Annotated in this window: 103 protein-coding genes and 1 pseudogene (2 of these 104 only partly in view); 69 read left to right on the top strand and 35 right to left on the bottom strand. The window is 71.6% G+C overall.

Features of this window, described 5'->3' with window-relative positions; all coding sequences use genetic code 11:
• The 7 genes from QIY60_RS04070 to QIY60_RS04040 form a co-directional block, all read left to right on the top strand.
• Positions 1–123, top strand: partial view of a helix-turn-helix domain-containing protein gene (locus tag QIY60_RS04070; protein WP_283141179.1) — the end only. The gene continues 741 nt to the left of window position 1, outside the view; 123 of the gene's 864 nt are visible here — the last part of the coding sequence; its start codon lies beyond the left edge, outside the window; it ends in the stop codon at positions 121–123.
• Between the two features lie 94 nt (positions 124–217).
• Entirely contained in the window at positions 218–1,693 is a 1,476-nt protein-coding gene (rimO, locus tag QIY60_RS04065; RefSeq protein ID WP_283141178.1) for a 30S ribosomal protein S12 methylthiotransferase RimO, read from the top strand.
• Positions 1,690–2,379, top strand: coding sequence for a CDP-diacylglycerol--glycerol-3-phosphate 3-phosphatidyltransferase (gene pgsA / locus QIY60_RS04060; RefSeq protein WP_190091664.1), 690 nt, complete (start codon positions 1,690–1,692; stop codon positions 2,377–2,379). The genes rimO and pgsA overlap by 4 nt, the downstream gene beginning before the upstream one ends.
• Positions 2,376–2,885 carry a CinA family protein gene (locus QIY60_RS04055; RefSeq protein ID WP_283141177.1) on the top strand — a complete coding sequence of 170 codons (510 nt, stop codon included), beginning with the start codon at positions 2,376–2,378 and terminating at the stop codon, positions 2,883–2,885. The genes pgsA and QIY60_RS04055 overlap by 4 nt, the downstream gene beginning before the upstream one ends.
• Positions 2,886–2,994: 109 nt before the next feature.
• Entirely contained in the window at positions 2,995–3,378 is a 384-nt protein-coding gene (locus QIY60_RS04050) for a helix-turn-helix transcriptional regulator (RefSeq protein ID WP_067165033.1), read from the top strand.
• Between the two features lie 151 nt (positions 3,379–3,529).
• Positions 3,530–4,000, top strand: a complete 471-nt coding sequence (locus QIY60_RS04045; RefSeq protein WP_101390488.1) for a DNA starvation/stationary phase protection protein — start codon at positions 3,530–3,532, stop codon at positions 3,998–4,000.
• 146 nt (positions 4,001–4,146) lie between these two features.
• A complete protein-coding gene (locus QIY60_RS04040; RefSeq protein WP_283145811.1) occupies positions 4,147–4,362 on the top strand; it encodes a hypothetical protein in 216 nt (71 codons plus the stop codon).
• Here QIY60_RS04040 and QIY60_RS04035 read toward each other — a convergent pair.
• The 3 genes from QIY60_RS04035 to QIY60_RS04025 form a co-directional block, all read right to left on the bottom strand.
• The gene (locus QIY60_RS04035) at positions 4,310–5,074 is read right to left on the bottom strand and encodes an SDR family NAD(P)-dependent oxidoreductase (protein ID WP_283141176.1); all 765 of its coding nucleotides are present in this window, start codon (positions 5,072–5,074) and stop codon (positions 4,310–4,312) included. The genes QIY60_RS04040 and QIY60_RS04035 overlap by 53 nt on opposite strands.
• Before the next feature lie 32 nt (positions 5,075–5,106).
• On the bottom strand, positions 5,107–5,901 hold the full coding sequence (locus QIY60_RS04030; RefSeq protein WP_283141175.1) for a DNA-formamidopyrimidine glycosylase family protein: 795 nt from the start codon (positions 5,899–5,901) through the stop codon (positions 5,107–5,109).
• Between the two features lie 285 nt (positions 5,902–6,186).
• Positions 6,187–10,848 (bottom strand): ATP-dependent helicase, encoded by a 4,662-nt coding sequence (locus QIY60_RS04025; protein ID WP_283141174.1) that lies wholly within the window; start codon positions 10,846–10,848, stop codon positions 6,187–6,189.
• A 56-nt stretch (positions 10,849–10,904) separates the two neighbouring features.
• On the opposite strand from QIY60_RS04025, the gene QIY60_RS04020 reads away from it, so the two are divergent.
• From QIY60_RS04020 to QIY60_RS04010, 3 genes are all read left to right on the top strand, one after another.
• Entirely contained in the window at positions 10,905–11,759 is an 855-nt protein-coding gene (locus tag QIY60_RS04020) for an AraC family transcriptional regulator (protein WP_283141173.1), read from the top strand.
• Positions 11,760–11,865: 106 nt separating this feature from the next.
• Positions 11,866–12,624, top strand: a complete 759-nt coding sequence (locus QIY60_RS04015) for an AzlC family ABC transporter permease (RefSeq protein ID WP_283145810.1) — start codon at positions 11,866–11,868, stop codon at positions 12,622–12,624.
• The gene (locus QIY60_RS04010; RefSeq protein ID WP_283141172.1) at positions 12,621–12,929 is read left to right on the top strand and encodes an AzlD domain-containing protein; all 309 of its coding nucleotides are present in this window, start codon (positions 12,621–12,623) and stop codon (positions 12,927–12,929) included. The genes QIY60_RS04015 and QIY60_RS04010 overlap by 4 nt, the downstream gene beginning before the upstream one ends.
• 160 nt (positions 12,930–13,089) lie before the next feature.
• Here QIY60_RS04010 and QIY60_RS04005 read toward each other — a convergent pair whose 3' ends face one another.
• Complete coding sequence (locus QIY60_RS04005; RefSeq protein WP_283141171.1) at positions 13,090–14,031, bottom strand: hypothetical protein; 942 nt, start codon at positions 14,029–14,031, stop codon at positions 13,090–13,092.
• 79 nt (positions 14,032–14,110) lie between these two features.
• Between QIY60_RS04005 and QIY60_RS04000 the strand changes: the two genes are divergently transcribed.
• The 6 genes from QIY60_RS04000 (at position 14,111) to QIY60_RS03975 (ending at position 21,308) form a co-directional block, all read left to right on the top strand.
• Positions 14,111–14,305, top strand: coding sequence for a DUF3046 domain-containing protein (locus QIY60_RS04000; RefSeq protein WP_283141170.1), 195 nt, complete (start codon positions 14,111–14,113; stop codon positions 14,303–14,305).
• A gap of 304 nt (positions 14,306–14,609) precedes the next feature.
• A complete protein-coding gene (locus tag QIY60_RS03995; RefSeq protein ID WP_283145809.1) occupies positions 14,610–15,788 on the top strand; it encodes an AI-2E family transporter in 1,179 nt (392 codons plus the stop codon).
• Between the two features lie 229 nt (positions 15,789–16,017).
• Complete coding sequence (gene recA, locus QIY60_RS03990; protein WP_283141169.1) at positions 16,018–17,139, top strand: recombinase RecA; 1,122 nt, start codon at positions 16,018–16,020, stop codon at positions 17,137–17,139.
• 3 nt (positions 17,140–17,142) lie between these two features.
• Positions 17,143–17,799, top strand: coding sequence for a recombination regulator RecX (recX, locus tag QIY60_RS03985; RefSeq protein WP_283141168.1), 657 nt, complete (start codon positions 17,143–17,145; stop codon positions 17,797–17,799).
• 309 nt (positions 17,800–18,108) lie between these two features.
• The gene (locus QIY60_RS03980; RefSeq protein WP_283141167.1) at positions 18,109–18,720 is read left to right on the top strand and encodes a helix-turn-helix domain-containing protein; all 612 of its coding nucleotides are present in this window, start codon (positions 18,109–18,111) and stop codon (positions 18,718–18,720) included.
• The gene (locus QIY60_RS03975; RefSeq protein ID WP_283141166.1) at positions 18,717–21,308 is read left to right on the top strand and encodes an FtsX-like permease family protein; all 2,592 of its coding nucleotides are present in this window, start codon (positions 18,717–18,719) and stop codon (positions 21,306–21,308) included. Before QIY60_RS03980 ends, QIY60_RS03975 begins: the two co-directional genes overlap by 4 nt.
• A 176-nt stretch (positions 21,309–21,484) precedes the next feature.
• On the opposite strand, the gene QIY60_RS03970 is transcribed toward QIY60_RS03975, so the two are convergent.
• The 8 genes from QIY60_RS03970 to QIY60_RS03940 all read right to left on the bottom strand — a co-directional run bounded on the left by QIY60_RS03970 (position 21,485) and on the right by QIY60_RS03940 (position 27,856).
• Positions 21,485–21,892 carry a rhodanese-like domain-containing protein gene (locus tag QIY60_RS03970; protein WP_283145808.1) on the bottom strand — a complete coding sequence of 136 codons (408 nt, stop codon included), beginning with the start codon at positions 21,890–21,892 and terminating at the stop codon, positions 21,485–21,487.
• The gene (locus tag QIY60_RS03965) at positions 21,883–22,434 is read right to left on the bottom strand and encodes a cysteine dioxygenase (protein WP_283145807.1); all 552 of its coding nucleotides are present in this window, start codon (positions 22,432–22,434) and stop codon (positions 21,883–21,885) included. The genes QIY60_RS03970 and QIY60_RS03965 overlap by 10 nt, the downstream gene beginning before the upstream one ends.
• 91 nt (positions 22,435–22,525) lie before the next feature.
• On the bottom strand, positions 22,526–22,597 hold the full coding sequence (locus QIY60_RS32725) for a putative leader peptide (protein WP_309544753.1): 72 nt from the start codon (positions 22,595–22,597) through the stop codon (positions 22,526–22,528).
• 47 nt (positions 22,598–22,644) lie between these two features.
• Complete coding sequence (locus QIY60_RS03960) at positions 22,645–24,249, bottom strand: FAD-dependent monooxygenase (protein ID WP_283141165.1); 1,605 nt, start codon at positions 24,247–24,249, stop codon at positions 22,645–22,647.
• 143 nt (positions 24,250–24,392) lie between these two features.
• A complete protein-coding gene (locus tag QIY60_RS03955) occupies positions 24,393–25,307 on the bottom strand; it encodes an amino acid ABC transporter permease (protein ID WP_283141164.1) in 915 nt (304 codons plus the stop codon).
• Positions 25,304–25,951: an amino acid ABC transporter permease gene (locus QIY60_RS03950; RefSeq protein ID WP_101390499.1), complete on the bottom strand. Its 648-nt coding sequence runs from the start codon at positions 25,949–25,951 to the stop codon at positions 25,304–25,306. The genes QIY60_RS03955 and QIY60_RS03950 overlap by 4 nt, the downstream gene beginning before the upstream one ends.
• A gap of 88 nt (positions 25,952–26,039) precedes the next feature.
• On the bottom strand, positions 26,040–26,960 hold the full coding sequence (locus QIY60_RS03945) for a glutamate ABC transporter substrate-binding protein (protein ID WP_283141163.1): 921 nt from the start codon (positions 26,958–26,960) through the stop codon (positions 26,040–26,042).
• A 110-nt stretch (positions 26,961–27,070) separates the two neighbouring features.
• A complete protein-coding gene (locus tag QIY60_RS03940) occupies positions 27,071–27,856 on the bottom strand; it encodes an amino acid ABC transporter ATP-binding protein (RefSeq protein ID WP_283141162.1) in 786 nt (261 codons plus the stop codon).
• Between the two features lie 253 nt (positions 27,857–28,109).
• On the opposite strand from QIY60_RS03940, the gene QIY60_RS03935 reads away from it, so the two are divergent.
• Entirely contained in the window at positions 28,110–28,814 is a 705-nt protein-coding gene (locus tag QIY60_RS03935) for a response regulator transcription factor (protein ID WP_266984475.1), read from the top strand.
• Positions 28,815–28,829: 15 nt separating this feature from the next.
• Positions 28,830–30,230, top strand: coding sequence for a HAMP domain-containing sensor histidine kinase (locus tag QIY60_RS03930; protein ID WP_283141161.1), 1,401 nt, complete (start codon positions 28,830–28,832; stop codon positions 30,228–30,230).
• A gap of 25 nt (positions 30,231–30,255) precedes the next feature.
• Here QIY60_RS03930 and QIY60_RS03925 read toward each other — a convergent pair whose 3' ends face one another.
• Positions 30,256–31,251, bottom strand: a complete 996-nt coding sequence (locus QIY60_RS03925) for a TAXI family TRAP transporter solute-binding subunit (RefSeq protein ID WP_283141160.1) — start codon at positions 31,249–31,251, stop codon at positions 30,256–30,258.
• Positions 31,252–31,349: 98 nt separating this feature from the next.
• Here QIY60_RS03925 and miaB point away from each other — a divergent pair, with 98 nt between their 5' ends.
• Positions 31,350–32,846, top strand: coding sequence for a tRNA (N6-isopentenyl adenosine(37)-C2)-methylthiotransferase MiaB (gene miaB, locus QIY60_RS03920; protein ID WP_283141159.1), 1,497 nt, complete (start codon positions 31,350–31,352; stop codon positions 32,844–32,846).
• A 122-nt stretch (positions 32,847–32,968) separates the two neighbouring features.
• On the opposite strand, the gene QIY60_RS03915 is transcribed toward miaB, so the two are convergent.
• Complete coding sequence (locus QIY60_RS03915) at positions 32,969–33,094, bottom strand: hypothetical protein (protein WP_283141158.1); 126 nt, start codon at positions 33,092–33,094, stop codon at positions 32,969–32,971.
• A 67-nt stretch (positions 33,095–33,161) separates the two neighbouring features.
• Here QIY60_RS03915 and QIY60_RS03910 point away from each other — a divergent pair, with 67 nt between their 5' ends.
• The gene (locus QIY60_RS03910; RefSeq protein ID WP_283141157.1) at positions 33,162–33,884 is read left to right on the top strand and encodes a class III extradiol dioxygenase subunit B-like domain-containing protein; all 723 of its coding nucleotides are present in this window, start codon (positions 33,162–33,164) and stop codon (positions 33,882–33,884) included.
• 83 nt (positions 33,885–33,967) lie between these two features.
• On the opposite strand, the gene QIY60_RS03905 is transcribed toward QIY60_RS03910, so the two are convergent.
• Together QIY60_RS03905 and QIY60_RS03900 are read right to left on the bottom strand one after the other, a co-directional pair.
• Positions 33,968–34,207, bottom strand: a complete 240-nt coding sequence (locus QIY60_RS03905; RefSeq protein ID WP_283141156.1) for an antitoxin — start codon at positions 34,205–34,207, stop codon at positions 33,968–33,970.
• A gap of 82 nt (positions 34,208–34,289) precedes the next feature.
• On the bottom strand, positions 34,290–34,490 hold the full coding sequence (locus QIY60_RS03900) for a gliding motility protein (protein ID WP_349253896.1): 201 nt from the start codon (positions 34,488–34,490) through the stop codon (positions 34,290–34,292).
• Positions 34,491–34,736: 246 nt separating this feature from the next.
• On the opposite strand from QIY60_RS03900, the gene miaA reads away from it, so the two are divergent.
• The 6 genes from miaA (at position 34,737) to hflX (ending at position 42,818) form a co-directional block, all read left to right on the top strand.
• On the top strand, positions 34,737–35,675 hold the full coding sequence (gene miaA, locus QIY60_RS03895) for a tRNA (adenosine(37)-N6)-dimethylallyltransferase MiaA (protein ID WP_283141154.1): 939 nt from the start codon (positions 34,737–34,739) through the stop codon (positions 35,673–35,675).
• 100 nt (positions 35,676–35,775) lie between these two features.
• Entirely contained in the window at positions 35,776–36,366 is a 591-nt protein-coding gene (locus QIY60_RS03890) for a hypothetical protein (protein ID WP_283141153.1), read from the top strand.
• A gap of 119 nt (positions 36,367–36,485) precedes the next feature.
• Positions 36,486–37,379, top strand: a complete 894-nt coding sequence (gene dapF / locus QIY60_RS03885; protein ID WP_283145806.1) for a diaminopimelate epimerase — start codon at positions 36,486–36,488, stop codon at positions 37,377–37,379.
• 139 nt (positions 37,380–37,518) lie between these two features.
• On the top strand, positions 37,519–39,606 hold the full coding sequence (locus tag QIY60_RS03880; RefSeq protein ID WP_283141152.1) for an HD domain-containing protein: 2,088 nt from the start codon (positions 37,519–37,521) through the stop codon (positions 39,604–39,606).
• A gap of 80 nt (positions 39,607–39,686) precedes the next feature.
• Positions 39,687–41,132 (top strand): M1 family metallopeptidase, encoded by a 1,446-nt coding sequence (locus QIY60_RS03875; RefSeq protein ID WP_283141151.1) that lies wholly within the window; start codon positions 39,687–39,689, stop codon positions 41,130–41,132.
• Between the two features lie 180 nt (positions 41,133–41,312).
• Positions 41,313–42,818, top strand: coding sequence for a GTPase HflX (gene hflX / locus QIY60_RS03870; RefSeq protein WP_283141150.1), 1,506 nt, complete (start codon positions 41,313–41,315; stop codon positions 42,816–42,818).
• Positions 42,819–42,920: 102 nt separating this feature from the next.
• Here hflX and QIY60_RS03865 read toward each other — a convergent pair whose 3' ends face one another.
• On the bottom strand, positions 42,921–44,090 hold the full coding sequence (locus tag QIY60_RS03865) for a hypothetical protein (RefSeq protein WP_283141149.1): 1,170 nt from the start codon (positions 44,088–44,090) through the stop codon (positions 42,921–42,923).
• Positions 44,091–44,305: 215 nt separating this feature from the next.
• Positions 44,306–45,529 carry a hypothetical protein gene (locus QIY60_RS03860; protein WP_283141148.1) on the bottom strand — a complete coding sequence of 408 codons (1,224 nt, stop codon included), beginning with the start codon at positions 45,527–45,529 and terminating at the stop codon, positions 44,306–44,308.
• A gap of 485 nt (positions 45,530–46,014) precedes the next feature.
• Between QIY60_RS03860 and QIY60_RS03855 the strand changes: the two genes are divergently transcribed.
• From QIY60_RS03855 to QIY60_RS03835, 5 genes and pseudogenes are all read left to right on the top strand, one after another.
• On the top strand, positions 46,015–47,340 hold the full coding sequence (locus QIY60_RS03855; RefSeq protein ID WP_283145805.1) for a diaminobutyrate--2-oxoglutarate transaminase family protein: 1,326 nt from the start codon (positions 46,015–46,017) through the stop codon (positions 47,338–47,340).
• 28 nt (positions 47,341–47,368) lie between these two features.
• Positions 47,369–49,327 carry an IucA/IucC family protein gene (locus QIY60_RS03850; protein WP_283141147.1) on the top strand — a complete coding sequence of 653 codons (1,959 nt, stop codon included), beginning with the start codon at positions 47,369–47,371 and terminating at the stop codon, positions 49,325–49,327.
• Between the two features lie 600 nt (positions 49,328–49,927).
• Positions 49,928–50,497: pseudogene (locus QIY60_RS32720) on the top strand (GNAT family N-acetyltransferase); the annotation flags it as partial.
• 132 nt (positions 50,498–50,629) lie between these two features.
• Positions 50,630–52,540, top strand: a complete 1,911-nt coding sequence (locus QIY60_RS03840) for an IucA/IucC family siderophore biosynthesis protein (protein ID WP_283145804.1) — start codon at positions 50,630–50,632, stop codon at positions 52,538–52,540.
• A 37-nt stretch (positions 52,541–52,577) separates the two neighbouring features.
• Positions 52,578–54,548: an ATP-dependent DNA helicase gene (locus QIY60_RS03835; RefSeq protein WP_283141145.1), complete on the top strand. Its 1,971-nt coding sequence runs from the start codon at positions 52,578–52,580 to the stop codon at positions 54,546–54,548.
• Positions 54,549–54,765: 217 nt separating this feature from the next.
• Here the strand turns inward: QIY60_RS03835 and lexA are convergent, their stop codons facing one another.
• Positions 54,766–55,560, bottom strand: a complete 795-nt coding sequence (lexA, locus tag QIY60_RS03830; RefSeq protein WP_283141144.1) for a transcriptional repressor LexA — start codon at positions 55,558–55,560, stop codon at positions 54,766–54,768.
• A 646-nt stretch (positions 55,561–56,206) separates the two neighbouring features.
• Between lexA and nrdR the strand changes: the two genes are divergently transcribed.
• Positions 56,207–56,728, top strand: coding sequence for a transcriptional regulator NrdR (nrdR, locus tag QIY60_RS03825; protein ID WP_283141143.1), 522 nt, complete (start codon positions 56,207–56,209; stop codon positions 56,726–56,728).
• A gap of 141 nt (positions 56,729–56,869) precedes the next feature.
• Positions 56,870–59,764 carry a vitamin B12-dependent ribonucleotide reductase gene (locus tag QIY60_RS03820; RefSeq protein ID WP_283141142.1) on the top strand — a complete coding sequence of 965 codons (2,895 nt, stop codon included), beginning with the start codon at positions 56,870–56,872 and terminating at the stop codon, positions 59,762–59,764.
• Between the two features lie 136 nt (positions 59,765–59,900).
• Here the strand turns inward: QIY60_RS03820 and QIY60_RS03815 are convergent, their stop codons facing one another.
• Entirely contained in the window at positions 59,901–60,431 is a 531-nt protein-coding gene (locus QIY60_RS03815) for a TerD family protein (RefSeq protein ID WP_283141141.1), read from the bottom strand.
• Between the two features lie 124 nt (positions 60,432–60,555).
• Here QIY60_RS03815 and QIY60_RS03810 point away from each other — a divergent pair, with 124 nt between their 5' ends.
• From QIY60_RS03810 to QIY60_RS03800, 3 genes are all read left to right on the top strand, one after another.
• On the top strand, positions 60,556–61,161 hold the full coding sequence (locus QIY60_RS03810; protein ID WP_283141140.1) for a YdbC family protein: 606 nt from the start codon (positions 60,556–60,558) through the stop codon (positions 61,159–61,161).
• 64 nt (positions 61,162–61,225) lie between these two features.
• The gene (locus QIY60_RS03805; protein ID WP_283141139.1) at positions 61,226–61,885 is read left to right on the top strand and encodes a histidine phosphatase family protein; all 660 of its coding nucleotides are present in this window, start codon (positions 61,226–61,228) and stop codon (positions 61,883–61,885) included.
• A gap of 12 nt (positions 61,886–61,897) precedes the next feature.
• Positions 61,898–62,809: an ADP-ribosylglycohydrolase family protein gene (locus QIY60_RS03800; protein ID WP_283141138.1), complete on the top strand. Its 912-nt coding sequence runs from the start codon at positions 61,898–61,900 to the stop codon at positions 62,807–62,809.
• A 103-nt stretch (positions 62,810–62,912) separates the two neighbouring features.
• Here the strand turns inward: QIY60_RS03800 and QIY60_RS03795 are convergent, their stop codons facing one another.
• A complete protein-coding gene (locus tag QIY60_RS03795) occupies positions 62,913–64,472 on the bottom strand; it encodes an MFS transporter (protein ID WP_283141137.1) in 1,560 nt (519 codons plus the stop codon).
• A 223-nt stretch (positions 64,473–64,695) separates the two neighbouring features.
• On the opposite strand from QIY60_RS03795, the gene QIY60_RS03790 reads away from it, so the two are divergent.
• The 3 genes from QIY60_RS03790 to QIY60_RS03780 all read left to right on the top strand — a co-directional run bounded on the left by QIY60_RS03790 (position 64,696) and on the right by QIY60_RS03780 (position 66,862).
• Positions 64,696–65,322 (top strand): TetR/AcrR family transcriptional regulator, encoded by a 627-nt coding sequence (locus tag QIY60_RS03790; protein WP_283141136.1) that lies wholly within the window; start codon positions 64,696–64,698, stop codon positions 65,320–65,322.
• 109 nt (positions 65,323–65,431) lie between these two features.
• Positions 65,432–66,142 (top strand): ribonuclease HII, encoded by a 711-nt coding sequence (locus tag QIY60_RS03785; RefSeq protein ID WP_283141135.1) that lies wholly within the window; start codon positions 65,432–65,434, stop codon positions 66,140–66,142.
• Positions 66,143–66,247: 105 nt separating this feature from the next.
• Positions 66,248–66,862, top strand: coding sequence for a hypothetical protein (locus QIY60_RS03780; protein ID WP_283141134.1), 615 nt, complete (start codon positions 66,248–66,250; stop codon positions 66,860–66,862).
• Positions 66,863–67,011: 149 nt separating this feature from the next.
• On the opposite strand, the gene QIY60_RS03775 is transcribed toward QIY60_RS03780, so the two are convergent.
• From QIY60_RS03775 to QIY60_RS03765, 3 genes are all read right to left on the bottom strand, one after another.
• Positions 67,012–67,638 (bottom strand): hypothetical protein, encoded by a 627-nt coding sequence (locus QIY60_RS03775; protein WP_283141133.1) that lies wholly within the window; start codon positions 67,636–67,638, stop codon positions 67,012–67,014.
• 224 nt (positions 67,639–67,862) lie between these two features.
• Positions 67,863–70,031 (bottom strand): RecQ family ATP-dependent DNA helicase, encoded by a 2,169-nt coding sequence (locus tag QIY60_RS03770; protein ID WP_283141132.1) that lies wholly within the window; start codon positions 70,029–70,031, stop codon positions 67,863–67,865.
• A 58-nt stretch (positions 70,032–70,089) separates the two neighbouring features.
• Positions 70,090–70,683 (bottom strand): TetR/AcrR family transcriptional regulator, encoded by a 594-nt coding sequence (locus QIY60_RS03765; protein WP_283141131.1) that lies wholly within the window; start codon positions 70,681–70,683, stop codon positions 70,090–70,092.
• 172 nt (positions 70,684–70,855) lie between these two features.
• Between QIY60_RS03765 and QIY60_RS03760 the strand changes: the two genes are divergently transcribed.
• The gene (locus QIY60_RS03760) at positions 70,856–71,272 is read left to right on the top strand and encodes a TIGR03618 family F420-dependent PPOX class oxidoreductase (protein WP_283141130.1); all 417 of its coding nucleotides are present in this window, start codon (positions 70,856–70,858) and stop codon (positions 71,270–71,272) included.
• A 92-nt stretch (positions 71,273–71,364) separates the two neighbouring features.
• Here the strand turns inward: QIY60_RS03760 and QIY60_RS03755 are convergent, their stop codons facing one another.
• On the bottom strand, positions 71,365–71,811 hold the full coding sequence (locus QIY60_RS03755; RefSeq protein ID WP_283141129.1) for a nuclear transport factor 2 family protein: 447 nt from the start codon (positions 71,809–71,811) through the stop codon (positions 71,365–71,367).
• A gap of 143 nt (positions 71,812–71,954) precedes the next feature.
• Between QIY60_RS03755 and QIY60_RS03750 the strand changes: the two genes are divergently transcribed.
• The 16 genes from QIY60_RS03750 to QIY60_RS03675 all read left to right on the top strand — a co-directional run bounded on the left by QIY60_RS03750 (position 71,955) and on the right by QIY60_RS03675 (position 89,120).
• Entirely contained in the window at positions 71,955–73,427 is a 1,473-nt protein-coding gene (locus QIY60_RS03750) for an FAD-dependent monooxygenase (RefSeq protein ID WP_283141128.1), read from the top strand.
• Positions 73,428–73,476: 49 nt separating this feature from the next.
• Complete coding sequence (locus tag QIY60_RS03745) at positions 73,477–74,166, top strand: antibiotic biosynthesis monooxygenase family protein (RefSeq protein ID WP_283141127.1); 690 nt, start codon at positions 73,477–73,479, stop codon at positions 74,164–74,166.
• 411 nt (positions 74,167–74,577) lie between these two features.
• Positions 74,578–74,907, top strand: coding sequence for a TcmI family type II polyketide cyclase (locus tag QIY60_RS03740; RefSeq protein ID WP_283141126.1), 330 nt, complete (start codon positions 74,578–74,580; stop codon positions 74,905–74,907).
• The gene (locus tag QIY60_RS03735) at positions 74,904–76,178 is read left to right on the top strand and encodes a beta-ketoacyl-[acyl-carrier-protein] synthase family protein (RefSeq protein ID WP_283141125.1); all 1,275 of its coding nucleotides are present in this window, start codon (positions 74,904–74,906) and stop codon (positions 76,176–76,178) included. The genes QIY60_RS03740 and QIY60_RS03735 overlap by 4 nt, the downstream gene beginning before the upstream one ends.
• A complete protein-coding gene (locus QIY60_RS03730) occupies positions 76,175–77,389 on the top strand; it encodes a ketosynthase chain-length factor (RefSeq protein ID WP_283141124.1) in 1,215 nt (404 codons plus the stop codon). The genes QIY60_RS03735 and QIY60_RS03730 overlap by 4 nt, the downstream gene beginning before the upstream one ends.
• A gap of 133 nt (positions 77,390–77,522) precedes the next feature.
• Positions 77,523–77,789, top strand: a complete 267-nt coding sequence (locus QIY60_RS03725; RefSeq protein ID WP_190091608.1) for an acyl carrier protein — start codon at positions 77,523–77,525, stop codon at positions 77,787–77,789.
• 22 nt (positions 77,790–77,811) lie between these two features.
• Complete coding sequence (fabG, locus tag QIY60_RS03720; RefSeq protein WP_283141123.1) at positions 77,812–78,597, top strand: 3-oxoacyl-ACP reductase FabG; 786 nt, start codon at positions 77,812–77,814, stop codon at positions 78,595–78,597.
• A 29-nt stretch (positions 78,598–78,626) separates the two neighbouring features.
• A complete protein-coding gene (locus QIY60_RS03715) occupies positions 78,627–79,562 on the top strand; it encodes an aromatase/cyclase (RefSeq protein WP_283141122.1) in 936 nt (311 codons plus the stop codon).
• A gap of 7 nt (positions 79,563–79,569) precedes the next feature.
• Positions 79,570–81,042 carry an FAD-dependent monooxygenase gene (locus QIY60_RS03710; protein ID WP_283141121.1) on the top strand — a complete coding sequence of 491 codons (1,473 nt, stop codon included), beginning with the start codon at positions 79,570–79,572 and terminating at the stop codon, positions 81,040–81,042.
• Positions 81,043–81,137: 95 nt separating this feature from the next.
• Entirely contained in the window at positions 81,138–82,640 is a 1,503-nt protein-coding gene (locus tag QIY60_RS03705) for an FAD-dependent monooxygenase (protein WP_283141120.1), read from the top strand.
• Positions 82,641–82,785: 145 nt separating this feature from the next.
• Complete coding sequence (locus QIY60_RS03700) at positions 82,786–83,664, top strand: alpha/beta fold hydrolase (protein WP_283141119.1); 879 nt, start codon at positions 82,786–82,788, stop codon at positions 83,662–83,664.
• 12 nt (positions 83,665–83,676) lie between these two features.
• Positions 83,677–84,957: an MFS transporter gene (locus QIY60_RS03695; protein WP_283141118.1), complete on the top strand. Its 1,281-nt coding sequence runs from the start codon at positions 83,677–83,679 to the stop codon at positions 84,955–84,957.
• On the top strand, positions 84,954–85,625 hold the full coding sequence (locus QIY60_RS03690) for a 4'-phosphopantetheinyl transferase superfamily protein (RefSeq protein ID WP_283141117.1): 672 nt from the start codon (positions 84,954–84,956) through the stop codon (positions 85,623–85,625). The genes QIY60_RS03695 and QIY60_RS03690 overlap by 4 nt, the downstream gene beginning before the upstream one ends.
• 59 nt (positions 85,626–85,684) lie before the next feature.
• The gene (locus tag QIY60_RS03685) at positions 85,685–87,265 is read left to right on the top strand and encodes an acyl-CoA carboxylase subunit beta (protein ID WP_283141116.1); all 1,581 of its coding nucleotides are present in this window, start codon (positions 85,685–85,687) and stop codon (positions 87,263–87,265) included.
• A gap of 28 nt (positions 87,266–87,293) precedes the next feature.
• Positions 87,294–87,590 carry an acyl-CoA carboxylase epsilon subunit gene (locus tag QIY60_RS03680; RefSeq protein ID WP_283141115.1) on the top strand — a complete coding sequence of 99 codons (297 nt, stop codon included), beginning with the start codon at positions 87,294–87,296 and terminating at the stop codon, positions 87,588–87,590.
• An 888-nt stretch (positions 87,591–88,478) separates the two neighbouring features.
• The gene (locus QIY60_RS03675; protein ID WP_349253895.1) at positions 88,479–89,120 is read left to right on the top strand and encodes a winged helix-turn-helix domain-containing protein; all 642 of its coding nucleotides are present in this window, start codon (positions 88,479–88,481) and stop codon (positions 89,118–89,120) included.
• A gap of 305 nt (positions 89,121–89,425) precedes the next feature.
• Here the strand turns inward: QIY60_RS03675 and QIY60_RS03670 are convergent, their stop codons facing one another.
• From QIY60_RS03670 to QIY60_RS03640, 7 genes are all read right to left on the bottom strand, one after another.
• Positions 89,426–89,827 carry a GNAT family N-acetyltransferase gene (locus QIY60_RS03670; protein WP_283141114.1) on the bottom strand — a complete coding sequence of 134 codons (402 nt, stop codon included), beginning with the start codon at positions 89,825–89,827 and terminating at the stop codon, positions 89,426–89,428.
• Entirely contained in the window at positions 89,811–91,097 is a 1,287-nt protein-coding gene (purB, locus tag QIY60_RS03665; protein WP_283141113.1) for an adenylosuccinate lyase, read from the bottom strand. The genes QIY60_RS03670 and purB overlap by 17 nt, the downstream gene beginning before the upstream one ends.
• Positions 91,098–91,149: 52 nt before the next feature.
• On the bottom strand, positions 91,150–92,652 hold the full coding sequence (locus QIY60_RS03660) for a glutamine synthetase family protein (protein WP_283141112.1): 1,503 nt from the start codon (positions 92,650–92,652) through the stop codon (positions 91,150–91,152).
• A 3-nt stretch (positions 92,653–92,655) separates the two neighbouring features.
• Positions 92,656–94,035 carry an amidase family protein gene (locus tag QIY60_RS03655; RefSeq protein WP_283141111.1) on the bottom strand — a complete coding sequence of 460 codons (1,380 nt, stop codon included), beginning with the start codon at positions 94,033–94,035 and terminating at the stop codon, positions 92,656–92,658.
• Positions 94,036–94,068: 33 nt separating this feature from the next.
• On the bottom strand, positions 94,069–95,988 hold the full coding sequence (locus tag QIY60_RS03650) for a hypothetical protein (protein ID WP_283141110.1): 1,920 nt from the start codon (positions 95,986–95,988) through the stop codon (positions 94,069–94,071).
• Positions 95,985–96,335 carry a 4Fe-4S dicluster-binding protein gene (locus tag QIY60_RS03645; protein ID WP_218976530.1) on the bottom strand — a complete coding sequence of 117 codons (351 nt, stop codon included), beginning with the start codon at positions 96,333–96,335 and terminating at the stop codon, positions 95,985–95,987. The genes QIY60_RS03650 and QIY60_RS03645 overlap by 4 nt, the downstream gene beginning before the upstream one ends.
• Positions 96,336–97,004: 669 nt before the next feature.
• On the bottom strand, positions 97,005–97,940 hold the full coding sequence (locus tag QIY60_RS03640; protein WP_283141109.1) for a sigma-70 family RNA polymerase sigma factor: 936 nt from the start codon (positions 97,938–97,940) through the stop codon (positions 97,005–97,007).
• Positions 97,941–98,179: 239 nt separating this feature from the next.
• On the opposite strand from QIY60_RS03640, the gene QIY60_RS03635 reads away from it, so the two are divergent.
• From QIY60_RS03635 to QIY60_RS03625, 3 genes are all read left to right on the top strand, one after another.
• Entirely contained in the window at positions 98,180–100,369 is a 2,190-nt protein-coding gene (locus QIY60_RS03635; RefSeq protein ID WP_283141108.1) for an MMPL family transporter, read from the top strand.
• Positions 100,370–100,531: 162 nt separating this feature from the next.
• Positions 100,532–101,296, top strand: coding sequence for an NAD(P)H-binding protein (locus QIY60_RS03630; protein ID WP_283141107.1), 765 nt, complete (start codon positions 100,532–100,534; stop codon positions 101,294–101,296).
• 199 nt (positions 101,297–101,495) lie between these two features.
• Positions 101,496–102,368 carry a sigma-70 family RNA polymerase sigma factor gene (locus QIY60_RS03625; RefSeq protein ID WP_283141106.1) on the top strand — a complete coding sequence of 291 codons (873 nt, stop codon included), beginning with the start codon at positions 101,496–101,498 and terminating at the stop codon, positions 102,366–102,368.
• Between the two features lie 187 nt (positions 102,369–102,555).
• Here the strand turns inward: QIY60_RS03625 and QIY60_RS03620 are convergent, their stop codons facing one another.
• From QIY60_RS03620 to QIY60_RS03610, 3 genes are all read right to left on the bottom strand, one after another.
• On the bottom strand, positions 102,556–103,308 hold the full coding sequence (locus tag QIY60_RS03620) for a gamma-glutamyl-gamma-aminobutyrate hydrolase family protein (RefSeq protein WP_283141105.1): 753 nt from the start codon (positions 103,306–103,308) through the stop codon (positions 102,556–102,558).
• 18 nt (positions 103,309–103,326) lie between these two features.
• Positions 103,327–104,154: an NAD(P)H-binding protein gene (locus QIY60_RS03615; RefSeq protein WP_283141104.1), complete on the bottom strand. Its 828-nt coding sequence runs from the start codon at positions 104,152–104,154 to the stop codon at positions 103,327–103,329.
• Positions 104,155–104,441: 287 nt separating this feature from the next.
• Entirely contained in the window at positions 104,442–104,897 is a 456-nt protein-coding gene (locus QIY60_RS03610) for a VOC family protein (RefSeq protein ID WP_283141103.1), read from the bottom strand.
• 503 nt (positions 104,898–105,400) lie between these two features.
• Here QIY60_RS03610 and QIY60_RS03605 point away from each other — a divergent pair.
• From QIY60_RS03605 to QIY60_RS03560, 10 genes are all read left to right on the top strand, one after another.
• Positions 105,401–106,906: an FAD-dependent monooxygenase gene (locus QIY60_RS03605; protein WP_283141102.1), complete on the top strand. Its 1,506-nt coding sequence runs from the start codon at positions 105,401–105,403 to the stop codon at positions 106,904–106,906.
• Between the two features lie 40 nt (positions 106,907–106,946).
• Entirely contained in the window at positions 106,947–107,315 is a 369-nt protein-coding gene (locus tag QIY60_RS03600; RefSeq protein WP_283141101.1) for an antibiotic biosynthesis monooxygenase family protein, read from the top strand.
• Positions 107,316–107,868: 553 nt separating this feature from the next.
• Positions 107,869–108,924, top strand: coding sequence for a ParB/RepB/Spo0J family partition protein (locus QIY60_RS03595; RefSeq protein ID WP_283141100.1), 1,056 nt, complete (start codon positions 107,869–107,871; stop codon positions 108,922–108,924).
• 251 nt (positions 108,925–109,175) lie between these two features.
• Complete coding sequence (locus tag QIY60_RS03590) at positions 109,176–110,318, top strand: inositol-3-phosphate synthase (RefSeq protein ID WP_283145803.1); 1,143 nt, start codon at positions 109,176–109,178, stop codon at positions 110,316–110,318.
• Complete coding sequence (locus QIY60_RS03585) at positions 110,315–111,304, top strand: SCO3242 family prenyltransferase (RefSeq protein ID WP_283141099.1); 990 nt, start codon at positions 110,315–110,317, stop codon at positions 111,302–111,304. Before QIY60_RS03590 ends, QIY60_RS03585 begins: the two co-directional genes overlap by 4 nt.
• Entirely contained in the window at positions 111,301–112,188 is an 888-nt protein-coding gene (locus QIY60_RS03580) for a sugar phosphate isomerase/epimerase family protein (protein ID WP_283141098.1), read from the top strand. Before QIY60_RS03585 ends, QIY60_RS03580 begins: the two co-directional genes overlap by 4 nt.
• On the top strand, positions 112,185–112,793 hold the full coding sequence (locus QIY60_RS03575) for an EboA domain-containing protein (RefSeq protein ID WP_283141097.1): 609 nt from the start codon (positions 112,185–112,187) through the stop codon (positions 112,791–112,793). Before QIY60_RS03580 ends, QIY60_RS03575 begins: the two co-directional genes overlap by 4 nt.
• Positions 112,794–112,795: 2 nt before the next feature.
• Positions 112,796–113,644, top strand: coding sequence for a TatD family hydrolase (locus tag QIY60_RS03570; RefSeq protein ID WP_283141096.1), 849 nt, complete (start codon positions 112,796–112,798; stop codon positions 113,642–113,644).
• 4 nt (positions 113,645–113,648) lie between these two features.
• Entirely contained in the window at positions 113,649–114,818 is a 1,170-nt protein-coding gene (gene eboE, locus QIY60_RS03565; RefSeq protein WP_283141095.1) for a metabolite traffic protein EboE, read from the top strand.
• Positions 114,815–114,883: the beginning of a nucleotide pyrophosphatase/phosphodiesterase family protein gene (locus QIY60_RS03560; RefSeq protein ID WP_283141094.1), read on the top strand. The gene runs 1,314 nt beyond the window's last position; only the first 69 of its 1,383 coding nucleotides appear in the window; the start codon lies at positions 114,815–114,817; its stop codon lies off the right edge, out of view. The genes eboE and QIY60_RS03560 overlap by 4 nt, the downstream gene beginning before the upstream one ends.

The following is a 114,883-nucleotide window of genomic DNA, read 5'->3' as shown; positions in this document are numbered from 1 at the left end:
CTGATCCTCGGCAACGCCGGGGCGATCGAGCTCTACGTCAACGGCAAGAAGGTCGAGGACCAGTTCGGTGACGGCCAGGTCGAGCGGCTGACCTACACCAAGGGCGACCCGGTCGTCGGCTGACCGGGGCCGCCGCGTCCCGGCCGCGCAGGGCCCCCGTTTCCTTGATCAACCCTCGGGGCGGGGACGCGGGCCGGGACAAAGTAGTCTTGAGTCCATGCCCGAACGCCGTACCGTCGCCCTTGTCACTCTCGGCTGCGCCCGTAACGAGGTGGACTCGGAGGAGCTTGCAGGCCGCTTGGCAGCGGATGGCTGGGAGCTCGTCGAGGACGCCACGGACGCCGATGTCGCCGTCGTCAACACCTGTGGGTTCGTCGAAGCCGCCAAGAAGGACTCCGTCGACGCCCTCCTCGAAGCCAATGATCTCAAGGACCACGGCCGCACCCAGGCGGTGGTCGCCGTCGGCTGCATGGCCGAGCGGTACGGCAAGGAGCTCGCCGACGCGCTCCCCGAGGCCGACGGCGTGCTCGGCTTCGACGACTACGCCGACATCTCCAACCGCCTCCAGACCATCCTCAACGGTGGCAGCGTGGAGGCGCACACCCCGCGCGACCGGCGCAAGCTGCTGCCGCTGAGCCCCGTCGAGCGCCAGAGCGCCGACGTGGCGCTGCCCGGCCACGCGCAGGAGGCCCCGGAGAGCGCCCCCGAGGACCTGCCCGAGGGCGTCGCGCCCGCCTCCGGCCCGCGCGCGCCGCTGCGCCGCCGCCTCGACACCAGCCCGGTCGCCTCGGTGAAGCTGGCCTCCGGCTGCGACCGCCGCTGCTCGTTCTGCGCCATCCCGTCCTTCCGCGGCTCCTTCATCTCGCGCCGCCCCTCGGACGTCCTCGGCGAGACGCGCTGGCTGGCCGAGCAGGGCGTCAAGGAGGTCATGCTGGTCTCCGAGAACAACACCTCGTACGGCAAGGACCTCGGCGACATCCGCCTCCTGGAGACGCTGCTGCCGGAGCTCGCCGCCGTCGACGGCATCGAGCGCGTACGCGTCAGCTACCTCCAGCCCGCCGAGATGCGGCCGGGCCTGATCGACGTGCTGACCTCGACCGACAAGGTCGTCCCGTACTTCGACCTGTCCTTCCAGCACTCCGCGCCCGGCGTGCTGCGGGCCATGCGGCGCTTCGGCGACACCGAGCGGTTCCTGGAGCTCCTGGAGACGATCCGCGCCAAGGCCCCGCTGGCCGGTGTGCGCTCCAACTTCATCGTCGGCTTCCCCGGTGAGACCGAGGCCGACTTCCAGGAGCTGGAACGCTTCCTCACCAGCGCCCGGCTCGACGCCATCGGCGTCTTCGGCTACTCCGACGAGGAGGGCACCGAGGCCGTCACGTACGAGAACAAGCTGGACGCCGAGGTGATCGCGGAGCGCCTGGAGCACCTGTCGCGGCTCGCCGAGGAGCTCACCGCCCAGCGCGCCGAGGAGCGCGTCGGCGACACCGTCCGGGTGCTGGTGGAGTCGGTCGACGACGAGGACGGCGTGGTGGGCCGCGCCGAGCACCAGGCGCCGGAGACCGACGGTCAAGTGCGGTTCACGGAGGGCGCGGGACTGACGCCGGGCCGTATCGTCGAGGCGAAGGTCGTCGCCGCCGAGGGCGTCGACCTGGTGGTGACGAGTCTCGACGTCCTTGAGGAGGCGGCCAGATGACCGGAGTCCCGGCATCCGCGGCGGGCGGTACCGGCCGGACGCCGGCGCCCGGCGGCAAGCTGGGCGCGGCGGCCGTCAACCAGGCCAGCCTCTGGAACATCGCCAACATCCTCACCATGGTCCGGCTCGTCCTCGTGCCGGGCTTCGTGGCGCTGATGCTGCAGGACGGCGGGTACGACCCGGCCTGGCGGGCCTGGGCGTGGGCGGCGTTCGCCGTCGCCATGATCACGGACATCTTCGACGGCCATCTGGCCCGGACGTACAACCTGGTCACGGACTTCGGGAAGATCGCGGACCCGATCGCCGACAAGGCGATCATGGGCGCCGCGCTGGTCTGCCTCTCCTCGCTCGGCGATCTGCCGTGGTGGGTGACCGGGGTGATCCTCTTCCGGGAACTCGGGATCACGCTCATGCGTTTCTGGGTCATCAGGCACGGGGTGATTCCCGCCAGCAGGGGCGGGAAGCTGAAGACCCTGGCGCAGGGCACGGCAACGGGGATGTACGTGCTGGCGCTCACGGGTCCGCTGGCGACCCTGCGCTTCTGGGTGATGGCGGTCGCCGTGGTGCTGACGGTCGTCACCGGGCTCGACTATGTGCGACAGGCGGTCGTACTGAGGCGCCAGGGGCTCGCCGCGCAGCGCGCGGAGCGCGCCGCCGAGGCCGCCGTGGAGGGACCGGGCCGGTGAGCGGGGCGGCCCGGATCGTCCGGATGCTCACGGAGCGTGAGCAGACGCTTGCGGTGGCGGAGTCGCTGACGGGCGGCCTGGTGGCCGCCGAGGTGACGTCCGTGGCGGGCGCCTCGCGCGTCTTCCGCGGCTCCGTGACGGCGTACGCGACCGAGCTGAAGCGGGACGTGCTGGGCGTGGAGGCGACCCTTCTGGCCGAGCGCGGAGCGGTCGATCCCGAGGTCGCACGGCAGATGGCGGCGGGTGTGCGGAAGGTTCTGGGTGCCGACTGGGGCATCGCCACCACTGGCGTCGCCGGGCCCGCACCGCAGGACGACCAACCCGTCGGAACGGTCTACGTCGCGGTCGAGGGACCTGACGGGAACGGGAAAACTGTCGCTTTGAGGTTGAACGGCGACAGGGCGGAAATCCGTAGGGAGAGTGTACGGAGCGTGCTCGAACTGCTCTCCGGTGAACTCGGCGAAGATGCGCGGGCACAGGATACGGAACAGAACGGGGGGAATTGATGTTTGCAGCCCTGAGTGAACACGACATCGCTCCCCGCACGGCCGCAGCGCGAGGCGGTACGGTGGGGCGTGAAGGATGCGGCTACGCGGTCCGAGGAGGGAGCCACCGATGATTCTGCTCCGTCGCCTGCTGGGTGACGTGCTGCGTCGGCAGCGCCAGCGCCAGGGCCGTACTCTGCGCGAAGTCTCCTCGTCCGCCCGAGTCTCACTCGGCTATCTCTCCGAGGTGGAGCGGGGGCAGAAGGAGGCTTCCTCCGAGCTGCTCTCCGCGATCTGCGACGCGCTTGACGTACGGATGTCCGAGCTCATGCGGGAAGTGAGCGACGAGCTGGCACTTGCCGAGCTCGCTGCCTCGGCGGCGGCGAGCGATCCGGTGCCCGCACCGGTACGTCCGATGCTCAATTCGATCTCCGTGACGTCGGTGACCGGTGTCCCGACCGAGCGAGTGACGATCAAGGCGCCCGCGGAAGCGGTGGACGTCGTCGCGGCCTGACGCTGTCGGGCTCTGCCTGTGAGTGGCCCCGGCCGGTCTGTTGACCGGCCGGGGCTTCTCTTTTCCCCGGAATGCCCCATTTATGGCTTCCGTGTAAAGGTGGGGGGAGTGCAACCGGGGAGATTCAGCGCGTACGGAACGGAGTGCCTGCATGTCTGTGGTGAAGAGCTCGCTGTCCGAGGCCGACCTGAAGGTGGTGGGCGACGCGTTGCAGGGCGCCCTCGTCGACCTCGTGGACCTGTCGCTGGTCGCCAAGCAGGTGCACTGGAACGTCGTCGGGCCGCGCTTCAGGTCCGTCCACCTCCAGCTCGACGAGGTGGTGGACACGGCCAGGCTGCACTCCGACACGGTGGCCGAGCGGGCCGCGGCGCTCGGGGTCACCCCGGACGGCCGGGCGGCGACCGTGGCGTCGACGAGCGCGATCGGCAAGGTGCCCACCGGCTGGATCAAGGACGGTGACGCGGTACGGATCCTGGTCGACGCGCTGGGTGCGGTGATCGCCAGGATGCGCGAGCGGATCGAGGCGACCGGTGACCCGGACCCGATCAGCCAGGACGTGCTCATCGGGCTGACGGCGGACCTGGAGAAGCATGCGTGGATGTTCCAGGCGGAGACGGCCTGAGGGCTCCGGGGTCTGGGCCCTGAGGGCTGATGCGGTGGTGCGGGGTGGGGCGCGTGGGGTTGTGCACGCGCCCGGACTGCATCCGGTGCGCCCTCCCGGTGAACGAGGGGGCGGTCTAGCGTCGGCCCGAGGAGGCGGCCATGGCAGTGGCGGTGCGTTGGGTGCCGGCGCTCGTGGTGGGGGCGCTGTGGTGGTGGGCGGTGCTGCGCCTGCTGACGGCACCCGGCGAGGCCGGGATCCTCGAAGGCGCGGTGGCCGCGGGCGGCTGGGGTCTGAGTCTGCTTCCGGTGCACGTCGCGAGCCCCGCGGTCACCACGGCATCGCGACGCCGCCGTTCGGACGCAGGATCTGGCCCGTCGTGAACGACGACGCGTCCGAGGCGAGATAGAGCACGGTGTGCGCGATGTCCTCGGGCTCGCCGACCCGCCCGAGCGGGGAGAGGCGGACCATCGTCGACTCGATCTGCCGCTGGTGCTCGGCCGAGTGCCGTTCGGTCATCGGCGTGCGGACCCAGCCCGGGGCGACGGCGTTGACGCGGATGGAGTGCGGGCCGAGCTCCGTGGCGAGGGTCTTGGTGAGCTGGACGACGGCCGCCTTCGAGGCGCTGTAGCAGAACAGGCCCGGCCCGGCGGAGTCGACGGCTCCGGACGCCATGGTGATGATGCTACCCGCCGTACCGTTCTCGATCATGACGTGGGCCGCCTCCTGGCAGGAGTGCAGCACGCCCTTGAAGTTGACCGCGAGAACGCGGTCGAGGTCGGCGTCGTCGGTGTCGAGCACCGCGCTGGAGTGCATGATCCCGGCGACGGCGGCCAGGACGTCGATCCGGCCCGCTGCCCGCACGGCCGCGCGCAGGCGGGTGCGATCGGTCACGTCGAGCACATGGGTGTACGCCGTGCCCCCGGCCTTGGCGATCAGCTCGCGGGTGCCCTGGAGGCCCTGGTCGTCGAGGTCCGCGCAGTGCACGACCGCGCCCGCCTCCGCGAGCAGCACGGCACTGGCCCGCCCGATACCGCCGGCGGCGCCGGTCACGAAGGCGGTGCGATCGGTGAGGTCGTACGCCGAGAGGGGCATGCGGGGACGGTACGGCGGGATCTGACGAGGCGTCAACTATTGGGCTTGTTGGAGTGGTTGTCCGCCGGAGGGTTGGGCTGGCACCGGGGGCACCAGTAGGTGGGGCGCTCGCTTCCGGCGGGGTCGCGCAGGGTGGTGGTGCGCAGAGCCGTACCGCACCGGGGGCAGGGCTGCCCGCTGCGCCCGTACACGTACACCTTCCGGGACGTGCGCTCCCGATTCGCCTCCAGGATCCTCTTGGCGGCGACGACGACCCGCGCGGGGTCGGTGAGCTCGCCCACCGGCAGCCACGGCACGGCCCGGACGGCGAAGCAGATCTCCGACTTGTAGATGTTGCCGACCCCCGCCAGATTGCGCTGGTCGAGCAGCGCCTCGCCGAGCGGCCGGGCCGGGTCCTGGAGCAGGTTGCGCAGGGCCAGCTCGGGGTCCCAGTCGGGGCCGAGCAGATCGGGGCCGAGGTGGCCGACGACGCGGTGTTCGTCGCGGGTGCGGAGCAAGTCGAGCACGGCCAGCCGGTACCCGACGGCCGTGCGCTCCGCCGTGCCCAGGATCGCCCGGATCTGGTCGCTCCGGCCGCCCCGCCAGCGTTCCCCGGGCGCGAACACCCGCCAGGACCCTTCCATCCGCAGATGCGAGTGGAGGGTGAGACCGCCCTCGATCCGGGTGAGCAGATGCTTCCCGCGCGGGGTGACGTCCAGCACGGTCCGCCCGGTCAGATCGACGGTCGCAAGCCGGGGCACGCGCAGATCGGACCGGATCAGCTCGCATCCACCGAGCGCGTCATCGAGCCGCCGGGCGGCTTGCCAGACGGTGTCTCCTTCGGGCATGGGGTCATTGTGCCGGGTTGGTGTGCGGGGTCGCGTGCGGGCCGGTGGGGGCTGGTCGCGCAGTTCCCCGCGCCCCTAAGGGGATGGGGGTGGGAGGAATCCAACCCCTCCGGTGTTTGAGGAGCGGGGTTCGGGGCGGAGCCCGAGGGTGCGGGGTTCGGGGCGGAGCCCCGAGGGGGTGCAGGGGCGCAGCCCCGCTGGGGGGCCGGGGGCGAAGCCCCCGGGAAACCCACATCAACCCACCCACCCCCGGAGGGTTTCGGGTAGGGGCGGGGTGGGGGACATTCAAGGCCGCAGCCGCAACCCCCGCGGCGTCGGAACGAAGCCCGCCCCCTCCAGCGCCCGCGCCAGCGGCGCCGTGAGCGCGGCCTCGCCGTTGACCCGCTCCACGGTCACCGTCCCCAGCCGCCCGGCCCGCGCCGCCCCCGCCAGCGCCTCCACCGCCGCCAGCAGCGCCGGATCCTCGGGCTCGGCCGGCCAGACCAGCAGGGACTTGCCGCCGCGCTCCATGTAGAGCGCGAGCTCACCGTCGACCAGGACGACCATCGACCCGGCCTTGCGGCCCGGCTTGTGCCCGGCCCCGGCCGGCGGCTCGGGCCAGGGAAGCGCCGCCCCATAGGCGTTGGCGGGGTCGGCGGCCGCCAGCACCACACCACGGGGCGCGGGCCGCGCCTCCGCACGGTCGCGCGCGGTGGCCGCCGCCCGCAGCCGGTCCACCGCCCCGTCCATCGCGAACTGCGCCGCGCCCAGCCCCTCGACGACATAGCCCCGCCGCGCCTGGCCGCTGTCCTCGAACGCCGCCAGGATCCGGTACGTCGCCGAGAAGCCGCCCTCGACCCCCTCGGCCGCGACCGCGCCCCGGGTGACCACGCCGTGGCGGTCGAGGAGCGTCCGGGCCAGGGCGTGCGCCCGGTGCGTGGGGTCCGGCTCGCGGGCGGGCAGCAGCGACCAGCGCCCCGACACCGTCGGCGGCCCGGTGCGCGACGCGGGCCGCGCCGCCGCCGTCAGCGTCCCGTAACGCCCGCGCGGAACGGTCCGCTTGGCCCGGTGCGCCGTGGACCCGGCGGTGCGGCCCGACCCGAGCAGCGCCCGCAGCGGCGCGAGCGTGTCGTTGGTGAGCCGCCCCGACCACGCCAGATCCCATACGGCGTCGGCCAGTTGGGGGTCGGTCGCCTCCGGATGCGTGGTGGAGCGGACCTGGTCGGCGATCTGGCGGAAGAACAGCCCGTATCCCGGGGCGAGCGCCGTCAGCACCGACTCGTGCAGCGCGGTCAGCTCCAGCGGGTGCGGCGGTGGCAGCAGCAGTGGCGCCGCGTCCGCGAGGAACAGGGACACCCAGCCGTCCTTGCCGGGCAGTGCGCCCGCTCCCGCCCACAGGACCTCGCCGGTGGTGGTGAGCTCGTCGAGCATCCCCGGACCGTAGTCGGAGACCCGGGACGGCAGCACCAGCTTCTCCAGAGCGGACGCGGGCACGGCGGCGCCCTGTAGCTGCTCGACGGCCCGGGCCAGCCCGTCGATGCCGCGCAGGCTGCTGCTCCCCAGGTGCTGCCACTGCGGCAGGAAGGTGGCGAGCGCCGCGGGCGGCACCGGTTCGAGCTCGTGGCGCAGCGCGGCCAGGGAGCGGCGGCGCAGCCTGCGCAGCACCGTCGCGTCGCACCACTCCTGCCCGAGCCCCGCCGGATGGAACTCGCCCTGCACCACCCGCCCGCTCGCCGCCAGCCGCTGCAGCGCGCCGTCGGTGACGGCCGTGCCGAGGCCGAACCGGGTCGCCGCCGTGGCCGAGGTGAACGGCCCGTGCGTGCGCGCGTACCGCGACAGGAGGTCGCCGAGCGGGTCCTTGACCGGCTCCATGAACGCCTCGGGCACGCCCACCGGCAGCGCCGTGCCCAGCGCGTCGCGCAGCCGCCCCGCGTCCTCGACGGCCGCCCAGTGCTCGGCGCCGCCGACCCGCACCCGGATGGCGCGCCGGGCGCCCGCGAGCTCCTGAGCCCACCCCGGGTCGGCGCCGCGCGCGACCAGCTCGTCGCCGGTCAGCGGCCCCAGCACCCGCAGCAGATCGGCGACGCCCTCCACGTCCTTGATCCGGCGGTCCTCGGTGAGCCACTGGAGCTCCTGCTCCAGCTCGGTCAGGACGTCCGCGTCCAGGAGCTCGCGCAACTCGGCCTGGCCCAGCAGCTCGGCCAGGAGGCGGGAGTCGAGCGAGAGGGCGGCGGCCCGCCGCTCGGCCAGTGGCGAGTCGCCCTCATAGAGGAACTGGGCGACATAGCCGAAGAGCAGCGAGCGCGCGAAGGGGGACGGCTCGGGCGTGGTCACCTCGACCAGCCGGACCCGGCGCGCCTCCAGATCACCCATCAGCTCGGTCAGCCCCGGCACGTCGAAGACGTCCTGGAGGCACTCGCGGACAGCTTCCAGGACGATCGGGAACGAGCCGAACTCGCTCGCCACCTGGAGCAGTTGCGCCGCCCGCTGCCGCTGCTGCCACAGCGGGGTGCGCTTGCCGGGGTTGCGCCGGGGCAGCAGCAACGCGCGCGCGGCGCACTCCCGGAAGCGGGCGGCGAACAGCGCCGAGCCGCCCACCTGGTCGGTGACGATCTGCTCGATCTCGCCCTTGTCGAAGACGGCGTCCGCCGCGCCGACCGGGGCCTGCTCGCCGGCGGCCGCCGTGTTCAGGGGGGAGTCCAGGTGCCCCGGGTCCTGGTCGAGGAGGTCGAGGCCCATCAGGTCGGCGTCGGGCAACCGCAGCACGATGCCGTCGTCCGCGTGCATGACCTGGGCGTCCATCCCGTACCGCTCGGCCAGGCGGGCGCCGAGCGCCAGCGCCCAGGGCGCGTGCACCTGGGCCCCGAAGGGGGAGTGGATGACGACCCGCCAGTCGCCCAGCTCGTCGCGGAACCGCTCGACGAGGATGGTGCGGTCGTCGGGCACGTGGCCGCACGCGCGGCGCTGCTCGTCGAGGTAGGCCACGACGTTGTCGGCCGCCCAGGCGTCCAGGCCCGCGCTCAGCAGCCGCAGCCGCGCGTCCTCGGCGCTGAGCGAGCCCACTTCGCGCAGGAACGCGCCGAGCGCGCGCCCCAGTTCGAGCGGGCGGCCCAGCTGGTCGCCCTTCCAGAAGGGCAGCCTCCCCGGCACGCCGGGGGCGGGGGAGACCAGCACGCGGTCGCGGGTGATGTCCTCGATGCGCCAGGACGTGGTGCCCAGCGTGAACACATCGCCGACGCGCGACTCGTAGACCATCTCCTCGTCGAGCTCGCCGACCCGGCCGCCGCCCTTCTTGGGGTCGGAGCCCGCCAGGAAGACGCCGAAGAGGCCGCGGTCCGGGATGGTGCCGCCGGACGTCACCGCGAGGCGCTGCGCGCCGGGGCGGCCCGTCACCGTACCGGCCACGCGGTCCCACACCACGCGCGGGCGCAACTCCGCGAAGGCGTCGGAAGGATAGCGGCCCGCCAGCATGTCCAGGACGGCCGTGAACGCCGACTCCGGCAGCGCCGCGAACGGCGCCGCCCGGCGGACCAGCGCCAGCAGATCGTCCGCCTGCCAGCTGTCCAGGGCCGTCATGGCGACCAGATGCTGCGCCAGCACGTCCAGCGGATTGGACGGGATGCGCAGCGACTCGATGGCTCCCGAGCGCATCCGCTCGGTGACCACCGCCGACTGGACCAGGTCGCCCCGGTACTTCGGGAAGACCACGCCCGTGGAGACCGCGCCCACCTGGTGACCCGCGCGGCCCACCCGTTGGAGGCCCGAGGCGACCGAGGGCGGCGACTCGACCTGCACGACCAGGTCCACCGCGCCCATGTCGATGCCCAGTTCAAGACTGGAGGTGGCGACGACGGCGGGCAGACGGCCCGCCTTCAGGTCCTCCTCGACCAGCGCGCGCTGCTCCTTGGAGACCGAGCCGTGATGGGCGCGCGCGAGGACGGGCGGCGCGCCCTTGGCCGCCCCCGACTGGGCCATGACCTCGGCCGGGGAGTGGGCCTCCGCCAGGGGCACGGCGCTCTCGCCCGCCTCCAGCGCGGCCGCCGTGGCACGCTCGTACGCGATCTCGTTGAGCCGGTTGCACAGCCGCTCGGCGAGACGGCGGGAGTTGGCGAAGACGATCGTCGAGCGGTGTGCCTGGACCAGGTCGACGATGCGCTCCTCGACGTGCGGCCAGATCGACGGCTTCTCCGCGCCCTCGGCCGCGTCGGCCGCGGGCGAGCCGCCCAGCTCTCCCAGGTCCTCCACGGGAACGACCACCGACAGGTCGAACTCCTTGGTGGAGCGCGGCTGGACGATCTCCACCTTGCGCTGCGGCGACAGGAAGCGCGCCACCTCGTCCACCGGACGCACCGTCGCCGACAGGCCGATCCGGCGGGCGGGCCTGGCCAGCAGCTCGTCCAACCGCTCCAGGGACAGGGCGAGATGGGCTCCGCGCTTGGTGCCCGCCACCGCGTGCACCTCGTCCAGGATCACCGTCTCGACGCCCGACAGCGCCTCGCGCGCGGAGGACGTGAGCATCAGGAACAGCGACTCGGGCGTGGTGATCAGGATGTCCGGCGGCCGGGTCGACATGGCACGCCGCTCGGCGGGCGGGGTGTCGCCGGAACGGATCCCGACCCGCACCTCCGGCTCCGGCAGCCCCAGACGCACCGACTCCTGGCGGATACCGGTGAGCGGGGACCGCAGATTGCGCTCGACGTCGACCGCCAGCGCCTTCAGCGGCGACACGTACAGCACCCGGCAGCGCTTCTTCGCCTCGGCGGGCGGCGGGGCGGCGGCCAGCCCGTCCAGAGCGGCCAGGAACGCGGCGAGGGTCTTGCCCGAGCCGGTCGGCGCGACCACCAGGACGTCCGAACCCTCGGAGATCGCCCGCCAGGCGCCCTCCTGCGCGGCGGTGGGCGCGGTGAAGGCCCCCGTGAACCAGCCCCTGGTCGCGGGAGAGAAGGAGTCCAGCGCTGTCCTTGCCATGGTCCCCATCGTGCACCCACCCACTGACAATGGCCCGGAGCTGCGAGAATGCGGATATGAACGCGGCCGAGGAGTGGGCACGGCACTGGCGGTACCCGGGGCTGCCGGGCCTCGAACTGCTCCACGCCCGCTACGTCAGCCACTCCTTCTCCCGGCACAGCCACGAGGGCTTCGTCTTCGGCGCGGTGCGCGGCGGTATCGAGGACGTGGTCCTGCCCGGCGAGACCGTACGGGCGCGGCCCGGCACCGTCGTCATGATCAACCCCGAGGTGCCGCACGCCGCCCACGCCGGAGTCCCCGAGGGCTGGACGTACGCCACGCTCTACCCCTCCTCGCGGCTGATCGCCGACATCGCCGCCGAGGTCACCACCCTGCGCGGCACCGCGGGCTTCGCCGAGACCATCGTCGAGGACCCGGACACCTCCCTGCTCATCCAGGAGGTGCACCGGGCGGCCGAGCAGGGCAACGCGCTCGCCGCCGACACCGTGTTCCGTGTCGCCGTCGCCCGGCTGCTGCGCCGCCACGGACAGTCCCTGCCCGCGCGCACCACGGGCTCGGCGGGCGCCCGCACCGCGGCCGCCGCACGCGCCCTCCTGGAGGAGCGGCTGGCCGACCCGCCGTCCCTGGAACAGCTGGCCCACGACCTCGGGACCAGCCCGTTCGCGCTGCTGCGGGCCTTCAAGGGCGCGTACGGGCTGCCCCCGCACACCTGGCTCACCGGCGAGCGCGTCCGCCGGGCCCGGCTGCTCCTGGAGGCCGGTACCGCGCCCGCGGAGGCCGCCGTGGCCGTCGGCTTCACCGACCAGCCGCACCTCAACCGCCACTTCACCCGCATCGTGGGCGTGACGCCGGGCGTCTACCGCAGGGAGCGCGCAAGAACGTACAAGAACGCGGGAGCCCCACCCACGTAGCGTCCCGGACGTGGCAGCAGAACAGTCAGCACTCCCAGAAATACGCCCCGGCGACGGAGCCGAACCGGGCCCGGCGGCGACCGGCACCGGCTCGCACTCCGCCCTCGTGGACGAGACCAAACCGGACTCCGCCGTCGTCAGGGACGCCCTCGGCGTCGGCGTGGCCGTCGGGCTCTCCGGCTTCGCCTTCGGAGTGACCTCGGCGGGATCGGGGCTCACCCTCCTCCAGACCTGCGCGCTCAGCCTCCTCGTCTTCACCGGGGCCTCGCAGTTCGCCCTGGTGGGCGCGCTCGCCGCGGGCGGCAACCCGTTCACGGCGGCGGCCGGAGCCTTCTTCCTGGGCGTACGCAACGCGTTCTACGGGCTACGCCTGTCGCAGCTGCTCGCGCTCCCGCGCGCGGTGCGGCCGTTCGCCGCCCAGTGGGTGATCGACGAGACGACCGCCGTGACCCTCGCCCAGCCCACCCGGCGGGCCGCGCGGATCGGCTTCACCGTCACCGGACTCACGCTCTACGTGCTGTGGAACCTGACGACCCTGGCCGGAGCCGTCGGCGCGGAGGCGATCGGCGACACGGACGCGTGGGGGCTGGACGCGGCGAGCCCCGCCGTCTTCCTGGCGCTGCTCGCACCGATGCTCACCACCGCCACGGAACGGATCACGGCCGGGGTCGCGGTCCTGCTGGCCCTGGGCTTCCTGCCGGTGCTGCCCGCCGGGGCACCGGTCCTGATGGCCGCGCTCGCCGCACCCCTCGTGCTGTTCCTGAAGGGACGTACGGACGCCGCGAAGGGGCGCGAGAGCACCACGAAGGGCCGGACGAAGTCCGTACCGGCCGACGGGAACTCCGGGAAGGGAGCGGGGCGTTGAACGTCTGGATCGCCATCGCCGCCACTGCTGTCGGCTGCTACCTGGTCAAGCTCCTCGGCCTCCTGGTCCCCGCCGGAGCCCTGGAGCGGCCACTGGTGCGACGGCTCGCCGCGCTGCTGCCGGTGGCGCTGCTGGCCGCACTCACCGCCCAGCAGACCTTCAGCAGCGGGCAGCACCTGGTGCTCGACGCCCGAGGCGCGGGCCTCGCGGCGGCAGCCGTCGCCCTGATGCTGCGCGCCCCCTTCCTGGTGATCGTCACCGCCGCCGTACTGGTGACGGCGGGGGTACGGGCCATGGGCGGCTGAGAGCTGCCCGGCAGCCCGTACGGAGGGCATCCGCCCGCGGCCGTACGAGAAAGGCGGTCCGCCCTCCTTGGAGGGAAGGCGGACCGCCCGCTGTATGGGACAGCGGACCACCCGTCGTCGTACGGGACAGACGGGCGCTCCGCTGGCGGGAAGCCCGGCGTCAGTCGATCGCGCGGCCGTACGCCCGCAGGGTCCGCAGCGCCTCGATCGTCACGATCGGCCGCCACTCCAGAGCGGTGCCCGGCGCCCACTCGCGCCAGTGGATGGGCCAGCCGCCGTCCTCGCGCTGCTCGGCCGCGAGGTGGTCGAGCGAGCGCGCCATCTCCTCGTCCGTGAACCAGCGGCGGGCCAGCGATTCCGGCACGCGCGCGTAGTCGTGCGGAAAGTGGTGCTCGGCCGGGGCGTACCCGGGGGCGACCGGAAAGTCCTCGATCCGGTCCGGATCGAGCACCGCGAGCCGCTGCTCGCGCACCAGCCGCCCGAGCCGGTCCGCCGCCGCCTCGGCCCGCGCGCGGTCCGGCACCCCGTCCAGGAAGGCGACCGCCGCCTCGATCTCGTACGGGTGCGACTTCTCCAGCGCGTCGACCGCCGCCCAGCAGAAGTCGGTCGCCCGGAAGAGCCAGGCGTGCCACACCTGGTTGCGGTGGAGCAGCCCGACCACCGGACCCGTGGCCAGCAGTTCGCTGGGCGGGTCGTCGACGATCTGCACGAACGGCGCCACGGGATAGCCGCGCGCCGACGGGTGCAGCGCGGGCAGGGCGCCGTCCTGCGTCGAGACCGCCGTCAGATAGCCGCAGATCCGCTCCGTCCGCCGGCCGCCCACACGGCCGACGGAGTCCAGGACGCGCAGCGCGTGCGCGGTGTGCAGGGGCTGGCTGACGGGGCCGCGCAGATCGGGCTCCAGCGCGTGCCCGTAGCCCCCGTCGTCGTTCTGGTAGGCGGCGAGTGCGGTCTCCACTGGGTCGGCGCCGCCGCCGAGGAAGTGGTGCGCGAACCGCCGCTGCTCCAGCACACGGGCCGTCAGCCAGACGAAGTGCTCGGCTCGGGCGAGCGGCGTGCGGGACGTGCGGACAGTCTCGGGTGATGTTCCGGATCCGGCCATGGTCCGACCGTAGGGCGCCGAGCGCCGCAGACAAGCCCGACGGCCCGGGCTGCACTCTCAGGGGCGGGATACTGGAGTCATGCGGTTGACGATTTTCTGGGAGCGGATGGCCGACCACTTCGGCGCCGGGTACGCGGACTCCTTCGCGCGCGACCATGTGATGGCCGAGCTGGGCGGGCGTACCGTCCACGAGGCGCTCGACGCGGGCTGGGAGACCAAGGACGTCTGGCGCGCCGTGTGCACCGCCATGGACGTGCCCGCTCACAACCGGTGACGATCCGGGGCTGAGGGCCCGCGCTGTCCGAGGCATGGGCGAGACTTGCTGCGTGGCACCGACTGACGAGAGCGACACCCAGACAGACCGCCGGGCCGACCGCCCGGCCGGGAACGACCGCAGACCCGAGGACGAAGTCCGCTCCGAGGGCGAGCCGCGTTCCGAGGGCGACGGGCGCCTGCCCGAGGACGGCCGCCTGTCCGCGACGGACGGCCGACACGCGCGCGTGGTCCCGCAAACGGCCGTGGGCGACGCCCCGGCCGCGCCCGGGGCGGCTGCGGGCGCCGGGGCCGCCGGGCCACCCGTGCCCGGGACCGGCGGCGCCGTGCGCATGCCCCGGTGGCTGCCGCGCGCCATGGTGCTCGCGCTCGCCCTCTACGCCTGCTTCCAGCTCGGCAGCTGGGCCTTCCACCAGCTCATCGGGCTGCTGATCAACATTCTGATCTCGTTCTTCCTCGCCCTCGCGGTGGAGCCCGCCGTCAGCCGGATGTCCGCGCGCGGCATGCGCCGGGGCCTGGCCACCTTCATCGTCTTCTTCGCGGTGATCATCGCCTCGGCCGGGTTCATCGTGCTGCTCGGCTCGATGCTGGCGGGCCAGATCGTCGACATGGTCGAGCACTTCCCCAAGTACCTCGACTCGGTGATCAGCTGGATCAACCAGTCGTTCCACACCGACCTCTCACGCGTCGAGGTCCAGGACAGCGTGCTCCACTCGGACTGGCTCCAGAAGTACGTACAGAACAGTGCGAGCGGTGTGCTCGACGTCTCGGCCACCGTCCTGGGTGGCCTCTTCCGGCTGCTGACGATCTTCCTCTTCTCGTTCTACTTCGCGGCCGACGGGCCCCGGCTGCGGCGCACGGTCTGCTCGATGCTGCCGCCCGCCCGCCAGGCCGAGGTGCTGCGCGCCTGGGAGATCGCGGTCGACAAGACCGGCGGCTACCTCTACTCGCGCGGCCTGATGGCGCTCATCTCCGGCATCGCGCACTACATCCTGCTGCAGATCCTGGGCGTGCCCTACGCCCCGGTGCTGGCGGTCTGGGTGGGCCTGGTCTCCCAGTTCATCCCCACCATCGGTACGTATCTGGCGGGCGCGCTGCCGATGCTGATCGCCTTCACCGTCGACCCCTGGTACGCGGTGTGGGTTCTCGGGTTCGTGGTGATCTACCAGCAGTTCGAGAACTACATGCTGCAGCCCAAGCTCACCGCCAAGACGGTCGACATCCACCCGGCGGTCGCCTTCGGCTCCGTCATCGCGGGCACCGCGCTGATGGGCGCGGTCGGCGCGCTGATCGCGATCCCCGCTGTGGCGACGCTCCAGGCGTTCCTGGGCGCCTATGTGAAGCGCTACGACGTGACGGACGACCCGCGCGTGCACGGCAGGCGCGAGCGGGTCGGAGACTCCGCCCTGGTGCGCATACGGCGTGCGCTGAGCCGGGACCGGGCGGCGGAGCCGGTCGCTCCGACGGGCGGCGACGGCGCCTGAGGCGACGGCCGGAGCCGCCCGGCCGCACCCTCGCCGGTGCCGCGTGGTGCGCTTGACACCAAAATCGAACATCCATTCAGATGGGAGCGGGGCCCTTTGTTCACTTGGGTTCCGCCGGGTTTCCGGTGGGGTTATCCACAGGCGGGAGGGACTCCGGGGCCCATTGTCAGTGGCAGGGGTTAGCGTCTTTGACGTGAAGCGATCGACTCAAGCAAACCGGGTGGAACCCATGGCAGGAACCGACCGCGAGAAGGCGCTGGACGCCGCGCTCGCACAGATTGAACGGCAATTCGGCAAGGGCGCGGTGATGCGCCTGGGCGAGCGGCCGAACGAGCCCATCGAGGTCATCCCCACCGGGTCGACCGCGCTCGACGTGGCGCTCGGCGTAGGCGGTCTGCCGCGCGGCCGCGTGGTGGAGGTCTACGGACCGGAGTCCTCCGGCAAGACGACCCTGACCCTGCACGCGGTGGCGAACGCGCAGAAGGCCGGCGGCCAGGTGGCCTTCGTGGACGCCGAGCACGCCCTGGACCCCGAGTACGCGAAGAAGCTCGGCGTCGACATCGACAACCTGATCCTGTCCCAGCCGGACAACGGCGAGCAGGCTCTGGAGATCGTCGACATGCTGGTCCGCTCGGGCGCCCTCGACCTGATCGTCATCGACTCCGTCGCGGCCCTGGTGCCGCGCGCGGAGATCGAGGGCGAGATGGGCGACTCGCACGTGGGCCTCCAGGCCCGGCTGATGAGCCAGGCGCTCCGGAAGATCACCAGTGCGCTCAACCAGTCCAAGACCACCGCGATCTTCATCAACCAGCTCCGCGAGAAGATCGGCGTGATGTTCGGCTCGCCGGAGACCACGACCGGTGGCCGCGCCCTGAAGTTCTACGCCTCGGTGCGCCTCGACATCCGCCGCATCGAGACCCTGAAGGACGGCACCGACGCGGTCGGCAACCGCACCCGCGTCAAGGTCGTCAAGAACAAGGTCGCGCCGCCCTTCAAGCAGGCCGAGTTCGACATCCTCTACGGCCAGGGCATCAGCCGCGAAGGCGGCCTGATCGACATGGGCGTCGAGCACGGCTTCGTCCGCAAGGCCGGCGCCTGGTACACGTACGAGGGCGACCAGCTCGGCCAGGGCAAGGAGAACGCCCGCAACTTCCTGAAGGACAACCCCGACCTCGCCAACGAGATCGAGAAGAAGATCAAGGAGAAGCTGGGCGTCGGCGTCCGGCCCGAGGACCCCAAGGCCGAGCCCGGCCCGGACGCGGCCGGTGCGACCTCGGAGGCGGAGGCGGCATCCGTGCCCGCCCCGGCCACCAAGGCCAAGACGGCCAAGGCCGCCGCTGCCAAGAGCTAGACCATGACACGCAGGACCGAATGGGCCGAGCCGGACGGGACGGGCCCCGACCGGGCCCGGTCCGGGCGGCCGGGCCCGAAGCGGGCCGGCTCCCGACGGGCCGGCCCGGAGGGACTCGGTGACGGCGCCGACTCGTCGAGGGCCGAGAAGGAACCGGCACCGCAGGACCCGGCTGAGCGGGCGCGGGCGATCTGCCTGCGCCTGCTCACCGGGACCCCCCGGACCCGCAAGCAACTGGCCGACGCCCTCAAGAAGCGCGAGATCCCCGACGAGGCCGCCGAGGAAGTCCTCTCGCGCTTCGAAGAGGTCGGGCTGATCAACGACGCGGCGTTCGCGGGGGCCTGGGTCGAATCCCGCCACCACGGACGCGGCCTGGCCCGCCGGGCACTCGCCCGCGAGCTCCGCACCAAAGGCGTGGACTCGGCGGTCGTCGACGAGGCCGTCGGGCAGCTCGACTCCGACCAGGAGGAGGAGACCGCGCGGGAGCTGGTGGCCCGCAAGCTCCGCTCCACCCGAGGCCTGGACCGCGACCGCCGCATCCGCCGCCTCGCCGGCATGCTGGCCCGCAAGGGCTACCCGGAAGGCATGGCCCTCAGAGTCGTCCGCCAGGCCCTGGAAGCGGAGGGCGAAACCGCGGACGACTTGTACGAGACGTACTGAGCGGGACGTGAGACGTGGGGCTGGGCCAGCCCTGGGATCTGCCCACCTGCCCAGCAGTCCACCAACCCGAGGCCCGAATCTCCGCCCAAGAGCCCGGGCAACTCGCCGCCCCATAGCCACACACGCCCCCGGTCACCCGGCCGGGGGCGTTGTCGTGTGCGGGTCCCGCCCCTCTCCGTCCAGCTGCCACCACCCCCTTGTGACCTGCTGAAACGGTGCTTCCCTCGCACCGGGCGGGGGATATCCCCACCCCGAGGACGCCGGGGCGCTCCAGTGCACAGGTATCTGTGCACAGGCGAATGTGTACGCATGGCACAGGAACCCGGCGGTACCGAGATCGCGGATCTCGCCGCGCTCAAGGCGCTGGCGCAGCCGCGGCGACAGCAGATCCTTCAGTACCTCGCACTCCACGGCCCGGCCACGTCCGCGATCCTGGCGCGCGGCCTCGGCCTGAACACCGGCGCCACCAGCTACCACCTGCGCGAGCTCGCCCGGTACGGCTTCGTCGAGGAGACCGAGGGCAACAGCCCGCGCCGGCAACGCTGGTGGCGGGCCGTCCCCGGCGACCGGCGCTTCCCACCCCGCAGCCGTCAGACCCCGGAGATGCGGCTCGCCATGGACGAGCTGAACCACCACGCCTACGCGGCCGACGTCGAGCTCTTCGAACGGCTCCAGCGCGAGAGCACCACCGACGACTTTGCCTACTCACGCAGTGAGATCCGGCTCACGGACGCCGAACTCCGGGAGTTCTTCGAGGAGTACATCGCCCTCCTCAACCGCTACAAGCGCGCGGAGGGGGAGACGCCGACCGGGGCACGTGTCGTGCACACCCGGCTGATGGCCTTCCCCGCCCCCGCCCCCGCCCCCCTCCCCACCCCCGCCTCCACCCCCGAAACTCACGCACCCGAGGGATCCTCATGATGTTGCGCTACGCCTTGCAGACCATCCGGGACCGCAAGGGCGGGTTCCTGGGTGCGTTCACCGCCCTTATGTGCGCGGCCGCGCTGATCACCGCCTGCGGGACGCTCCTGGAGACCGGGCTGCGCGGAAAGATAGCCACCGAGCGCTATGCCGCCGCACCCCTGATCGTCTCCGCCGACCAGAACGTCCACCAGACCACGGTCAAGGAGAAGAAGGGCAAGACCAAGGTCAAGCACAAGGCCAAACCCGTCGCCGAGAGAGCCTGGCTGCCCGACCGGCTGCTCCCGACCGTACGTGCCGTGCCCGGCGTCAAGTCCGCCGTCCCTGAACTCGCCTTTCTCGCCCAGCCATTGGTGAAGGGCGGGGCGGCCCAGGCGACGTACGGGCACAGCTGGGAGTCCGCTCCGCTCACTCCTTTCTCGCTTGTCCAGGGACGTGCCCCGAGAGCGGCCACTGACGTCGTCATCGACCAGGGGCTCGCCACGCGCGCCCACCTCGCCCCCGGCGACCGGCTGACGGTGCAGTCGACCCAGTCCCCGCAGACGTACACCGTCACCGGGGTAGCCGCTCCCTCCTCCGGTCAGCTCAAGCGCCAGACCTCCCTCTTCTTCTCCGCCGCCGAAGCCGCGCGCCTCGCCGCCCGGCCCGGGCAGCTCTCCGCCATCGGCGTCGTCCCCGAACCCGGGGTGGACGTCGGGAAGTTGAAGGCGGACATCGGCGAGGCGCTCGCCGTCGCGGCGGGTGGCGGTCGGGGCGCGGCCGACGGGGATGTTCCTCGTAGCCCCGCCCGGATCTCCACCGGCGATGCCCGAGGCGCCGTGGAGTTCCTGGACGCGGCCGGGGCCCGTACCAAGCTGGTCTCCATGGGTGGTGCCATCGGCGGCACTTCGCTGCTCGTCGCGGTCCTGGTCGTCGTCGGTACCTTCGCCCTTTCCATCCAGCAGCGCCACCGTGAACTCGCCCTGCTGCGCGCCATCGCCGCCACTCCCCGGCAGGTGCGCAAGCTGATCGGCCGCGAGGCTCTGCTCGTGGGCGCGGTCGCCGGGGTGCTCGGCTCCCTCGCCGGGCTGCCACTGGGGGCCTGGCTGCACGGCCGGTTCGTCGCGATGGGCGCCATCCCGGTCACCCTAGAGCGAGCCGTCAGCGTCTTCCCGATGTTTGCCGCCGTCGCCGCGACCCTGCTCGGCGCGTGGGGTGCCGCCCGTATCTCGGCGCGCCGCATCTCCCGGATCCGTCCCGCCGAGGCCATGGCCGAGTCCGCCGTGGAGCGCGCTCGCCCCGCCTGGGGGCGGGTCATCGCCGGTCTGCTCCTGCTCGCGGGTGGCATCGTCCTCGTCGTCGTATTGAGCGGGCTGCGCACCGAACCCGCTTCAAATCCCGTTACTTTCCTCGCGGTTGTTGTCCTGGCCTCCTCCATCTCCCTGCTCGGTCCGCTGCTGGTCAAGGGCGCGGCCGCGCTGCTCGCCGGGCCGTTGCGGCTCGCCGGTTCCGGTGGCCGCCTCGCCACCGCCAATCTGCGCGGGAACGCCGCTCGGATGGCCGCCGCCGTCACTCCGCTCGCCCTGCTCATCGGTATGACCTGCACGGTCCTGTTCGTCCAGCCGACACTCGGTGACGCCGCCCGCGCCCAGGCCCGCGACGGCCTCCGCGCAGACTGGGTGCTCGTCGCGCAGGGCCCGGGTGTCCCGGCCCGCGCCGCCGAGAAGATCCGTACGATCCACGGTGTCGCCGCCACCACCGAGATCGTCCGGACCACCGTCCGGGTCGGCCTCGACAAGTACGCCGCCCAGGGCGTCACTCCGGTCGGTCTCGTGCGCACCTGGGACCCGGATGTGACGCGCGGCAGCCTCGAACCGCTCACTCGGGACAAGAACGCCGTCGCCGTCAGCCAACTCGCCGCCGACCAGCTGGGGCTGCACCCCGGCAGCCCGCTCAAGCTCACTCTCGGCGACGGCACGCCCGCCACCCTGACCGTCGCCGCCGTATACGCCCGCGGGCTCGGCTTCGGTGACGTCACCCTCCCGCACGACCTGCTCGCCCACCACATGGACAACCCCCTCGCATCCACCGTCCTGGTCTCCGCCGCCAGCACGGTTACGCAGAGTGAACTCGCCGCTGCGGTGAAGGAGTTCCCCGGCCTGTCCGTTGTCACCCGTTCGAGTGTCGACCGGCTCCAGGCCGACCGACAGCGGGCGGGCGCCGAGGTCAACTACCTGGCCATGGGGCTGGTGCTCGCCTTCACCGCCATCGCCGTCGTCAACACGCTCGCCATGTCGGTGTCCGAGCGGTTCCGGGAGTTCGCGATGCTCCGGCTCGCGGGTGCCACGCGCCGCCAGGTGCTGCGGATGCTCCGACTCGAAGCCGTCGCGGTGCTGTTGATCGCCGCGGTGCTCGGCTCGGGGATCTCGCTCGCAGTGCTCACCGCCTTCAGCGTGGGCATGACGGGCAGCGCAGCCCCGGCCGTCCTTCCACTGGTGTACGTGACCGTCGTCGGGGTCGCTGGGCTGCTGGCCCTCGTCGCGACGGCCCTGCCCGGGCGGATGGCGCTCGTCGTACGCCCGGTGGAGGTGGCCACGAGCAAACAGTAGCCCTCCTCGGCCGCCGCCCCCGGCGCTCGGCCACCTCCTCCACCGGTCCAGGCCAGGGCTGCCGGTCAGCGGGTGAACGCCCGCTGACCGGCAGCCCTCGCGCCTGTCATCCGGCCAGGCTTGTCAGGTCTCAGATCTGCCATCGGCCAAGCCTGCCAAGCCCGTCCGCATCCGCGTCACCCGGCGGGGCTCGTCACCGGCAGCCCGTCCGCGCGCCACGCCTGGAATCCGCCGACCAGGTCCGTCGCCCGGTGCAGCCCCAACTGGCGCAGGGACGCGGCCGCGAGGGACGACGCGTAGCCCTCGTTGCAGATCACCACGACCCGCAGGTCGTGGCTGGTGGCCTCCGGGGCGCGGTGGCTGCCCTGCGGGTCGAGCCGCCACTCCAGCTCGTTGCGCTCGACGACGAGCGCTCCGGGGATCAGGCCGTCGCGCTCCCGCAGCGCCGCGTACCGGATGTCGACCAGGAGCGCATCGCCCGCCCGCGCGGCGTCGTGCGCCTCCCGCGCCTCGACCCGGTCCAGGTCCTCGCGGACCCGGTCCAGCAACTCGTCGATTCCCACCGGGCGTTCGCTCACTGCCAGTCCTCCGGGCGCTCGACGTGCTCCAGCCGCAGCACCGCGCCCGTACGGCTGTAGCGCCGGATCAGGGGCAGCGGCGGGTAGTACGCGTGGACCGAGATCGTGTGCTCGGTCGTCGACTCGTTGCGCACCTCGTGGACGTGGTGCGGCCCGAAAGCCCGCCCCTTTCCGGCCTCCACGTTTCGTGAACGGTCGAGGTCCTCGGCGAGTTCCAGCGTCTTCCACCCCTCGGTCGGCAGCCTGGCCGCCAGGGAGTCCTCCTTGAGCGTCCCGGCCGCCGTCGCGAACGCGCCGTGGGAGCCGCCGTGGTCGTGCCAACCGGTGCCGGTGCCCGGTGGCCAGCCGATCAGCCAGGCCTCGCTGCCGCCGGGGCCGTCCAGCCGGATCCAGGTCCTGCCCTGCGGGTCGAGCGGCAGGGAGGCGACGAGCGAGGCGTCGGCGGCGGTGCGGCGGGCGAAGTCGAGCAGGTCCGCCTGGCTCGGCGCGGAGGGGGCGGCGGGTCCGGAGAGGGAGGCGCGGGTGGAATCGGGCGTAGAGGGGTGCACGGAAGGTGACACGTGGGACCGTCCTGGGGAAGTTCGCGTGTGCGCGCGTACGCCGGACAGCGGCCCGGCGGCGCGAGGAGGGAGGGGCGAATCAGCAGGACGGGCGACACACGCAGCCCGCGTAGCGGACGAGGTCCATATGGACCCTCCGCCACAGGCGCACATCGGTGTCGGTCACGTTCCGGAGTACACCATGTGAGCCCGTGTCGGTCAATTGATGTCCGCGGTGCGGTCCTCCACGCGCGCGTGGACGACGGCCCCGCCGCGCGCCGCGTCGGCGGCCGTGTACAGCTCGCCCGGCCACACCCCGGCGAACGCGGTGACCAGGTGTCCGTCGGGGCGCACGAGCAGCACGGTGTGGGCCGCCGCTCCCGGGTACTCCTCGGCCACCAGCAGCTCGGCGTCGGCGGGCAGGGAGCTCACCGCGGCCGCCAGGCGCGGCATCACCCCGGCGGTCAGCCAGTGCCGCCGGTCCCAGACGCCGGTGCCGGGTGCGATGAGGACCACCAGGAGGCGGCCCCGGTTCAGCCTATCTCGCAGCGCCACCGTGGACCCGTCCGGAGCTGTTACGGGGATGTCCTCGACCGGGGCGCCCGCTTCCGTGCCGACCGGCGCGTGCGCCTCGGCGGGTGGGGGCGCGAGGGGGGAGTGCGGGTAGGAGGGCGGCGCGCCGAGCGGGCCGTGCCCCAGGTGGCCGTCGGCGAGCAGCGTGTCGTGGCCGCGCGCCGCGCCCGGGATGTACGAGCGCAGCCCTCCGCCGCCGCGCAGGACCGACATCGCCTGGTCGGCGGCGCGCAGCCGGGCGGCGACACTCGCGCGGCGCTCCGTCTGGTAGCTGTCGAGCAGCACCTCGGAGGCGCCGTGGTGCCAGGCCTGCGCCAGCTTCCAGGCCAGGTTCGAGGCGTCCCGAAGCCCCTCGTCGAGGCCCTGGATGCCCACGGCGCCCAGCAGATGGGCGGCGTCCCCGGCGAGGAAGGCGCGGCGCACCCGCCAGCGGCGGGCGAGGCGGTGGTGGAGCGTGTACACGCCGGTGTCGAGAAGCTCGTACGAGGGAGTCGTGCCGCACCACCCGGCCAGCGTGTCGCGCAGCCGGCCCATCAGCGCGTCCGGGGTGACGAGTTCGGCCCGGGGCGGCAGCAGCCAGTCGACGCGCCAGGTCCCGTCGAGCAGCGGACGGGCCGTCACCTCGTCGCCGCCGGTGCGCCACGGGGGCAGCCGGTGCAGCAACGCCTCGCCGGGCCAGGGGAGTTCGGTGCGCAGGGTGACGACGGCCTGGCGCTCCACCGCCGTACGCCCGGCGAAGCGGACGTCGAGGAGCTTGCGCACGGTGGAGCGCGCGCCGTCGCAGCCCACCAGGTAGCTGCCGCGCCACCAGGTGGCGCCCGGGTCGGTGGTGTGGGCGGCGACGCCGTTGTCGTCCTGCTCCAGGGCGTCCAGACGGCTCCGGGAGGCCAGTTGGACGAGCCGGGAGGCGGCGGCCGCGTCCCGCAGGCCGCGGGTCAGGGCGTGCTGGGGCAGATGGACGGGCGAGGGGCCGCCGTCGAGACCGTCTCCGAAGGAGACCTGGCGTTGCAGGGTGCCGCGCCGCATGGCCCGCCAGCCCGTCCAGCGGGCTCCCTCGTCGCGTACCGCCGCGCAGCCGAGCCGTTCCGCGAAGGCGGCCGTGTCGGGCCGCAGGACGGCCGTACGGACCGGGCGGGGCTCCTCGCCGCCGGATCCCTCGTCCAGGACGACGGAGGGCACCTTCTGGGCGGCGAGGGAGAGGGCGAGCGCGAGTCCGACCGGACCGGCGCCGACGACGATCACCGGGTCCACGGCGTGGCTCCCTGGGCCCGGCGGGACGGCTGGCAGGTGGCGCTGAGGACCCGGTGCACGATCACAGAACGTATGCAACCCACTGCGGGTGCTTGCGTCAAGTGACGGAGGCAGTGACGCGAGCGCCACTGCCTCATAGTCCGTCAGTTTGTCGTACCGCCGGGCCCGTCGGGCGCTTCGGCACCGGCTCCCACGACCGTACCGACCGGGGCGGCGGCGGTCACCGGGGCCGCCGCAGCGGCCATCGTGATGCCGGTCTTCGCGCGCCGGCCGCGCCGCTCGATCCAGGTGGCGAGCCCGGAGAGCGCCAGGCACATCGCCACGTAGATGCTGCCGATGACGACGATCGTCGACACGTACGGGTACTGGCCGTTGACTTGGGTGTTGCTCGCGATCAGACGGGCCGTCTGGAGCAGTTCGGGGTAGAGGATGATGAAGCCGAGCGAGGTGTCCTTGAGGGTCACCACCAGCTGGCTGATGATCGTCGGCAGCATCGCCCGGACCGCCTGCGGCATCAGCACGCTGGTCATGACCTGGGTCTTGCTCATGCCGAGCGCGTACGCCGCCTCGCGCTGGCCCTTGGGCACGGAGTTGACGCCCGCGCGCAGCACCTCGGCCTGGACGCAGCCGTTGTAGATCGACAGGCCGAGCGCCAGCGCCCACATCGAGTAGTCGGTCAGGAAACCGACCCAGACGGCGTAGATGGTGATCAGCAGCGGGATCGACCGGAACAGCTCGATGAAGCCCGTGGCGGCCCAGCGGACCGGCTTGTGGTCGGAGAGCCGGGCGACCGCCAGGAGCACACCGAGGACCAGCGAGCCGACCGCCGCCAGGCCGAAGGCCTTCAGGGTGGCGACGACGCCGTCGGCGATGTTCTGCCGGATGCCCGAGTAGTTGAAGATGTCCCACATCTCGGGTGCGAGATGGCCCTTGTCCGACAGTCGCACGATGCTCACGGCGAGCAGCGCGAGGATGGCGAGCGAGCCGAGGACGGCGTAGATCCGGTTGCGTACGACGGCCTTGGGGCCCGGCGCGTCGTAGAGAACGCTGGCGCTCATCGGGCGACCTCCATGCGGCTCTCCAGCAGGCGGAAGGCGCCGCTGATGGCGAAGGTGACGACCAGGTAGCCCAGTGCGACCCAGACGAAGACGGGGACGATGTCGTAGCCCTGGTCGCTCATCAGCTTCTGCCAGCCGAAGAGTTCGGTGACGCTGAAGGCGCCGGCGATCGCCGAGTTCTTGGTGAGCGCGATGAAGATCGAGCTCAGCGGCGGGATGACGGTCCGGGTGGCCTGCGGCAGCACGATCAGGCGCAGGGTCTGCGTGAACGTCATCCCGATGGAGCGGGCGGCCTCGGCCTGGCCCAGCGGCACGGTGTTGATGCCGGACCTGACCGTCTCGCACACGAAGGAGGCGGTGTAGAAGCCCAGGGCGAGCGAGCCGAGCAGGAAGGGGCTCATCCCCGGGAAGAAGATCTCCGGGACGACGAAGAAGAAGACGAGGAACAGCAGGGTCAGCGGGGTGTTGCGCAGCAGCGTCACCCAGGCGGTGCCGAAGAAGCGCAGCGGCGGCACCGGCGAGACCCGGAATCCGGCCAGCAGCAGCCCGAGGACCAGGGCGATGACCGAACTGACGGCGGTGATCTCCACGGTTCCTATGAAGCCGTCACGGAATTCCGAGAAGTTGTCGAGCAGTACGTTCATGAGGTCTCCGCGTCGGCGGGCGGCTGGGCGGGCAGGGCAGGGAGCGCCCTCTACGCGCGCGTAGAGGGCGTCCCACCCGTGGGGGGAATCAGTAGCGCTGGACGGCCGGCGGGTCGACGTAGCCGGCGCCGGACAGACCGAGCGTCGCCTCGTAGATCTTCTTGTAGGTGCCGTCCTTGACGTGCTTCTCGATCGCGTCGTTGACGAAGTCGCGCAGCGCCTTGTCGTCCTTGTTCATGCCGACGCCGTACGGCTCCTGGGTGAAGGGGTGGCCGGCGACCCTGAGCTTGCCGGGGTTGGCGGCCGCGTAGCCCTTGAGGATCGAGTCGTCGGTGGTGACCGCGTCGACCTGCTTGGTCAGCAGCTGCTGCACGCAGTCGGAGTACTTGGCGAGCTCGACGACCTTCGCGCCGTACTCCGGCTTCTTGATCTCCTGGAGCGGGGTGGAGCCGACGATCGAGCAGACCTTCTTGCCCTTGACGGTGTCCTTGTCGGTGATCGCGGTCTCGTCCTTGCGGACCAGCAGGTCGGCGCCGGCCTTGTAGTACGGGCCCGCGAAGCCGACCAGCTTCTTGCGCTTGTCGTTGATCGTGTAGGTGCCGAGGTAGTAGTCGACCTGGCCCTTGGAGATCGCGGTCTCGCGGATGCCGGAGTCCACGGTCTTCCACTCGATCTGGTCCTTGGTGAAGCCCAGGTCGGCCGCGATCATCTTGGCCAGCTCGACGTCGAAGCCGGAGCGCTCCTTGGTCGACTGGTCCTCGAAGCCGAGGTAGGGCTGGTCGGCCTTGGAGCCGATGATCAGCTTGCCGCGCGCCTTGGCCGCCTTGAACGTCGGGGAGTCGAGGGTGACGTCCTTGGCGACGGTGTACGTGGGCAGCTGCGGGGCGCCCGACTGGCCGGGCTTGGCGGCCTGCTTGTCGCCCGCGGAACCGGACTTGCCGCCGCAGGCGGTCGCGGTCAGCGCGAGCACAGCGATCGCCGCGAAGGCGGCGGACTGGCGGAGCTTCATGTGAACATCCCTCGTGTCGCTTGAATCGCTCAGATGTGGGGGCCGTCGGCCGGTGGCGCCGGTGGCGGAAGGAGCCGCACTGGGCAGCCGCTCCGGGTCCGCGGGGAGCCTCAGTGGTGAAGGATCTTCGACAGGAAGTCCTTGGCCCGGTCGCTGCGCGGGTTGCTGAAGAACTGGTCGGGCGCGGCCTCTTCGACGATCTTGCCGTCGGCCATGAAGACGACGCGGTTGGCGGCGGAGCGGGCGAAGCCCATCTCATGGGTGACGACGATCATCGTCATGCCGTCCCGCGCCAGCTGCTGCATGACTTCCAGGACCTCGTTGATCATCTCTGGGTCGAGCGCGGAGGTGGGCTCGTCGAAGAGCATGACCTTCGGGTCCATCGCCAACGCGCGTGCGATGGCGACGCGTTGCTGCTGTCCGCCGGACAGCTGCGCGGGGTACTTGTCGGCCTGGGTGCCCACGCCGACCCGGTCGAGCAGGGCGCGGCCCTTCGCCTCGGCCTGCTTCTTCTCCGTCCTGCGGACCTTGGTCTGGCCCAGCATGACGTTCTCCAGCACGGTCTTGTGCGCGAAGAGGTTGAACGACTGGAAGACCATGCCGACGTCGGCGCGGAGCCGGGCCAGTTCGCGGCCCTCCTGCGGCAGCGGCTTCCCGTCGATCGTTATCGCCCCGGAGTCGATGGTCTCCAGGCGGTTGATGGTGCGGCACAGCGTGGACTTCCCGGACCCCGACGGTCCGATCACGACCACGACCTCGCCGCGCGCGATCGTCAGGTCGATGTCCTGGAGCACGTGCAGCGCGCCGAAGTGCTTGTTGACGTTGCTCAGCACGACCAGGTCGCCCGACGCGGGTGCCGCGTCCTCGGCGTCCTTGGCCACTGATACTCCGCTCATCGGCTTCCAGCTCCGCTCTTCCTCGGTTGGGGAGGAACGTAGTGCGCCGCTACGACCAGCGTCATTACATCTGAGCGGAAATTGAGCATCACGATCCGATAGCGGGGTGGCACTCTCCGTGAAGGGGGCGCGCGGTGCAATACCGGCTGCGTAACGGATGCCGCGCTCCGGTGGGTGCCCCCTTGACGCACACCCGCGGCATGGGCGTGGATGCGGGAGTACATGCCTGGCGACGACTACGGAAGGGGGGACGATGAGACTGCTGCTCGTCGAGGACGACGACCACGTCGCCGCGGCCCTGTCCGCCGTGCTCGCCAAGCACGGCTTCGCCGTGGTGCACGCGCGCAACGGCGAGGAGGCGCTGCGGGCGCTGCTGCCCGACGACCGCGCCCCCAAGGAGCCCTTCGGGGTCGTCCTGCTCGACCTGGGACTGCCCGACCAGGACGGCTACGAGGTCTGCGGGAAGATCCGCAAGCGCACCGCCATCCCGGTGATCATGGTCACCGCGCGCGCGGACGTGCGCTCGCGCATCCACGGACTGAACCTCGGCGCCGACGACTACGTGGTCAAGCCCTACGACACAGGCGAGCTGCTGGCGCGCATCCACGCGGTCAGCCGCCGCACCACCACGGGCGAGGACAGCGGCGCGATCCCGGCGGTCGCCCTGCGGCTGGGGCGCGTCCACATCGAGCTGCCCACCCGCCGGGTCAGCGTCGACGGCGAGTGCGTCCAGCTCACCCGCAAGGAGTTCGACCTTCTCGCGCTGCTCGCCCAGCGGCCCGGCGTGGTCTTCCGGCGCGAGCAGATCATCAGCGAGGTGTGGCGGACCAGCTGGGAGGGCACGGGGCGCACGCTCGAAGTGCACGTCGCGTCCCTGCGCTCCAAGCTGCGGATGCCGGCCCTGATCGAGACCGTGCGCGGCGTCGGCTACCGGCTCGTCGCCCCGGCCGCCCTGTAAGGCCCGACACCCCCGGTGCGTACGCGACTCCTGCCGCTGCTGATCTTCCTGCTCGCCCTCGTCCTGATGGCGCTGGGCTTCCCGCTCGCGATCAGCGTCGCCTCCGCCCAGCAGCAGAAGGTGGTCGTCGACCGGATCGACGACACCGCGCGCTTCGCTGCGCTCGCCCAGTTCGTCACCGCCGCCGACGACAAGGACACCAGCAGCAAGGAGCGATTGGCCACCCTGGAGGAGGAACTCGCCCGCTACCACGAGCTGTACGGGATCCGCGCGGGCGTCTTCTTCCGCAACGGCGTGGCCATGGCGAGCGCCCCCAGGGGCTGGGGCGTGCCGGACGACAGCAAGGGCGGTGACGCCTTCCTGGAGGCGCTGGCGGGCCGCAGGAGCCACGATCCGCCCCAGGTCTGGCCGTGGCAGCGCGGACGGCTCGTGGTGGCCTCCCCGGTGGTGCGCGAGGGCGATGTGATCGCCGTGGTGGTCACCGACTCGCCCACCGGGCACATGCGTTCGCGGGCGCTGCGCGGCTGGCTGCTGATCGCGGCGGGCGAGGTGGCGGCGATGCTGCTCGCGGTCGGTGCGGCCTTCCGGCTCACCAGCTGGGTGCTGCGGCCCGTACGCGTCCTGGACGCCGCCACCCACGACATAGCGACCGGGCGCATGAAGTCACGCGTCGCGGTCGCCGGCGGACCCCCGGAACTAAGAAGGCTGGCCCGGTCGTTCAACGAGATGGCGGACAACGTCGAGGACGTGCTGGACCAGCAGCGCGCCTTCGTCGCCGACGCCTCCCACCAGTTGCGCAACCCGCTCTCCGCCCTGCTGTTGCGCATCGAACTCCTCGCGCTCGAACTGCCCGAAGGGAACGAGGAGATCGCCTCGGTGCGCGCCGAGGGCAAGCGCCTCGCCCAGGTGCTCGACGACCTGCTGGGCCTGGCGCTGGCCGAGCACACCGAGGCGGACCTCCGGCTCACCGACATCGGCGCGCTGGCGGGCGAGCGGGTGGAGGCCTGGCGTCCGCTCGCCGAGGACAAGGGCGTGCGGCTCACCGAGCAGCGGGCCGCCGTCACCGCCTGGGCGGACCCCGTGGCGCTCTCCAGCGCCCTGGACGCCGTCATCGACAACGCACTGAAGTTCACTCCGGAGGGTGAGGAGGTCACGGTCGCCGTCGCCGCCGACGGCGATTACTCGAAGATCACGGTCACCGATCTCGGACCCGGCCTGACCGACGACGAACTGAGCCGGATCGGGGACCGGTTCTGGCGCTCGGGCCGGCACCAGAACGTCAAGGGCTCGGGCCTGGGCCTGTCCATCTCGCGGACCCTGCTCGCGGCGGGCGACGGCACCATCACCTACGCCCACCACGAGCCGCACGGCCTGCGGGTGACGCTCCGGGTGCCGCGCACCTCGCCGACGGGCTGAGGCGCCCGCCGGTGGCCGCCGCGGGTCAGGGCTTGGTCGAGAGGTAGTAGCGGCGCGCGCCGTCGTGCAGCGGCAGCGGCTCCGTGTAGATCGCGGTGCGCAGGTCCACCAGCTGCGCGGCGTGCACCTCGCGGCCGATGGCGTCCCTGCTGCGGATCACCGTATGGGTGAACTCCTCGGTCAGACCCGGGTCCGTGCGGTCCGTGGTGACCAGCAGGTTCGCCACCGCGATCGTCGGTACGGCGACGCCCCGCTGCGCCTGCGGATAGGCGTCGGCGGGCATGGTCGCCGCCCGGTAGAAACCGGTGAGGCCGTCCTCGGCGTGCAGCTCGGTGACCAGGTCGCCCAGCGGTACCAGACGGATCTGGTCCTGCTCGGACAGCCGCAGCACCGCCGTGGTGGGCAGCCCGCCCGACCAGAAGAACGCGTCGATCTTCCCGGTCCGCAGCAGCTCCGGCATGGTGTCGATGCCCGCCGACACCGGAGTGATGTCATGCGCCGGATCCAGTTTGGCGGCGGTCATCAGCCGCTGCGCGAGCAGCCGCACCCCCGACCCGGGCTGGCCTATGCCGACCCGCTTGGAGCGCAGGTCCGCCGTCGTGTGCACCGAGGAGTCGCGGGGCACGACGAGCTGGACGTAGTCGTCGTAGAGGCGGGCGCAGCCGCGCAGCCGGTCGGCCCCGACGGAGTCGTCGCGGAGGTATTTGGCCACCGCGTCGGCGGTCGCGATGGTGAAGTCGGCCTGCCCGGTGGCCACCCGCTTCAGGTTCTGCTGCGAGCCCTCGCTGGTCTGGAGCCGGACGTCCACCTCGGGCAGATCGTCGGCCAGCGCCCGCTCCAGCAGCTCGCCGTACCGCTGGTAGACCCCGGTCCGCACGCCTGTACTGAACGTGATCGTCCCCGACGGCCGCGCGGCCCCCAGCGACAGCAGCCACCACAGCAGCAGCCCGAACACCACCAGGGCCGCGACCGCCCCCTGGAGGGCACGGCGGCGGCTGACGCGGGGGAGGGCCTGGAGCATGGCGCGATCCTGCCAGCTCACTCCCCGTGATGGCCAGGCCCGGGGTCGGGGAAGGGCGGGGCGGCCTGTCGGTACGACCTCGTACCCTGGTGTACGAGATGAGCGAGGTAGAGGGTTTGAAAACGTACGAGGTGCGCACCTACGGGTGCCAGATGAACGTGCACGACTCCGAGCGGCTGTCCGGCCTCCTGGAGGGCGCGGGCTACGTACGCGCGCCCGAGGGCAGCGACGGTGACGCCGACGTCGTCGTCTTCAACACCTGCGCGGTGCGCGAGAACGCCGACAACAAGCTGTACGGCAATCTCGGCCGGCTCGCCCCGATGAAGACGAAGCGGCCCGGGATGCAGATCGCCGTCGGCGGCTGTCTGGCCCAGAAGGACCGCGACACCATCGTCCAGCGGGCGCCCTGGGTCGACGTCGTCTTCGGCACGCACAACATCGGCAAGCTGCCGGTGCTCCTCGAGCGCGCCCGCATCCAGGAAGAGGCGCAGGTCGAGATCGCCGAGTCGCTGGAGGCGTTCCCCTCGACACTGCCGACCCGGCGCGAGTCCGCGTATGCGGCCTGGGTCTCCATCTCCGTCGGCTGCAACAACACCTGCACCTTCTGCATCGTGCCCGCGCTGCGCGGCAAGGAGAAGGACCGCCGCCCCGGCGACATCCTCGCCGAGGTCGAGGCGCTGGTCGCCGAGGGCGTCTCCGAGATCACCCTGCTCGGCCAGAACGTCAACGCGTACGGCTCGGACATCGGCGACCGCGAGGCCTTCTCCAAGCTGCTGCGGGCCTGCGGCAAGATCGAGGGCCTGGAGCGCGTCCGCTTCACCTCGCCGCACCCGCGCGACTTCACGGACGACGTGATCGCCGCGATGGCCGAGACCCCGAACGTGATGCCGCAGCTCCACATGCCGCTGCAGTCCGGCTCGGACACCGTCCTGAAGGCGATGCGCCGCTCGTACCGGCAGGAGCGTTTCCTCGGGATCATCGAGAAGGTCCGCGCCGCCATTCCGCACGCGGCCATCTCCACCGACATCATCGTGGGCTTCCCCGGCGAGACCGAGGAGGACTTCGAGCAGACCATGCACACGGTCCGCGAGGCGCGCTTCGCGAACGCCTTCACCTTCCAGTACTCCAAGCGCCCCGGCACCCCCGCGGCGACCATGGAGGGGCAGATCCCCAAGGAGGTCGTGCAGGCGCGGTACGAGCGCTTGGTGGCCCTCCAGGAGGAGATCTCCTGGGAGGAGAACAAGAAGCAGGTCGGCCGCACCCTGGAGGTCATGGTCGCCGAGGGCGAGGGCCGCAAGGACGGCAGCACGCACCGGCTCTCCGGCCGCGCCCCCGACAACCGTCTGGTGCACTTCACCAAGCCGGAGCAGGACGTGCGCCCTGGCGACGTGGTGACCGTCGAGATCACCTACGCCGCCCCGCACCACCTGCTGGCCGAGGGCCCGACCGGTGCCGTGCGCCGCACCCGCGCGGGCGACGCCTGGGAGAAGCGCAACGCGGCCCCGGCGCAGCCCGCCGGAGTGATGCTCGGCCTGCCGAAGATCGGCGTCCCCGAGCCGCTGCCGGCCGCGACGGGCGGATGCAGCGTCGTCTGACCTTCACGTCGTCCGGGCCCCATCCACGCGCGCGTAGACGAAGCCCCTCGCGGGCAGCCCGCTCACGCGCGCGTGGCGGGTTACGGCTCACGACGCGGGTGAGGTGCCCGTACGGGCTCGGCTCACGGACGCGTGAGCGGTTCGAGGTCGTCCACCCCGGACTGGTTGAGGCTGCCGCTCGGCTCACGCGCGCGTGAGCCGAGCCCGTCGTGGCGCGGGTGACCGAGCCCTTCGACTGCTCCGCTCACGCGCGCGTGGCCGGTTCGTGGCGCCCACGCGGGGCCGAAGCCGGGCGTACCGACTACGCTGCGGATCATGCTCGTAGCCGCCGCTGTCTGCCCCTGTCCGCCGCTGCTGGTGCCCGCGGTCGCCTCCGGCGCCGCGCCGGAGCTCGATGCCGCGCGGGAGGCCTGCGCCGACGCCGTGGGGCTGCTGGCCGCCTCCCGGCCCGATCTGCTCGTCGTGGTCGGCCCGGCCGACCAGGCGGCGCGCGGCCCGCATCCGCAGGGCGCGCCCGGGTCCTTCGCGGGCTTCGGCGTGGACCTTCGCGTCAGGCTCGGCCCGGCGCCTGCCGACGGCGACGCGCGCGAGGAGCGAGAGCTGCCGCCCTCGCTCGCCGTCGGCGCATGGCTGCTGGAACGGTCCGGCTGGTCGGACGCCCCGGTCGAGGGACTGGGAGTCGGCGAGCCGCTGGAGGCCGCCCGCTGCGCCGACGCGGGCCGGGGCCTGGGCGCCAGGGCCGACCGCGTCGCTCTCCTGGTGATGGGCGACGGCAGCGCCTGCCGCACCCTCAAGGCGCCCGGCTACCTCGACGAGCGCGCCACCGCCTTCGACGAGGGCGTGGCGAGCGCGCTGGGCGCCGCCGACACGCGCGCGTTGTTGGAGCTGGACGCGGAGCTCGCGTACGAGCTCAAGGCGGCCGGCCGGGCGCCCTGGCAGGTGCTGGCGGGCGCCGCCGAGGGGGCGGGCCTGGGGGGCCGACTGCTGTACGAGGACGCGCCGTACGGCGTGGGGTACTTCGTCGCCGTCTGGTCCTGAGCGACACGAGAGCCCGACCGGGCCGCCACGCCACACGGGGACGGCCGTGGAGCTCGCGCGCTCCACGGCCGTCCCCGAGGTGATCAGGCCGCCGGTGGCGGGGTGCCGCCGTCGTCCTTGTGCGAGATCCGGTCCAGGGCGTCCTTGGCCTTCCCCGTACCCGTTTGGATCTTGTCGCTGTACTTGCCCTTGGTCTTTTCGTCGACCGTCTTGGCGACCTTGTCCAGCCCCTGACCGATCTTGTCCTCGTGCTGCTGCGCGAAGTCGGAGACCTTGTCCTTGGCGGGGGCCAGCTTGGCCTTCAGGTTGTCCAGGAAGCCCATGTGGTCACCTTCCCTCTGCCCTCGCCTCGGGAGTCGTGCGCCCTCGACCAGGGGTCCGTACGAAATGCATGCGTACGCCACGTTACTTCCGGGCGCCCTCGCCCGCCTCGTTGTCCGCCGCTTCCTCCGCCGACTGCTGCTTGGGAATCTCCACGCCCTCCGCGGCGGCCGCTTCGGCGGGCTCCTCCGCCGTGGCCTCCGCGGCAGGCTCGGAATCCGTCTCGGCGGCGGCCTCCTGCTCGCCCTCCACGGCCTCCTCGGCCGTCAGAGTGGTGGCCTCCACCTCCTCGGTTGACTCCGCTACAGCCTCATCGGCCTTACGGCGAAACCTTGAAAAAACGCCCATATCTACTCCATAGCGTACTCGTGTGGGCGAAATCCCACCCCATCCGGAGCGCCTCATTGCGTCGCCCAGGGGCACCGGTTCGGCAAACCGGCGGTCGGAACCTCGCAACAGGCAACGAACCCGCAAGCGCCCCGTCACGTAACTCGTTCGGGGATGGCGGCCGAGGTTTGCGAGACTGTGACCGTGAGAACTGCAGCTCCCGCACCGCGGGTCATCGCCGTCGTCGGCCCCACAGCGGCCGGAAAGTCCGATCTGGGCGTCTTCCTCGCCCAGCAGCTCGGCGGCGAGGTCGTCAACGCCGACTCGATGCAGCTCTACCGGGGGATGGACATCGGCACCGCCAAGCTGACGCTCGACGAGCGCGGCGGAGTGCCCCACCACCTCCTGGACATCTGGGACGTCACCGAGCCCGCCAGCGTCGCCGAGTACCAGAAGCTCGCCCGCGCCGAGATCGACCGGCTGCTCGCCGAGGGCCGCACGCCCGTCCTCGTCGGCGGCTCCGGCCTCTACGTGCGCGGCGCGATCGACGTGCTCGACTTCCCCGGCACCGACCCCGAGGTACGCGCGCGTCTCGAACGCGAGCTGGAGCAGGACGGGCCCGGCGCACTGCACCGGCTCCTCGCCGAGGCCGACCCCGAGGCGGCGCGCGCGATCCTGCCCTCCAACGGCCGCAGGATCGTGCGGGCCCTGGAGGTCATCGAGATCACCGGGAAGCCCTTCACGGCCAACCTGCCCGGCCACGACTCCGTGTACGACACCGTGCAGATCGGCGTCGACGTCGGCCGCCCCGAGCTCGACGAGCGCATCGCCGTTCGGGTCGACCGGATGTGGGAGGCGGGCCTGGTGGACGAGGTGCGCGCACTGGAGGCCCAGGGGCTGCGGGAGGGACGTACCGCATCGCGCGCGTTGGGCTACCAGCAGGTGCTCACGGCGCTCGCGGGGGAGTGCACCGAGGACGAGGCGCGCGCCGAGACCGTCCGCGCCACCAAGCGCTTCGCGCGCCGGCAGGACTCCTGGTTCCGCCGGGACCCGCGCGTGCACTGGCTGAGCGGCGCCGCCGAGCACCGCGGGGAACTCCCGCAGCAGGCGCTGGCGTTGGTCGAACGAGCGGTTACAGCCTGATCACGTGATGGCATCGGGACGCACCGCCGGTCATTCAGGCGCCCGCGCGCGTGCCATCATCGACCTCGATCGACCAGTGGAGTCCGAGTTGGGAGGGCGCGTGGCGATGGAGGCCGGCCCTCGCGACAGAGAGCACGGAACGCGGGACGAGCCCGCGCAACCGGGTCCTTCGGAAGTGACGGCAGTGTCGGAAGGGCCGGACGTGAGCGACGCCGGACGGGAGCCCGCCCACCGCGACGCCCCGGAGCCGAGCCCCGCGGAGCTGAGCGTCGGCGCCCTGGGCCCCGCCGTGCCGGGAGCCGTCGGGCTCACCCCCGACGGACCGCAGGACGACGCCGTGCTCGCCGAGGGCGGTGAGGTCGAGGTCGAGATCCGCCCGCAGCGCAGGCTGCGGATCTGGCAGCTCGCGCCGATCGTGATGCTCGCGGCCATGGGCTCGCTGATGTTCGCCTTCCCGCTCGCCTTCGAGTTCGGCGACGGCGGCCCCGTCGTGGCCATGCTCGGCCTCCTGATCAGCTGCTGCGCCGCCGGCTGGGGCATGATGGCCGCCCGCCGCGTCGGCTACACCTGGCCGGGGCTGCCCGCGCGCGGCTCGGGCGAACGCCCCGACTGGCGGGTGATCGGGCTGTACGTGGGTGGTCTGGCCGCGGCGGTGGCCCTGGCCGTGTGGCGCGTGGCCCGGCTGCGCTGAGCGCCACGAGCAAACACCCGGCCCGGCGGAGGGCGGTGGCCCGCCGGCTCCGACGAGGACGCATCGCCCCAGCCCCTCACCCGGAGTGCCCCGGCCCGTTGTCGGTGGGCACCCGTACGATTGACGGCGTGAACAACACCTCGCCGCTCACCTTCCTCAAGGGCCACGGGACCGAGAACGACTTCGTGATCCTCCCCGACCCGGACAACGTCGTCGACCTGCCCGCCTCCACCGTCGCCCGCCTCTGCGACCGCCGGGCCGGCATCGGCGGCGACGGGCTGCTCCACGTCGTGCGCAGTGCCGCCCACCCCGAGGCGAAGGCCATGGCCGGCGAGGCCGAGTGGTTCATGGACTACCGCAACTCGGACGGCTCGATCGCCGAGATGTGCGGCAACGGCGTGCGCGTCTTCGCCGGGTACCTCCAGCGCGCCGGGCTCGTCGAGGAGGGCGACCTGGCGATCGCCACCCGGGGCGGCGTCAAGAAGGCGCACATCGCCAAGAGCGGCGACATCACCGTCTCCATGGGCCGCGCCGTGCTGCCGGAAGAGGGCGTCACCGTCGAGGTCGAGGGCCGCAGCTGGCCCGCCCGCAACGTCAACATGGGCAACCCGCACGCGGTCGCCTTCGTCGAGGACCTGGCCCACGCGGGCGAACTGCGCTCGGTGCCGCCGTACAGCCCGGCCGCCGTCTACCCGGAGGGTGTCAACGTCGAGTTCGTCGTCGACCGGGGCCCCGGCCACGTGGCGATGCGCGTCTACGAGCGCGGCTCCGGCGAGACCCGCTCGTGCGGCACGGGCGCGTGCGCGGTCGCCGTGGCGGCGGCGCGCAGGGACGGCACGGACCCCGCCGTCACCGGCGCCCCCGTGACGTACACGGTGGACCTCCCGGGCGGGACTCTGGTGATCACGGAGTTCCCCGACGGCGAGATCGAGATGACCGGCCCCGCCGTGATCGTCGCCGAAGGCGTGATCGATCCGGCGCTCCTCGAAACGGTTGAAACGGCCATGGCCTGAACCTTCGCTCGAATGGGTGATCCGGTTCACGCTGAGCGAGAGCCGGACTGCGCCACGTGGTGGGGTCGGTAGCATCAAGCACCGGCCCGGAGGGCACGCCTGCCTTTCCACCGCCGGTCGATGCTGCCGGAGGTGCCCCATGAGTGCAGAGGCCACGAATCCTGACGCACAGAGTCGCCGCCGCGGCCTTCCCAGGATCGACCTCCGCAGGCTGGGCCGGGCCGCCCTGCTGGGCCCCACCTCGCGCGACCGGCTGCCCGACGCCATCGGGCACGTCGCCGAGGCGCACCGGGCCCACCACCCCGACGCCGACCTGGCGGTGCTGCGGCGCGCGTACGTCCTCGCGGAAACGTCCCACCGGGGCCAGTTCCGCAAGAGCGGCGAGCCGTACATCACGCATCCGCTGGCCGTCACCCTGATCCTCGCCGAACTGGGCGCCGAGACCACCACGTTGACCGCCTCGCTGCTGCACGACACCGTCGAGGACACCGAGGTGACGCTCGATCAGGTACGGGCGGAATTCGGCGAGGAAGTCACCTATCTGGTGGACGGCGTCACCAAGTTGGAGAAGGTCGACTACGGCGCGGCGGCCGAACCGGAGACCTTCCGCAAGATGCTCGTCGCCACCGGCAACGACGTACGCGTGATGTCGATCAAACTCGCGGACCGGCTGCACAACATGCGCACCCTGGGCGTGATGCGCCCGGAGAAACAGGCGAGGATCGCCAAAGTCACCCGTGACGTGCTGATTCCGCTGGCCGAACGGCTGGGGGTGCAGGCCCTCAAGACCGAGCTGGAGGATCTGGTTTTCGCCATCCTCCACCCCGAGGAGTACGAGCGCACCCGGGCCCTGATCGCGGCCAACTCGGGCTCCGAGGACCCGCTGACCGCCATCGCGGACGGCGTCAGGGCGGTGCTGCGCGAGGCGGGCATCAGCGCCGAAGTCCTCATCCGGCCACGGCACTTCGTCTCCGTCCACCGCGTCCAGCTCAAACGCGGAGAGCTGCGCGGCACCGACCTGGGCCGGCTGCTCGTCCTGGTCGCCGAGGACGCCGACTGCTACGCCGTCCTCGGTGAGCTGCACACCTGCTTCACCCCGGTGATCTCCGAGTTCAAGGACTTCATCGCGGCCCCCAAATTCAACCTGTACCAGTCGCTGCACACGGCGGTGGCGAGCTCCGACGGCGCGGTGGCCGAAGTCCTCATCCGCACCCACCAGATGCACAGGGTGGCCGAAGCCGGCGTCGTCGCCCTCGGCAACCCGTACGCCGGTGGCGGGCCCGGCGACGGCGCCGACCCGGACGCCGACGAGCGCGAGGACCCCACCCGGCCCGGCTGGCTCTCCCGCCTCCTGGACTGGCAGCAGAACGCGCCGGACCCCGACACCTTCTGGTCCTCCCTACGGGAGGAACTGGCGCAGGACCGCGAGATCACCGTTTTCGGCGCCGACGGCCGCACCCTGGGCCTGCCGGCCGGGGCGAGCTGTGTGGACGCCGCGTACGCCCAGTACGGCGAGGCCGCCCACCGCTGCATCGGCGCGCGCGTCAACGGCCGTCTGGCGACGCTCAGTACGGTGCTGAGCGACGGCGACACCGTGCAACTGCTGCTCGCCCAGGACGCCGCCTCCGGGCCGTCCCCGGACTGGCTCGACCACGCCAGGACCCCGGCCGCGCGGATCGCCATCACCGGCTGGCTCGCCGCCCACCCCGAAGGGGTCAAGGTCCCGGCGGCCGCGCCCCGCCCGCAGGTCTCCGTCACCACCGACCGGCGCAGCGCCGCCAACGCCGTCACCGACCTGCCTGATGCGACGGTACGGCTCGCGGGGTGCTGTACGCCGGTGCCGCCGGACGCGGTCACCGGCTTCGCGGTGCGCGGCGGCGCCGTGACCGTCCACCGCGAGGAGTGCCCGGCGGTGGCCCGTATGACGGCCCTCGGACGGGCCAGGGTCGGGGTGCGCTGGGGCGACACCGCCGCCTGCCGGGTCACGCTGGTCGCCGAGGCGTTCGGGCGCCCGCGCCTGCTCGCCGACCTCACCGAGGCCATCGCCACCGCGGGCGCCGCGATCGTCTCCGCCACCGTCGAGCCGCCCAGCGAGCAGCGGGTGCGGCACACCTACACGCTCCAGCTGCCCGACGCCGCCGAGCTGCCCGCCCTGATGCGCGTGATGCGCGATGTGCCGGGGGTGTACGACGTGAGCCGCGCGCAGCACCCGGCCGCGGCCGGCTGAACCGACGGGCCGACGCTCGTTCGGGTGGGGGTGGTGCGCGTCGGCCCCGCCCTCGCACGGTGTGCTGGTAGCGGTAGGGCATGCTGCTCTCCTCACGCCGTGTGCGTGCCGCTCTGCTGGCCACCGCAGCCGCCTGTGTCCTGGCCGCAGCCCCACCGCCCGCCCCGGCCGGAATCGGCGATCCGCTGTTTCCGCGGCTGGGCAACCCGGGGTACGACGTCCTCTCGTACGACATCGGATTCACCTATCAGGGCGACAACAGCAAGCCGATGGAGGCCGTCACCACCATCGACGCCCGTGCCACCGGCTGGCTCGACCGGATCAACCTGGACTTCGCGCGCGGCACCGTCCACGGCGTCGAAGTGAACGGGGCGAAGGCCGAGTTCGCCGGCGCCGACGAGGATCTGGTGATCACCCCACGCCGTCCCGTGTACACGGGAGAGGGGCTGCGGATCACCGTCCGGCACACCAGCGACCCGCGCGGCGCCGAGGACGGCGGCTGGGTGCGCACCAGCGACGGCCTGGTGATGGCCAACCAGGCCGACGCCGCGCACCGCGTGTTCCCGTGCAACGACCACCCCTCCGACAAGGCGATGTTCACGTTCCGGGTGGACGCCCCGAAGGAGTACACGGTCGTCGCCAACGGGCTGGAGACCGGCCGGACGAGGGCGGGCGGCCGGGCCGTCTCCACGTACCGCACCGAACACCCGATGGCGACCGAGCTCGCCCAGGTCTCCATCGGCCGCTCGGCCGTGGTGCGCCGCGAGGGGCCGCACGGGCTGCCCGTGCGCGACGTCGTCCCGGCGGCCGACCGGCAGCAGCTGGAGCGCTGGCTGAAGAAGACGCCCGCCGAGATCGCGTGGATGGAGGACAAGGTCGGGCCGTACCCGTTCGAGACGTACGGCGTCCTGATCGCCGGCGCGGACACCGGCTTCGAGCTGGAGACCCAAACCCTGTCGCTCTTCGAGCGCTCGCTGTTCGTGCGCGCCGGGTACCCCGAGTGGTACGTGGACTCGCTGATGGTGCACGAGCTGGCGCACCACTGGTTCGGCGACAGCGTCTCCCCGCGCGCGTGGTCCGACCTCTGGCTCAATGAAGGGCACGCCACCTGGTACGAGGCGCTGTACGCACAGGAGCACGGCAAGCAGCCGCTGGAGACCCGGATGCGCGAGGCCTACCGCCAGTCCGACGCCTGGCGCGCGGCGGGCGGGCCGCCGGCGGCCCCCAAGCCGCCCACCCCCGGCCAGAAGATCAGCATCTTCCGGCCGGTCGTCTACGACGGGAGCGCACTGGTGCTGTTCGCGCTGCGGCAGGAGATCGGGGAGGCGAAGTTCGGCGAGCTGGAGCGGCGCTGGGTGAGCGACCACAAGGACGGGACGGCCACCACCGCCGACTTCGTCGGCCTCGCGTCCGAGGTCGCCGGGCGCGACCTCGCCGGGTTCCTCCAGGGCTGGCTGTACGGGGCGAAGACGCCACCGATGCCCGGGCACAAGGACTGGCGCAGCGCCGCACCCCGGCACGCCTAGGCGCACGGGCCCTGTCCCCGGCCCGCCCAGCGCCGGAAAACCGGGGTGACGGCCCCGGTGGCACCGTGCGACCATCGTCGGGTCGGCGGCGCTGCCGGGGCCGGATTCCACTCGGGAATCTTTCGGGTCCATTACGCGTTGTGACCGACGTAACCGCAATTCCAACGACGTAAGGATCCAATGACCTCCTCTTCATCCCCTTCCCAGGACGAGCAGAGCTTCGCGGAGAAGAACCGCACCGAGAGCCTTCGGGCCGATGCCCTGATGGAAGAGGACGTCGCCTGGAGCCACGAGATCGACGGCGAGCGGGACGGCGAGCAGTTCGACCGCTCCGAGCGCGCCGCCCTGCGGCGTGTGGCGGGCCTCTCCACCGAGCTGGAAGACGTCACCGAGGTCGAGTACCGCCAGCTGCGCCTGGAGCGCGTCGTGCTGGTGGGCGTCTGGACCACGGGCACGCTGAAGGACGCGGAGAACTCCCTGGCGGAGCTCGCGGCCCTCGCCGAGACGGCGGGCGCGATGGTGCTCGACGGTGTGTACCAGCGCCGTGACAAGCCCGACCCGGCCACCTACATCGGCTCCGGCAAGGCGCAGGAGCTGCGGGACATCGTCCTGGAGTCCGGCGCCGACACCGTCGTCTGCGACGGTGAGCTCAGCCCCGGCCAGCTGATCCATCTGGAAGACGTCGTCAAGGTCAAGGTGGTCGACCGGACCGCCCTGATCCTCGATATCTTCGCCCAGCACGCCAAGTCCCGAGAGGGCAAGGCCCAGGTCTCGCTCGCCCAGATGCAGTACATGCTGCCCAGGCTGCGCGGCTGGGGCCAGTCGCTCTCCCGGCAGATGGGTGGTGGCGGCTCCGGCTCGTCCGGCGGCGGCATGGCCACCCGTGGTCCCGGTGAGACCAAGATCGAGACGGACCGGCGGCGGATCCGCGAGAAGATGGCGAAGATGCGCCGGGAGATCGCGGAGATGAAGACCGGCCGCGAGATCAAGCGCCAGGAGCGCCGTCGCAACAAGGTCCCCTCGGTCGCCATCGCCGGATACACCAACGCCGGCAAGTCCTCGCTGCTCAACCGCCTCACGGGCGCGGGCGTGCTGGTGGAGAACGCGCTGTTCGCCACCCTCGACCCGACCGTGCGCCGGGCCGAGACCCCCAGCGGTCGGCTGTACACACTGGCCGACACCGTCGGGTTCGTCCGGCACCTGCCGCACCACTTGGTCGAGGCGTTCCGCTCCACCATGGAGGAGGTCGGCGACTCCGACCTGATCCTGCACGTGGTGGACGGCTCGCACCCGGCTCCGGAGGAGCAGCTGGCCGCCGTGCGCGAGGTGATCCGCGAGGTGGGCGCGGTCGACGTGCCCGAGATCGTGGTGATCAACAAGGCGGACGCGGCCGACCCGGTGGTCCTCCAGCGCCTGCTGCGGATCGAGAAGCACTCCATCGCGGTCTCCGCCCGTACGGGCATGGGCATCGAGCAGCTGCTCGGCATCATCGACGCCGAACTGCCGCGCCCCGAGGTCGAGATCGAGGCCCTCGTGCCGTACACGCACGGACAGCTGGTCTCGCGGGCACACGCCGAGGGCGAGGTGATCTCCGAGGAGCACACCCCGGAGGGCACGCTGCTCAAGGCGCGGGTGCACGAGGTGCTGGCGGCGGAGCTCGCTCCGTACGTACCGGCCAAGCACTGACCGCACGCGCGCGGCCGGGCACTGACCGGTCCGTTCGAGCGAACAAGGCCCGCCCCCTCCGTACGAGGGGACGGGCCTTGTCGTCGTCAGGTGCCGGCAGCCTTACTGGCCGCCGTACTTCTGACTCATCTGGGTGAAGATCTGCCGGGCGCCGGCGCCCAGCTGGGGTCCGGCCAGCCAGCCCGAAGTGACCGGGCCGATCGAGGTGTTGGAGACCAGCTCCGCCTTGCCGCTCGTGCCGGTGATGAACCAGCCGCCACCAGAGGAACCGCCGGTCATCGTGCAGCCGATGCGGTACATCGCGGGCGTGCCCGGGGTGACCGAGAGGCGGCCGGGGCGGTCGACGCACTTGAACATCTTGAGGCCGTCGTACGGCGGCGCCGCCGGGTAGCCCCAGGCGCCCATCGCCGAGACGGAGTGCGCGGCGGGCGTCGAGAAGTTGACGGTCAGCGCGTTGCCGACGGTCTCTTCGAGCGACTTGGTGCCGTTCTCCGGCTTCACGTGCAGCACGGCGTAGTCGTACGGGGCGCCGGTGCCGCCGGTGTGGCCGCCGCCGGCGATCCACTCGCCCGAGGTCGAGGCCCAGTCGGCCCAGTACGCGCCGTACGGGGCGATCTCCTGCGACTGCGCGTTGCGCAGCTGCGCCGCCGACTTGCCCTTGTCGTTGTAGGCCGGGACGAAGGCGATGTTGCGGTACCAGCCGCCCTTGGCGCCCGCGTGGACGCAGTGGCCCGCGGTCCAGACGAGGTTGGACTTGCCGGGGTGCGCCGGGTCCTTCACGACGGTGCCCGAGCACACCATGGAGCCCTCGGGGGAGTCGAAGAACACCTTGCCGACCGGGGCGGCGTAGTCGTGGTACGGCAGGCTCTCGGCCTTGGCCTGGACCGGCCGCGGCTCCGGGTCGCTGGTGCCCGGGTCGCCGTTGACGTCACCGGCGGCCATGGTCTTCTGCGGGTCCTTGGCGGACCGCATCCGCTCGGGCTTCCACAGGCCCGCGATGACCGGGTTGACGAAGTCCTTGGCCTCACGCAGCCACTTGGACTTCTCCCAGTTCTTCCAGTCGCCGTTCTTCCACTTGTCGGGGTCGACGCCGTGCTTCTTGAGTGCGCCGGCGACGTCGTCGGGAAGGCCCTGGTCGCCCTTGCCCTGGGCGGTGCTCGACGCGGACGGCTTGCTGTCCGCGCCGTCGTCGCCGGGGCCGCACGCGGTGGCCGTCAGCGCGAGTGCCGCCACGAGGCCGGTGGAGGCCAGCAGCGGACGTATGGATCGCATGGAAACGATTCCCCCTGAGTTGTGCTCGTACCTTGTTCAGTTGCGCGTGCCGGGCCGCACGCCGAGACGGCGTGTTGCCATGGGCACGTCATATCGGGAAACGGGGTCTTCCGGGACCGCCGTTTCGCAGCCCCCCACTATGCCGTTAGCTCGTGGGGGTCTCGCACAGAGGTCCGGGAGCTCTCGTGGAGAGAGCTCCCGGACCCCGGCCGGGCCTACTGGCCCGCGTACTTGTTGCTGACCGAGTCGTACACGCCCTTGGCCTCCGGGCCCAGGCGCGGGCCCGCCAGCCAGCCGGCCGTCACCGGGCCGATGGAGGTGTTGGAGACCAGCGAGGGCTTGCCGTCGGCGCCCGCGGCGATCCAGCCGCCGCCGGAGGAGCCACCGGTCATGGTGCAGCCCAGGCGGTACATCGTCGGGGTGCTGGCGTCGAGCGAGAGCCGGCCCGGCTTGTCCTTGCACTGGTACAGCTTCTGGCCGTCGTACGGCGGCGCGGCCGGGTAGCCGTTCGCCGTCATGCTCGCGATCTTCGGCACGGCCGGGGCGTTGAAGTCCACCGGGAGGGCCGAACCGACCGTCTCCTCAAGGGACTTGTTGCCCTTGCCCTTCTCGGGGGTGACGTGCAGCACCGCGAAGTCGTACGGAGCGCCCTGGCCGCCGGTCGGGCCGCCGCCCTGGATCCACTGCTGCGAGGTCTGCGCCCAGTCGGCCCAGAACACGCCGTACGGCGCGATCTGCTGCCTGGTCGCCTTCTGCAGCTGCGCGAGCGACATGTCGGCGTTGTTGTACGAGGGCACGAAGGCGATGTTGCGGTACCAGCCGCCCTTGGCGCCCGCGTGGACGCAGTGGCCCGCCGTCCACACCATGTTGGACTTGCCGGGGTGCGCCGGGTCCTTCACGACGGTCGCCGAGCAGACCATCGAGCCCTCGGGGCCGTCGAAGAAGAGCTTGCCGAGCTCCGGCAGGCTCTGGTGGTACGGGGCTTTCTGGGCCTTGGCCTTGACGGGCTTCGGGGTCGGGTCCGTCACGCCCTTGTCGCCCGAGATGTCGTTGGGGACGGGCTTCTGCGGGGGCTTCTCGGCCTTCCGCATCCGGTCCGGGTCCCACAGGTCCTGGATGATCGGGTTGACGAAGTCCTTGGCCTCACGCAGCCACTTGGACTTGTCCCAGTTCTTCCACTCGCCGTTCTTCCACTTGTCCGGGTCGATCCCGTGCTTCTTGAGCCGGTCCTTGATGTCGTCCGGGATCTGGAGGCCGTCGCCGCCGGCGGTCGCCGAAGCGGTCGGCTTGGAGTCGGCCTTGTCGTCGCCGCCCGGACCGCACGCGGTGGCGGTCAGGGCGAGAGCGGCCGTGAGGCCGAGCGCGGCCAGTACGGGGGAGGTCCGGCGATGTGCGCCCCTCCCACCACGGGCCGCGGAGTTCGGACGTGTCGGTCGCATGTTCTTGATCCCCCTGGGACTTCGGTACTGAAGCTGCTGATGCGCGGTGCAGCCACCGTTGCTCCACCGCTTGCCGTTACTGAAGCGAACCCGCCGGCTTCGTCGAAGCCAGCGGCCCACCTCGCCCCGGCCGAAAAGCTCCGGCCGAAGTGCGGCCCCCACTATGCCGGTGCCGGTTGGGACGGTGCGCGGCAGGGCCGCGGTTCCGCTCCGCAAGGATCTTCGCGCTTGCCCGTGATCCTCCGGCCCCGGCGTCGTTGGTACGTACGGGGGACGACACGCCAGCGTTCAGCCCCACCGTTCGCACCGGGCAACGGGCGTGCCACGGAACCGTCACAGGGTCCCGGCGCGGCTGGCACAGCAGGCACAGCGGAGCGCGCACCGTGGGAGGACCAGAACTCGTGGCCGTGACCGAATCCGCGCCGGTACCAGCACCGGCCGAGCTTCCGACCACATCGCCGCGGACACCGCCCGCCCACGAGGGGATCCTGCGGCGGCAGTCCCTGCGCGAGTCCGCCGCCCGGACGTACGCCCGCTCGCTACCGATCGTGCCCGTGCGGGCCCGTGGACTGACCATCGAGGGGGCGGACGGGCGGCGTTACCTCGACTGCCTCGCGGGCGCGGGCACCCTGGCCCTCGGGCACAACCACCCGGTCGTGCTCGAAGCCATCCGCAAGGTCCTCGACTCGGGCGCCCCGCTGCACGCGCTCGACCTGGCCACCCCGGTCAAGGACGCGTTCACCACCGAGCTGTTCACCACCCTTCCGCGGCCCCTGGCCGACCACGCGCGGATCCAGTTCTGCAGCCCGGCCGGGACCGACGCGGTCGAGGCCGCGCTCAAGCTGGTCCGCACGGCGACCGGCCGCGGCGGGCTGCTCGCCTTCACCGGGGCGTACCACGGCATGACGGCGGGCGCCCTCGACGCCTCGGGCGGTGCCTCCAGCGCCCGGGTGACGCGGTTGCCGTACCCGCTCAACTACCGCTGTCCGTACGGCGTGGGGGGCGAACGCGGCGCCGAGCTCGCCGCCCGGTGGACCGAGAGCCTGCTCGACGACCCCAAGGGCGGGGTGCCCGCCCCCGCCGGAATGATCGTCGAGCCGGTGCAGGGCGAGGGCGGGGTGAACCCCGCGCCCGACTCCTGGATGCGCCGGATCCGCGAGATCACCGCCGCCCGCTCCATCCCGCTCATCGCCGACGAGGTGCAGACCGGCGTGGGGCGCACCGGCGCCTTCTGGGCCGTCGAACACAGCGGGATCGTGCCGGACGTGATGGTCCTGTCCAAGGCCATCGGCGGCTCGCTGCCCCTTGCTGTCATCGTCTACCGCGACGACCTCGACGTCTGGCAGCCCGGCGCCCACGCGGGCACCTTCCGGGGCAACCAGCTCGCCATGGCCGCGGGCACCGCGACCCTCGCCTACGTCCGCGAGAACCGGCTCGCCGAACGCGCCGCCCTGCTCGGCGGCCGGATGCTCGCCCGGCTCCAGGGCCTGGCGGCGGACCACCCCAGCATCGGTGACGTCCGCGGCCGGGGCCTGATGATCGGCGTCGAACTCGTCGACCCCGAGCGCGAGGACCCCCACACCGGCACCGCGACCGCCGCACCCGCGCTGGCCGCCGCCGTCCAGCGGGAGTGCCTGCGCCGGGGCCTCATCGTCGAACTCGGCGGCCGCCACTCCAGCGTCGTGCGCCTGCTGCCTCCCCTCACCCTCACCGACGAACAGGCGGTCGCCGTCCTCGACCGGCTGGCCGACGCCCTGGCCGCCGCGGAGCGCGCGACCCGCCACCGGACCGATGCCGGGCCGTCCCACTGACCCGGTCCACCACACAAGGAAGCCCACCGTGAACCGCATCCCCGCACCCGACGCGCCCGACGGCCCCGGCCGCCCCACCGCCCCTTGCGGCCCCCTTGTGGCAGAGACGGCGACGGTGCCGCGCCAGAAGGCGGGGATCCACGGCGAACGGCTGCCCGCCGACGACCCGACCGAGCGCGATCAGGACCCCCGAGACCAGGGCCCGCGGACCCAAGTCCCCGTGGTCCAGGACCTCCTGGAGCGGGAGCTCCTGGACCACCCGGATCCGGAAGCCGCCGCCGAGGCCGCGGCCGTCGAGAACCTGCTCCGCTGCTGGGTACGGGAGAACGACCTCGCCGCACCCGAAGGGCCCGTGCTGCGCATCCCGCTGCGCGCCAGCGGCACCGCCCTGCTCGTCCCCGTCCGGTACTGGTCCGCCACCGGATGGCACCGCTTCGGCATGCCGGAGCTGGAGGGCGCCCCGCACGGCGCCCCGGCCGCCGACGCCGTCACCGTGGCCGCCCTGATCAACCGCGAGTCCGGCCGCAGCGAGGGTGCCGAGCTGGTGGGTCGCGTCGCGGATTCGGTCCGGCGCACCGCGGAGTTCATCGCGGAACGCCGCCGCCACCCCGGCCCCGCCGACGAGGCCGACCTCTTCCTCTCCGCCGAACAGTCCCTCCTCCTCGGTCACCCCCTCCACCCCACCCCGAAGAGCCGCGAAGGACTCTCCGAGGCCGAAGTACGCCTCTACTCGCCCGAGTTGCACGGCTCCTTCCCGCTCCACTGGATGGCCGTCGACCGCACCGTCCTCGCCGCCGACTCGGCTTGGACGGACGGCGGCCGACCGGTCACCGCCGACGAACTCACCGCCCGGCTCGCCGTCGGACTCCACGTCCCGGCGAACACCGTGGCACTGCCCCTGCACCCCTGGCAGGCGCGCGAACTCGCCCACCAGCCGGCCGTCGTCGAACTGCTCGACGCCGGGTTCCTGCGCGACCTCGGCCCCCACGGCGACCCCTGGCACCCCACCTCCTCCGTCCGTACCGTGCACCGGCCCGGCGCCGACGCCATGCTCAAGCTCTCCCTTGGCCTGCGCATCACCAACTCCCGCCGGGAGAACCTCCGCAAGGAACTCCACCGGGGCGTGGAGATCCACCGGCTGCTGCGCACCGGCCTCGCCGAGGAGTGGCAGGCGGCGCACCCCGGGTTCGACATCGTCCGCGACCCGGCGTGGCTCGCCGTCGACGCCCTGGACGGCCAACCGGTGCGTGGGCTCGATGTGATGATCCGCCACAACCCGTTCGGCCCCAGCGACGACGCCGTCTGCATCGCCGCCCTGACCGCGCCGCGCCCCCTGCCCGGCCGCCCCGAGACCGTGATGCACTCGCGGCTCGCGGACATCGTGGCCAAGCTCGCCGCCCGCACCGGCCGCCCGACCCCGGCCGTGTCCGCCGAGTGGTTCCTGCGCTACCTCGACCAGGTCGTCCGCCCCGTGCTCTGGCTGGACGCCACGGCGGGGATCGCGCTCGAAGCCCACCAGCAGAACACGCTGGTGCTGCTCGACCCCGACGGCTGGCCCGTCGGTGGCCGCTACCGCGACAACCAGGGCTACTACTTCCGCGAGTCCCACCGCGACGCCCTCGAACGCCGACTGCCCGGAGTCGGCGCCGCCAGCGACACCTTCGTCTCCGACGCCGTCACCGACGAACGCTTCGCCTACTACCTCGGCATCAACAACGTCCTCGGCCTCGTCGGAGCCTTCGGGGCCCAGCGCTTGGCCGACGAGCGTGTGCTCCTCGCCGCCCTGCGGCAGTTCCTGGCCAAGGCCACCGTGCTCGGCTCGCCGCTGCCCGCGTACCTGCTGGACAGCCCGACCCTGCGCTGCAAGGCCAACCTGATGACCCGGCTGCACGACCTCGACGAACTCGTCGGCCCGGTCGACACCCAGTCCGTCTACGTCACCATCGCCAACCCCCTTCACACCACCGGACGCATCACCGGAACTTGATCCCCACGAACAGCTGAATGACGAGAGAGGAACGTCGCCGTGCCTCCCACCGATGCGAGCACCGACGCCGACGCCGGAGCCGGTCCCTCCCCCCAGCCCGGCGGCGCCGAGGACACGCTGGACATGCGGCTGCCCTACGAACTCATCGCGCTGTTCGGGGAGTCGAAGGCGGACGGGACGGGCGCGGTGGAGGTGGGAGGCGGCAGCGGGGGTGAGGGCAGCGGTGAGGACGGCGTCCCGGACCCCGGGACCCCCGACTCCCGGACTCCCGAGTCCGGCGTCCTCGACTACCAGACCCCCGAGCCCGGGGCGCCAGACTTCGGGCCGCCCGCCCCCGGGACCCCCGACGCCGGAGCCCCGGGCTGCGGAACCCCCGGCCCCGTCGCGGCCGAGCCCGCGACGGTAGGCGTGGAAGCAGGCCCCCGCACCCCGTCACATCGCCAGCCCGAAGCCGCCCGCTCCGATGCGGCGGCTCCCGGCACCGCCCACTCGTACGGCCCGGTCGGCGCGTCCTACCTCGCCCCTCGCACTGCCTCCCCTCGCGCCCCGCACACGGCCTCCCGTATCGCCTCCCACCTCGCCCCTCACCCCGGCGGGGACGACCTGCTCGACTGCCCCGGGGCGTGGGGACCGGTCACCACGCCCGTCGGCGTCTTCCAGCTCGTACCCGTCCGTGTCGAACGTGACCTCTCCCTTCTGAGCACCTGGATGAACGATCCCGCCGTGGCCGCCTTCTGGGAGCTGGCCGGGCCCGAGTCGGTGACGGCGGCCCATCTCCGTCCCCAACTCGACGGCGACGGGCGGAGCGTGCCGTGCCTCGGGCTGCTCGACGGCGCCCCGATGAGCTACTGGGAGATCTACCGGGCCGATCTCGACCCGCTGGCCCGGCACTATCCGGCGCGTCCGCACGACACCGGTATCCACCTCCTCATCGGCGGTGTCGCCGATCGCGGGCGTGGGATCGGGACCACGCTGCTCCGGGCCGTCGCCGATCTCGTACTCGACAACCGGCCGCTCTGTCCCCGTGTGGTCGCTGAACCCGATCTGCGCAACACCCCCTCCGTATCCGCCTTTCTGAGCGCCGGCTTCCGGTTCTCCGCGGAAGTCGACCTTCCCGACAAGCGGGCCGCCCTCATGGTTCGTGATCGCGCGCTCAGGAACCTGCTGTGAACCACCCGCTGCCCTACATACACCGCTCGAACCGCATCGGTTCCACCCCGAGGAGTCGCCTTGCCGAACCTGCTTGTCCCCGATGATTCCGAGGAACAGGAGGAGCCACTCACACCGCCCACGCCGCCCGGGCTGTCCACACCACCCGCGCCGCCCGCGCCGTCCACACTGCTCGCGCCGCCCGAGCTGAACCGCGAAGCCTGGGACCGCGCGGCCCGTCGGCTGCTGGCCAAGATGCTCGGGGCCTTCGCGTACGAAGGGATCATCGAGCCGGTCGCGCAGCGGGACGGCGGCAGCGAGGGCCTCCGACCGGAAGGCTCCGACGAGGCCCCGGGACGGGACGGCACCTCCGACGGCACCTCCCGCGACGCCGCCCACGGCATCCCCCGCCGCCCCTGCGCCCCCTACACCCAGCCCCTGGACGACGGCTCCGCCCTCTCCTTCCGGGCCCGGCGCGGCGCGTACGACGACTGGATCGTCGACGCCGACTCCGTCAGCCACGGCGGGCGGCCCTTCACCGACCCGCTCGCCTTCCTCGTGCGCGCCCGCCGCACGCTCGGGCTCGACGGCGCCACCTTCGGCCACCTCGTCGGCGAGCTCACGGCCACGCTCGCCGCCGACACCCGCCTCGACCACACCGCGCTGCCCGCCGCCCGCCTCGCGGAGCTCGGGTACGCGGAGCTGGAAGGCCACCAGACCGGGCACCCCTGGCTCGTCCTGAACAAAGGGCGGGTCGGGTTCTCGGCCGTCGACGCCGCCCGGTGGGCCCCCGAGGCCCGCAGGCCCGCCCGGCTGCCCTGGATCGCGGTCCGCAGGGACCTCGCCCGCTACCGGGGCGTCGGCGCGCTCGCCACGCCCGACCGGCTCTACACCCGGGAGCTCGACCCGGCGGTCCGCGAGGGCTTCGCCGACGCGCTACGCGCGCGTGGTCTCGCCCCGGACGACTACCTCTACCTTCCCGTGCACCCCTGGCAGTGGGACGAGGTGGTGCTGCCGCTCTTCGCCCCGGCCGTCGCCGAAGGCGCGATCGTCCCGCTGCCGGGCGACGCCGACCTCCGGCTGCCGCAGCAGTCCATCCGGACCTTCCTCAACACCTCGCGCCCCGACCGGCACACCGTGAAGCTGCCGCTGTCCATCCTGAACACGCTGGTCTGGCGGGGGCTGCCGACGGAGCGCACGCTCGCCGCACCGGCCGTCACGGCCTGGGTGCACGCCCTGCGCGACGCCGATCCGTTCCTGCGCGACGAATGCGGGGTGATCCTGCTCGGAGAGGTGGCCTCCGTGGCGGTCGAGCACCCGCTGTACGACCACCTCGCCGAGGTTCCGTACCAGTACAAAGAGCTGCTCGGGGCGATCTGGCGTGAGCCGCTGCAGACCCGCCTCCGGGCGGGCGAACGCGCGCGTACCCTCGCCGCGCTGCTCCACACCGATCCGCAGGGACGTACCTTCACCGCCGAACTCGTATCCCGCTCGGGCCTCGCCCCCCAGGTCTGGCTGCGCCGGCTGTTCGGCGCGCTGCTGCCGCCGCTGCTGCGGTTCCTCTACCGCTACGGGACGGTCTTCTCGCCGCACGGGGAGAACGCCATCGTCGTCTTCGACGACCACGACGTACCCGTACGCCTGGCGATCAAGGACTTCGTGGACGACGTCAACGTCAGCGCGGAAGCGCTGCCCGAGCACGACTCCATGCCCGAGGACGTACGGGACGTCCTGCTGACCGAGCCGCCCTCCTTCCTCACCCAGTTCATCCACTCCGGTCTCTTCGTCGGTGTGTTCCGCTATCTCGCGCCGCTGTGCGAGGAGCAACTGGACGTTCCGGAGGGCGATTTCTGGGCGCTGGTGCGCGACGAGATCCTGCGCCACCAGGCGCGGTTCCCCGAGCTCAAGGAGCGGTACGAAACGTTCGACCTGCTCACGCCGCGTATCGAGCGGCTCTGTCTCAACCGGAACCGCCTGCACCTGGACGGCTACCGGGACCGCCCCGAGCGCCCGCACGCGGCCGTCGCGGGCACCGTCCCGAACCCGCTCGCACCGCCGACGTGATCCGATTGTCAGTGGTGCCCCGTAGGGTGGACGGGCTATGACGAAGCCATCTCTCCCCGAGCTCCTGCACGCCGCCGTCTCCGCCGTCGGCGGCACGGAGCGCCCCGGCCAGGTCACCATGGCCACGGCCGTCGCCGACGCCATCGACGGCGGTTCCCACCTGCTCGTCCAGGCGGGCACCGGCACCGGAAAGTCCCTGGGCTATCTGGTGCCGGCGCTGGCGCACGGCGAGCGCGTCGTGGTGGCCACGGCGACCTTGGCGCTTCAGCGGCAGCTCGTGGAGCGCGATCTTCCGCGTACGGTCGACGCGCTGCACCCGCAGCTGCGCCGCCGCCCGGAGTTCGCCATGCTCAAGGGCCGCTCGAACTACCTCTGCCTGCACCGCCTCCATGAGGGCGTGCCGCAGGAAGAGGAGGACGGTCTCTTCGACCAGTTCGAGGCGGCCGCGCCCACCAGCAAGCTGGGGCAGGACCTGCTGCGGATGCGGGACTGGGCCGACGAGACGGAGACCGGCGACCGGGACGACCTGACGCCCGGTGTCTCGGACCGTGCCTGGGGCCAGGTGTCCGTCTCCTCCCGGGAGTGCCTGGGAGCCTCGAAGTGCGCGTACGGTGCGGAGTGCTTCGCGGAGATGGCCCGCGAGCGCGCCAAGCTCTCGGACGTGGTGGTCACCAACCACGCCCTGCTGGCCATCGACGCCATCGAGGGCGCCCCCGTGCTCCCGCAGCACGAAGTGCTGATCGTCGACGAGGCGCACGAGCTGGTCTCCCGGGTCACCGGCGTCGCCACCGGCGAGCTCACCCCGGGGCAGGTCAACCGGGCCGTGCGGCGGGCCGCCAAGCTCGTCAACGAGAAGGCGGCCGACCAGCTCCAGACCGCCGCCGAGGGCTTCGAGCGGCTGATGGAGCTGGCGCTGCCCGGCCGTCTGGAAGAGATCCCGGAGGACCTCGGGTACGCCCTGATGGCACTGCGCGACGCGGCTCGTACGGTGATCTCGGCGCTCGGCTCCACCCGCGACAAGTCCGTCCAGGACGAGGACGCGGTGCGCAAGCAGGCCCTCGCGGCGGTCGAGAACGTCCACGGCGTGGCCGAGCGGATCTCCAACGGATCCGAGTACGACGTCGTCTGGTACGAGCGGCACGACCGCTTCGGCGCCTCCCTGCGGGTCGCCCCGCTCTCCGTGTCGGGGCTGCTGCGGGAGAAGCTCTTCGCCGACCGGTCGGTGGTGCTCACCTCGGCCACGCTCAAGCTCGGCGGTGACTTCAACGGCGTGGGCGCGTCGCTGGGCCTGGCGCCGGAGGGCACCGAGGGCGAGGACGTCCCGCAGTGGAAGGGCATCGACGTCGGGTCGCCCTTCGACTACCCCAAGCAGGGCATCCTCTACGTCGCCCGGCATCTGGCCACGCCGGGCCGTGAGGGCTCGCGCGGCGACATGATGGACGAGCTGGCGGAGCTGGTCGAGGCGGCCGGTGGCCGGACGCTGGGCCTCTTCTCGTCGATGCGGGCCGCCCAGGCGGCCGCCGAGGAGCTGCGCGGCCGCCTTGACAAGCCGATCCTCCTCCAGGGCGAGGACACGCTGGGCGAGCTGATCAAGACGTTCGCGGGCGACCCCGAGACCTGTCTGTTCGGCACGCTCTCCCTCTGGCAGGGCGTGGACGTGCCGGGTGCGAGCTGTCAGCTGGTGGTCATGGACCGGATCCCGTTCCCGCGGCCCGACGACCCGCTGATGAGCGCCCGCCAGAAGGCGGTGGAGGAGGGCGGCGGCAACGGCTTCATGGCGGTGGCCGCGACCCATGCCGCGCTGCTGATGGCCCAGGGCGCGGGCCGTCTGGTCCGGGCTACGGGGGACCGGGGCGTCGTCGCCGTCCTCGACCCCAGGCTGGCCAACGCGCGCTACGGCAGCTATCTGCGGGCCTCGCTGCCGGACTTCTGGTACACCACGGACCGCAATCAGGTGCGGAGGTCGCTGGCCGCGATTGATGCGGTGGCCAAGGCGGAGGGTAGGTAGCGCGCGGTCTTCGGCTGCGCCGCCTTCGCTGTGGGCCGTGGGTGGCTGGTCGTTCCCCCAAGTTCTCGGCTTCGCTCGAACAGGGGGACCCCCATCGCGGCGGAGCCGCAAATCGTCACAGCCCCGCGCCCCTTTGGGGGGGCACAACTTTGGGGACACAACAGGGCCCCGGGACCGGCGCAGTGGGTCCCGGGGCCGGTCATGGCCGGCGGGTCGGTCAGACCCGCCGCAGCACCGCCACCACCTTGCCGAGGATGGTCGCCTCGTCACCGGGGATGGGCTGGTACGCGGAGTTGTGCGGGAGCAGCCAGATGTGGTTGTCCTCGCGCTTGAACCGCTTCACCGTGGCTTCGCCGTCCAGCATCGCGGCGACGATGTCGCCGTTCTCCGCGACCGGCTGGCGGCGCACCGTGACCCAGTCGCCGTCGCAGATCGCGGCCTCGATCATCGAGTCACCGACGACCTTCAGGACGAAGAGCTCGCCGTCGCCGACCAACTGGCGGGGGAGGGGGAAGACGTCTTCGACCGACTCCTCGGCGAGGATGGGGCCACCGGCGGCGATCCGGCCGACCAGCGGCACATAGGAGGCCGCGGGCTTGCCGGTGGTGTCGGTCGGCTGGGTGCTGGGCTGGTCCGAGCCGCGCACCTCGTACGCCCGCGGGCGGTGCGGGTCGCGGCGGAGGAAGCCCTTGCGCTCCAGGGCCATGAGCTGGTGGGCGACGGACGACGTGCTGGAGAGACCCACCGCCTGACCGATCTCCCGCATCGACGGCGGGTACCCCCGGCGCTGCACCGAGTCCCGGATGACCTCGATGACCCGCCGCTGCCGGTCGGTGAGACCGGAGCTGTCCGCCCTGATGCCCGGAGGTCGGCCGGGCAGCGAGCGTGTGGTCCGCGCGGGGTCGCCGCCCTCCTGGTTCGTGACTGCGTCATTCATGGCATGCACCGGCTCAAGTCGGGTCTGGGAGCGGTCCTGGGCAGTGATGGTGGCACTGTCTGCGGTGGTGGTCACGTCGGCCCCTCTCGAAATGGTCTCCCTAGCTGGACAACGGTAGTTGCTTTCGAAAGGTTGCGCCAAACACACGTTCGAGTGAAAAATCGCAGAAAGCGTGACGTGACGATGGAGCCGGGTGTATGTGTGCACCCTTGCCGGGGCCGGTCGGCAGGCAATTCGGTCGATTACGGTACCCTTCACCGCTGAGGCCGGAGCTCGAAGGTGCCGCCAGGGAGCGTCGCCGACAGCTGCCGGACCGCGCGTACGTACGACCGCGGCGCGATGGCCGGTACCGGGCTCCCAGTCTGCCATCCGGTCGCCCGGAAACGGGGTCGGGCGCGCCCGCCGGGCGGTTCCCGATCCGGTGTTCCGCCGGTCGTCCGTCGGTGTTCCCGCGGTCGTTCGTCGCCCTCCGGGCCCGCGCGGACACGGGCCGGAATCGTGCCCCTCGGCGCTGTTCCCTGCGCGACCGCTCCGCGACACGCGGTAGTGGGCGGTTGGCGGCAAAACCCCAGATCTAGTGGTTGGATTGTCCCCGCCGCCCAGAAGTTGTGGTCATTGGTCTTCCGGGGCGCGGCCATCGCCTATGCTTATGGCTGCTTCGCGGGGCCTGTTCGGGCCTGACGAGGCTATTCAGTCGTGCCGTGAAGGAGGGTTGGGATCCATGCACTGCCCCTTCTGCAGGCACCCCGACAGCCGTGTCGTCGACAGTCGGACCACCGACGACGGCACGTCGATCCGCAGGCGCCGCCAGTGCCCCGACTGCTCCCGTCGTTTCACGACGGTGGAGACGGCCTCGCTGATGGTGGTCAAGCGGTCGGGCGTCACTGAACCCTTCTCGCGCACCAAGGTCATCTCCGGCGTCCGCAAGGCGTGCCAGGGGCGGCCGGTCACCGAGGACGCCCTCGCCAAGCTCGGCCAGCGGGTCGAGGAGGCGGTGCGCGCCACCGGGAGCGCCGAGCTGACCACCCATGACGTGGGTCTGGCCATACTCGGCCCGTTGCAGGAGCTCGACCTCGTCGCGTACCTGCGCTTCGCGTCCGTGTACCGGGCGTTCGACACCCTTGAAGACTTCGAGGCCGCCATCGCGGAACTGCGCGAACAACGGCCTCCCGCGGACAACGCGGGCGCGCGCGTGGCCGGAGTGACCCCCGAGGTCCCCGTGCCCGCCACCGCTGCCGACTGACCGGCGACTCCGGTCGCCGATCGGCGGCAATCCAGGACCTGTCACGGGCGCCCCGCGCGGCGTCCGGGGCACAAGACACACACCGTGCCACGGGAACATTCGGGCACTTTTGGGCGTTTTCGCCCGCGTATGGGAGGCGGCATGACAGAGACGGCGAGCGGCCCGGCACGAGGATCCCGCACCAAGGGTTCCAAGGCGACCAAGGGTCTGCGTATCGAGCGCATCCACACCACCCCCGGAGTGCATCCGTACGACGAGGTGGCCTGGGAGCGTCGTGACGTCGTCATGACCAACTGGCGCGACGGCTCGATCAACTTCGAGCAGCGTGGCGTCGAGTTCCCCGACTTCTGGTCGGTGAACGCGGTCAACATCGTCACCAGCAAGTACTTCCGCGGGGCCGTCGGCACCCCGCAGCGCGAGACCGGCCTCAAGCAGCTCATCGACCGGATCGTGAAGACCTACCGCAAGGCCGGCGAGGACCACGGCTACTTCGCCTCGCCCGCGGACGCCGAGATCTTCGAGCACGAGCTGGCGTACGCCCTCCTGCACCAGATCTTCAGCTTCAACAGCCCGGTGTGGTTCAACGTCGGCACGCCCCAGCCGCAGCAGGTCTCGGCCTGCTTCATCCTGTCCGTCGACGACTCCATGGAGTCGATCCTCGACTGGTACAAGGAAGAGGGCATGATCTTCAAGGGCGGCTCCGGCGCCGGCCTGAACCTCTCCCGCATCCGCTCCTCCAAGGAGCTGCTGTCCTCCGGCGGCAACGCCTCCGGCCCGGTCTCCTTCATGCGCGGTGCCGACGCCTCCGCCGGCACCATCAAGTCGGGCGGCGCCACCCGCCGCGCGGCCAAGATGGTCATCCTCGACGTCGACCACCCCGACATCGAGAACTTCATCGAGACCAAGGTGAAGGAAGAAGAGAAGATCCGCGCGCTGCGCGACGCGGGCTTCGACATGGACCTGGGCGGCGACGACATCACGTCCGTCCAGTACCAGAACGCCAACAACTCGGTCCGGGTGAACGACGAGTTCATGAAGGCCGTCGAGACCGGCGGCAAGTTCGGGCTGCGTGCCCGGATGACCGGTGACGTCATCGAAGAGGTCGACGCCAAGTCCCTCTTCCGCAAGATGGCCGAGGCGGCGTGGGCCTGCGCCGACCCGGGCATCCAGTACGACGACACGATCAACCACTGGCACACCTGCCCGGAGTCCGGCCGCATCAACGGCTCGAACCCGTGCAGCGAGTACATGCACCTGGACAACACGTCCTGCAACCTCGCCTCGCTGAACCTCATGAAGTTCCTCAAGGACGACGGCGAGGGCCACCAGTCCTTCGAGGTCGAGCGGTTCGCCAAGGTCGTCGAGCTGGTCATCACCGCGATGGACATCTCCATCTGCTTCGCGGACTTCCCGACCCAGAAGATCGGCGAGAACACCCGCGCCTTCCGCCAGCTGGGCATCGGCTACGCCAACCTCGGCGCCCTGCTGATGGCCACCGGCCACGCGTACGACTCGGACGGCGGCCGCGCGCTCGCCGGCGCCATCACCTCGCTGATGACCGGCACCTCGTACAAGCGCTCCGCCGAGCTGGCCGCGGTCGTCGGCCCGTACGACGGCTACGCCCGCAACGCCGAGCCGCACCAGCGCGTCATGAAGCAGCACGCCGACGCCAACACCAAGGCCGTCCACATCGACGACCTGGACTCGCCGATCTGGGCCGCCGCCACGGAGGCCTGGCAGGACGTGGTCCGGCTGGGCGAGAAGAACGGTTTCCGCAACGCTCAGGCGTCGGTCATCGCCCCCACCGGCACCATCGGTCTCGCGATGTCCTGCGACACCACCGGCCTGGAGCCCGACCTCGCGCTGGTCAAGTTCAAGAAGCTGGTCGGCGGCGGCTCGATGCAGATCGTCAACGGCACGGTCCCGCAGGCGCTGCGCCGCCTCGGCTACCAGCCGGAGCAGATCGAGGCGATCGTCGCCCACATCGCCGAGCACGGCAACGTGATCGACGCCCCCGGTCTGAAGACCGAGCACTACGAGGTCTTCGACTGCGCCATGGGTGAGCGCTCCATCTCCGCGATGGGCCACGTCCGCATGATGGCGGCCATCCAGCCGTGGATCTCCGGCGCGCTCTCCAAGACGGTCAACCTGCCGGAGACGGCGACCGTCGAGGACGTCGAAGAGGTCTACTTCGAAGCGTGGAAGATGGGCGTCAAGGCGCTCGCGATCTACCGCGACAACTGCAAGGTCGGCCAGCCCCTCTCCGCGAAGACCAAGGAGAAGGAGAAGGCAGAGGTCACGGAGAAGGCCGAGGCCGAGATCCGCAAGGCCGTCGAGAAGGTCGTCGAGTACCGCCCGGTCCGCAAGCGTCTGCCCAAGGGCCGTCCGGGCATCACCACCTCCTTCACGGTCGGTGGCGCCGAGGGCTACATGACCGCCAACTCCTACCCGGACGACGGTCTGGGCGAGGTCTTCCTGAAGATGTCCAAGCAGGGCTCGACCCTCGCGGGCATGATGGACGCCTTCTCGATCGCCGTCTCGGTCGGTCTGCAGTACGGCGTGCCGCTGGAGACGTACGTCTCGAAGTTCACCAACATGCGCTTCGAGCCGGCCGGCATGACGGACGACCCGGACGTGCGGATGGCGCAGTCGATCGTCGACTACATCTTCCGCCGCCTGGCGCTGGACTTCCTGCCGTTCGAGACCCGCTCGGCGCTCGGCATCCACTCCGCCGAGGAGCGTCAGCGTCATCTGGAGACCGGTTCGTACGAGCCGACCCTGGACGACGAGGAGATGGACGTCGAGGGCCTGGCCCAGTCCGCTCCGCGCCAGACCGAGACGCTGAAGGCCGTCGCCGCGCCCAAGCCGGCGGTCGTCGAGCCCCCGAAGGCCGTGCACAACTCGGCCGAGCTCGTCGAGATGCAGCTCGGCGTCAGCGCCGACGCGCCGCTCTGCTTCTCCTGCGGCACCAAGATGCAGCGGGCCGGCTCCTGCTACATCTGCGAGGGCTGCGGCTCGACCAGCGGCTGCAGCTGATCACGGGCGCTCGCAGCCCGAGCGCTCCTGAGGGCTGAGAGGCCCTGCCCCGTGGGGACCGGTGAACTGCCGGTCCCCACTTGGGCGTTCGGGGGGCACGCCCTGTGCTTCACCTACGTACTACGTACGTAAGGAGTCAGACGGCCCGTGCGCCCATCGCGGCGGTGAAGGCGTCCGGGTCCAGGTCGAAGCCGCGCACGTCCGGGCGGAGCTCCCAGGCGCCGCCCGGGGTCCGGACGAACTCCGCGACCGTGGCGGCCGTGCTCTGCGCGACGGAGGAGAAGTCGTCGCTCGCCAGCTCGCGGTAGCCCTCGCGGATGCGGACCTCGGGGTTGGCCACGTCCGCGAAGACGAGCCGGTCCGGGCGCTGCTGGATGAGCACGCCGACCACGATCCGGGCGTGGGCGTCCGGCTGGCGGGCGAACTCCAGCGTCAGCACCTCGTCGTCCCCGAAGCCCTTTCCGGTGGTGCTGTCGCGGCTCAGATAGACCGTGCCGTCGGGGGAGCGGCTGTCGAAGTGCACCAGATAGGCGGGGCTGCCGTACGGATCGGACGCCGTGTAGACCGCGGCGATCACATCGAGGTCGTGGGCCGGGGAGCCGACCGGACTCGGGTCCCACCGCAGTGCCACCTCGACCTTGTCGAGCCCCTTGCTGAAGCCGCTCATCCCCAAACCCCTCCCCGTGACTGCCCGTTGCCGGCCGCTCACCGACCATGCTGCCACGCGCGCGGGGCGATCCGGTCCGCCGGAGTGGGACCGGGGCCATGGGTACCGGCCGTACGATGGCGCGGTGCTGGTCAAGTGGATTCGCTGCACTGTGGTCGACCGTCCCGGCTTCGACCGGGGGCAGCGGAAGTGGGCGGGACTGCTGGGGGAGCCGGGATTCAGGGGCCAGGGCGGCGGGTGGAGCCGGGGGCGGCCCGATGTCGCGCACGTCTTCACGTTCTGGGAGAGCCGGCCGTTTTATGACTCCTTCATGGCGCGCCACCACGACCGCCTCGCCGCCGCGCAGTCCGGTACGTACAAGGACGCGCGCGCCAAGCTGTTCGACCACCGCTTCGACGTGAAGACCGGCTTCGAGCCGCGCTTCACCGACGCCGATGTGGTGCGGGTGGCGCACTGCCGGGTGCACGCCGACCGCGTCGAGCACTTCAGAAACGCGCAGGAGCGGATCTGGAACCCGGCGATGGCCGGGTCGCCGGGGATGCTGCGCGGGGTGTTCGCCGAGGCGCCGGGCAACGAGTTCCTGGTGCTCTCGATGTGGCGGTCGGCGGCCGAGCACGGCAAGTACCGGGCCGACCGGGTGGAGCGGCTCTCGCTGCGGGCGGGGACGGAGGCCGACGTGGCGGGCCTGTCCGGGGCGATCGTGGACCTGAACCCCAGCTGGACGGTGTGAGCGATACGCCGGATGGCGGCCGGACGGCTGCTCGAATGTCAGACCGGCGATCTAGGGTTTACGCATGGCAAGACCGCGTCGCATCGTCCTCGTCCGGCACGGGGAGTCGGAGGGGAACGCCGACGACACCGTGTACGAGCGCGAGCCCGACCACGCGCTGCGGCTCACCACGACCGGGCGGCGGCAGGCCGGGGCGACGGGGGAGCGGCTGCGCGAGATATTCGGGCGCGAGCGCGTCAGCGTCTACGTCTCGCCGTACCGGCGCACCCACGAGACGTTCCGGGAGTTCGGGCTCGATCCCGACCTCGTGCGGATCAGGGAGGAGCCCAGGCTCCGCGAGCAGGACTGGGGGAACTGGCAGGACCGCGAGGACGTAAGGCTCCAGAAGGCCTACCGGGACGCGTACGGACACTTCTTCTACCGCTTCGCCCAGGGCGAGTCGGGGGCGGATGTGTACGACCGGGTGGGGTCGTTCCTGGAGAGCCTGTACCGCAGCTTCGAGGCGCCCGACCACCCGCCGAACGTCCTGCTGGTCACGCACGGCCTGACGATGCGGCTGTTCTGCATGCGCTGGTTCCACTGGACGGTGGCGGACTTCGAGTCGCTCTCCAATCCGGGGAACGCGGAGACCAGGACGCTGCTCCTCGGCCCGGACGGGCGGTACACGCTGGACCGGCAGTTCGAGCGGTGGCGCGTCCCCGAGCCGTACGGCATCACCGGATAGAGTGGGTGTGCGATGACCGCTGACTCCACACTCGAATCACGCTTCGAACGCGCGCTGGGCAGCCTGCGCGGGCTGTCCGTGGGAGACGCCCTGGGCTCCCAGTTCTTCGTCCCCGCCCACTATCCGCTGCTCAAACGGCGCCAGCTGCCCGACGGCCCGTGGCAGTGGACCGACGACACCGAGATGGCCTGCTCGGTGTTGGCCGTCCTGGCCGCGCACGGCCGGATCGACCAGGACCGGCTCGCCCGCTCCTTCGCCGAGCACCACGACTTCGACCGGGGGTACGGCCCGGCCGTCAACCGGATGCTGCGGCTGATCCGGGAGGGCGGGGACTGGCGGGAGCTGGCCGCCGGGCTCTTCAACGGGCAGGGCTCCTGGGGCAACGGCTCCGCGATGCGGATCGCGCCCCTGGGCGCCTGGTACGCGGACGACCCGGAGCAGGCGACCCACCAGGCCGAGATCTCCTCGTACACCACCCATCAGCACCGCGAGGCCGTGGTGGGCTCGATGGCGGTGGCCGCCGCGGCCGCGCTGGCCGCCGATCCGGCGGGGCCGCCGACCCCGGCCGAGCTGCTCGACGGCGTCGTGGCGCTGGTGCCGCGCAGCGCGGTCGGCGCGGGGCTCAGGCGGGCGCGGGACATGCTGGACTACGGGGACGCGGGCACGGTGGCCGCGGTGCTCGGGTGCGGGCGGCGGACCAGTGCGCACGACACGGTGCCGTTCGCGCTGTGGTCGGCGGCGCGCTCGCTCGGGGACTACGAGAAGGCGTTCTGGACGACCGCGCAGGCAGGCGGCGACGTCGACACCACCTGCGCGATCGTCGGCGGGGTGATCGCGGCCGGAAAGGCCGGGGCGCCCCCGGCCGAGTGGCTGGCGCGGACCGAGGAGCTGCCGGGCTGGGTCCCGGCGACGGCTTCGGGCTGAGCCGGATCCGGGGGCCGGGCCCTCGTCGGGAGCCCTTGGAGCCCGGGAGCGGTGGAGCTTCCCGGGCACCTCGGACCCGTAGGCGCCCGGACCGGCGGGTTTGTCAGCCCGCAGGCACCCCCGCCTTCCCGCTCAGCGCCTCCAGATCGCTCCTGCGGACCTGGATGACGAAGACGGCGACCAGCGCGGCGAGGGACACCAGGGCCACGGCGGCGATGAAGGCCGTGCCGATGCCGTGGGCGAGGACCTCGTCGCTCCAGGGCGCGGGCAGCTGGTGCGTCTTGGCGAAGGCCGCCTTCTGCTCGGGTGAGCCGTGCGCGAGGAAGTCCTTGAGCTGGGTCCTGCCCTCGTCGCGGCTCGCGGTGCCGAAGACCGTGGTCAGGATGGACAGGCCGAGGGCGCCGCCGACCTGCTGGGTGGTGTTGAGCAGGCCGGACGCGGCGCCGGACTCGCTGTCGGCGATGCCGGAGACCGCGGTCAGGGTGAGCGTGACGAAGTTCAGGCCCATGCCGAAGCCGAAGAGCAGCAGCGGGCCGATGATCCCGCCGGTGTAGGTGCTGTCCGGGTCGATCAGGGTCAGCCAGGCCATGGCGCCCGCGGTGATCAGGGAACCGGTGACCACGATGGGCTTGGGGCCGATGCGGGGCAGCAGGCTCGTGGCGAGGCCCGCCGCGAGGACGATGGCCAGGGTCGAGGGGAAGAAGGCGACCCCGGCCTTGACCGGGCTGTAGTGCAGCACGTTCTGCACGAAGAGCACGATGAAGAAGAACATGCCGAACATGGCCGCGGCGAGGCTCAGCATGATCACGTACGTACCGGAGCGGTTGCGGTCGGCGAACATCCGCAGCGGGGTGATGGGCTGGGCGGAGCGGCGCTCCACCGCGACGAAGGCGAGGAGCAGGACCACGGCCGCGCCGAAGGACGCCAGGGTGAGGCCGTCGCGCCAGCCGTCGCTCGCGGCCCGGATGAACCCGTAGACGAGTGCCGCCATGCCGCCGGTCGAGGTGAACGCGCCGGCGAGGTCGAAGGTGCCGGAGTGGCGCTCGGACTCCCGGATGCAGCGCGGCGCGAGCGCGGCGATGACCACGCCGATGGGGACGTTGACGAAGAGCACCCAGCGCCAGTTGAGCCAGTCGGTGAGCATGCCGCCCGCGATCAGGCCGATGGCGCCGCCGCCCGCGGAGACGGCCGAGAAGACGCCGAACGCCCGGTTGCGCTCGGGGCCTTCGGGGAACGTGGTTGCGATCAGGGCGAGCGAGGTGGGCGAGGCGATCGCGCCGCCGATGCCCTGGAGGGCGCGGGCGGCGAGCAGTTGCCAGGGTTCCTGGGCGAAGCCGCCGAGGAGCGAGGCGAGGGTGAAGACCAGGATGCCGGTGATGAACATCCGGCGCCGGCCAAGGAGGTCGCCCGCCCGGCCGCCGAGCAGGAGCAGCCCGCCGAAGGTCAGCGCGTAGGCGTTGATGACCCAGGTCAGGTCGCTGGTGGAGAAGCCGAGGGAGGTCTGGATGTGGGGGAGCGCGATGTTCACGATCGTCGCGTCCAGGACCACCATCAGCTGGCACATCGCGATGACCGCGAGGGCGATGCCGGGGCGGTCGGGGCGCGGGGGATGCGGTTCGGGTGCGTGGGTGCCGGGCTTCGCGTCTATCTGATCTGACGTCATAAAAGGGTCCCCTTGAGCAGCCATGCTAGGAAACGCCACCGTTCACTATGGAAGACCCTAGCGAGCCGGAAAGAGTGAACACAAGCGTTCACTAAGGGGAGTTGGGGCAGGCTGGCGGCGCTGCGGCAGTTCCCGTACGGGGTGTCCGGGGACGCCGTGCCTGGTCAAACGGCTGGAGGGCGACCACCATGGGGGGCGGACCGTCCCCAACGGAGAGAAGACGATGGCTACTTCGCGCTGGACTGCTGCCGACGAGGCCCCGCAGGTCTCGCCGCGCCGCCGGGGGCCCGTCCTGGAACGGGCGATCCTCGACGCGGCCCTGGAGCAGTTGAGCACGGTCGGCTGGAACGCCCTCACCATGGAGGGCGTGGCCGCCGGGGCGCAGACCGGGAAGGCCGCGGTGTACCGCCGCTGGTCGTCCAAGGAGGAGCTGGTGGCCGACGCGCTGCGGTCCGGGTTCCCCGATCTGGACCGGGCCGACGACCACGGCTCGCTGCGCGAGGACCTCTACCAGCTCTGTCTGCGGCTGCGGGAGGCGATGTACTCGCGGTCGGGTTTCGCGCTGCGCTCGGTGCTTTACGAGTGCGACGCCGCCAGCGCCGACCGGTTCCACGGGATGGTGCTGCGGCGCTTGGTCGAGCCCGCCCAGCGGCTCTTCCGGGAGGCCGTGCGGCGCGGAATCGAGCGGGGCGACGTACGGTCCGACGCCACGGCGGAGGTGATCTTCGACGTCATCCCCGGGCTGATGATGTTCCGCGCGAAGGTGCGCGGAAGCGAATGGCCCGACGAGGCGGTCGCGGAGATGATCGATCACGTGATGGTGCCGCTGCTGCGGGCCGGGACGGCCTGAATCGGGGCCCGCGGACCCGCCCGATCGCGGGGTCCGTGCGGTCCGGTCGCGCGGCACAGGGTGGCCGGGGTGTCCTCGGCGGCCCGGGCGGCGTAACCTTGCTGGCGCCATGCCGTACGAACCACCCACCCACACCGTCGAGCGCTCGATCCGCGCCACCACCGGATGCAAGATCGTTGCCGGTGTCGACGAAGTCGGACGCGGGGCGTGGGCCGGTCCCGTCACGGTGTGTGCCGCCATCACGGGGCTGCGCCGACCGCCCGAGGGCCTGACCGACTCCAAGCTGATCAGCCCCAAGCGCCGCCTCGAACTGGCCGGGGAGCTGGAGTCCTGGGTGACGTCGTACGCGCTCGGGCACTCCTCGCCGCAGGAGATCGACGAGCTCGGAATGACCGCCGCGCTCCGTCTCGCCGCCGTCCGCGCGCTGGACGCGCTTCCGGTACGGCCGGAGGCGGTGATCCTCGACGGCAAGCACGACTACCTCGGCGAGCCGTGGCGGGTCCGCACCGTCATCAAGGGGGACCAGTCCTGCATCGCGGTCGCGGCCGCCTCGGTGATCGCCAAGGTGCGCCGGGACGCGATGATGGCCGAACTCGGGGGAGCGGCCGGGGAGTACGCGGCGTTCGGCTTCGCCGACAACGCCGGCTACCCCTCGCCGACGCACAAGACGGCCCTGGAGGAGCGGGGGCCGACCCCGTACCACCGGCTGTCCTGGGCGTACCTCGACGCGATGCCGCGCTGGCGGCACTTGAAGAAGGTCCGGGTCTCCGCGGCGGCGGCCGCACTGGAAAGCGGGGGCCAGCTCGGCTTCGACTTCTGAAATCCCTGGACTTTCCCCGCCCTTTACGGGGAGACTCCGCCCCGATCGCACTTTTGTGCCCACCCGGTGGTGCCCCATTCACCGGCGTTTGATAGACCTTTACCCATGCCTCTCATCCCCGAGGAGCCTCAGATTCACGAGAGCGCCCAGGGTCCCCGCGTCACTCCGGCCGCCGGCCGCACCGCGCCGACCCCCCATCCCGTTCCCGGTCCGCGAACCGCGGCCGCACCGCGTCCCGGACGGCCGGTCCCCGGTCCCGCCCGGCCCACGCCCCCCGCGCAGCGCACCCATGCCGCCGCGCAGCCCCAGGCACCCCGTCCGCAGGCCGCTGCCGGGCCGCAGGTCCAGCTGATCCCGGCCCCGGCCGACGGCGCGCTCGACGCCGCGGCCGAGGCGGTGGACCTGCTGCTCGACACCGGCCGCGCGCCGGGCGACATCCTGGTCCTCACCACCGGTGACCCGCACCCGTGGGCGGCGCACGAGCTGTCCTTCGGCGAGGAGTCGTACTGGGCGCAGCACGATGCTCGCGACGACGTGTTCTACGCGTCGGTCGACGGCCTCGCGCGTGCGGCCGGCCGGCCCGTGGTGATCGTCGCCGTCAACGGCGGGGACGACGCTGCCGTTGCCGCGCTGCCGGTCGTCCGTGAGCGGGCGGGTGCGCTGCTGATCGTCTGCGGTGATCCGCAGCGGATCAACACCGCGCTCGGCGCGGGGGTCTGAGCGGGGCGCTCCGCGGGGGCGGTTCTTTGGGTGCGGGCCGTCTTGGGCTGGTCGCGCCCACGCGGCGGAGCCGCACAATGACACAGCCCCGCGCCCCTTACGGGCGCTGGTCGCGCTCCATGTGGCACCACCCCGCGCCCCTTCGGGCGCTAGCGCGCCGCCACCTTGCGCAGGGTCTCCGCCGTTCCGCTGCGCAGTGGCAGGGGGACGGGGTCGGTGTCCGCCAGGGAGCAGGGGCGGCTTGTGGAGCTGGGGCGGCGGCCGCCGCGGCCCTCGCCCAGCACCTGCCAGCCGCCGCGCGTCAGCGTGATGTACGCGCCGCAGCGCAGCCCGTGCAGAGTGCAGGCGTCCCGCAGGCCCCACATCCAGGCGCCGTCCTCCTCGGTCCAACGCTCGTCGCCGTCACGGCAGTAGAGCAGTACGGCGGTGCGCACCGGGGTACGGCGGCGCAGGTCGTGCGGGATCACCCGGCGCAGGTGCGCGAGGAGCGCGTTGCGGAACTCCCAGCCGTCGGCGGCGGCCGGGCGCCGGACGAACGAGGCGCTGGCGGCCAGCCGTTCCTCGTGGTCCAGGACGGCTATCACGGCCGTCGACGGGGTCGGGCGGTGCCGGCTGTGCAGTCCGCTGACCACCTCGCGGGGGTTGCGCAGCAGCGGGATCCCGGCCGAGGCCCACTCCGCGGGCTCCAGCATCCTGGCGAGGCGGTTCGCCGAGGCCGCCGACATGAGGGACGACGCGCCTGCCGAGGCTGCGGACGGTGCGAATCCGAAGGTCACGGTCCTCCCTTCCGGATACGCGCCCACAGTGCGGGCAGGGTCGGGTGAGGGCGCAGCACGGCACGGCCCGGGACTCCGGGTCCACCGCTGAGGCGCGGCTCCAATTCTCGCTGGCTCGCGGGCACGCGGCAACGAGCAAATGGAGTCGCTGACTGGAATCGGAGGGTATGACGCTCATATCCCTGCCCAGTCGCACCCCCGATCACGCCAGGGATCCCCAGCGGTCAGCCCTGCACGGCGAGGACCAGCGGAAACACCCCCTGCGCGCCCGCCCTGCGCAGCAGCCGGGCCGCCACCGCCAGCGTCCACCCCGTGTCCGAGCGGTCGTCGACGAGCAGCACCGGGCCGCCCGCCTCCCGCACCGCCCGCGCCAGCTCGTCCGGCACCGTGAAGGCGTGGTGCAGGGCGCGCACCCGCTGGGCGCTGTTGGAGGCCGGAACGCGGGCCCCGGCGGCCTCCGCCCCGTACTCCACACGCCCCAGGAGGGGCATGCGGCCGATCTCCGCGATCCGGGTGCCAAGGGATTCCACGAGCCGGGGCCGGGTGAGCGAGGCGACGGTGACCACTCCGGCGGGCCGGGGCGGCGCGTCGGGGCCGCCGCCCGCCCAGCCGCCGGGGCCCTTGGCCCAGTCGGCCAGGACGGTCACCACGGCGTCGACCACATCGTCCGGAACCGGTCCGTCGGGGGTCTGGGGGGCGAGCATCGGGCGCAGCCGGTTGCCCCAGCCGATGTCCGAGAGCCGGCCCAGGGCCCGGCCGGGGAAGGCCTGTTCGCCCGCGGGAATACGGCCCTTGAGGTCGACGCCGACCGCCGCGAGCCCGGTCGGCCACATCTTGCGGGGCTCGACCTCCACGCCCGGCCTGCCCAGCTCGCCCCTGGCCGCGTCCAGCGCGGTCCCGGAGACGCCGGCGGTGAAGCGGGCGCCCGCGCAGTTGTCGCAGCGGCCGCACGGCGCCGCCTGCTCGTCGTCGAGCTGGCGGCGCAGGAACTCCATCCGGCAGCCGTCCGTCGCCGCGTAGTCACGCATCGCCTGCTGCTCGGCGGAGCGCTGGCGGGCCACCCACGCGTACCGCTCCGCGTCGTACACCCAGGGCTGTCCCGTGGACGTCCAGCCGCCCTTGACGCGGTGGACCGCGCCGTCCACGTCGAGGACCTTCAGCATGGTCTCCAGACGGGTGCGCCGCAGCTCGACCAGCGGCTCCAGGGCGGGCAGCGAGAGCGGGCGGCCCGCCTGCGCCAGCACGTCAAGGGTGCGGCGGACCTGCTCCTCGGGCGGGAAGGCGACCGAGGCGAAGTAGCGCCAGATCGCCTCGTCCTCCTGGCCGGGGAGCAGCAGCACCTCCGCGTGCTCCACACCGCGGCCCGCGCGGCCCACCTGCTGGTAGTAGGCGATGGGGGAGGAGGGCGAGCCCAGGTGGACCACGAAGCCGAGGTCCGGCTTGTCGAAGCCCATGCCCAGGGCCGAGGTGGCGACCAGGGCCTTGACCCGGTTGGCCAGCAGGTCGTCCTCGGCCTGCTGGCGGTCCGCGTTCTCCGTGCGGCCCGTGTAGGAGGCGACCGTGTGCCCGCACTGGCGCAGATACGCGGTGATCTCCTCGGCGGCCGCCACGGTCAGCGTGTAGATGATCCCGGAGCCCGGCAGCTCGTCCAGGTGGTCGGCGAGCCAGGCCAGGCGGTGTGCCGCGTCCGGCAGCGACAGCACGTTCAGACTCAGGCTCTCGCGGTCGAGGGGGCCGCGGAGCACCAGCGCGTCGGTGTCCGCGCCGGTGCCGAGCTGCTCCGCCACGTCGGCCGTCACGCGCGCGTTGGCCGTCGCCGTCGTCGCGAGGACCGGGACGCCCGGGGGGAGCTCGGCGAGCATGGTGCGCAGCCGGCGGTAGTCGGGGCGGAAGTCGTGGCCCCAGTCGGAGATGCAGTGCGCCTCGTCCACCACGAGCAGGCCGGTGGCCGCCGAGAGCTTGGGCAGCACCTCGTCGCGGAAGTCCGGGTTGTTGAGCCGCTCGGGGCTCACCAGGAGGACGTCGACCTCGCCCGCGGCCACCTCGGCCTGGACGGTCTCCCACTCCTCGGTGTTCGACGAGTTGATCGTGCGGGCGCGGATGCCCGCGCGGGCGGCCGCCTCCACCTGGTTGCGCATCAGCGCGAGCAGCGGCGAGACGATCACCGTGGGGCCGCTGCCGCGCTCGCGCAGCAGCGAGGTCGCCACGAAGTACACCGCGGACTTGCCCCAGCCGGTGCGCTGGACGACCAGCGCCCGCCGCCCCTCGACGAGCGCCTCGATGGCGCGCCACTGGTCCTCGCGCAGCCTGGCCGCTCCCGTGGGGTCGCCGACGAGGCGGGCCAGGACGGCGTCGGCCTCGGTGCGCAGATCCGTGGTGCTCGTGTGGTTCATGCCCCCATACAACAGGACGGGTCTGACATCCGGCCCGCCGCGCGCCCCCGGACAGGCCCTACGGCGTGATGTGGTGCGAGCGCAGGCCGTCGAGCACGATGTCGATGTAGCGCCGCCAGTCGCCGCTGCGGCGGTGCACGATCGAGGTGAGGCCGCAGGTCAGGGCGAGGATGTCGGCGCCCGCGATGTCGCGCCGGATGGTGCCGGCCGCCTGGCCCTTGCCGACCAGGTCCACGAGCTCGGACTCCAGGTCGGCCCGCATGGTGCTGGGCGGGCCCTCGGAGCCGAGCGTGCCGCCGATGACGCTGGCGAAGCCCCGGTCGCGCGCCTCCACCTCGCCGACCCGGGTGAGCAGCATCTGGAGCGCCTCAAGCGGCTCGGCCGACTCGCGGCACACCGTGCGGTAGTACGTGAGGATCTCGCCGAACCGCTGCTGGGAGGCCGCCACGACCATGGCTTCCTTGGTGGGGAAGTGGCGGTAGAGCGTGCCCACGCCGACCTCGGCGTGCCGGGCCACCTCGTCCATGGAGACGTTGGCGCCGCGTTCCGCGAAGAGCTCGCGCGCCGCGTTCAGGACCCGGGCCCGGTTGCGCTCCGCGTCAGCCCGGAGCCGGCGGCCACCGCTCTCACTGACCGGCGTTGACGTTGGCATACGGAACCTCCCTCCGTTTGACTCTACTATGCCTTGACGTCACCTACTGAACCAGCCCCGAGTTCGCGCCAGTTGGGGTATGCGGTTCGCAGTTGCCCAGTCAGGTTCCAAAGGTCGGCCCCGGGTGTTGACAATGGCCTGGTAGCCGGAGTGAGACGGAAGGACGAACACGATGTCGTTGCCCCTGGGGCGTACGAGTGCGCCGGAGGTGTCGGCGTCGGTGGAGGCATTCCTGGCGGAGCCGCACATCGGCACGCTGACCACCATCCGGCCCGACGGGTCGCCGCACGTGGCGCCGGTGCGGTTCACCTGGGACGCGGAGGCGGGGCTCGCGCGGGTGATGACGGTGTCCTCGTCCCGCAAGGCCCGCAACCTGATCGCCACGGCGGGCGGCCGCGTCGCCATCTGCCAGGTGGCCGGGTTCAGTTGGGTCACCCTGGAGGGCGCGGCCCAGGTCGTCGACGAGCCCGCGCGGGTCACCGAGGGCGCGCGCCGCTACGCCCGGCGCTACCGCTCCGGCCCGCCCAACCCGCCCGGCCGCGTGGTGGTCGAGATCCAGGTCGACCGCGTGCTGAGCCTGAACGTATAGAAGAGGGCAGAGCGGCAACTGCCGAGCAGAGCGCGGCGGTACGGGGAGCTTCTCCTCCCCGTACCGCCGCGCTCGTCCATGTCGTGCGGGGCTCAGCCCTTGCGGGGCGGGGTGCCGGTCACCCAGATCATGCGCAGCGACAGCAGGCTCAGGCGCCAGCCGTCCGGGGTGCGGCGGGCCTTCGCGCTCACCAGGCTTCCGTTCGCGAATATCGGGTCGCGGTCGGCGTCCTCCGGATGGTCGGAGGGGTGGTGCACGTGCGTGGAGACGATGTTGGCGCGCAAAGAGGCCCGGTCGCCGTCGATTTCGACCACGGCGGGCGAGTTGATGTGCTGGGTGCGGGCGAACGCCGCCAGCGCCGTGCTGTGGTACTCGGCGAGGCCCGCGATCCCCTCGTGCCGGCTCATCGGGAACTCGACCACGGCGTCCTCGGTGAACAGCCCCCGGGCCCAGGCGTCATCGAGCTTGTCGTCGTCCAGATTGATCAGGTAACGGTCCAGGAGTCCCGCGACATCGGCGGTGGATTGGCTTGAGGTCATGGTTGAGGATGACTCCGGAACAGGCCTCTGACCAAGACTCCTTGTAGCAGAGTTGACGTACTTGTCAAAGGCCTGTACTAGCAGCTATTTACGCTCGCTTGCCCCCTCGGGATACTGGAGAAACGCCAGTCGGAAGAGGGTAGATGTCTAACTTTGACGCGGACGTAATTATCGCGGGAGCCGGCCCCACTGGACTCATGCTCGCGGGCGAACTGCGCCTGAACGGCGTGTCCGTGATTGTCGTCGACCGCCTTGCCGAGCCGATTCAGCAGTCGCGTGCTCTGGGATTCTCGGCGCGTACCATCGAGGAATTCGGCCAGCGCGGACTGCTGTCCCGATTCGGTGAAGTGGACGTCATTCCGGTCGGTCATTTCGGCGGAGTGTCCATCGATTACCGGTTGGTCGAGGGCGGTTCGTACGGGGCCCGGGGCATCCCCCAGTCGCGCACCGAGGGCGTGCTGGCCGGCTGGGCCGGGCAGCTGGGCGCCGAGGTCCGCCGCGGGGTCGAGGTCACCGGCCTTGAGGACGGCGCCGACGGGGTCACCGTGGAGGTCTCCACGCCCGAGGGCCCGGCCACGCTGCGCGGCCGCTACCTGGTGGGCGCGGACGGTGCCCGCAGTGTGGTGCGCAAGCTCGCCGGCATCGACTTCCCGGGCACCGACCCGGCCATCGAGCTCCGGTTCGCCGACATCAGCGGGGTGCCGCTGCGCCCGCGCTTCAGCGGCGAGCGGGTGCCCGGCGGCATGGTCATGGTGCTGCCGCTCGGCCCGGAGCGCTGCCGGATCGTCTACTTCGACCGGAGCGAGCCGCTCCGCAAGAGCCCGGACCCGATCACCTTCGACGAGGTGGCCGAGGCGTTCAAGCGCCTGTCCGGCGAGGACATCAGCGGCGCCACGGTGCACTGGGTCTCCACCACCACCGATGTGAGCCGCCAGGCCGCCGAGTACCGCAAGGGCCGGGTCTTCCTGGCCGGCGACGCCGCGCACATCCATCTGCCCATCGGCGCGCAGGGAATGAGCGCCGGCGTGCAGGACGCGGTGAACCTCGGCTGGAAGCTCGCCCTGGAGATCAAGGGCCAGGCCCCCGAGGGCCTGCTCGACACGTACCACTCCGAGCGCCACCCGGTCGGTGCCCGGGTCCTCACCAACACGCTCGCCCAGCGGATCCTCTACCTGGGCGGCGACGAGATCACCCCGCTGCTCGACGTCTTCACCGAGCTCACCGGGTTCGAGGACGTCCAGAGGACGCTGATCGGGATGGTCACCGGACTGGACATCCGGCACGACGTGGGCGAGGGCGACCATCCGCTCCTCGGCCGGCGTCTGAAGGACGAGGAACTGGTGGTCGACGGCAAGAAGACCACCAACTTCGAACTCCTCGCGGCCGGCAAGGCCGTCCTGTTCGACCTCACCGACGACTCCCACCTGCGCGAGCTCGCCGCAGGCTGGGCCGACCGTGTCACCACGGTCACCGCGAAGCAGCACGACTGCGACGACGGCCTGGACGCCTTCCTGGTGCGTCCCGACGGCTACGTCGCATGGGTCTCCCCCTCCGCTTCGCGCACGGAGGGGCTCGCCGAATCCCTCAACCGATGGTTCGGCCGGCCCAACAACTGAGCTGGGCCTGACTCCCTTTCCACCCGTACACCCGAAGGAAGCGAAGAACATGCCCAAGATTTCCTCCGATGACCAGAACCTGACCGTCCTCAACCTGTTCTCCACGGACGCCCCGGAGAAGCAGGAGGGCCTGCTCGGCGCGATGCGCGAGATCGTCGACTCGGCGGCCTACCCGGGCTGGATGTCCTCCACCGTGCACGCCGGTGTGGACAAGCCGGGCACGGCCAACTTCATCCAGTGGCGCAGCCGCGCGGACCTGGAGGACCGTTACGACGGCGAGGAGTTCAAGCACCGCACGCTCCCGCTCTTCGGCGAGCTGACCACCTCGATCCGCCTGCTGCAGAACGAGATCGGCTACTCGCAGTCCAAGTCGGGCGAGGGCGTCGAGATCTCCCCGGCCCGCACCGACTACACCGTGATCGCGGTCTTCGGCGTCGAGGAGAAGAACCAGGACGACCTGGTCGACGCGCTCGGCCCGTCGATGAAGTTCCTGAACGACGTTCCCGGCTACGTCTCGCACACGATCCTCAAGGGCATCGCCGCCCGCGGTCTCGAGGGCTCCTTCGTGGTCTCCTACTCGCAGTGGGAGAGCAAGGAGGCGTTCGACGCCTACCAGGCCGTGCCGCAGGGCGACAAGCCCGCCGCCCGCCAGGAGGCCGAGAAGCGCACCGGCTCGCTCCTGACGTCGGTGGACTCCAACACCTACCGCGTGGTCCACACCCGCGCGGCCGGCGAGTAACACCTGGCACCACGGCACCACGGAACGCCCGGCTCCTCTCCTGGAGCCGGGCGTTCCGGCTTTCCGGGCCCGGTCGCGCAAAGAAGACGCTCCGGTTCGCGACCTGACGGCACCTGACGCCGACGTGACAATTCCCGTGCGCTCACCTGCTCATTGCTGCCGGTTCTCTGACATGGCTGCGGTGTATTTGCGGAACCTGACCGAACCGGACGTAGACCTGAACCGGGGCGCCTTGAACGGCGAGCGGGATCAGAAGACCCTTGAATACATGATCCGGGGCGTGGTTCGCCACCGCTGATCCTCTCGCTCAACTCCCTTTCATGGCCCTCGTATTCGGGCGCGTCCGACGTCGTACGCGCCCGGAGCACGGCCAGTGCCGGATCAACCGCAACCGCTGAGGAGCGAAAACGTATGCACAGCACGCTGATCGTCGCCCGCATGGAACCCGGTTCGAGCACCGACGTCGCCAAGCTGTTCGCCGAGTTCGACGCGACGGACATGCCGCACCGGATGGGAACGCGGCGCCGCCAGCTGTTCTCGTACCGGGGCCTCTACTTCCACCTGCAGGACTTCGACGCGGACAACGGCGGTCAGCTGATCGAGGCCGCGAAGAACGACCCGCGGTTCATCGGGATCAGCAACGACCTCAAGCCGTTCATCCAGGCGTACGACCCGGCCACCTGGCGCTCGCCCGCCGACGCCATGGCCGCCCGCTTCTACAACTGGGAGGCGGGCGCGTGACAACGCCTCGCAGGGTCGTCATCACGGGGATGGAGGTGCTCGCCCCGGGTGGAATCGGCACCAAGAACTTCTGGAGCCTCCTCAGCGAGGGTCGTACGGCGACGCGCGGGATCACGTTCTTCGACCCCACGCCGTTCCGCTCCCGGGTGGCCGCCGAGATCGACTTCGATCCGTACGAGCACGGTCTGAGCCCGCAGGAGGTCCGGCGCATGGACCGCGCCGGGCAGTTCGCGGTCGTCGCCTCGCGCGGCGCGGTCGCCGACAGCGGCCTCGAGCTCGCCGGCCTCGACCCGTACCGCATCGGCGTCACCGTCGGCAGCGCGGTCGGCGCGACCATGGGCCTCGACGAGGAGTACCGGGTCGTCAGCGACGGCGGCCGGCTCGACCTGGTGGACCACGAGTACGCCGCCCCGCACCTCTACAACCACCTGGTGCCGAGCTCGTTCGCGGCCGAGGTGGCCTGGGCCGTCGGGGCCGAGGGCCCCAGCACCGTGGTGTCCACGGGCTGCACCTCCGGCATCGACTCGGTCGGCTACGCCGTCGAGCTGATCCGCGAGGGCTCCGCCGACGTCATGATCGCCGGGTCCTCGGACGCGCCGATCTCGCCGATCACCATGGCGTGCTTCGACGCGATCAAGGCCACGACGAACCGCTACGACGAGCCCGAGACGGCCTCGCGGCCGTTCGACAACTCGCGCAACGGCTTCGTGCTCGGCGAGGGCACCGCCTTCTTCGTCCTGGAGGAGCTGGAGAGCGCGCAGAAGCGCGGCGCCCACATCTACGCGGAGATCGCGGGCTACGCCACGCGCTCCAACGCGTACCACATGACCGGACTGCGCCCCGACGGCGCGGAGATGGCCGAGGCGATCCGGGTGGCGCTCGACGAGGCGCGGATGAACGGCGACGAGATCGACTACATCAACGCCCACGGCTCCGGCACCAAGCAGAACGACCGCCACGAGACGGCGGCCGTCAAGCGGATCCTCGGCGACCACGCGTACCGGACGCCGATGAGCTCCATCAAGTCGATGGTCGGGCACTCGCTCGGCGCGATCGGCTCGATCGAGATCGCCGCCTCGGCGCTCGCCATGGAGTACAACGTCGTGCCGCCCACGGCGAACCTGCACACGCCCGACCCGGAGTGCGATCTGGACTACGTCCCGCTGACCGCCCGCGACCGGAAGACCGACGCGGTCCTCTCGGTCGGCAGCGGCTTCGGCGGTTTCCAGAGCGCCGTGGTGCTCGCCCGTCCCGAGAGGAAGCTCGCATGACGTCGTCCGTGGTGGTCACCGGCCTGGGGGTGGCGTCCCCCAACGGGCTCGGCATCCAGGACTACTGGGCGGCGACCGTCGGTGGCAAGAGCGGCATCGGCCGCATCACCCGCTTCGACCCGTCGTCCTACCCGGCCAAGCTGGCCGGCGAGGTCCCGGGCTTCGTCGCGGAGGACCTGCTGCCGAGCCGGCTGCTCCCGCAGACCGACCGGGTGACCCGGCTCGCGCTGGTCGCGGCCGACTGGGCGCTCGCCGACGCGGGCATCACCCCGGCCGAACTCCCCGAGTTCGACATGGGCGTGGTGACCGCGAGCGCGGCCGGCGGCTTCGAGTTCGGCCAGGGCGAGCTCCAGGCCCTGTGGTCCAAGGGCAGCCAGTACGTCTCGGCGTACCAGTCGTTCGCCTGGTTCTACGCGGTCAACAGCGGCCAGATCTCCATCCGCAACGGGATGAAGGGCCCCAGCGGCGTGGTCGTCAGCGACCAGGCCGGCGGTCTCGACGCGGTGGCGCAGGCCCGGCGGCAGATCCGCAAGGGCACCTCGCTGATCGTCTCGGGCGCCATCGACGCCTCGGTCTGCCCGTGGGGCTGGGTGGCCCAGCTGGCCAGCGACCGGCTCTCCACCAGCGAGGAGCCGACCCGCGCCTATCTGCCCTTCGACCGCGAGGCCGCGGGGTACGTGCCCGGCGAGGGCGGCGCGATCCTGATCATGGAGGACGCCGAGGCGGCCCGCGCCCGCGGCGCCCGGATCTACGGCGAGGTCTCCGGCTACGGCTCGACCATCGACCCCAAGGCCGGCTCCGGCCGTCCGCCGGGGCTGCGCAAGGCCATCGAACTCGCCCTGGCCGGCGCGGGGGTCGCACCGGGTGACGTGGACGTGGTCTTCGCCGACGCGGCCGCCGACCCCGAGCTCGACCGGCAGGAGGCCGAGGCGCTCAACGCGGTCTTCGGCACCCGGGGGGTCGCGGTCACCGCGCCCAAGACGATGACCGGACGGCTCTACTCGGGCGCGGCCCCGCTGGACCTGGCCGCCGCCTTCCTCGCCATCAAGGACGGGATCATCCCGCCGACCGTGCACATCGACCCGGCCGCCGAGTACGACCTCGACCTGGTCCTGGGCGAGCCGCGCACCGCCGAGGTGCGCACCGCGCTGGTCCTGGCCCGCGGCTATGGCGGCTTCAACTCCGCCGTCGTCGTCCGCGCAGCCGCGTAAGCGCTCCGCCGCAAGTGGGGTCATTTGACTGCGGGCCGTCTGTGGCTGGTCGCGCAGTTCCCCGCGCCCCTCGGGGGGCGTGGTACCGCCACAGACAACTGGTAACGCCGTACACCTAGGAAAGGGAAGTCCCATGGCCACCACGTTCACCCTCGAAGACCTGAAGCGCATTCTGCTGGAGGCAGCGGGCGCCGACGAGGGCGTCGACCTGGACGGCGACATTCTGGACACCGAGTTCGAGGTCCTGGGATACGAGTCGCTCGCGCTGCTCGAGACGGGCGGCCGGATCGAGCGCGAGTACGGCATCTCGCTGGACGACGACGCGCTGACCGACGCCACCACGCCGCGCGCCCTCATCGACGTCGTCAACGCCCAGCTGTCCTCCGCGTCCGCCGCCTGAGCCACAGACAAGGAAGAACGACATGACCGAGAACACCGCACGGGTCGCACTGGTGACGGGTGCAACGAGCGGCATCGGGCTCTCCGTGGCCCGGCTGCTCGCCTCCCAGGGCCATAAGGTCTTCATCGGCGCGCGCAATGCCGAGAACGTCGCCGAGACCGTCAAGCAGTTGCAGGGCGAGGGTCTGGAGGCCGACGGCTCGGCCCTCGACGTGACCGACGCCGGCAGCGTCAAGGCCTTCGTCCAGGCGGCCGTCGACCGCTTCGGCACCGTCGACGTGCTGGTCAACAACGCCGGCCGGTCCGGTGGCGGGGTGACCGCCGACATCGGGGACGAGCTGTGGGACGCCGTCATCGACACCAACCTGAACAGCGTCTTTAGGGTCACCCGCGAGGTGCTGAACACCGGTGGCATGCGCCACAAGGACCGCGGCCGGATCATCAACATCGCCTCCACCGCGGGCAAGCAGGGCGTCGTGCTCGGCGCCCCGTACTCGGCCTCCAAGCACGGCGTGGTCGGCTTCACCAAGGCGCTGGGCAACGAGCTCGCGCCGACCGGCATCACGGTCAACGCCGTCTGCCCCGGTTACGTCGAGACGCCGATGGCGCAGCGCGTGCGGCAGGGCTACGCGGCCGCGTACTCCACCTCCGAGGACGCGATCCTGGAGAAGTTCCAGGCCAAGATCCCGCTCGGCCGCTACTCCACCCCGGACGAGGTCGCGGGTCTGGTCGGCTACCTGGCCTCCGACACCGCCGCCTCCATCACCGCGCAGGCCCTCAACGTCTGCGGCGGCCTCGGCAACTTCTGATCCGCCACGTACCCGAAGGAGGAGCGGATATGACGACCCGTGAGGTCGAGCACGAGATCACCATCGACGCCCCCGCCGCCGCGGTGTACCGGCTGCTGGCGGAGGTGGTCAACTGGCCGCGGATCTTCCCGCCCACGATCTACGTGGACCAGGTCGGCGAGCACGACAACCACGAGCGCATCCGGATCTGGGCCACCGCCAACGGCGAGGCCAAGAACTGGACCTCGCACCGCGAGCTGGACCCGGAGGGCCTGCGCATCACCTTCCGCCAGGAGGTCACCACGCCTCCGGTCGCGGCGATGGGCGGCACCTGGATCATCGAGACCCTGGCCGAGAACTCCTCGCGCGTGCGGCTGCTGCACGACTACCGGGCGATCGACGACGACCCCAAGGGCCTGGCCTGGATCGACGAGGCGGTCGACAAGAACAGCCGCTCGGAGCTGGCCGCGCTCAAGCAGAACGTCGAACTGGCCCACGCGACCGAGGAGGTGACGTTCTCGTTCACCGACACCGTCATCGTCCAGGGCTCGCCCAAGGACCTGTACGACTTCATCAACGAGGCGAACCTCTGGTCCGAGCGGCTGCCGCACGTGGCCGTCGTCCGGCTCACCGAGGACACCCCCGGGCTCCAGACCCTGGAGATGGACACCCGCGCCAAGGACGGCTCGGTGCACACCACCAAGTCGTTCCGGGTGACCTTCCCGCACCACAAGATCGCGTACAAGCAGGTCACGCTTCCGGCGCTGATGACCCTGCACACCGGGATCTGGACGTTCGAGGAGACGCCCGAGGGCACGGCCGCCTCCTCGCAGCACACCGTCACGCTCAACACGGACAACATCGCGAAGATCCTCGGCCCCGAGGCCACCGTCGCGGACGCCCGTGAGTACGTGCACACCGCGCTGTCCACCAACAGCCTGGCCACGCTCAACCACGCCAAGACGTACGCCGAGCAGAAGGGCTGACCCCCACATGACCCCGGACCGCCTGGACACACAGGTCATCGTCGTCGGCGCCGGCCCCGTCGGGCTTCTGCTCGCCGGTGAGCTGCGTCTTGGCGGCGCCGATGTGGTCGTACTGGAACAACGGGCCGCGCCCACCACGGAGTCGAGGGCGTCCACGCTGCACGCCCGCACCATGGAGCTCCTCGACAGCCGTGGCCTGCTCGACGTCTTCGGGACACCGCCGAACGAGCCGCGCGGCCACTTCGGCGGCATCCCGATGGACCTCACACTGCCCAGCCCCTACCCCGGGCAGTGGAAGATGCCCCAGACCCGGACCGAGGCCCTGCTCCAGGAGCGGGCGCTCTCGCTGGGCGTGGACATCCGGCGCGGCCACGAGCTGCGCGAGGTGTCCGACCGGGGCGACTTCGTCGAGGCGACGGCGGCCGGGCCCGAGGGCACGGTCGTGGTGCGCGGTGGCTTCCTCGTCGGGTGCGACGGCGAGGACTCCACCGTGCGCCGCCTCACCGGGGCCGAGTTCCCGGGCAACGACGCCGACCGCGAGCTGCTGCGCGCGGACGTCGCAGGTGTCACCATTCCCAACCGCCGCTTCGAGCGGCTGCCCGCCGGGCTCGCCATCGCGGCGACCCGCGACGGGGTCACCCGGGTGATGGTGCACGAGTTCGGCTCCAAGGCCGAACCGCGCACCGGCGACCCGGAGTTCAGTGAGATCGCGGCGGTCTGGAAGCGCGTCACCGGCGAGGACATCAGCGGCGGAACGCCGCTGTGGGCGAACTCGTTCGGCGACGCCAACCGCCAGCTCACGCGGTACCGCAGCGGCCGGATCCTGTTCGCCGGGGACGCGGCCCACCGCCAGATGCCGATCGGCGGCCAGGCCCTCAACCTCGGCCTCCAGGACGCCTTCAACCTGGGCTGGAAGCTGGCCCTGCACCTCGGCGAGACGGCCCCCGATGGCCTGCTCGACACGTACCACACCGAACGCCACGAGGTCGGCCGGCGAGTCCTGTCCAACATCAAGGCGCAGGCCATGCTGCTGCTCGGCGGCCTTGAGGTGGAGCCGCTGCGCTCGGTGCTCACCGAACTCCTCACCCACGACGACGTCCGGGCGCACCTCGCCGGGATGATCAGCGGTCTCGACATCCGCTACGACGTCGGCGGCCCCGAGCACCCGCTGCTCGGCGCCCGGCTGCCGGACGCGGGCCTGACCACCGGCGAAGGCCCGGTGAACACGGCCCAGTTGCTGCGCACCGCACGCGGTGTGCTCCTCGATCTGTCCGGCGGCGGTGCGGCGCTGCCGGACACCTCCGGCTGGGCGGACCGGGTCACGGCGCTGCCGGCCGCGCCGGAGAAGGACGGCGCCCTCGACGGCGTGGGCGCCGTCCTGGTGCGGCCCGACGGCCACGTGGCCTGGGCGGCCGCGCCGGACACCGACGGCACCGGGCTGCGGGAGGCCCTGGAGCGCTGGTTCGGCCCCTCCCACTGACCTCCCGCACGCACGAACCCCCCACCCCCGCGCACGACCGTACGACTCCTCAGCACGACAGGGCACCACAGGGCACGTCCAGGAAAGGGAACACTATGGAGGGGACAGCCGTGGACACCGATGTCATCATCGTCGGCGCGGGTCCGACCGGTCTCATGCTCGCCGCCGAGCTGCGGCTCGGCGGGGCGCGGGTCGTCGTCGTCGAGCGGCTGGCGAAGCCCACCGGCCAGTCCCGCGGCCTGGGCTTCACGGCCCGCGCCATGGAGATCTTCGACCAGCGCGGACTGCTGCCCCGCTTCGGGCAGGGCGAGACGCTGGAGATCAGCCCGATGGGCCACTTCGGCGGGGTGCAGTTCGACTACACCGTCCTGGAGGGCGGGCACTTCGGGGCGCGCGGCATCCCGCAGTACAAGACCGAGGCGGTCCTGGAGGAGTGGGCGGCCGAGCTGGGCGTCGACATCCGGCGCGGCTGGGAGTTCCTGGAGCTGACCGACGGCTTCCTGGACGGCGACGACGTCGAGATCACCGTCCAGACCCCCAACGCGGTACGCAAGCTGCGCGCCTCCTATCTGGTGGGCGCCGACGGCGGCCGCAGCGTGGTGCGCGAGGCCGCCGGGTTCGACTTCCCGGGCACCTCCGCGACCCGGGCGATGTTCCTCGCCGACGTCACCGGCTGCGAGCTGCGGCCGCGCTTCCTGGGGGAGCGGCTCGACAACGGCATGGTGATGGCGGCCCCGCTCGCCCCGGGCGTGGACCGGATCATCGTCTGCCCCGACAACGCGCCCGCCCGCGCCAGCGGCGAGTCGGTCTCCTTCGAGGAGGTCGCCGCCGCCTGGCAGTCGATCACCGGTGAGGACATCTCGCACGGCGGCGCCGAGTGGGTCAGCTTCTTCAGCGACGCCACCCGGCAGGCCTCCGAGTACCGGCGCGGCCGGGTCCTGCTGGTCGGCGACGCCGCCCACATCCACCTCCCGGCCGGCGGCCAGGGCCTGAGCACCGGCGTCCAGGACGCGGCCAACCTCGGCTGGAAGCTGGCCGCGGAGATCGCCGGGACCGCGCCGGAGGGTCTGCTCGACACGTACCACGGCGAGCGGCACCCCGTGGGTGCGCGGCTGCTGATGAACACCCGGGCCCAGGGCATGGTCTTCCTCGGCGGGCCCGAGGCCGATCCGCTGCGCCAGCTCTTCGGCGAGCTCATCCAGTACGACGACGTCAAGCGGCACCTCGCGGGGATCGTCAGTGGTCTGGACATCCGGTACGAGCTGGGTGGCGAGCACCCGTTGGTGGGGCGTCGTGTCGCGCACCGCACGCTGGTCCTGGCGGACGGCGAGACCAGCACCACGGCGCTGCTGCACTCGGCTCGTGGGGTGCTGCTCGATCTGGCCGACTCCCCGGCCGTACGGGCGGCCGCCGCCGCGTGGCAGGGGCGGGTCGATGTCGTCACCGCCTCGGCCAAGCCGGTGGACGGCGGTGCCGACCCGCTCGCGGGTGCGGGTGCCGTGCTCGTACGGCCCGATGGATATGTCGCCTGGGCCGGGGACGACGTTTCGGCCCTGGAGGCCGCCCTCGGGCAGTGGTTCGGTCCGGCGAGTTCGTGACGCCGCAGAGCTCGGTCCGGAGGGCTGTGAAGCGTCTGCGGGCCGTCTCTGGCTTGTCGCGCAGTTCCCCGCGCCCCTACCGGGGCGCGGGGCGTCGGCCAGGTAGCAGTCGGCCACTCAACAGCCAACGCAAACGGGGGCATTGATGGAAAGCACGCTCGCACCGGCGGTCGTTTCCCAGGGCGTTCGCAGGATCACCCTGGACGCGGGCGGTGTCACCCTGTCCGCGCTGCTGTGCGAGCCGGAAGGCACCCCCCGCGCCACCGTCGTCGCCGTCCACGGCGGCGGCATGAGCGCCGGGTACTTCGACGGTCAGGCCCATCCCGAGCTGTCCCTGCTGACGCTCGGGGCGCGGCTCGGGTACACGGTCCTGGCCGTCGACCGGCCCGGCTACGGGCAGTCCGCCGCCCAGCTGCCCGACGGCCTCACCGTCGCCGAGCAGACCGACGTCCTGCGCGCCGGGATCGACGACTTCACCGCCAAGTACCCGACGGGAGCGGGCATCCTGCTCGTCGCGCACTCCTTCGGCGGCAAGCTCGCCCTGTCGGCCGCCGCCCACTGCACCGGCGACGGCCTCCTCGGCCTCGACATCTCCGGCTGCGGCCACCGCTACGCCGTCACCCCGGGCGTGCTCCGCAAGGGCCTCAAGCACATCGCCCGGCACTGGGGCCCGCTGCGGCTGTACCCGCCGAACACCTTCCGCAGCAGCGGCTCCCTGGTGGCGCCGATGCCGGAGCGCGAGGCGAGCGAACTGCCGCGCTGGCCCGAGCTGTTCGCGGCCCTCGCGCCGCGCGTCCGCATCCCCGTCCGGCTCACCTTCGCCGAGCACGAGGGGTGGTGGCTGCACGGGGACAAGGACCTCGCCGACCTCGCCGCCCAGCTGACCGCCGCACCCCGCATCGTCGTCGACCGCCAGCCGGACGCGGGCCACAACATCAGCCTCGGCTGGGCGGCCCGCTCCTACCACCTGCGCACGCTCGCCTTCCTGGAGGACTGCATCACCAGGGCGGGGCGCGATGCCTGACCATCCGAGCCTATGACCAGCACCTTCGCCCATCCCTTCCGCTCCCTGGCGGTCCGCAACTTCCGGCTGTTCGCGGCCGGGCAGGTCGTCTCCGTCGCGGGCACCTGGATGATGGTCGTGGCCCAGGACTGGATCGTCCTGGGCCTGGCCGACAACTCCGGCACCGCCCTCGGCGTCGTCACCGCGCTCCAGTTCACGCCGCTGCTGCTGCTCACCCTGTACGGCGGGCGCCTCGCCGACCGCTACGACAAGCGGCTGCTGCTCACCTGCGCCAATCTGGCGTCCGGCGTGCTGGCCCTGGTCCTGGCGCTGCTGGCGTTCGCGGACGCCGTCCAGCTGTGGCACATCTGGCTCTGCGCGTTCGGCCTCGGGGTCGTCAACGCCGTCGAGGTGCCGACCCGGATGTCGTTCGTCAGCGAGCTGGTCGGGCCCGAACTGCTGCCGAACGCCTCGGCGTTGAGCGCCGCGTACTTCAACACCGCCCGGGTGGTCGGCCCCGCCCTCGCCGGGCTGCTCATCACCGGCTTCGGCACCGGCTGGGTGATGCTGTTCAACTCCGTCAGCTATCTGGCGACCGTGATCGGGCTGCGGATGATGCGGCCCGGTGAACTCCTGCTCGGCGCGCGGCAGGACACCCGGCCCCGGGTGGTCGACGGGCTCAAGTACGTGGCCAGCCGGCCGGACCTGAAGCTGCCGCTCGCCCTCGTCGGGGTGATCTCGCTCTTCGGGCTCAACTTCCAGCTCACGCTGCCGCTGTACGCCAAGACCGTCTTCCACGCCGACGCGGCCTCGTTCGGGCTGCTCACCACCGGTTTCGCCGCGGGCTCGCTGATCGCCGCGTTCGCCACCACCGCGCGCCGCAGCCGCCCCTCCAGCCGGCTGGTGGTGGGCGCGGCCCTGGTCTTCGCGGCGCTGGAGACGGTGGCGGGCTGGGCGCCGGACTTCGCGTCCGCGATCGTGCTGCTCTCGCTCACCGGCGGCGCCACCATCTTCTTCGTCCAGGCCGTCAACCACCGCGTCCAGCTCGGCAGCGACCCGCGGTACCGGGGCCGGGTGATGGCGCTGTACACCCTGATCCTCCAGGGCTCGACCCCGCTGGGCTCGCTGCTCATCGGCTGGCTCGCCGAGCACCTGGGCGCCCGCTCGGGCTTCTACGTGGGCGGGCTGGTCTCGCTGGCGGCGGCGCTCACCGCGCTGGCGTACGACCGGCGCGGCGGGCGCGTGGAGCCCGTCGAGGCGCCCGAAGGCGACCCCGAGCAGGGCGGCCCCGTCCACGAGGCGGTGCGCCGGTGAACGCGACCCGTACGCCGCTGCGGGCGGCCCCCGCGGCGGGACGGCTGCACCTGCTGGTGTTCCGGCCGCCCGCCCAGGAGGTGGCGCCGGTGTGCCCGCTGATGCGGGCCCTTGACGAGATGGAGGCGGCGCGTGCGGCCTCCTACGTCTCCGCGCGCGACCGGACCCAGTACGTGGCCGCGCACGCCACCCTGCGCGGCCTGCTCGCCGCGTACACCGGACTCGAACCCGGCCGGATCGTCCTCGGCCGCGGCGCGGAGCCGTACGGGAAGCCGCAGTTGATCGATCCGCCCGTGCCGCTCCACTTCAACCTCTCGCACAGCCACGGCCTGATCGCCATCGGGGTCGCGGCGGACCCGGTGGGCGTCGACGTCCAGCGCGTCCCGTCTCCCGAGGCCGTCGAGATGGTGCTGCCCCGGCTGCACCCGCAGGAGCGCGAGGAGCTGCGCGCGCTGCCCGCCGCCGAGCGGGCGGTGGCGTTCGCCCGGCTGTGGACCCGCAAGGAGGCCTATCTCAAGGGCCTGGGCACCGGACTCACCCGCTCACCCGCGGCGGACTACCTGGGCGACCGCAACGCCCAGGGCCGCCCGCACGGCTGGACGGTGCGCAACGTGCCCGTACAGCCGGGCTACGCCGCCGCGGCCGCGCTCCGCAACCACCCGACGTGACCGTGAAGGCAGTCGAGACCGCACCAAGGATCCGCAACCTACAGGGGGAACAGAACACCATGCCGACCACGCCGACCACACAGTCCTCCGCCGAGGTCTCCGACCGGCTGGACGAACTCAGCGAACGCAAGGAACAGGCCGTCCGCGGTCCGAGCGACAAGGCGACCGAGGCGCAGCACGCCAAGGGCAAGCTGACCGCGCGCGAGCGGATCGAACTCCTCCTGGACAAGGGCAGCTTCACCGAGGTCGAGCAGCTGCGCAGGCACCGCGCGACCGGGTTCGGCCTGGAGGCCAAGAAGCCGTACACGGACGGTGTCATCACCGGCTGGGGCACGGTCGAGGGCCGTACGGTCTTCGTCTACGCCCATGACTTCCGCATCTTCGGCGGCGCCCTGGGCGAGGCCCACGCCTCCAAGATCCACAAGTTGATGGACATGGCCATCGCGGCCGGTGCGCCGCTGGTGTCCCTGAACGACGGCGCGGGCGCCCGGATCCAGGAGGGCGTCAGCGCCCTCGCGGGCTACGGCGGCATCTTCCAGCGCAACACCAAGGCCAGCGGGGTGATCCCGCAGATCAGCGTGATGCTGGGGCCGTGCGCGGGCGGCGCCGCGTACTCGCCCGCGCTGACCGACTTCGTCTTCATGGTCCGCGAGACCTCGCAGATGTTCATCACCGGCCCGGACGTGGTCCAGGCGGTGACCGGCGAGGAGATCTCGCAGAACGGGCTCGGCGGCGCGGACGTGCACGCCGGGGTCTCGGGCGTGGCGCACTTCGCGTACGACGACGAGGAGACCTGCCTCGCCGAGGTCCGCTATCTGCTGTCGATGCTGCCGTCCAACAACCGGGAGATGCCGCCGCTGGCGCAGACCTCGGACCCGGTGGACCGCGAGGGCGCGGCGCTGCTCGACCTGGTGCCGGCCGACGGCAACCGCTCGTACGACGTGCGCGGGGTCATCGAGGAACTCGTCGACGACGGCGAGTACATGGAGATCCACGCCGCCTGGGCGCCCAACCTGGTGGTGGCGCTTGCCCGGCTCGACGGCCACGTCGTCGGGATCGTCGCCAACCAGCCCTCCGCCATGGCGGGCGTCCTGGACATCAAGGCGAGCGAGAAGGGCGCGCGGTTCGTCCAGTTCTGCGACTCCTTCAGCATCCCGCTGATCACCCTCGTCGACGTCCCCGGGTTCCTGCCGGGCGTCGACCAGGAGCACGACGGCATCATCCGGCGCGGCGCGAAGCTGCTCTACGCGTACTGCAACGCCACCGTCCCTCGTATCTCGGTGGTGCTGCGCAAGGCGTACGGCGGTGCGTACATCGTGATGGACTCGCGCTCGATCGGTGCCGACCTGTCGTTCGCCTGGCCCACCAACGAGATCGCGGTGATGGGCGCCGAGGGCGCGGCGAACGTGGTGTTCCGCCGGGAGATCGCCGCCGCCGAGGACACCGACGCGATGCGCAAGCAGAAGATCGACGAGTACAAGGCCGAGCTGGTGCACCCGTACTTCGCGGCGGAGCGGGGTCTTGTCGACGACGTCATCGACCCGCGCGAGACCCGCTCGGTCCTGTGCCGCTCGGTCGCGATGCTCATCGCCAAGGACGCCGAACTGCCCCGCCGCAAGCACGGCAACCCGCCCCAGTAGGCCCGACTCCCGTAGAGAGGTGACCGACATGAGCGAGATGACCCAGATCACCGAGCCCGCCAACGAGCCTGCCGCGCCTGCCGAGATGACCCTGGAGCACTGCCGTGAGCTACTGAGAGTTGAGCGCGGTAATCCGGATCCGGAGGAACTGGCGGCGCTGGCCGCGCTGTTCTTCGCACACTTCTCGGCCATGGAGGCCCGGGCGGAGGCGGCCCGGGTCATGATCCCCCGGCAGCGCCGCTCCGCGAGCTGGCGCCGCACGGACCGGGCGACGGGCTTCGACGGCCCGCGCACCTGGCGGGCGGGCGGTCCGGTGCTCGCCTGACAAATCCTGACGGTCCGTCAATTCATGGGCCGTCCAGCGGTTTTCCCTCGCGGAGAGCGGTGCGCGGCGCCCCGGGCGGGCCGTCCGAACAGGGCGGCCCCGCCCGGGGCTTGCCGCTGTTCAGGGCCCCCGGACTTTACTTGACACAGACTCTCCCGGACGACCATTCTGTGCGGTGAATGGGGGTCTTCGTCATGCAGGTGTTGCCGTACTGCAAGCTACAGCCCGATCACAGGGAGCGCCGGTGGGCGCGTGCCGCGCCCGACTGAGTGCAGTACCGGCCAATTCAAGCCATAGGCCACCGTGACGTCACTTGGACGCCTGTTATTTAACTCGCCGTCAGCAGACTCGCCTGAATTCCGTAAACCTCCAGGCCGATGTGGCGAACGTCATGTCATGGCATCGTCAACACTGGAGGTGCGCCAAGATGGCCGGATTATGTGAGTCGTGCGAGTTACCCTTGGTTGAATCACCCCTGGTCGAATCAACTGATGCTCCAGTGTTCCGCTTCCGCATGGCGGGGGACTGGTTGACGGAGGCTGCCAGTCGTGATCACGTAGGGAAACGAAGTGACGCTCTGTCCGATCTCGCTCAATAACCGACACAGTTTATTTGTTATTTGCTCGAACCTCTTTGAATTCCGTAGCAGCGGTCTGTAGGTTCGTCGGTGTTCGTCGGTTGAGACCCGGATCGGATCTCATATTGGACTCACTCAGATGGGGGAGGGACATGACTCGCGGGGGAGGCATGACTCAGAGTTCGTCAGAGGCAGTGCTGGAGCCTCATATACCTGTCCAGCGTGGTCCGGGTGGACCACACCTGATCGAAGAGGGCGTGTCGGAAGCGGTACGCAGGGTGGCCGGGCTCTCCAGGGGCCGGCGGATCCTCGTGGTCGACAGCGACGTCGACGGCGCGGAGTCCCTGGTGTGCCGACTGCGCAGGCACGGCCACGAAGCCATCGGCGTAAAAAGCGGCAGCACCGCGCTGCAGGCGTACGAGGACGTCGATCTCGTCCTGCTCGACCTGGAACTTCCGGACCTGGACGGCCTGGAGGTCTGCCGGGCCATCCGCTCGGTCAGCGGCATCCCGGTGATCATCGTGACGGCCCGCGGCTCCGAGCTCGACTGCGTCCTCGGCCTCCAGGCCGGCGCGGACGACTATGTGGTCAAGCCGTACGGCTTCCGGGAATTAATGGCACGGATCGAAGCCGTCATGCGGCGAGCGAGGTTCCAGCCGCCTGTCGCCAGAGAGATCTTGCACGGGCGGTTGCGCATTGACGTGAGCTCCCGCGAGGTGAGCCTGGACGGCCGCGAGGTGGGGCTGACCCGCAAGGAATTCGATCTGCTCTGCCTGCTCGCCTCCCATCCGGACACGGTCATTCCGCGTAAACGCCTGCTTCAGCAGGTCTGGGGCGACTCCTGGTCGCGCCGCACTGTCGACACCCATGTCAGCAGTCTTCGCGGCAAGCTGGGCGACAGCGGATGGATCATTACCGTGCGCGGGGTCGGTTTCAAGCTGGGCAACGGGTGAAATTCCGCCTTTCCGTCCGCCGGGAACAAGAGAAAAACAAGTTGAACAACCGTCATATATCCGAAGAATTCTTTGGTGCGGCAGCCTGGTAATGGCTGCCAAGGGTAAGACGGGTTTTAGGCCGGGGCCTCCGGGGTAATGACATTACCCCGGAGGCCCCGCTGCTTTACCAGTGTTTTCCCGGAACATCAATTGCGTGCAACACCCGTATTGCGCACCCGGTACGCCCCCGTACACACGCGAAGGCCCCCGCGACCGGCCGAGCCGGACCGCGGGGGCCTTCGGGCGCAACTTCCGCCGGTTTCCTACGGGTTGAGGACCCAGGCGGAGTTGTGCTGGGTGAAGCCGATGTGCGGGTAGTAGTCCACCGCGGCCGGCGCCGACAGCAGGATGACCTTGGCCTGCGGGGCCTCCTTCTGCGTGGCGTCGATCAACGCGCGCCCGATGCCGGAGCGTTGGTAGTCGCCGCTGACCGCGATGTCCGAGAGGTACGTCGCGTAGCTGAAGTCGGAGATGCTGCGGGCGATGCCGATGAGCCTGCCCTCCGCGCGGGCCACGACCACGAGATTGGCGTTCCGCACCATGGCGGCGAACCGCGTCACGTCCTCGATCGGCCGGCGCTCACCGAGCCCGGAGGAGCGGTAGACCTCCAGGACCTCGTCGAGGTCCAGGTCCGCACCCTCCACACGCTCAATCTTCCAGGTCACGAAGTTGCTCCAATCGATCGAGAATCACGCCGTGGTTGACGAGGAAACGCTCCGGGCGCAGCTGGCCGATGTCCATGCCCTCCTGGCGCAGCGTGTCCCCGAAGTGCTCGCCGGTGGCGATCGTACGGTTCGCGGCTGCCTGGACCGCCCGGTAGGCCTTCTCCCGCTCCACCCCGTCCGCCAGCAGGTCGGCGAGGACGGCGGAGCTGAACACCAGACCGTCGGTGCGGTCGATGCCCGCCCGCATCCGGTCCGGGAACACCTTGAGGTCACGCACCAGTCGGGTCGCCATGGTGGCCTGGAAGTGGCCCACCGCCAGCGCGTCCGGCAGGATCACCCGCTCCACCGACTGGTGGGCCAGATCGCGCTCGTGCCACAGCGCCACGTTCTCCAGGGCGGTGGCCGCGTAACCGCGCAGCAGCCGCGCCAGACCGTTCAGGCGCTCGCTGGTGGTCGGGTTCCGCTTGTGCGGCATGGCGCTGGAGCCCTGGTACGCGGAGGTGCGCTGCTCCTCCACCTCGCGGACCTCGGTGCGCTGCAACAGCCGCAGCTCAAGCGCGACTTGCTCGATGCTCGCGCCGAGCAGGGCGACGGCCTGGAGCAGCTGGGCGTGCCGGTCGCGGGCGACCACCTGGCTCGGCGCGGGCTCGACACCGAGCCCGAGCTCCTCGCAGACGTACGCCTCCACCGACGGGTCGATCAGCGCGTACGTGCCGACCGAGCCGGAGATGGTGCCCACCGCCACGGCCTTGCGGGCCGCCTTGAGGCGGGTGAGCGAGCGGTCCACGGAGAACGCGAACTGCGCCAGCTTGTGGCCGAACGACGTCGGCTCGGCGTGCACCCCGTGGGTGCGGCCGACGATCACCGTCTCCCAGTGCTCGAGCGCCCGCTCGACCAGGACCTTGCGCAGCTCCACCCCGGCCGCGAGCACCAGGTCGGTGGCGCGGGCCAGGTTGTAGCCGAGCGAGGTGTCGACCAGGTCGTAACTGGTCATGCCGAGGTGGACCCAGCGGGCCGACTCGTCGGGGATGCCCTCGCAGTAGGCGGCGAGGAACGAGAGCACTTCGTGGTCCCGCTCCCGCTCGATCTCCTGCACCCGCTCGGGGGTCGGGACACTGGCCCGCCGCATGTCCTCGACGGCGTCCTCGGGCACCCGGCCCAGGCGCACCTGGGCCTCGGAGGCGAGGATCTCCACCCGGACCCAGGTCGCGTAGCGCGCCTCGTCCGAGAAGATGTCCGCCATCGCGGGCAGGGTATAGCGGGGAATCATATGGGCCAGCACCCCCAGGGTGAGCTTGTCGACAGGTGGTCGGGACGGGCCATCAGTAGGCCTCGAAGTATTCGCGCTGCTCCCACTCGGTGACCTGGCCCTCGGCGGGCCGCTCCTGGGCGCGCCAGGCCTCGAAGCGGGAGAGCTCGCTCTCCTTGAGCTTGGCCAGGGTGGCGGCGAGCGGCTTGCCGAGCAGCTCGGCGCCCTGACCGGCCCGGAAGGCCTCCAGGGCCTCGCCGAGGTCCTGCGGCAGGGTCTCGTACGCGTCCTCGCCGCCGGCCGGACGCGGGGCCGCGCCCGGGGTGGCGGTGAGCCCGTCGAAGCCCGCGGAGAGCTGGGCCGCGAGGGCGAGGTACGGGTTGGCGGTGGGCTCGCCGGTCCGGTTCTCGATGTGGGTCGCGGAGCCGCCGCCGACCACGCGGAGCATCACGCTGCGGTCCTCGTAGCTCCAGCCGATCCGGGTCGGCGAGAGCGAGAACTCCGAGCTGAGGCGGCGGTAGCCGTTGACCGTGGGCACGGAGAGCAGGCACAGGTCGCGGGCGCGGGCCAGCAGGCCGTCGATGTACGCCCTGCCCCGGTCCGAGATGCCACCGTCCTCGGCCGCGAAGATGTTGCGGCCGGTCGCGTCCATCACCGACTGGTGCAGGTGCCAGCCGCTCGGGTCGAAGCTGTCGACGCGCGGCAGCGACATGAAGGTGGCGTGGTAGCCCTGCCGCGTCGCGGTCTGCTTGACCAGGGTGCGGAACAGCAGCATCGCGTCGGCGGTGTCCAGCGCGTGCATCGGGTTGAAGGTCGTCTCGATCTGGCCCGGGCCCGACTCGTGCTCGATCGACCGCAGCGGCAGGCCGAGTTCGAGCAGCTTGAGGGCGAGCGGGCTGGTGAAGTGGGCGACCGAGTCGTAGTTGGAGTCCAGGTTGAACTGGTAGCCCGAGTTCACCGCCTCGACCTGCGGGGCCGCGCCCTGGAGGCCGAAGCCGTTGCCCGCGTTCCCGGGAGGGCCGGGCAGCCGCTTGGTCAGGTACCACTCGACCTCCAGGCCGAGCACCGGCGTCAGGTCGCGGGCCGCGTACCGGGCGACGACCTGGCGCAGCACGTTGCGCGCGGAGAGCGGGTGCGGGGAGCCGTCGCGCAGGTACTCGTCGCCGAGCACCCAGGCGGTGCGCGGCCCTTCGTGCGGCAGCAGCTGGAAGGTCAGCGGGTCCGGCACCAGGACGAAGCTGCCCGCGCCGGCGATCTCGTCGACCCCGACGCCCGGGTCGGAGAGGTAGTCGAGCGCGGCCGCGTGGCCGGTGTCGAAGATGAAGGGCCCCGAGCTGAAGTCCATGCCGTTGCGCAGGACCGAGCGGAACGCGTCGGCGGTGAGCGTCTTGGAGCGGGCCAGACCGTGCGGGTCGCCGAAGACCAGGCGGACGAGGTCGACCTCGTCGAGCGACGCCTCGATCTGCTCGGCGGCGGCGGCCTGTTCATCGGTCCAGAGGCCGAACTCGGTGACGAACGCGGGGCGTCCCACACCGCCCGACTCGGAGAAGGGGCGGGACCACGACCGGGAGAACATGGTTTACAGGATCCTTTCGGTTACTCGGTCCGGTGCGGCCGGCAGGGGCCCGAGGTCCGCCTCAAGACGGCGTGCGGCTGACAGGACCAGATCGTCCGCCCCGAACGGGCCCACGAGTTGGAGCCCCACCGGGAGTCCGGCGCGGGTGAGCCCGGCCGGGAGGGAAACGGCCGGCTGGCCAGTCATATTGAAGGGATACGTGGCGGGTGTCCACGCCAGCCAGAGCAGGTCCTCCGGACGGCTCGCCCACTGGGGGCCGATCGCGTGGGGGTCGAACGGCTCGACGGGCACGGTGGCCATGGCGAGCAGGTCGTACCGGTCGAAGATCTCGTGCAGCCTGGTCCGCAGCGCGAGCCGCACCTCCTCGGCCCGCATCACGGTCGCGCCGCTGAGCGTGCGCCCGTGCCGGACGATCGCGAGCCGGCCCGGGTCGCACCACTCCTCGTCGGCGGGCGAGGTGGAGGCGGCGTCGCTGGCGGCGAGGATGTCGACGAGGGCCGGATACGGGTCGCGGAACGGCACCTCGATCCGCTCGACGCGGTGGCCCTGCGCACTGAGCGCGGGCAGCGCCTGCTCGCTGACCCGGCGGATCTCCGGCGAGGTGCCCGGGAACTCGATCCAGCCGATGCGCAACGAGCGCCGCTCGCCCGGCACTTCGAGCGCGCCGATCAGCGAGTCCGGGTCGCCCGGGTGCCCGCCGGTGATCACCGAGGCGAGCTCGATGACGTCCGGCACGGTCCGCGCGATCGGCCCCTGGTGGGAGAGCCGGTCGGCGCACGCGGGCACATAGGGCACCTTGGCGAACGACGGCTTGTAGCCGACGACGCCGCAGAACGCCGCGGGGATGCGGATGGAGCCCGCGCCGTCGGTGCCGAGCGCCCCCGAGCCGAGGCCCGCCGCCACCGCGGCCGCGGCGCCGCCGCTGGAGCCGCCGGCGGAGAGCTCGGGGTCCCACGGGTTGCGGGTGGGCGGAGCCACCCGGCTCACCGTGGAGGCGCTCCAGCCGTACTCCGACGTCGTGGTCTTGCCCACCACGACGGCACCGGCGGCCCGCAGCCGCGCGACCGAGGGCGCGTCGGCCCGGGCGCGCCGGTTCTCCAGGAGGGAGCCGCGGGCGGTGGGCAGGTCCCCGGTCTGGATGAGGTCCTTCACCGAGACGGTGATCCCGAGCAGCGGCTGCCGCTCGAACGCCGCCCGGCCAAGCTCGCGGATCCGGGCGTCGGCCAGCTCGGCCTCGCGTACGGCCTCGTCGCCCGCGACGGAGACGAACGCGCCGAGCTCGATGTCGGTCTTCTGGATCGTGGTGAGGACCGACTGGACGTGCTCGGCCGCGGTGAGCTCGCCCCGGGCGAGGAGCTCGCGTATGTCACCGATGGAGGTCAACGGATCTCCTCGCAAGGACAGGTGGGACGCCGGTCACGACACCGGGTGCGGCTGCTTGGCGCTCGCCGCCGCGGCCTGGACCGACTTGAGGTGCCATTCGGAGTCGAAGGCGGTGACCTCGATGGCCTCGCCCGCGGCCACCAGCGCGGCGGCGGCGCTCATGGCGCTGGCGATGAACCCGGAGGTGCGGTGCGCGGCGAGCAGGTCGGACTCGCCGAACGGGGTGCCGTCGCAGCGCAGCAGACGCAGGTCCATGAACCCGTTGAACTGCTGGCCCATCACCTCGACCGCCTGCGGGCTGCGGATGCTGAAGCGCACCTTCGACGCCACATGGCCGTGGTGGTGCTGGTCGGAGTAGAAGGCGACGTCGGGGATGGTCGGCGGGATGAAGTGGTCGCGCTCCACCACGGCGGGCACCTTGGGCAGGTTTCCGGCGATGAAGTGCCAGGAGTTGTACTGCATGCGGGACGACATCGCCCAGGCGTTGTCGGCCAGTTGCAGCACCGAGTCCTCGTAGTGGCGCTTGGCCGCCGGGGCGGGCACCACGCAGCAGAAGAAGTCGGTGATGTCCCACTTGGTGATCTCGGCCCAGCTCTGCTCCCGCAGGGCGCGCATGAGTTCGGGGATGGAACGCATGCCCCGGCTCATCGCGAAGTCGGCCTCGAAGACGTCGGTCGCCGCGGCCACCGTCTCGTACACCAGGGCTTCGAGTCCGGTGCCGAAGTCCCCGTGCGGCCGGGCGAGCCAGCCGGGAGACGCGGTGAGGCTCGCGCTCAGCTCCTCGAAGGTGGCGCCGGTGACCGGCAGCCGGTCGCGCAGCCGCGCGGTGAGGTCCGCCTCGCGCCGCCTCGACTCCTCGCCGTACGGCCCGGCCAGGCGCTCGATCTTGTGCATCAGCGCGCCGTGGATCTCGCGGTAGAGCTGGGCGTTGGGCAGTACGTGTCCGACGCGGCGCTCGCGCAGCGCCATGGCGAGGGCGTTCAGCGCCTCCACCCGGTGCGTGGGGGCGGCCGGGACCGGCTCGCCGCCGGGCACCGCGTTGTAGTTCCGGCGGGTGCGCTCCAGCATGTACGCGAGGTGGTCCAGGGTGAGCTGGGTGCCGTTGGCCTCCTCGATCCGGCCGGCGCCCGCCGACCGCACGAGCAGGGTGAGGCAGACGACCAGCATCGCGTCGTGGTCGGACCAGCGCTCCATCTCGACGCCGAGCAGACCGCTGAACGTCTCGCTCGGGTGGCCCGCCCAGAGGGTCTTGCCGATGAGGTTGTTGCCCTCGCGGAAGTTGGTGTAGAGCTTCCCCTCCTGGTGGAGGACGAAGGGGGCGGTCCGCAGCGCGGACTCCCGTACCGTCTCCAGGAGTTCGTCGCGGGTCTGGGTGCCGAGCGCCGCCAGCCACTGGCGGCAGTCGACGACCTGGTCGGCGTAGCGGGCGGCCGCGCGGTTGACCTCGGTCTCGTAGTCGAGCAGGTCCTGCGCCGACCACGGCACCTCGATCACGCCGTCGACCAGGTTCTCCTCGTCGGCGAGCGAGCCCTGGGAGGGGACGCGGACGACGATGCGGCCGGTGGTGGTCAGCCCCAGCTCGCCCAGGAACGCCGGGCGCTCCAGGGTGTCGCGCTCCGGGGCGGACAGGTTCTCCTCGCGCCACGAGATGCCGCAGAGCACCTTGAGCGCGGCCTCGTCCGCGGTGCGCAGCGCGCGCAGCTGGACGTCGGCGGGGACGTGGCCGTCCAGGGTGAGCAGGGCGTTCACCGCGGCCCGCAGGTCGGGGGCCTCGACGGCCGCTTCCCAGGCGCGCTTGAGGAGGGTGGGGAAACCGGCGTCCTCGTCCTTGAGGCGGTCCGGCTTCGGCGTGGCGCCGGCCACCGCGCCCAGGCGGCTGGGCCGGCGGCTCTGCCGCTTCTTGGCGTTGACGGCCCGGCGCGAAGCGCCGTTGCGCTCGGCGAAACTGGTCATGACACACCCTCAGCGGTAAGCCCGATGTGGTTCCACATCTCGTCGGACGTCGGGGTCCAGTCCTCGTCCACGTAGATGCAGTCGACGGGGCACTCCAGGACGCACTTGGGGCAGCCCGAGCAGAGCTCGGGGATGATGACGACGTCGAGCCCGTTGTCGAAGATGGCGTTGAACTCGGGCGGGCAGGCACGCAGGCAGGTGTCGCAGGTGATGCACTCGGCCCGCTCGATGCGGCGCGGCGGCTTCTTCCACGTCTCGCTGCGGGTGCGCTCGGCGATCACCTTGTTGCGCCCGGATACCGAGCCTTCCACCTCGTCGAGTGAGTCGTCAGAAGTATTCGTGGGCATGTGGCCCCCCTCTTGTCCTGTATCGCTCGTGACCACGTAAGAGAGCATCAATAGCGGCGCCGCACCTGGGCGACGTCGGCCAGAATTACACGGAGGCCCGCTTCCTGGGAATGGCGGGCGAGCGGTGTGCAGGCGCGGATCAAAACGTGTGGTGGATTCCTGTTGGAGGGAATCTTGAATCGCGCGGACTCTTGATAATCCCCGGTTCCGCAAGGGGACGCAATATGCTCAAGTCACCGTGCCGCGGCCGTTTGTACAGTGGTCGCAGGAACCGAAGAAGAGCCGGTTGACCTGCGGTTACCGGGGGATCGGGGCAGGGGGAGCGGGCGGCGGGGCCGGGCCGCGGCGGCCGCACGGTACGAAGGTATACGGGAAGCGCGTCCGTGCAACCGCGGAAGTCTCGCAGTCGAACACCTTGCGCGCGCACCGCGATCTGTCAACTCCGTACGCGTTTGCTTACTGGTGTCACCCTACCGTTTTCCGGGATTTGTGTCCGCTATCTCGGACGTGCACATTCCAGTTCCGCTGGGCTTTGGGGTGAGGCAAAGGGAATCCTGTCGGACCGGTGATTGACGGGCGGGTGAAGGCGTTCTCGGGACGTCTATACGGGCAACGGGAAACGGCGTGTCACCGGGCCTGATGCCCGATGGCGCGCCGCCTTTGTGCTGCTCAGTCGCCCAGGATCGTCAGATCGGTCCGGCTGAGCCGGTCGGGGGCGGCCCGCATGTCGATGCCGGTGATCCGCTCGTCCACGATGGTGAAGCCGAAGACGACCCGCGGCCGTCCGCGCGGCGCCCACACCGCGCCCACCGACCCGTCCACCAGCGCCAGTCGGGCGTGCCGGGCCCGCCCCGAGAACGTCTTCGCCACCGAGGTCGCGCCCCGCACCTCCGTCGGCGCGCCCACCGCCACCGCCTCCGGATCGGCGTGCAGCACCACGTCCGGGTCGAGCATCGCGATCAGCGTGTCGAAGTCGCCGCCGCGCGAGGCGGCGAGGAAGGAGTCCACGATCCGGCGCAGCCGGTCCGGGGCGTCGTCCGGCAGCGGGTCGACGCTCTGCACCCGCACGCGCGCCCGGCCCGCGAGTTCGCGCGCGGCCCGCGCCCCGGCGGCGCCGACGATCGGCGCGATCTCCTCGTACGGCAGACCGAAGAGGTCGTGCAGGACGAACGCCATCCGCTCGGCCGGGTCCAGCGTCTCCAGGACCACGAGCAGCGCCAGGCCCACCGAGTCCGCCAGCAACTCCTCGTGGGCCGGGCCCATGTGGGCCAGGTCCGCCGCAAGGGCGGCGGGCACCGGGGCCGCCAGGTCGTCCGGCGCCCGGCGCGCGGCGGGCACCCGCGGCAGCAGGGGCGCGTCCGGGGAAACCGTTCTGCGCGAGCGCAGCCGGTCGAGGGAGACGTTCGCGACCACCGTCATCAGCCAGGCGGGCAGGCCCCGGACCCCCTCGTCCGTGGCGTCGTCGCCGCTGTCGACGATCTGCGACCACGCTTCCTCGACGGCTTCGTCGGCCTCGTTCAGCGTCCCCAGCATCCGGTACGCCACGGCCCGCAGATGCGGCCGGTTCTCCTCGAAACGCCGCGCCAGCCATTCACCGTCGTCCATCGGTCACATTCCTCCGTCGCGCTCCGTCAGTGAGTGACGAACGCGTCACGGTCACACCCTCTGGCCACGTTCCGTCATACCAGTGACGAACAAAACCCAGCTCATGTGACAGGAAGAGGTACCCCGATCGAGTCGAGGCGATCGGGTCGTACAGGGGAGGCCCCCTCGAACAACCCGAGTTCGACCGAGCCCTGAGCGTCCGCCGGCCGCACAGGACTCCCGACCCTTAGCGAGCAGTCATGACGACGCATCCTCCATCACCCAGGCAGTCCACCGAGGAGCCGCCGCCCCCATCGACGACGTCGTTCGCCCACAGGTACGCGAAGGCCGTCGCCGGCCGCCGCGCCAAGTGGGCCGTCCTCGTGCTGTGGGTGCTGCTCATCGGCGTTGGCGGATCCCTTGCGGCCAAGCTCGGTGACGTCCAGAACAACGAAGCCCAGACCTGGTTGCCGAAGAACGCGCAGGCGACGAAGGCGGTGAAGATCGCCGAGGACTACTTCCAGGACAAGGGCCGGCTCGGCGCCGTGGTCGTCTACGCGCGCGAAGACGGCCTCACCGAAGCCGACTTGGCCAAGGTCAACGGCGACCGCGACCGGTTCGTCACGGACAAGCTCGCGGCGGCGGCGATCCCCCAGGTCACCGTGGCCTCCGACAAGAAGGCCGCGTTCCTCAGCGTGCCCATCAAGTCGGACAAGAGCGACAACAGCGTCCTCGGCGACGGTGTGAAGGACCTGCGCAAGGCGGCCCAGAAGAACGCGCCCGACGGCCTCGACGTCAAGATCGCGGGTCCGGCCGGCAGCATCGCCGACTTCATCGATGTCTACTCCGGCATGGACGGCGCGCTGATGGGCGCCACGATCGGACTCGTCGCGATCTTCCTGCTGTTCACCTACCGAAGCCCCATCCTCTGGCTGATCCCGCTGATCTCGGTGTTCCTGGCCAGCCAGGTCGCCAGCGCCGTCGTCTATCTGCTGGCCAAGCACGCCGGGCTGACGGTCAACGGGCAGAGCGCGTACGTGCTGATCGTCCTGGTCCTGGGCGTCGGCACCGACTACGCGCTGCTGCTGATCGCCCGATATCGCGAGGAACTGCACCGCCACGAGGACCGGCACGAGGCGATGGTGTACGCGCTGCAGCGCTGCCTGCCCGCCATCACGGCGTCCGCGGCGACCGTCGGCATCGCCACGCTCTGCCTGGTGTTCGGCTCGATGAACTCCACCCGGGGCCTCGGCCCGGTCGTCGCCCTCGGCGTCGTCATCGTCTACTTCGCGATGACCACGCTGCTGCCCGCCTTCCTGGTGATCCTGGGCCGCTGGGTGTTCTGGCCGTTCACCCCGCGCTACTCGACGGAGTACGTGGACGCGGGCGTCGAGAAGGAGCACGGCTTCTGGGGGAAGATCTCCGGCTTCGTGGGCCGCAGGCCGCGCCCGATCTGGATCGGTACGGTCGTCGTCCTCGGGGCGCTGGCGTTCGGCGCGATGTCGCTGTCCACCGGGCAGACCCAGGCCGAGCAGTTCACCAAGAAGGTCGACTCGGTGGCGGGCCAGGAGCTGCTGTCCAAGCACTTCCCGGCCGGCTCCTCCGCGCCCGCCGACGTCTACGTCAAGGACGCGGGCGCGGCCGCCGCGCTCGCCACGCTCAAGGGCGTGGACGGCGTCACCAGCGCGACCACCGTGGAGTCCAGGAACGGCTGGACGCACATCGAGTCCGTCCTGAAGAACGCGCCGGACACCCAGGCCGCCCGGCAGACCGTCGACCGCATGCGCACCGCCCTCGACCGCAGCTCCGGCGAGGCCAAGGACGCGAAGGTCGGCGGCCAGACCGCGATCGCGCTCGACACCTCCGACGCCCAGGGCAAGGAGGAGAAGGTACTGATCCCGCTCATCCTCGCGGTGGTCCTGATCATGCTGATCATCCTGCTGCGGGCGCTGGTGGCGCCGCTGATGCTGCTGCTGTCCGTGGTGCTCTCGTACACCGCGGCCGTGGGAACCGCGGCGCTGCTGTTCCACGCCGTGGGGTATCCGCGGATCGACCGGGGGCTGCTGCTGTTCGGCTTCCTGTTCCTGGTCGCCCTCGGTGTCGACTACACCATCTTCCTGATGACCAGGGCCCGGGAGGAGGTCGGCAAACGCGGCCACCGCGACGGCATCCTCACCAGCCTCACCGTCACCGGCGGCGTGATCACCTCGGCGGGCCTCGTCCTCGCCGCCACCTTCAGCGTCCTCGCGGCGATCCCGACGGTGGCCTCGCTGCAGCAGGGCCTGCTCGTCGCGGTCGGCATCCTGCTGGACACGTTCATCGTCCGCAGCCTGCTGATCCCGGCGCTCGCCCTGGAGCTCGGCCCGAAGTTCTGGCGCCCGGGGCATCCCGAGCGCGACGAGGCGGACCTCCCGGTCAGGCCGCGCGCCGAATCGGCGCGGCTGGGCTGACCCCGTACGTACGACACACGCACCGGCTCGTACGTGCGGTCCTCGATCGCGGGCGCACCGTTTCCCCGGGGAAACGGTGCGCCCGCGGTGTGTCCGGAACCGCGCGTCACACTTTCACGGGCCGGCTCGTCAGTGTGGCGACACTTCAACCAAGGAGGAGCCATGACGTCGCCCATCCTGGTGACCGGCGGCACGGGCACGCTGGGACGACTGGTCGTCTCACGGCTGCGGGACGCCGGTGCCGACGTCCGGGTGCTCAGCAGGAAGAGCCGCCCGGCCGAGAACGGCATCGCGTACGTGACCGGCGACCTGGCCAAGGACCAGGGCATCGGCCCCGCGGTCGACGGCGTCCGGGCGCTCGTGCACTGCGCCAGCGACAAGAAGGGCGACGCCGACGCCACCCGCAACCTGGTCCGCGCGGCCGAGAAGGCGGGGGTCGCGCACATCGTCTACATCTCCATCGTCGGCGTCGAGGACGTCTCGTTCGGCTACTTCAAGTCCAAGCTGGAGTCGGAGCGGGTGGTCACCGAGTCCGGGCTGCCGTGGACGCTGCTGCGGGTCACCCAGTTCTACGACTTCATCCTCAACGGGGCCCAGAAGGCGCGGAAGCTGCCGCTGGTCCCGGTGCCCTCGGGCTTCAAGGTGCAGCCCATCGACCCCGAGGAGGTGGCGGTCCGGCTCGCCGAGCTGGCCCTGGACAAGCCGGCCGGGCGCGTTCCCGACCTGGTGGGGCCGCAGGCCACCGACGCGGTCGCGATGATCCGGGCGTATCTGAAGGCCGTCCACAAGGGCTCCCCGGTGGTGCCGGTGTGGATGCCGGGCATCGGGAAGATCCGCTCCGGCGGGCTGCTGCCGAAGGGCCCGAGGGACGGGTACGACACGGCCCGGGTGACCTGGGAGGAGTTCCTGGCCGCGAGGCTCGGCTGACGGCGGGGACGGCGGACCACCTGGCGAGGGGGCCCTGTCCCGGACGCCGGGGGGCGTTCGGGACAGGGGACAGGCCGACAATTTCATAGGAAATAACCGAACTGGATACCGAACATCCAAGATCCGAACGTGATGTGACTTGTCCCATAGGCTGGGTTTCGCAGTACGTGACGACGGGCCCGGTGGAGGAATGTGACCGATGGACGAGACCGAACGGCTGGCGGAGCGCTTCGAGGCGCACCGCCCCCATCTGCGGGCCGTCGCCTACCGGATGCTGGGTTCGCTGAGCGAGGCCGAGGACGCCGTGCAGGAGTCCTGGTTCCGGCTCAGCCGCTCGGACGTGAGCGCGGTGGAGAACCTGGGCGGCTGGCTGACCACGGTCGTCGCCCGCGTCTGCCTGGACATGCTGCGCTCGCGCGAGTCGCGGCGCGAGGACCTGCTGGGCGAGCGGCCACCGCCCGTCCACCACGGAGCGCATGAGAGCGCCGACCCCGAACAGGAGGCGGTGCTTGTCGACTCGGTCGGCCCGGCGCTCCTCGTGGTGCTCGACACGCTCTCGCCGGCCGAGCGGCTCGCCTTCGTGCTGCACGACATGTTCGCCGTCCCCTTCGACGACATCGCCCCGGTCGTGGGGCGCTCCACCATCGCCACCCGGCAGCTCGCCAGCCGGGCGCGCCGCCGGGTCGCGGGCGCGGAGGCCGCGCCCGCCGCCGACCGGGGGCGCCAGCGGCAGATCGTCGACGCCTTCCTCGCCGCCTCGCGCGGCGGCCGGTTCGACGAACTGCTCGCCCTGCTCGACCCGGAGGTCGTGGTCCGCGTCGACGGCGCCGCCCTGGCGATGGGCGCGAGCGGCGCCCTGGGTGCCCAGGCGGTCGCCAAGACCTTCTCGGGCCGGGCCCAAGTCGCCCAGCTCGCGCTGGTGGACGGGGCTCCGGGCATGGTCTGGGCACCGAACGGCAGCGTGAAGGTGGTCTTCGACTTCATCGTCGTGGACGGTCGGATCGCCGCGATCGACATGCTCGCCGACCCCGAGCAGCTGGACGAGATGGATGTGAAGATCCTGGCGGAGTAACCGGCCATCCCCGGGCGGAGTACGGAAACCGGGAGCATTCCCTGTTTTGAGTGGCGCGCACCGCCTGGAAACACCCCCGAACACCGCTCCACGTAACACGTTCCATGCAACACCAAGAGGCGCAGCGCGGCCATCGGGCCGTGCTGCGCCTCTGCCGTTCCTTGAGCGGATTCCGAGCGGGTGCGAACTAGCCGCGCCGTACCGACATCCGCTGGCGCGCCGCGTCCGCGAGCGCGATGAACGGGCTGTCGTCGTCGGACTCCTCGGCGTGCCACTGCACCCCGACCGCGAACGGGTGGTCGTCGACCTCGATGGCCTCCACCGTTCCGTCCTCGGACCAGGCGGTCACCGTCAGGCCCTCGCCGACCTCGTCGATGACCTGGTGGTGGTGGCAGGGCACGACGTCCTTGGCGAGGAACTTGGCGAGGTGGCTGCCGGGTTCGAGCCGCACCTTCTGCTGGCCGTACTCCTTGCCGCCGGGGGAGTGGTTGTCGTGGCCGACGATCTCCGGAAGGTGCTGGTGGAGCGTGCCGCCGCGCAGGATGTTCATCAGCTGCTCGCCCCGGCAGATGCCGAGAGTGGGCAGGTCGGATGCCAACGCGGCTTCAAGGAGGGCCAGTTCGTGCCGGTCGCGGACCTTGTCGTTCCAACCGGTCTTCTCGTGCTTCTCCTGCCCGTAGAGCTCCGGGTCCGCATCCGGCCCTGCGAGCATGAGCAGACCGTCGAGCCCGTCGACGGTCTGCTCGATCCCGGGCTGCGGAGCCAGCAGCACCGGTATGCAACCGGCGTCGGCGACCTTCTGGACGAACGTCTGGGGTACGAACGTCGCGTCCATCTCGAAGATCGCGAATTTGATCTGGGTCACGACGGCCGTGATGCCGATGACGGGCCGGCGTGTGCGGTCCAGCGAGTTCAAGGTCTCATTGACGGCGGAATGCACAGTGCACCTCACAAAGTGTCAGAGCTGGGGTACGGGGCGGAGCTCCGCCTCGTGATGGGTGATCCACTCGGCGTACGTGTAGGCCGGCCGACCGGTGACGACGTCGACGGTGGGACGTACTTTCGCGTCCTGGCCCTGCAACGCCTCGCGCCGGTCGAGGAGTTGGTCGGCCACGTACCCCGAGAGGTACTTGACCATCTGATCGCGGACGCGTTCGCGGGGCACTTCCTGGAAGCGGGTGGGGATGCCGAGCGCGGCACCGATCATGCGCACCCGTTCCGCCGCGCTGAGCGACTGGGGCCCGGTGATCGAATGGATCACTCCGGATTCCGCCGCGAGCAGGGACTTCACCGCGACCGCCGCGATGTCGCGCTCGTGGATCGGTGCCATCGCGGAACTTCCGTACACACCGTGGACCACTCCGTCTTCGGCGATCTGGGGTATCCAGAGGAGATCGTTGGACATGAACGCGCTCGGCCGCAGGAACGTCCACGACATTCCCGACTCGACGACTGCCTTCTCGCACGCGATGTGCGGCTCTTCGGCAGCATAGGTGACCGCCTCCGAAGACAGCATGACGACATGTTGCACCCCGGCCTCCGCGATGGCGTCGACGGCTCCCTGGAGTTGGCCGAACACCGGCCAGAGGTAGAGGCGTTCGACCCCGCGCAGTGCCGGGGCCAGGGTCTCGGGCCGGCTCAGGTCGGCCGCCAGGACCTCCACTTCGCCCGGCAGGGTGCACTTGGCGGGGTCGCGTGCGATGGCCCGCACCTGCTCCCCCGATTTCAGCAGCTCGTCGACGATGTTTCTGCCGACGTTCCCGGTCGCGCCGGTTACCAAGATCATGCGTTCTCCCGTGGTCAAGGGGGGGACGTACGACGGATGTCCTGCATTTTTGCGAAGGCGACTCGAAACAGGCACGGGAAATCCGGGCAGGGGTGAAACCCGGCACGGGAAAAGCGAGCGGTGGACAAAAACGGTCAGCGGACAGCCGGGCGATGGGCGCCGAGGACAAGTGACCGACCGGTAAGTAAGGGGATTGCGGAAGAAAGATTCCGCAGGGAAGCGTCGGCCATGAGGCGGCGGTGCCTCATGGCCGACGGTGGAGCGGGGTGGAGCGCGGGGGAGCGCGGTTACTTGGCCTTGCTCTCGGAGAGGTTGATCCGCCAGGAGACCCCGAACCGGTCGTTGACCCAGGCGAACTTGGCGCTGAACCCGTAGGTGCCGACCGGCATGATCACCTCACCCTTCTCGGAGAGGCCCGCGAAGACCCGGTCGAACTCCTCGTCCGTGTCGCACTGGATGTACACCGCCATCGCGGGAGAGAACGCGTAAGTGTCCCAGGGGGCGTGGTCGGAGCCCCGGGCGCCGTCCGGCGGAATGTTGATGCACATGAACTGCTGGCCCGCGATGGTGAAGACCGCGTGCTGCAGGGTCCCCTCCACCCAGCCGGGCTCCCCGGCGCGGGCCCGAATGGTGTTGACCACCTCGGAGTCGTCGAAGAGGGATGTGTAGAACGTCACCGCCTCCTCGGCATCCCGCGGGAACGCCAGAAAAACGGTGAGCTTCTGCGTGACTGCGGAGGACATCGTGGCTCTCCTTATTAAGTCTGGTGTTCTGCGTGGATCACCCTTCCAACATCCAATTCGCCGAGTCAAGAGGGCAACCGCGGAAAGTCGATGTCGAGCGACGAAGTGGATCTTGGCCCGTCATCGGATATCTGGAATGAGCCATTACGGTCTCCTGAACAGGTCATTCCTATTCCGTTTTATTGATCCTTTCCGGAGGGCGGAAAAGGATCACCGGGAAGGGTGTGGTGGATATTTCAATAAGGCTTCCCTAAGTGGCTGGGCTGCGTTCCTGAAAAAGATCATGAAAAACAGCAGGACTCATTCCCCTTGACGCCCCTGATCGACGAGTTGCAGACTTCTTCGGCGGCCCGAAAGGTATTTTCCTGAGCCGCTGAGCATGATCACATTCAACGCTCCGTTTTTGGGCTCGATAGGCCGCTTGAGCGGCATCGAGAGGCGTTGCGAGTTGATTCCCGAAGTACTGAATTCGATCTCGCATATCTCATCCAGGAGGGCGAAAAATGGGAACTGGCGTGATCATTGCCGGTGCCGGACCGGTCGGGCTGATGCTGGCCGGCGAACTTCGGCTGAACGGCGTCGACGTCGTTGTCTACGAGCAGAGAGCCACTCCGAGCGGCGAGTCGCGCGGGGTGGGCTTCACCCGGCGCGCCGCCGAGGTGTTCCACCAACGGGGACTGCTGGCTCGTTTCGGTGACATCGAGATCGGCAACGAGGGCCACTTCGGTGGCGTGCGCATCGACTTCACCGCCCTGGAGGACAACCACTTCGGCATCCGCGGAGTGCCCCAGTACCGCATCGAGGAGATCCTGGAGGCATGGGTCACCGACCTCGGCGTGGACGTGCGCCGCGGCTACGAGGTGGTCGACTACCGGGAAGGGTCCGACGACATCACGGTGGTGGTGGAGGGGCCGGACGGCCGTGCCGAGCACGCCGCCCAGTACCTGGTGGGCTGTGACGGCGGGCGCTCCAGGATCCGCAAGCTGGCGGGCATCGAGTTCCCCGGACGCGAGGCCACCCGGGGCATGTACGTGGCCGACGTCGTCGACCGCCCCGACATCAAGCCGCGCGTCATCGGCGAGCGGGTCGACGGCGGCATGGTGATGGCGATCCGTCTGGAGGAGGGGGTGACCCGGATCATCATCCATCCGGCGAAGCTCACTCCCCGCGACAACAGCACGTTGACGTTCAGCGAGATCGCGGACTCCTGGCAGGAGCTCACCGGGCAGTCGCTGCACGGCGCCGAGACGAAGTGGGTCAGCGCGTTCACCAACGCCACGCGCCAGGCGGCCGAGTACCGGCGCGGCCGGGTCCTGCTCTCCGGCGACTCCACCCACATCCACATCCCGGCCGGCGCCCAGGGGCTGAGCGTCGGCGTGCAGGACGCGGTGAACCTCGGCTGGAAGCTGGCCGCCACCGTCAAGGGCTGGGCGCCCGAGGGCCTGCTCGACACCTACCAGGCCGAACGGCACCCGGTGGGCGAGAAGTTGCTGCGCAACACCCTCGCCCAGGCCTCCCTCTATCTCACCGGCGACGAGATGGAGCCGATGCGCCAGGTGATGCGCGAGCTGGTGCAGTCGCCCGACGCGGCGCGGCGGCTCGCCGGGCACGTCAGCGGGCTCGGCATCCGCTACGACATGGGCGGCGCCGTCGGCCACCCGCTGCTCGGGCTGCGCATGCCCGACCGCGAGGTCAAGCTCGGGGACGGCTCCACCACCCGGGTGTCCGAGCTGTTACACCCGGCGCGCGGGGTGCTCGTCGTCGCGGACGGCAGCACCGAGCCGGCCCGGCTCGCCGCCGGCTGGTCCGACCGGATCGACATCGTCACCGACGCGAGCTGGTCGGACCGGGTGGACATCGTCCCGGACGGCTGGGTTCCGGCGGACACGGCCGAGGGGACGGCGCCGGACGCCGTCCTCATCCGTCCCGACGGACACGTCGCCTGGGTCTCTCCGGACGGCGGCGAACTGCTCGACGCGCTCGCGCGCTGGTTCGGCTCGCCCCGCTGACCGAGGTCCCGCCCGTCCCGTCCGACCCGCAGGAGGTCCCGTGATCGAATTCGTGGAGGCCGACGAGACCACTCCTTATACACGGCAACTCCAGGAGCAGACGGGCCCGGTCGTGCTCGTCAACACCTTCACCGTCCCGGAGGGCAAGGCCGAGGAGTTCCTGGCGCTCTGGCGCGAGGACGCCGCATACTTCACGCGGCAGCCCGGCTTCATCTCCACCCAGATGCACCGGGGCATCGCCGGCAGCCGGATCCTGGTGAACGTCGCGGTCTGGCAGTCCGCCGCCCATCTGGCGGCGGCGCACAGCAACCCCGACTTCCACCCGGGCGGTGAGGGCTACCCGCAGGGGTGCACCGTCTCGCCCCATCTGTACGAGAAGGTCGCGGTCGACGGCATCTGCGTCGACTGACGCCACGCAGGCCCGGGGCCCGTCACGCCGGTGTGACGGGTTCCGGGTCTGTTCTCGGCCAACAAACCGGCCAACTTCACGCCACCGGATCGGAGTTGCCCCACCGTCCCGCACCGGAAGGTCGACCACCGGTTACCCCGGGGGAGGGTGGCGGCCCCGGGAGCATCACGAGTGCGAAGCCGATCAGCCGGGCGGAATGTGTGATTCCGGCCCCTCCTCTGACGGTTACCGAACATCCGGACCCGCTCGGTGGGCCGATCCCCTCGACTGTTCACCTTCGACGGTACAGAAGGTTGTCCGTGCTTGACGGAACCTGAACTTCCGCTCCGACGGCCCGACGTTTGCCCTCGTACAGCAGTGCGGTTCGCGCCGCTCCGGGGGCCCTTCGGGCTGCCCTGCGGGGCGCTCGCGCGCGCGTGAACAGCCTTGTCCCACAAGGGAATCGGGGCCTCGCGAACCGGCTCCAGGGTGGTTGACAAGGCTTCGCCGGTCGCCTTTCATTTCGCACACCGGAAGTGGATTCCGGTTCCGATTCATTGCGAGGGGGCGCAAAGTGAGTCTGGCCGAGCAATCGATTGACGATCAGTTACTGAAGATCCACGCGGCGGACCTCGACGAGGTCGTGACCTCCATGGTCTGGATCGAGTCGCATCCCGCCGGTGAAGTACGCATCGACTCCCTGGTCTTCGAGGACTCGCCCCGTCTCGGCGGGGCGGACGAGGACCACGTGCGCGTGCTCGCCGAAGCCGGCGACTCGCTGCCGCCGATCACCGTCCACCGCCCGTCGATGCGCGTCATCGACGGCACCCACCGGGTGCGCGCCGCGCTCCTCAACGGCCGTACGACCATCCAGGCGCGGATGGTCGACTGTGACGAGGGCGCCGCGTACGTCCTCGCGGTCAAGGCCAACGTCACCCACGGTCTGCCGCTGTCGCGGTCCGACCGCTCGGTGGCCGCCGCGCGCATCATCATGACCCATCCGCAGTGGTCGGACCGGGCGGTCGCCGCCGCCGTCGGCCTCTCCGACAAGACCATTTCCCGGATCCGGTCCCGCTCCTCGGCGGACGCTCCGCAGTCGAACGCGCGCCTGGGCCGCGACGGCCGCCTGCGCCCGCTGGACAGCGGATACCGCCGCCAGCAGGCCGCCGCGATGATCCACGAGCGGCCCAACGCGGGGCTGCGCGAGGTGGCCAGGGCGACCGGCCTCTCCCCGGCCACCGTGCGGGACGTGCGCCAGCGCATCGACCGGGGCGAGGACCCCGTGCCGGGCCGCTACCGCGCGGCCGCGGGCCAGAGCGCGGCGTCGGGCGCGCCCGTGGTGCCCCGGCAGACGCAGCGTGCGGTGAGCGCCCGCAGCGAGCGGCGGGAGGTGTCCGTCGACCGGCAGAAGCTGCTCGCCAAGCTGAGCGAGGACCCCTCGCTGCGGCTCAACGAGGCGGGCCGGCGCACCCTGCGCTGGCTCCACCACTACACGGTGGACGGCGAGGGCATGGAGACCCTCGGCCGCGGTCTGCCCGGTCACTGGGCGCCCGAGGTCGCCGACCTCGCGCGCAGCTGCGCGGCCGCCTGGCAGACCCTTGCCGAGCAGCTCCAGCAGCGGGCCGAGTGAATCGGCCGGGCGCCGGCCGTGACAGCGCCGGTGAGCGCTGAACACCGCGCACGAGTGAAGAGCGACGCGGCAGGAGTGCTGGTCGCGGGCCCACCGCCCGCGCCAGCACTCCGCCCGTTCGCCCGTGCAACTGCGGCACACCCGCATCCGTCCGCCGACCGGCGGATCATCGATACGTTCGAACAGCTGCCCAACCAGCCGCCACTCCCGTCAGGTTGGAAAGGCTTCAACGCGCTGACGTAACCAGGAGGCTGTCCGTGTCCCCTTACGCAGATACCCGCGACAACGGCTCCCGGACGGGGGTCTGGTTCATCGGAGCCCGCGGCTCCGTCGCCACCACGGCGGTCGCCGGATGCGCCGCCGTCGCCGCCGGGCTCCAGCCTGCCACCGGCATGGTCACCGAGACCCCCGACTTCGCCGGGACCGGACTTCCCGACCTGTCGTCCTTCGTCTTCGGCGGCCACGACGTGGCCAGCAGCCCGCTGCCCAAGCGGGCCGAGGAGCTGGCCGCCGGGGGAGTCCTCCCGCACGGGCTGCCCGCGGCCGTGCGCGCCGAACTCGCCGCCGCCGACGAGGAGATACGCATGGGCGGCCCGCTGCCCGGCGACACCCGCGACGACGAGGAGCTGATCGCCGCGTTCGCGGCCGACATCACCGACTTCGCCCGCCGCACGGGCGTGGCCCGCACCGTTGTCGTCAACGTCTCCTCGACCGAGCCCGCGCCCGCCGAGGGCGACACCCGGCTGCCCGCCTCCTCGCTGTACGCGGCGGCCGCGCTGCGTGCCGGATGCGCGTACGTCAACTTCACGCCGTCGACCGGCCTGCGCCACCCGGACCTGGAGGCCGCGGCCGCCGCGGCCGGCGTCCCGTACGCGGGCCGCGACGGCAAGACCGGCCAGACCCTGCTCCGCGCGGTGCTCGCCCCGATGTTCCGCCAGCGCGCCCTGGCCGTACGGGCGTGGTCCGGCAGCAATCTGCTCGGCGGCGGGGACGGGGCGTCGCTCGCCGACCCGGCGGCCGCGGCGGCCAAGAACGCGGGCAAGAACCGCGTCCTGGAGGACACCCTCGGCACGCTGCCCGAGGGCGAGGTGCACATCGACGACGTTCCGGCGCTCGGCGACTGGAAGACCGCCTGGGACCACATCGTCTTCGAGGGCTTCCTCGGCTCGCGGATGGTGCTCCAGACCATCTGGCAGGGCTGCGACTCGGCGCTCGCCGCGCCGCTCGTCCTCGACCTGGCCCGCCTGACCGCCCGCGCCCACGAGGCCGGACTGACCGGCTCCCGCCCCGAGCTGGGCTTCTACTTCAAGGACCCGGACGGCGGCTCCTCGGCGCTGGCCGAGCAGTACGGGGCCCTGCTGTCGTTCGCCGAGCGGCTGCGGGAGGCCCGGTGAAGCCGGTGCTGCGCGACTGGGCCGAACTCCTGCGTATCTCGGCCCTGTTCACCGTTCCCGGCGACGCCCTCGCGGGGGCGGCGTCCGCCGGGCTGCGCCCCAACCGGCGCACCGCGCTCGCGGTGGGCTCCTCCCTCTGCCTGTACGAGGCGGGGATGGCCCTGAACGACTGGGCGGACCGCGAGGAGGACGCCGTCGACCGCCCGCACCGCCCGATCCCGTCCGGCCGCGTCAGGCCTGCGGCGGCCCTGGCGGCGGCGGCCGGACTCACCGGCGCGGGCCTGGCGCTCGCGTACCGCGCGGGCCGCCCGGCGGGCCTGGTGGCGACGGCGCTCGCGGGCACGGTGTGGGCGTACGACCTGCGCCTGAAGCACACGGCGGCGGGCCCGGCCGCGATGGCCGCGGCCCGCTCCCTGGACCTCCTCCTGGGCGCAACGGCCACGACCGGCAAGGTCGCGAAGCCGTCCTTGCTCCCGGCGACGGCCCTGGGCGCGCACACATACGCGGTGACAACGGTGTCCCGAAACGAGACGCAGGGGGGTTCGGCAGGGGCCCCGCTGGCGGCGCTGGGACTGACCACGGCCCTGGGCGCACTGGCTGCTGGCCGTACCCCGTTGCCGGGTGCCGTCACCGACCGCCCCGTACGTTGTGGGCAGTCGTTCCGCTGGGGCGGAACGGGTGGGCACAACCCACCCACGGCCCGCAGCCGAACACGGGTCTGGGGCGGAGCCCCAGTAGCTCCACGCGACTTGGCCCGAGCGGGCCTCGCCGCAACCTACATAGCGACGGCCGCCAAGCCCTACTTCCACGCCGCCCTGAACCCCTCACCCCCCCTCACCCAACGGGCAGTCGGCGGCGGCATCAAAGCCATGATCCCGCTCCAGGCGGCCCTGGCGGCCCGCTCAGGATCCCTCCGTACCGCCGCCGCCCTGACCACCCTCATCCCCGTAGCCCGCAAGCTCGCACGCAAGGTGAGCCCCACATGAGCACCCATGACCCGCGCCTCCGCCTCGGCTACGGCACCAACGGCCTCACCGACCTCCGCCTCGACGACGCCCTGGGGCTCCTCGCGGACCTCGGCTACGAGGGCGTGGGGCTGACCCTCGACCACATGCACCTGGACCCGCTCGCCCCCGAACTCCCCGCCCGCACCCGCCGCGTGGCCCAGCGGCTCGGCGAGCTCGGCCTCGGCGTGACCGTGGAGACGGGTGCCCGGTACGTACTCGACCCCAGGCGCAAGCACGGCCCGTCCCTCCTCGACCCGGACCCCGACGCCCGCGCCCGCCGCACCGCACTGCTCGTCACGGCCGTCCGCGTCGCCGCCGACCTCGGCGCGCACGCCGTGCACTGCTTCAGCGGCGTCACGCCCGACGGCACCGACGAGGACACCGCCTGGAAGCTGCTGGGGGAGGCCCTCGCCCCGGTCCTCGACGCGGCCGCGGACGCCGGTGTTCCGCTCGCGATCGAGCCCGAGCCCGGCCACCTCCTCGCCACCCTCGCCGACTTCCACCGGCTGCGCGAGCAACTGGGCGACCCGGAACCGCTGGGGCTCACGCTGGACATCGGGCACTGCCAGTGCCTGGAGCCGCAGTCGCCCGCGGAGTGCGTGCGCGCCGCCGCACCCTGGCTGCGGCACGTCCAGATCGAGGACATGCGGCGCGGGGTGCACGAACACCTGCCGTTCGGGGACGGCGAGATCGACTTCCCGCCGGTCCTGGAGGCGCTCGCCGCCACCGGCTACCGCGGCCTGACCGTCGTCGAGCTGCCCCGCCACTCCCACGCGGGCCCCGAACAGGCCCGCCGTTCCATGGAGTTCCTGCGCCCGCTGACCGCGGGTGCCGCCTCGCCCCTGAAGGGAGCCCAGCCGTGATATCCCGTGCGGAACTCGACGCCCGCTTGGACGGCGCCGCCCGTGCCTGGCTCGACGAGGCGCTCGCCGAGGCGGCGCGCACGGCCGCCCGCCCGTCCGCCGGGTACGGCACCGCCCCCTGGGAGCTGCGGTTCGCCTCGGCGGGCCGCCACCTCGGCGCCGGCGCCGTCGATGAAGCACGCGTCCTGATGCTGTGCACCGCCCGCGTGGACGCGCCCACCGCGACCCGGATCTACCAGCAGGGCACCGCCGCCGAGCGCCGCGCCGTCCTCCTCGCGCTGCCGGACCTCGGCCTCGACCCGGCGGCCGGGGTGCCGCTCGTCGAGGACGCGCTGCGCGCCAACGACATCCGCCTGGTGGCCGCCGCCGTCGGCCCCTACGCCGCGGCCCACCTGGACCCGCACGCCTGGCGGCACGCCGTACTGAAGTGCCTGTTCACCGGCGTCTCCGTGGACGCCGTCGCCTCCTTGCGGGAGCGCGCCCACGGCGACACGGAACTCGCCCGGATGCTCGGCGACTACGCGAAGGAACGTACCGCCGCCGCCCGCCCCGTCCCCGACGACCTGCACCGCGTACTGGCCCTCACCGGGGCCGAGGAGTCCTGAGCATGCGTATCTTCGACCCGCACATCCACATGACGTCCCGCACCACCGACGACTACGAGGCCATGTACGCGGCGGGCGTGCGCGCGGTCGTCGAGCCCGCGTTCTGGCTGGGCCAGCCCCGTACCTCGCCCGCGAGCTTCTTCGACTACTTCGACGCGCTGCTTGGCTGGGAGCCGTTCCGGGCCGCGCAGTACGGCATAGCCCACCACTGCACGATCGCCCTCAACCCCAAGGAGGCGAACGACCCGCGCTGTACGCCCGTCCTCGACGAGCTGCCGCGCTATCTGGTCAAGGACGGCGTGGTGGCGGTCGGCGAGACCGGCTACGACTCGATGACGCCCGCCGAGGACCACGCGCTCGCCGTCCAGCTCCAGCTCGCCGCCGAACACGGCCTGCCCGCGATGGTGCACACCCCGCACCGCGACAAGCTCACCGGTCTGCGCCGCACGATCGACGTCGTACGCGAGTCGGCGCTCGCCCCCGACCGGGTGCTGCTCGACCACCTCAACGAGACGACCGTCAAGGAGGCCAAGGACAGCGGCGCCTGGCTCGGCTTCTCGGTCTATCCGGACACCAAGATGGACGAGGACCGGATGGTCGCGATCCTCGACGAGTACGGCCCGGAGAAGGTGCTGGTCAACTCGGCCGCGGACTGGGGCAAGAGCGATCCGCTGAAGACCCGCAAGGTCGCCGACGCCATGCTGAAGGCCGGGTTCGACGACGACGCGGTGGACCTGGTGCTGTGGCGCAACCCGGTCGCCTTCTACGGGCTGAGCGGCCGCCTGGACCTCGACCTGACCGCGCCGGAGGCCCTGCACGAGGGCAACTCCATCCTCCGCGGCGGCGAGTGAGCCCATGCGACTGCGCCACCCCGACGGCTCCACGGTCCACCTCGCGTACTGCACCAACGTCCACCCCGCCGAGACCCTCGACGGCGTCCTCGCCCAGCTGCGCGACCACTGCGAGCCGGTGCGCCGGCGCCTGGGCACCGACCGGCTCGGCATCGGCCTGTGGCTGGCCCGGGGCGCGGCCGAGGAGCTGAGCGCCGACGCGGCCGCGTTGCGCGGGCTGCGCGCCGAGCTCGACGGACGCGGCCTGGAGGTCGTCACCCTCAACGGCTTCCCGTACGACGGCTTCGGCGCCGAGGAGGTCAAGTACCGCGTCTACAAGCCGGACTGGACCGATCCGGAACGCCTGGAGTACACCGCCGACCTGGCCCGGCTGCTCGCCGCGCTGCTCCCCGACGACGTCACCGAGGGCACCATCTCCACCCTGCCGCTCGCCTGGCGCACCGGCTTCGACGCCGCCGCGGCCGCGACCGCGCACACCGCGCTCACCACACTGGCGGCGCGCCTTGACGCCCTGGAGGAGGAGACCGGGAAGTCGATCCGCATCGGCCTGGAGCCGGAGCCCGGCTGCACGGTCGAGACCACCGCCGACGCGATCGCCCCGCTCACCGCGATCGGCTCGCCGCGCATCGGCATCTGCGTCGACACCTGCCATCTGGCCACCTCCTTCGAGGACCCGGCCCAGGCGCTCGACGCGCTGCACGCCGCCGGGATCGCGATCCCCAAGGTCCAGCTGTCGGCCGCGCTGCACGCCGAGGAGCCGGGCAGGCCCGAAGTCCGCGCCGCGCTCGCCGAGTTCGCCGAGCCGCGCTTCCTGCACCAGACCCGCACCAGGCACGGCGCCGGGCTCCTCGGCACCGACGACCTCGACGAGGCCCTGGCGGGACAGGCCCTGCCGGACACCGCGCCCTGGCGCGCGCACTTCCACGTACCGCTGCACGCACGGCCCGCGGCGCCGCTGACCTCCACGCTGCCCGTGCTGCGCGAGGCCCTGGCGGGCCTGGTCGGCGGCCCGGTCGCGCGCACCCGCCACCTGGAGGTCGAGACGTACACCTGGCAGGCCCTGCCCGCCGAGCTGCGCCCGCGCGACCGGGACCGGCTCGCCGACGGCATCGCCGCCGAACTCGCTCTCGCCCGGGACCTGTTGACCGACCTCGGCCTCAAGGAACTGCCATGACCGACGCCCCCACCCCGCTCCTCGTCCTGGACGTCGTCGGGCTGACCCCCAAGCTCCTTGAGCAC

Source organism: Streptomyces sp. BPTC-684 (genome assembly GCF_030028635.1).
Lineage (GTDB): Bacteria > Actinomycetota > Actinomycetes > Streptomycetales > Streptomycetaceae > Streptomyces > Streptomyces noboritoensis.
This window is presented reverse-complemented; position numbering and strand designations above follow the sequence as displayed.

Excerpts from the sequence above, each read along its gene's own strand:
- QIY60_RS04020 (WP_283141173.1), top strand. The coding sequence starts at position 10,905 with ATGAACGCGGCCGAGGAGTGGGCACGGCACTGGCGGTACCCGGGGCTG.
- QIY60_RS03865 (WP_283141149.1), bottom strand. The coding sequence starts at position 44,090 with ATGCGATCCATACGTCCGCTGCTGGCCTCCACCGGCCTCGTGGCGGCA.
- QIY60_RS03580 (WP_283141098.1), top strand. The coding sequence starts at position 111,301 with ATGAGCACCCATGACCCGCGCCTCCGCCTCGGCTACGGCACCAACGGC.
- miaB (WP_283141159.1), top strand. The coding sequence starts at position 31,350 with ATGAGCGAGGTAGAGGGTTTGAAAACGTACGAGGTGCGCACCTACGGG.
- QIY60_RS03835 (WP_283141145.1), top strand. The coding sequence starts at position 52,578 with ATGACGAAGCCATCTCTCCCCGAGCTCCTGCACGCCGCCGTCTCCGCC.
- QIY60_RS03785 (WP_283141135.1), top strand. The coding sequence starts at position 65,432 with ATGCCGTACGAACCACCCACCCACACCGTCGAGCGCTCGATCCGCGCC.
- QIY60_RS03660 (WP_283141112.1), bottom strand. The coding sequence starts at position 92,652 with ATGTTCTCCCGGTCGTGGTCCCGCCCCTTCTCCGAGTCGGGCGGTGTG.
- QIY60_RS03630 (WP_283141107.1), top strand. The coding sequence starts at position 100,532 with ATGACGTCGCCCATCCTGGTGACCGGCGGCACGGGCACGCTGGGACGA.
- QIY60_RS03795 (WP_283141137.1), bottom strand. The coding sequence starts at position 64,472 with ATGACGTCAGATCAGATAGACGCGAAGCCCGGCACCCACGCACCCGAA.
- hflX (WP_283141150.1), top strand. The coding sequence starts at position 41,313 with ATGACCTCCTCTTCATCCCCTTCCCAGGACGAGCAGAGCTTCGCGGAG.
- QIY60_RS04035 (WP_283141176.1), bottom strand. The coding sequence starts at position 5,074 with ATGCCCCTCTCGGCGTACGACCTCACCGATCGCACCGCCTTCGTGACC.
- QIY60_RS03760 (WP_283141130.1), top strand. The coding sequence starts at position 70,856 with ATGTCGTTGCCCCTGGGGCGTACGAGTGCGCCGGAGGTGTCGGCGTCG.
- QIY60_RS03800 (WP_283141138.1), top strand. The coding sequence starts at position 61,898 with ATGACCGCTGACTCCACACTCGAATCACGCTTCGAACGCGCGCTGGGC.
- QIY60_RS03750 (WP_283141128.1), top strand. The coding sequence starts at position 71,955 with ATGTCTAACTTTGACGCGGACGTAATTATCGCGGGAGCCGGCCCCACT.
- recX (WP_283141168.1), top strand. The coding sequence starts at position 17,143 with ATGACACGCAGGACCGAATGGGCCGAGCCGGACGGGACGGGCCCCGAC.
- QIY60_RS03745 (WP_283141127.1), top strand. The coding sequence starts at position 73,477 with ATGCCCAAGATTTCCTCCGATGACCAGAACCTGACCGTCCTCAACCTG.
- QIY60_RS04025 (WP_283141174.1), bottom strand. The coding sequence starts at position 10,848 with ATGGCAAGGACAGCGCTGGACTCCTTCTCTCCCGCGACCAGGGGCTGG.
- QIY60_RS03605 (WP_283141102.1), top strand. The coding sequence starts at position 105,401 with ATGGGAACTGGCGTGATCATTGCCGGTGCCGGACCGGTCGGGCTGATG.
- QIY60_RS03940 (WP_283141162.1), bottom strand. The coding sequence starts at position 27,856 with ATGAGCGGAGTATCAGTGGCCAAGGACGCCGAGGACGCGGCACCCGCG.
- QIY60_RS03685 (WP_283141116.1), top strand. The coding sequence starts at position 85,685 with ATGCCGACCACGCCGACCACACAGTCCTCCGCCGAGGTCTCCGACCGG.
- QIY60_RS03695 (WP_283141118.1), top strand. The coding sequence starts at position 83,677 with ATGACCAGCACCTTCGCCCATCCCTTCCGCTCCCTGGCGGTCCGCAAC.
- QIY60_RS03875 (WP_283141151.1), top strand. The coding sequence starts at position 39,687 with ATGCTGCTCTCCTCACGCCGTGTGCGTGCCGCTCTGCTGGCCACCGCA.
- QIY60_RS04045 (WP_101390488.1), top strand. The coding sequence starts at position 3,530 with ATGTCTGTGGTGAAGAGCTCGCTGTCCGAGGCCGACCTGAAGGTGGTG.
- QIY60_RS03780 (WP_283141134.1), top strand. The coding sequence starts at position 66,248 with ATGCCTCTCATCCCCGAGGAGCCTCAGATTCACGAGAGCGCCCAGGGT.
- purB (WP_283141113.1), bottom strand. The coding sequence starts at position 91,097 with ATGATTCCCCGCTATACCCTGCCCGCGATGGCGGACATCTTCTCGGAC.
- QIY60_RS03625 (WP_283141106.1), top strand. The coding sequence starts at position 101,496 with ATGGACGAGACCGAACGGCTGGCGGAGCGCTTCGAGGCGCACCGCCCC.
- QIY60_RS03715 (WP_283141122.1), top strand. The coding sequence starts at position 78,627 with ATGACGACCCGTGAGGTCGAGCACGAGATCACCATCGACGCCCCCGCC.
- QIY60_RS03860 (WP_283141148.1), bottom strand. The coding sequence starts at position 45,529 with ATGCGACCGACACGTCCGAACTCCGCGGCCCGTGGTGGGAGGGGCGCA.
- QIY60_RS03950 (WP_101390499.1), bottom strand. The coding sequence starts at position 25,951 with ATGAACGTACTGCTCGACAACTTCTCGGAATTCCGTGACGGCTTCATA.
- QIY60_RS03640 (WP_283141109.1), bottom strand. The coding sequence starts at position 97,940 with ATGGACGACGGTGAATGGCTGGCGCGGCGTTTCGAGGAGAACCGGCCG.
- QIY60_RS03705 (WP_283141120.1), top strand. The coding sequence starts at position 81,138 with ATGGAGGGGACAGCCGTGGACACCGATGTCATCATCGTCGGCGCGGGT.
- QIY60_RS04030 (WP_283141175.1), bottom strand. The coding sequence starts at position 5,901 with ATGCCCGAAGGAGACACCGTCTGGCAAGCCGCCCGGCGGCTCGATGAC.
- QIY60_RS03815 (WP_283141141.1), bottom strand. The coding sequence starts at position 60,431 with ATGAGCGGCTTCAGCAAGGGGCTCGACAAGGTCGAGGTGGCACTGCGG.
- QIY60_RS03680 (WP_283141115.1), top strand. The coding sequence starts at position 87,294 with ATGAGCGAGATGACCCAGATCACCGAGCCCGCCAACGAGCCTGCCGCG.
- QIY60_RS03980 (WP_283141167.1), top strand. The coding sequence starts at position 18,109 with ATGGCACAGGAACCCGGCGGTACCGAGATCGCGGATCTCGCCGCGCTC.
- QIY60_RS04000 (WP_283141170.1), top strand. The coding sequence starts at position 14,111 with ATGCGGTTGACGATTTTCTGGGAGCGGATGGCCGACCACTTCGGCGCC.
- nrdR (WP_283141143.1), top strand. The coding sequence starts at position 56,207 with ATGCACTGCCCCTTCTGCAGGCACCCCGACAGCCGTGTCGTCGACAGT.
- QIY60_RS03765 (WP_283141131.1), bottom strand. The coding sequence starts at position 70,683 with ATGCCAACGTCAACGCCGGTCAGTGAGAGCGGTGGCCGCCGGCTCCGG.
- QIY60_RS03880 (WP_283141152.1), top strand. The coding sequence starts at position 37,519 with ATGAGTGCAGAGGCCACGAATCCTGACGCACAGAGTCGCCGCCGCGGC.
- QIY60_RS03645 (WP_218976530.1), bottom strand. The coding sequence starts at position 96,335 with ATGCCCACGAATACTTCTGACGACTCACTCGACGAGGTGGAAGGCTCG.
- eboE (WP_283141095.1), top strand. The coding sequence starts at position 113,649 with ATGCGACTGCGCCACCCCGACGGCTCCACGGTCCACCTCGCGTACTGC.
- QIY60_RS03975 (WP_283141166.1), top strand. The coding sequence starts at position 18,717 with ATGATGTTGCGCTACGCCTTGCAGACCATCCGGGACCGCAAGGGCGGG.
- QIY60_RS03770 (WP_283141132.1), bottom strand. The coding sequence starts at position 70,031 with ATGAACCACACGAGCACCACGGATCTGCGCACCGAGGCCGACGCCGTC.
- QIY60_RS03820 (WP_283141142.1), top strand. The coding sequence starts at position 56,870 with ATGACAGAGACGGCGAGCGGCCCGGCACGAGGATCCCGCACCAAGGGT.
- QIY60_RS04005 (WP_283141171.1), bottom strand. The coding sequence starts at position 14,031 with ATGGCCGGATCCGGAACATCACCCGAGACTGTCCGCACGTCCCGCACG.
- QIY60_RS03730 (WP_283141124.1), top strand. The coding sequence starts at position 76,175 with ATGACGTCGTCCGTGGTGGTCACCGGCCTGGGGGTGGCGTCCCCCAAC.
- QIY60_RS03650 (WP_283141110.1), bottom strand. The coding sequence starts at position 95,988 with ATGACCAGTTTCGCCGAGCGCAACGGCGCTTCGCGCCGGGCCGTCAAC.
- QIY60_RS03725 (WP_190091608.1), top strand. The coding sequence starts at position 77,523 with ATGGCCACCACGTTCACCCTCGAAGACCTGAAGCGCATTCTGCTGGAG.
- fabG (WP_283141123.1), top strand. The coding sequence starts at position 77,812 with ATGACCGAGAACACCGCACGGGTCGCACTGGTGACGGGTGCAACGAGC.
- QIY60_RS03790 (WP_283141136.1), top strand. The coding sequence starts at position 64,696 with ATGGCTACTTCGCGCTGGACTGCTGCCGACGAGGCCCCGCAGGTCTCG.
- QIY60_RS03740 (WP_283141126.1), top strand. The coding sequence starts at position 74,578 with ATGCACAGCACGCTGATCGTCGCCCGCATGGAACCCGGTTCGAGCACC.
- QIY60_RS03925 (WP_283141160.1), bottom strand. The coding sequence starts at position 31,251 with ATGCTCCAGGCCCTCCCCCGCGTCAGCCGCCGCCGTGCCCTCCAGGGG.
- QIY60_RS03935 (WP_266984475.1), top strand. The coding sequence starts at position 28,110 with ATGAGACTGCTGCTCGTCGAGGACGACGACCACGTCGCCGCGGCCCTG.
- QIY60_RS03910 (WP_283141157.1), top strand. The coding sequence starts at position 33,162 with ATGCTCGTAGCCGCCGCTGTCTGCCCCTGTCCGCCGCTGCTGGTGCCC.
- QIY60_RS03945 (WP_283141163.1), bottom strand. The coding sequence starts at position 26,960 with ATGAAGCTCCGCCAGTCCGCCGCCTTCGCGGCGATCGCTGTGCTCGCG.
- QIY60_RS03635 (WP_283141108.1), top strand. The coding sequence starts at position 98,180 with ATGACGACGCATCCTCCATCACCCAGGCAGTCCACCGAGGAGCCGCCG.
- rimO (WP_283141178.1), top strand. The coding sequence starts at position 218 with ATGCCCGAACGCCGTACCGTCGCCCTTGTCACTCTCGGCTGCGCCCGT.
- recA (WP_283141169.1), top strand. The coding sequence starts at position 16,018 with ATGGCAGGAACCGACCGCGAGAAGGCGCTGGACGCCGCGCTCGCACAG.
- QIY60_RS03755 (WP_283141129.1), bottom strand. The coding sequence starts at position 71,811 with ATGACCTCAAGCCAATCCACCGCCGATGTCGCGGGACTCCTGGACCGT.
- QIY60_RS03615 (WP_283141104.1), bottom strand. The coding sequence starts at position 104,154 with ATGATCTTGGTAACCGGCGCGACCGGGAACGTCGGCAGAAACATCGTC.
- QIY60_RS03610 (WP_283141103.1), bottom strand. The coding sequence starts at position 104,897 with ATGTCCTCCGCAGTCACGCAGAAGCTCACCGTTTTTCTGGCGTTCCCG.
- QIY60_RS03700 (WP_283141119.1), top strand. The coding sequence starts at position 82,786 with ATGGAAAGCACGCTCGCACCGGCGGTCGTTTCCCAGGGCGTTCGCAGG.
- QIY60_RS03955 (WP_283141164.1), bottom strand. The coding sequence starts at position 25,307 with ATGAGCGCCAGCGTTCTCTACGACGCGCCGGGCCCCAAGGCCGTCGTA.
- QIY60_RS03710 (WP_283141121.1), top strand. The coding sequence starts at position 79,570 with ATGACCCCGGACCGCCTGGACACACAGGTCATCGTCGTCGGCGCCGGC.
- QIY60_RS03805 (WP_283141139.1), top strand. The coding sequence starts at position 61,226 with ATGGCAAGACCGCGTCGCATCGTCCTCGTCCGGCACGGGGAGTCGGAG.
- pgsA (WP_190091664.1), top strand. The coding sequence starts at position 1,690 with ATGACCGGAGTCCCGGCATCCGCGGCGGGCGGTACCGGCCGGACGCCG.
- QIY60_RS04050 (WP_067165033.1), top strand. The coding sequence starts at position 2,995 with ATGATTCTGCTCCGTCGCCTGCTGGGTGACGTGCTGCGTCGGCAGCGC.
- QIY60_RS03905 (WP_283141156.1), bottom strand. The coding sequence starts at position 34,207 with ATGGGCTTCCTGGACAACCTGAAGGCCAAGCTGGCCCCCGCCAAGGAC.
- QIY60_RS03570 (WP_283141096.1), top strand. The coding sequence starts at position 112,796 with ATGCGTATCTTCGACCCGCACATCCACATGACGTCCCGCACCACCGAC.